This window comes from Prevotella multiformis (assembly GCF_018127985.1).
GTDB lineage: Bacteria > Bacteroidota > Bacteroidia > Bacteroidales > Bacteroidaceae > Prevotella > Prevotella multiformis.
In genome coordinates, this window is the sequence record NZ_CP072357.1 from 865,072 (window position 1) to 975,000 (window position 109,929).

General features: G+C 51.4%; 110 protein-coding genes, 7 tRNA genes and 1 pseudogene (2 of these 118 cut by a window edge). 20 read left to right on the forward strand and 98 right to left on the reverse strand.

Annotated features, from left to right (window positions below):
- The 4 genes and pseudogenes from J4864_RS03475 to J4864_RS03490 all read right to left on the reverse strand — a co-directional run.
- Positions 1 to 641: the start of a C10 family peptidase gene (locus J4864_RS03475; protein WP_211813580.1), read on the reverse strand. Its footprint begins 1,915 nt before the window's first position; only the first 641 of its 2,556 coding nucleotides appear in the window; the start codon lies at positions 639 to 641; the stop codon falls past the left edge of the window.
- A gap of 188 nt (positions 642 to 829) precedes the next feature.
- A complete protein-coding gene (locus tag J4864_RS03480) occupies positions 830 to 5,272 on the reverse strand; it encodes a choice-of-anchor J domain-containing protein (protein WP_211813584.1) in 4,443 nt (1,480 codons plus the stop codon).
- Between the two features lie 877 nt (positions 5,273 to 6,149).
- Positions 6,150 to 7,142 (reverse strand): glycosyltransferase family 2 protein, encoded by a 993-nt coding sequence (locus tag J4864_RS03485; RefSeq protein WP_211813585.1) that lies wholly within the window; start codon positions 7,140 to 7,142, stop codon positions 6,150 to 6,152.
- A pseudogene (locus tag J4864_RS03490) lies at positions 7,129 to 8,633 on the reverse strand (oligosaccharide flippase family protein). The gene J4864_RS03485 and the pseudogene J4864_RS03490 overlap by 14 nt, the downstream one beginning before the upstream one ends.
- 57 nt (positions 8,634 to 8,690) lie before the next feature.
- Here J4864_RS03490 and J4864_RS03495 point away from each other — a divergent pair.
- The 3 genes from J4864_RS03495 to J4864_RS03505 all read left to right on the forward strand — a co-directional run bounded on the left by J4864_RS03495 (position 8,691) and on the right by J4864_RS03505 (position 11,831).
- Positions 8,691 to 9,587 carry a glycosyltransferase family 2 protein gene (locus J4864_RS03495; RefSeq protein WP_211813587.1) on the forward strand — a complete coding sequence of 299 codons (897 nt, stop codon included), beginning with the start codon at positions 8,691 to 8,693 and terminating at the stop codon, positions 9,585 to 9,587.
- Positions 9,536 to 10,522 (forward strand): glycosyltransferase family 2 protein, encoded by a 987-nt coding sequence (locus J4864_RS03500; protein WP_211813588.1) that lies wholly within the window; start codon positions 9,536 to 9,538, stop codon positions 10,520 to 10,522. The genes J4864_RS03495 and J4864_RS03500 overlap by 52 nt, the downstream gene beginning before the upstream one ends.
- Positions 10,523 to 10,724: 202 nt before the next feature.
- Positions 10,725 to 11,831 carry a glycosyltransferase family protein gene (locus tag J4864_RS03505; protein ID WP_211814606.1) on the forward strand — a complete coding sequence of 369 codons (1,107 nt, stop codon included), beginning with the start codon at positions 10,725 to 10,727 and terminating at the stop codon, positions 11,829 to 11,831.
- A gap of 431 nt (positions 11,832 to 12,262) precedes the next feature.
- Here the strand turns inward: J4864_RS03505 and J4864_RS03510 are convergent, their stop codons facing one another.
- Positions 12,263 to 13,963, reverse strand: coding sequence for a putative transporter (locus J4864_RS03510; protein WP_211813597.1), 1,701 nt, complete (start codon positions 13,961 to 13,963; stop codon positions 12,263 to 12,265).
- Between the two features lie 959 nt (positions 13,964 to 14,922).
- Here J4864_RS03510 and J4864_RS03515 point away from each other — a divergent pair.
- The 5 genes from J4864_RS03515 (at position 14,923) to J4864_RS03535 (ending at position 18,427) form a co-directional block, all read left to right on the forward strand.
- Positions 14,923 to 15,234, forward strand: a complete 312-nt coding sequence (locus J4864_RS03515; protein ID WP_211813600.1) for a T9SS type A sorting domain-containing protein — start codon at positions 14,923 to 14,925, stop codon at positions 15,232 to 15,234.
- Between the two features lie 45 nt (positions 15,235 to 15,279).
- Positions 15,280 to 15,828: an RNA polymerase sigma factor gene (locus J4864_RS03520; protein WP_211813605.1), complete on the forward strand. Its 549-nt coding sequence runs from the start codon at positions 15,280 to 15,282 to the stop codon at positions 15,826 to 15,828.
- A gap of 72 nt (positions 15,829 to 15,900) precedes the next feature.
- The gene (locus tag J4864_RS03525; RefSeq protein ID WP_211813607.1) at positions 15,901 to 16,293 is read left to right on the forward strand and encodes a hypothetical protein; all 393 of its coding nucleotides are present in this window, start codon (positions 15,901 to 15,903) and stop codon (positions 16,291 to 16,293) included.
- Positions 16,294 to 16,318: 25 nt separating this feature from the next.
- A complete protein-coding gene (locus J4864_RS03530; RefSeq protein ID WP_211813608.1) occupies positions 16,319 to 16,753 on the forward strand; it encodes a hypothetical protein in 435 nt (144 codons plus the stop codon).
- Positions 16,754 to 16,909: 156 nt separating this feature from the next.
- On the forward strand, positions 16,910 to 18,427 hold the full coding sequence (locus tag J4864_RS03535) for a glycoside hydrolase family 10-like protein (protein ID WP_211813611.1): 1,518 nt from the start codon (positions 16,910 to 16,912) through the stop codon (positions 18,425 to 18,427).
- A gap of 346 nt (positions 18,428 to 18,773) precedes the next feature.
- Here the strand turns inward: J4864_RS03535 and J4864_RS03540 are convergent.
- From J4864_RS03540 to J4864_RS03605, 14 genes are all read right to left on the reverse strand, one after another.
- Positions 18,774 to 18,847, reverse strand: a tRNA-Asp gene (locus J4864_RS03540).
- A gap of 23 nt (positions 18,848 to 18,870) precedes the next feature.
- Positions 18,871 to 18,944 (reverse strand) — tRNA-Asp (locus J4864_RS03545).
- A gap of 89 nt (positions 18,945 to 19,033) precedes the next feature.
- Positions 19,034 to 19,552, reverse strand: coding sequence for a GNAT family N-acetyltransferase (locus J4864_RS03550; RefSeq protein WP_211813621.1), 519 nt, complete (start codon positions 19,550 to 19,552; stop codon positions 19,034 to 19,036).
- Between the two features lies 1 nt (position 19,553).
- Positions 19,554 to 20,759: a glycosyltransferase family 2 protein gene (locus tag J4864_RS03555; RefSeq protein ID WP_211813624.1), complete on the reverse strand. Its 1,206-nt coding sequence runs from the start codon at positions 20,757 to 20,759 to the stop codon at positions 19,554 to 19,556.
- Positions 20,756 to 21,214 carry a hypothetical protein gene (locus J4864_RS03560; RefSeq protein WP_007368839.1) on the reverse strand — a complete coding sequence of 153 codons (459 nt, stop codon included), beginning with the start codon at positions 21,212 to 21,214 and terminating at the stop codon, positions 20,756 to 20,758. The genes J4864_RS03555 and J4864_RS03560 overlap by 4 nt, the downstream gene beginning before the upstream one ends.
- Positions 21,215 to 21,222: 8 nt before the next feature.
- Positions 21,223 to 21,831, reverse strand: coding sequence for a recombination mediator RecR (recR, locus tag J4864_RS03565; RefSeq protein WP_211813631.1), 609 nt, complete (start codon positions 21,829 to 21,831; stop codon positions 21,223 to 21,225).
- Between the two features lie 115 nt (positions 21,832 to 21,946).
- Positions 21,947 to 22,441 carry an outer membrane beta-barrel protein gene (locus J4864_RS03570; protein ID WP_169309947.1) on the reverse strand — a complete coding sequence of 165 codons (495 nt, stop codon included), beginning with the start codon at positions 22,439 to 22,441 and terminating at the stop codon, positions 21,947 to 21,949.
- Between the two features lie 265 nt (positions 22,442 to 22,706).
- Complete coding sequence (locus tag J4864_RS03575) at positions 22,707 to 22,859, reverse strand: hypothetical protein (protein ID WP_156792454.1); 153 nt, start codon at positions 22,857 to 22,859, stop codon at positions 22,707 to 22,709.
- Between the two features lie 81 nt (positions 22,860 to 22,940).
- Positions 22,941 to 23,447, reverse strand: coding sequence for an Lrp/AsnC family transcriptional regulator (locus tag J4864_RS03580; RefSeq protein ID WP_211813632.1), 507 nt, complete (start codon positions 23,445 to 23,447; stop codon positions 22,941 to 22,943).
- Between the two features lie 141 nt (positions 23,448 to 23,588).
- Complete coding sequence (locus tag J4864_RS03585) at positions 23,589 to 24,065, reverse strand: ExbD/TolR family protein (protein WP_211813635.1); 477 nt, start codon at positions 24,063 to 24,065, stop codon at positions 23,589 to 23,591.
- Positions 24,062 to 24,604, reverse strand: coding sequence for an ExbD/TolR family protein (locus J4864_RS03590; RefSeq protein ID WP_007368845.1), 543 nt, complete (start codon positions 24,602 to 24,604; stop codon positions 24,062 to 24,064). Before J4864_RS03590 ends, J4864_RS03585 begins: the two co-directional genes overlap by 4 nt.
- Entirely contained in the window at positions 24,601 to 25,116 is a 516-nt protein-coding gene (locus tag J4864_RS03595) for a hypothetical protein (RefSeq protein WP_007368846.1), read from the reverse strand. The genes J4864_RS03590 and J4864_RS03595 overlap by 4 nt, the downstream gene beginning before the upstream one ends.
- Before the next feature lie 51 nt (positions 25,117 to 25,167).
- Positions 25,168 to 25,968: a MotA/TolQ/ExbB proton channel family protein gene (locus J4864_RS03600; protein ID WP_211813636.1), complete on the reverse strand. Its 801-nt coding sequence runs from the start codon at positions 25,966 to 25,968 to the stop codon at positions 25,168 to 25,170.
- A 212-nt stretch (positions 25,969 to 26,180) separates the two neighbouring features.
- A complete protein-coding gene (locus J4864_RS03605) occupies positions 26,181 to 26,654 on the reverse strand; it encodes an Lrp/AsnC family transcriptional regulator (RefSeq protein ID WP_211813639.1) in 474 nt (157 codons plus the stop codon).
- 161 nt (positions 26,655 to 26,815) lie between these two features.
- On the opposite strand from J4864_RS03605, the gene J4864_RS03610 reads away from it, so the two are divergent.
- Entirely contained in the window at positions 26,816 to 27,937 is a 1,122-nt protein-coding gene (locus tag J4864_RS03610) for a 5-methyltetrahydropteroyltriglutamate--homocysteine S-methyltransferase (RefSeq protein WP_211813641.1), read from the forward strand.
- A gap of 211 nt (positions 27,938 to 28,148) precedes the next feature.
- On the opposite strand, the gene J4864_RS03615 is transcribed toward J4864_RS03610, so the two are convergent.
- Positions 28,149 to 28,997 (reverse strand): YMGG-like glycine zipper-containing protein, encoded by an 849-nt coding sequence (locus J4864_RS03615; RefSeq protein WP_211813643.1) that lies wholly within the window; start codon positions 28,995 to 28,997, stop codon positions 28,149 to 28,151.
- 340 nt (positions 28,998 to 29,337) lie between these two features.
- Here J4864_RS03615 and J4864_RS03620 point away from each other — a divergent pair, with 340 nt between their 5' ends.
- The 5 genes from J4864_RS03620 to J4864_RS03640 are packed head-to-tail and all read left to right on the forward strand — an operon-like array spanning position 29,338 to position 34,770.
- The gene (locus J4864_RS03620; RefSeq protein ID WP_007368852.1) at positions 29,338 to 29,565 is read left to right on the forward strand and encodes a helix-turn-helix transcriptional regulator; all 228 of its coding nucleotides are present in this window, start codon (positions 29,338 to 29,340) and stop codon (positions 29,563 to 29,565) included.
- Entirely contained in the window at positions 29,552 to 29,707 is a 156-nt protein-coding gene (locus J4864_RS03625) for a hypothetical protein (protein WP_211813645.1), read from the forward strand. The genes J4864_RS03620 and J4864_RS03625 overlap by 14 nt, the downstream gene beginning before the upstream one ends.
- Position 29,708: 1 nt before the next feature.
- The gene (gene dcm / locus J4864_RS03630) at positions 29,709 to 30,821 is read left to right on the forward strand and encodes a DNA (cytosine-5-)-methyltransferase (RefSeq protein WP_211813647.1); all 1,113 of its coding nucleotides are present in this window, start codon (positions 29,709 to 29,711) and stop codon (positions 30,819 to 30,821) included.
- Positions 30,822 to 30,824: 3 nt separating this feature from the next.
- The gene (locus J4864_RS11780; RefSeq protein ID WP_246479357.1) at positions 30,825 to 32,567 is read left to right on the forward strand and encodes an McrB family protein; all 1,743 of its coding nucleotides are present in this window, start codon (positions 30,825 to 30,827) and stop codon (positions 32,565 to 32,567) included.
- Positions 32,568 to 32,577: 10 nt separating this feature from the next.
- A complete protein-coding gene (locus tag J4864_RS03640) occupies positions 32,578 to 34,770 on the forward strand; it encodes a DUF2357 domain-containing protein (RefSeq protein WP_211813654.1) in 2,193 nt (730 codons plus the stop codon).
- Positions 34,771 to 35,149: 379 nt separating this feature from the next.
- On the opposite strand, the gene J4864_RS03645 is transcribed toward J4864_RS03640, so the two are convergent.
- From J4864_RS03645 to J4864_RS03825, 37 genes are all read right to left on the reverse strand, one after another.
- Positions 35,150 to 35,431 (reverse strand): STAS-like domain-containing protein, encoded by a 282-nt coding sequence (locus J4864_RS03645; protein WP_007368858.1) that lies wholly within the window; start codon positions 35,429 to 35,431, stop codon positions 35,150 to 35,152.
- A gap of 67 nt (positions 35,432 to 35,498) precedes the next feature.
- The gene (locus tag J4864_RS03650; protein ID WP_246479358.1) at positions 35,499 to 36,314 is read right to left on the reverse strand and encodes an ATP-binding protein; all 816 of its coding nucleotides are present in this window, start codon (positions 36,312 to 36,314) and stop codon (positions 35,499 to 35,501) included.
- A 240-nt stretch (positions 36,315 to 36,554) separates the two neighbouring features.
- On the reverse strand, positions 36,555 to 37,064 hold the full coding sequence (rplQ, locus tag J4864_RS03655; protein WP_013671039.1) for a 50S ribosomal protein L17: 510 nt from the start codon (positions 37,062 to 37,064) through the stop codon (positions 36,555 to 36,557).
- Positions 37,065 to 37,114: 50 nt separating this feature from the next.
- A complete protein-coding gene (locus J4864_RS03660) occupies positions 37,115 to 38,113 on the reverse strand; it encodes a DNA-directed RNA polymerase subunit alpha (protein WP_004383889.1) in 999 nt (332 codons plus the stop codon).
- 13 nt (positions 38,114 to 38,126) lie between these two features.
- Positions 38,127 to 38,735: a 30S ribosomal protein S4 gene (gene rpsD / locus J4864_RS03665; RefSeq protein ID WP_007368861.1), complete on the reverse strand. Its 609-nt coding sequence runs from the start codon at positions 38,733 to 38,735 to the stop codon at positions 38,127 to 38,129.
- A gap of 36 nt (positions 38,736 to 38,771) precedes the next feature.
- Positions 38,772 to 39,161, reverse strand: a complete 390-nt coding sequence (rpsK, locus tag J4864_RS03670) for a 30S ribosomal protein S11 (RefSeq protein WP_007368862.1) — start codon at positions 39,159 to 39,161, stop codon at positions 38,772 to 38,774.
- Positions 39,162 to 39,181: 20 nt separating this feature from the next.
- Positions 39,182 to 39,562 carry a 30S ribosomal protein S13 gene (gene rpsM / locus J4864_RS03675; protein ID WP_025067926.1) on the reverse strand — a complete coding sequence of 127 codons (381 nt, stop codon included), beginning with the start codon at positions 39,560 to 39,562 and terminating at the stop codon, positions 39,182 to 39,184.
- Between the two features lie 97 nt (positions 39,563 to 39,659).
- Positions 39,660 to 39,776: a 50S ribosomal protein L36 gene (rpmJ, locus tag J4864_RS03680; protein WP_007368863.1), complete on the reverse strand. Its 117-nt coding sequence runs from the start codon at positions 39,774 to 39,776 to the stop codon at positions 39,660 to 39,662.
- A gap of 13 nt (positions 39,777 to 39,789) precedes the next feature.
- A complete protein-coding gene (infA, locus tag J4864_RS03685) occupies positions 39,790 to 40,008 on the reverse strand; it encodes a translation initiation factor IF-1 (RefSeq protein WP_004352768.1) in 219 nt (72 codons plus the stop codon).
- 9 nt (positions 40,009 to 40,017) lie between these two features.
- Positions 40,018 to 40,818 (reverse strand): type I methionyl aminopeptidase, encoded by an 801-nt coding sequence (map, locus tag J4864_RS03690; RefSeq protein ID WP_211813657.1) that lies wholly within the window; start codon positions 40,816 to 40,818, stop codon positions 40,018 to 40,020.
- Between the two features lie 16 nt (positions 40,819 to 40,834).
- Positions 40,835 to 42,175, reverse strand: coding sequence for a preprotein translocase subunit SecY (secY, locus tag J4864_RS03695; protein WP_007368865.1), 1,341 nt, complete (start codon positions 42,173 to 42,175; stop codon positions 40,835 to 40,837).
- Between the two features lie 4 nt (positions 42,176 to 42,179).
- On the reverse strand, positions 42,180 to 42,626 hold the full coding sequence (gene rplO / locus J4864_RS03700; protein WP_007368866.1) for a 50S ribosomal protein L15: 447 nt from the start codon (positions 42,624 to 42,626) through the stop codon (positions 42,180 to 42,182).
- Positions 42,627 to 42,653: 27 nt separating this feature from the next.
- A complete protein-coding gene (rpmD, locus tag J4864_RS03705; RefSeq protein WP_211813663.1) occupies positions 42,654 to 42,830 on the reverse strand; it encodes a 50S ribosomal protein L30 in 177 nt (58 codons plus the stop codon).
- A gap of 19 nt (positions 42,831 to 42,849) precedes the next feature.
- The gene (gene rpsE, locus J4864_RS03710; RefSeq protein ID WP_211813666.1) at positions 42,850 to 43,362 is read right to left on the reverse strand and encodes a 30S ribosomal protein S5; all 513 of its coding nucleotides are present in this window, start codon (positions 43,360 to 43,362) and stop codon (positions 42,850 to 42,852) included.
- Positions 43,363 to 43,368: 6 nt separating this feature from the next.
- Positions 43,369 to 43,713, reverse strand: coding sequence for a 50S ribosomal protein L18 (gene rplR, locus J4864_RS03715; RefSeq protein WP_007368869.1), 345 nt, complete (start codon positions 43,711 to 43,713; stop codon positions 43,369 to 43,371).
- A gap of 21 nt (positions 43,714 to 43,734) precedes the next feature.
- On the reverse strand, positions 43,735 to 44,301 hold the full coding sequence (rplF, locus tag J4864_RS03720; RefSeq protein ID WP_007368870.1) for a 50S ribosomal protein L6: 567 nt from the start codon (positions 44,299 to 44,301) through the stop codon (positions 43,735 to 43,737).
- Positions 44,302 to 44,315: 14 nt separating this feature from the next.
- The gene (rpsH, locus tag J4864_RS03725; protein WP_007368871.1) at positions 44,316 to 44,711 is read right to left on the reverse strand and encodes a 30S ribosomal protein S8; all 396 of its coding nucleotides are present in this window, start codon (positions 44,709 to 44,711) and stop codon (positions 44,316 to 44,318) included.
- 124 nt (positions 44,712 to 44,835) lie between these two features.
- On the reverse strand, positions 44,836 to 45,138 hold the full coding sequence (rpsN, locus tag J4864_RS03730) for a 30S ribosomal protein S14 (protein ID WP_007368872.1): 303 nt from the start codon (positions 45,136 to 45,138) through the stop codon (positions 44,836 to 44,838).
- Positions 45,139 to 45,143: 5 nt separating this feature from the next.
- Complete coding sequence (rplE, locus tag J4864_RS03735; RefSeq protein WP_007368873.1) at positions 45,144 to 45,698, reverse strand: 50S ribosomal protein L5; 555 nt, start codon at positions 45,696 to 45,698, stop codon at positions 45,144 to 45,146.
- A complete protein-coding gene (gene rplX / locus J4864_RS03740; protein WP_040554868.1) occupies positions 45,698 to 46,015 on the reverse strand; it encodes a 50S ribosomal protein L24 in 318 nt (105 codons plus the stop codon). The genes rplE and rplX overlap by 1 nt, the downstream gene beginning before the upstream one ends.
- A 21-nt stretch (positions 46,016 to 46,036) precedes the next feature.
- Positions 46,037 to 46,402 (reverse strand): 50S ribosomal protein L14, encoded by a 366-nt coding sequence (rplN, locus tag J4864_RS03745; protein ID WP_004352833.1) that lies wholly within the window; start codon positions 46,400 to 46,402, stop codon positions 46,037 to 46,039.
- Positions 46,403 to 46,404: 2 nt separating this feature from the next.
- Positions 46,405 to 46,671 carry a 30S ribosomal protein S17 gene (gene rpsQ, locus J4864_RS03750; protein WP_004361615.1) on the reverse strand — a complete coding sequence of 89 codons (267 nt, stop codon included), beginning with the start codon at positions 46,669 to 46,671 and terminating at the stop codon, positions 46,405 to 46,407.
- Positions 46,672 to 46,673: 2 nt separating this feature from the next.
- Positions 46,674 to 46,868 carry a 50S ribosomal protein L29 gene (rpmC, locus tag J4864_RS03755; RefSeq protein WP_007368875.1) on the reverse strand — a complete coding sequence of 65 codons (195 nt, stop codon included), beginning with the start codon at positions 46,866 to 46,868 and terminating at the stop codon, positions 46,674 to 46,676.
- Positions 46,869 to 46,873: 5 nt separating this feature from the next.
- Entirely contained in the window at positions 46,874 to 47,302 is a 429-nt protein-coding gene (gene rplP, locus J4864_RS03760) for a 50S ribosomal protein L16 (RefSeq protein WP_004335808.1), read from the reverse strand.
- Positions 47,303 to 47,316: 14 nt separating this feature from the next.
- A complete protein-coding gene (gene rpsC, locus J4864_RS03765) occupies positions 47,317 to 48,045 on the reverse strand; it encodes a 30S ribosomal protein S3 (protein WP_007368876.1) in 729 nt (242 codons plus the stop codon).
- Between the two features lie 8 nt (positions 48,046 to 48,053).
- The gene (rplV, locus tag J4864_RS03770; protein ID WP_004352772.1) at positions 48,054 to 48,467 is read right to left on the reverse strand and encodes a 50S ribosomal protein L22; all 414 of its coding nucleotides are present in this window, start codon (positions 48,465 to 48,467) and stop codon (positions 48,054 to 48,056) included.
- Positions 48,468 to 48,503: 36 nt separating this feature from the next.
- On the reverse strand, positions 48,504 to 48,773 hold the full coding sequence (gene rpsS / locus J4864_RS03775) for a 30S ribosomal protein S19 (protein WP_007368877.1): 270 nt from the start codon (positions 48,771 to 48,773) through the stop codon (positions 48,504 to 48,506).
- A 22-nt stretch (positions 48,774 to 48,795) separates the two neighbouring features.
- Positions 48,796 to 49,623: a 50S ribosomal protein L2 gene (gene rplB, locus J4864_RS03780; RefSeq protein WP_007368878.1), complete on the reverse strand. Its 828-nt coding sequence runs from the start codon at positions 49,621 to 49,623 to the stop codon at positions 48,796 to 48,798.
- 7 nt (positions 49,624 to 49,630) lie between these two features.
- Positions 49,631 to 49,975: a 50S ribosomal protein L23 gene (gene rplW / locus J4864_RS03785; protein WP_007368879.1), complete on the reverse strand. Its 345-nt coding sequence runs from the start codon at positions 49,973 to 49,975 to the stop codon at positions 49,631 to 49,633.
- Between the two features lie 22 nt (positions 49,976 to 49,997).
- Entirely contained in the window at positions 49,998 to 50,627 is a 630-nt protein-coding gene (gene rplD, locus J4864_RS03790) for a 50S ribosomal protein L4 (protein WP_007368880.1), read from the reverse strand.
- A complete protein-coding gene (gene rplC, locus J4864_RS03795; protein ID WP_007368881.1) occupies positions 50,627 to 51,241 on the reverse strand; it encodes a 50S ribosomal protein L3 in 615 nt (204 codons plus the stop codon). The genes rplD and rplC overlap by 1 nt, the downstream gene beginning before the upstream one ends.
- Before the next feature lie 75 nt (positions 51,242 to 51,316).
- Complete coding sequence (gene rpsJ, locus J4864_RS03800; RefSeq protein ID WP_004352787.1) at positions 51,317 to 51,622, reverse strand: 30S ribosomal protein S10; 306 nt, start codon at positions 51,620 to 51,622, stop codon at positions 51,317 to 51,319.
- A 90-nt stretch (positions 51,623 to 51,712) separates the two neighbouring features.
- The gene (fusA, locus tag J4864_RS03805) at positions 51,713 to 53,830 is read right to left on the reverse strand and encodes an elongation factor G (protein ID WP_007368882.1); all 2,118 of its coding nucleotides are present in this window, start codon (positions 53,828 to 53,830) and stop codon (positions 51,713 to 51,715) included.
- Between the two features lie 29 nt (positions 53,831 to 53,859).
- The gene (gene rpsG, locus J4864_RS03810; protein ID WP_211813670.1) at positions 53,860 to 54,336 is read right to left on the reverse strand and encodes a 30S ribosomal protein S7; all 477 of its coding nucleotides are present in this window, start codon (positions 54,334 to 54,336) and stop codon (positions 53,860 to 53,862) included.
- A gap of 196 nt (positions 54,337 to 54,532) precedes the next feature.
- A complete protein-coding gene (rpsL, locus tag J4864_RS03815) occupies positions 54,533 to 54,916 on the reverse strand; it encodes a 30S ribosomal protein S12 (protein ID WP_004371793.1) in 384 nt (127 codons plus the stop codon).
- 194 nt (positions 54,917 to 55,110) lie between these two features.
- Positions 55,111 to 56,166: a hypothetical protein gene (locus tag J4864_RS03820; protein ID WP_211813671.1), complete on the reverse strand. Its 1,056-nt coding sequence runs from the start codon at positions 56,164 to 56,166 to the stop codon at positions 55,111 to 55,113.
- Positions 56,167 to 56,189: 23 nt separating this feature from the next.
- Positions 56,190 to 56,864, reverse strand: a complete 675-nt coding sequence (locus tag J4864_RS03825) for a hypothetical protein (RefSeq protein ID WP_007368885.1) — start codon at positions 56,862 to 56,864, stop codon at positions 56,190 to 56,192.
- 685 nt (positions 56,865 to 57,549) lie between these two features.
- Between J4864_RS03825 and J4864_RS03830 the strand changes: the two genes are divergently transcribed.
- The gene (locus J4864_RS03830; RefSeq protein ID WP_211813673.1) at positions 57,550 to 59,625 is read left to right on the forward strand and encodes an LTA synthase family protein; all 2,076 of its coding nucleotides are present in this window, start codon (positions 57,550 to 57,552) and stop codon (positions 59,623 to 59,625) included.
- A 112-nt stretch (positions 59,626 to 59,737) separates the two neighbouring features.
- Here the strand turns inward: J4864_RS03830 and J4864_RS03835 are convergent, their stop codons facing one another.
- From J4864_RS03835 to J4864_RS03960, 26 genes are all read right to left on the reverse strand, one after another.
- On the reverse strand, positions 59,738 to 60,061 hold the full coding sequence (locus J4864_RS03835; protein WP_246479359.1) for an EamA family transporter: 324 nt from the start codon (positions 60,059 to 60,061) through the stop codon (positions 59,738 to 59,740).
- Positions 59,985 to 60,284, reverse strand: a complete 300-nt coding sequence (locus tag J4864_RS11920) for a hypothetical protein (RefSeq protein ID WP_211814634.1) — start codon at positions 60,282 to 60,284, stop codon at positions 59,985 to 59,987. The genes J4864_RS03835 and J4864_RS11920 overlap by 77 nt, the downstream gene beginning before the upstream one ends.
- A gap of 152 nt (positions 60,285 to 60,436) precedes the next feature.
- On the reverse strand, positions 60,437 to 60,769 hold the full coding sequence (locus tag J4864_RS03845; RefSeq protein ID WP_040555087.1) for a DUF3467 domain-containing protein: 333 nt from the start codon (positions 60,767 to 60,769) through the stop codon (positions 60,437 to 60,439).
- Between the two features lie 275 nt (positions 60,770 to 61,044).
- A complete protein-coding gene (gene rpoC, locus J4864_RS03850) occupies positions 61,045 to 65,415 on the reverse strand; it encodes a DNA-directed RNA polymerase subunit beta' (protein ID WP_211813677.1) in 4,371 nt (1,456 codons plus the stop codon).
- A gap of 26 nt (positions 65,416 to 65,441) precedes the next feature.
- The gene (rpoB, locus tag J4864_RS03855) at positions 65,442 to 69,251 is read right to left on the reverse strand and encodes a DNA-directed RNA polymerase subunit beta (RefSeq protein ID WP_007368891.1); all 3,810 of its coding nucleotides are present in this window, start codon (positions 69,249 to 69,251) and stop codon (positions 65,442 to 65,444) included.
- A gap of 153 nt (positions 69,252 to 69,404) precedes the next feature.
- The gene (gene rplL, locus J4864_RS03860) at positions 69,405 to 69,782 is read right to left on the reverse strand and encodes a 50S ribosomal protein L7/L12 (protein WP_004351841.1); all 378 of its coding nucleotides are present in this window, start codon (positions 69,780 to 69,782) and stop codon (positions 69,405 to 69,407) included.
- Positions 69,783 to 69,845: 63 nt separating this feature from the next.
- The gene (gene rplJ / locus J4864_RS03865; protein ID WP_007368892.1) at positions 69,846 to 70,364 is read right to left on the reverse strand and encodes a 50S ribosomal protein L10; all 519 of its coding nucleotides are present in this window, start codon (positions 70,362 to 70,364) and stop codon (positions 69,846 to 69,848) included.
- Positions 70,365 to 70,382: 18 nt separating this feature from the next.
- On the reverse strand, positions 70,383 to 71,075 hold the full coding sequence (rplA, locus tag J4864_RS03870; protein ID WP_007368893.1) for a 50S ribosomal protein L1: 693 nt from the start codon (positions 71,073 to 71,075) through the stop codon (positions 70,383 to 70,385).
- A 21-nt stretch (positions 71,076 to 71,096) separates the two neighbouring features.
- Positions 71,097 to 71,537: a 50S ribosomal protein L11 gene (gene rplK, locus J4864_RS03875; RefSeq protein ID WP_007368894.1), complete on the reverse strand. Its 441-nt coding sequence runs from the start codon at positions 71,535 to 71,537 to the stop codon at positions 71,097 to 71,099.
- 54 nt (positions 71,538 to 71,591) lie between these two features.
- Positions 71,592 to 72,140 carry a transcription termination/antitermination protein NusG gene (nusG, locus tag J4864_RS03880; RefSeq protein ID WP_211813684.1) on the reverse strand — a complete coding sequence of 183 codons (549 nt, stop codon included), beginning with the start codon at positions 72,138 to 72,140 and terminating at the stop codon, positions 71,592 to 71,594.
- Between the two features lie 13 nt (positions 72,141 to 72,153).
- Entirely contained in the window at positions 72,154 to 72,345 is a 192-nt protein-coding gene (gene secE / locus J4864_RS11965; RefSeq protein WP_007368896.1) for a preprotein translocase subunit SecE, read from the reverse strand.
- 17 nt (positions 72,346 to 72,362) lie between these two features.
- Positions 72,363 to 72,435 (reverse strand) — tRNA-Trp (locus J4864_RS03890).
- A 68-nt stretch (positions 72,436 to 72,503) separates the two neighbouring features.
- Positions 72,504 to 73,700, reverse strand: a complete 1,197-nt coding sequence (tuf, locus tag J4864_RS03895; RefSeq protein ID WP_211813686.1) for an elongation factor Tu — start codon at positions 73,698 to 73,700, stop codon at positions 72,504 to 72,506.
- Positions 73,701 to 73,767: 67 nt separating this feature from the next.
- Positions 73,768 to 73,839: transfer RNA gene (locus tag J4864_RS03900), tRNA-Thr, on the reverse strand.
- Positions 73,840 to 73,850: 11 nt separating this feature from the next.
- Positions 73,851 to 73,923 (reverse strand) — tRNA-Gly (locus tag J4864_RS03905).
- Positions 73,924 to 73,941: 18 nt separating this feature from the next.
- Positions 73,942 to 74,023, reverse strand: a tRNA-Tyr gene (locus J4864_RS03910).
- A 30-nt stretch (positions 74,024 to 74,053) separates the two neighbouring features.
- Positions 74,054 to 74,127: transfer RNA gene (locus tag J4864_RS03915), tRNA-Thr, on the reverse strand.
- An 88-nt stretch (positions 74,128 to 74,215) separates the two neighbouring features.
- Positions 74,216 to 74,515, reverse strand: a complete 300-nt coding sequence (hpf, locus tag J4864_RS03920; RefSeq protein ID WP_211813688.1) for a ribosome hibernation-promoting factor, HPF/YfiA family — start codon at positions 74,513 to 74,515, stop codon at positions 74,216 to 74,218.
- Positions 74,516 to 74,537: 22 nt separating this feature from the next.
- The gene (locus J4864_RS03925) at positions 74,538 to 75,416 is read right to left on the reverse strand and encodes a tyrosine recombinase XerC (protein ID WP_211814607.1); all 879 of its coding nucleotides are present in this window, start codon (positions 75,414 to 75,416) and stop codon (positions 74,538 to 74,540) included.
- 75 nt (positions 75,417 to 75,491) lie between these two features.
- A complete protein-coding gene (rpsU, locus tag J4864_RS03930; protein ID WP_007368900.1) occupies positions 75,492 to 75,683 on the reverse strand; it encodes a 30S ribosomal protein S21 in 192 nt (63 codons plus the stop codon).
- A gap of 778 nt (positions 75,684 to 76,461) precedes the next feature.
- Entirely contained in the window at positions 76,462 to 76,650 is a 189-nt protein-coding gene (locus J4864_RS03935) for a hypothetical protein (RefSeq protein WP_211813690.1), read from the reverse strand.
- A gap of 13 nt (positions 76,651 to 76,663) precedes the next feature.
- On the reverse strand, positions 76,664 to 80,209 hold the full coding sequence (locus tag J4864_RS03940; RefSeq protein ID WP_211813692.1) for a leucine-rich repeat domain-containing protein: 3,546 nt from the start codon (positions 80,207 to 80,209) through the stop codon (positions 76,664 to 76,666).
- A 254-nt stretch (positions 80,210 to 80,463) separates the two neighbouring features.
- Positions 80,464 to 82,101, reverse strand: a complete 1,638-nt coding sequence (locus J4864_RS03945; RefSeq protein ID WP_211813694.1) for a tetratricopeptide repeat protein — start codon at positions 82,099 to 82,101, stop codon at positions 80,464 to 80,466.
- A 485-nt stretch (positions 82,102 to 82,586) separates the two neighbouring features.
- Entirely contained in the window at positions 82,587 to 84,374 is a 1,788-nt protein-coding gene (locus tag J4864_RS03950) for an aminopeptidase P family protein (RefSeq protein ID WP_211813696.1), read from the reverse strand.
- 66 nt (positions 84,375 to 84,440) lie between these two features.
- Positions 84,441 to 84,902: a hypothetical protein gene (locus tag J4864_RS03955; protein ID WP_246479360.1), complete on the reverse strand. Its 462-nt coding sequence runs from the start codon at positions 84,900 to 84,902 to the stop codon at positions 84,441 to 84,443.
- A gap of 83 nt (positions 84,903 to 84,985) precedes the next feature.
- Entirely contained in the window at positions 84,986 to 85,192 is a 207-nt protein-coding gene (locus J4864_RS03960; RefSeq protein ID WP_231559250.1) for a hypothetical protein, read from the reverse strand.
- A 326-nt stretch (positions 85,193 to 85,518) separates the two neighbouring features.
- Between J4864_RS03960 and J4864_RS03965 the strand changes: the two genes are divergently transcribed.
- Positions 85,519 to 86,511 carry a malate dehydrogenase gene (locus J4864_RS03965; RefSeq protein WP_004351851.1) on the forward strand — a complete coding sequence of 331 codons (993 nt, stop codon included), beginning with the start codon at positions 85,519 to 85,521 and terminating at the stop codon, positions 86,509 to 86,511.
- Positions 86,512 to 86,798: 287 nt separating this feature from the next.
- On the opposite strand, the gene J4864_RS03970 is transcribed toward J4864_RS03965, so the two are convergent.
- Complete coding sequence (locus J4864_RS03970; protein ID WP_211813698.1) at positions 86,799 to 87,623, reverse strand: class I SAM-dependent methyltransferase; 825 nt, start codon at positions 87,621 to 87,623, stop codon at positions 86,799 to 86,801.
- Positions 87,624 to 88,028: 405 nt separating this feature from the next.
- On the opposite strand from J4864_RS03970, the gene J4864_RS03975 reads away from it, so the two are divergent.
- Positions 88,029 to 88,487, forward strand: a complete 459-nt coding sequence (locus J4864_RS03975; RefSeq protein ID WP_211813700.1) for a GNAT family N-acetyltransferase — start codon at positions 88,029 to 88,031, stop codon at positions 88,485 to 88,487.
- A 596-nt stretch (positions 88,488 to 89,083) separates the two neighbouring features.
- Here the strand turns inward: J4864_RS03975 and trpS are convergent.
- Genes trpS through gltX form a run of 4 tightly spaced genes read right to left on the reverse strand, consistent with a single transcriptional unit; the run spans position 89,084 to position 93,493 of the window.
- Positions 89,084 to 90,172 carry a tryptophan--tRNA ligase gene (gene trpS, locus J4864_RS03980; RefSeq protein WP_211813702.1) on the reverse strand — a complete coding sequence of 363 codons (1,089 nt, stop codon included), beginning with the start codon at positions 90,170 to 90,172 and terminating at the stop codon, positions 89,084 to 89,086.
- Positions 90,173 to 90,219: 47 nt separating this feature from the next.
- A complete protein-coding gene (locus J4864_RS03985) occupies positions 90,220 to 90,711 on the reverse strand; it encodes a hypothetical protein (RefSeq protein ID WP_004351833.1) in 492 nt (163 codons plus the stop codon).
- Positions 90,708 to 91,943 (reverse strand): 3-deoxy-D-manno-octulosonic acid transferase, encoded by a 1,236-nt coding sequence (locus J4864_RS03990; RefSeq protein ID WP_211813704.1) that lies wholly within the window; start codon positions 91,941 to 91,943, stop codon positions 90,708 to 90,710. Before J4864_RS03990 ends, J4864_RS03985 begins: the two co-directional genes overlap by 4 nt.
- Positions 91,944 to 91,975: 32 nt before the next feature.
- Positions 91,976 to 93,493: a glutamate--tRNA ligase gene (gene gltX / locus J4864_RS03995; protein WP_211813706.1), complete on the reverse strand. Its 1,518-nt coding sequence runs from the start codon at positions 93,491 to 93,493 to the stop codon at positions 91,976 to 91,978.
- Between the two features lie 153 nt (positions 93,494 to 93,646).
- On the opposite strand from gltX, the gene J4864_RS04000 reads away from it, so the two are divergent.
- On the forward strand, positions 93,647 to 95,698 hold the full coding sequence (locus J4864_RS04000) for an HD family phosphohydrolase (RefSeq protein ID WP_007368912.1): 2,052 nt from the start codon (positions 93,647 to 93,649) through the stop codon (positions 95,696 to 95,698).
- Positions 95,699 to 96,008: 310 nt separating this feature from the next.
- Entirely contained in the window at positions 96,009 to 97,703 is a 1,695-nt protein-coding gene (locus tag J4864_RS04005) for a hypothetical protein (protein WP_211813708.1), read from the forward strand.
- Positions 97,704 to 98,179: 476 nt separating this feature from the next.
- Here the strand turns inward: J4864_RS04005 and priA are convergent, their stop codons facing one another.
- A complete protein-coding gene (gene priA / locus J4864_RS04010) occupies positions 98,180 to 100,486 on the reverse strand; it encodes a replication restart helicase PriA (protein WP_211813710.1) in 2,307 nt (768 codons plus the stop codon).
- Between the two features lie 154 nt (positions 100,487 to 100,640).
- On the opposite strand from priA, the gene J4864_RS04015 reads away from it, so the two are divergent.
- A complete protein-coding gene (locus tag J4864_RS04015) occupies positions 100,641 to 101,363 on the forward strand; it encodes a hypothetical protein (protein WP_211813712.1) in 723 nt (240 codons plus the stop codon).
- 211 nt (positions 101,364 to 101,574) lie between these two features.
- On the opposite strand, the gene J4864_RS04020 is transcribed toward J4864_RS04015, so the two are convergent.
- From J4864_RS04020 to J4864_RS04060, 9 genes are all read right to left on the reverse strand, one after another.
- Positions 101,575 to 102,210 carry a porin family protein gene (locus J4864_RS04020; protein WP_211813714.1) on the reverse strand — a complete coding sequence of 212 codons (636 nt, stop codon included), beginning with the start codon at positions 102,208 to 102,210 and terminating at the stop codon, positions 101,575 to 101,577.
- A gap of 82 nt (positions 102,211 to 102,292) precedes the next feature.
- The gene (gene porN, locus J4864_RS04025; protein ID WP_211813716.1) at positions 102,293 to 103,330 is read right to left on the reverse strand and encodes a type IX secretion system ring subunit PorN/GldN; all 1,038 of its coding nucleotides are present in this window, start codon (positions 103,328 to 103,330) and stop codon (positions 102,293 to 102,295) included.
- 147 nt (positions 103,331 to 103,477) lie between these two features.
- Positions 103,478 to 105,067 carry a type IX secretion system motor protein PorM/GldM gene (gene porM, locus J4864_RS04030; protein WP_211813723.1) on the reverse strand — a complete coding sequence of 530 codons (1,590 nt, stop codon included), beginning with the start codon at positions 105,065 to 105,067 and terminating at the stop codon, positions 103,478 to 103,480.
- A gap of 64 nt (positions 105,068 to 105,131) precedes the next feature.
- On the reverse strand, positions 105,132 to 105,914 hold the full coding sequence (gene porL / locus J4864_RS04035; protein WP_211813728.1) for a type IX secretion system motor protein PorL/GldL: 783 nt from the start codon (positions 105,912 to 105,914) through the stop codon (positions 105,132 to 105,134).
- Positions 105,915 to 107,396: a T9SS ring complex lipoprotein PorK/GldK gene (gene porK, locus J4864_RS04040; protein WP_211813729.1), complete on the reverse strand. Its 1,482-nt coding sequence runs from the start codon at positions 107,394 to 107,396 to the stop codon at positions 105,915 to 105,917. It abuts the gene before it with no gap.
- Positions 107,397 to 107,405: 9 nt separating this feature from the next.
- Entirely contained in the window at positions 107,406 to 108,344 is a 939-nt protein-coding gene (locus J4864_RS04045; protein WP_211814608.1) for a PorP/SprF family type IX secretion system membrane protein, read from the reverse strand.
- 409 nt (positions 108,345 to 108,753) lie between these two features.
- On the reverse strand, positions 108,754 to 108,975 hold the full coding sequence (locus J4864_RS04050; protein WP_007368922.1) for a DUF2795 domain-containing protein: 222 nt from the start codon (positions 108,973 to 108,975) through the stop codon (positions 108,754 to 108,756).
- Between the two features lie 53 nt (positions 108,976 to 109,028).
- Entirely contained in the window at positions 109,029 to 109,607 is a 579-nt protein-coding gene (locus J4864_RS04055) for a cob(I)yrinic acid a,c-diamide adenosyltransferase (RefSeq protein ID WP_211813735.1), read from the reverse strand.
- Between the two features lie 80 nt (positions 109,608 to 109,687).
- Positions 109,688 to 109,929, reverse strand: the end of a protein-coding gene (locus tag J4864_RS04060) for a hypothetical protein (RefSeq protein WP_211814609.1). It continues 367 nt past the right edge of the window; 242 of the gene's 609 nt are visible here — the last part of the coding sequence; the start codon falls outside the window, past its right edge; its stop codon occupies positions 109,688 to 109,690.

A 109,929-nucleotide genomic window follows, 5' to 3' on the forward strand; every position in this document is an offset into this window, starting at 1 on the left:
ATGCTTCCGTCAGCCTGCTTGACATTCACGGAGTGTGTACCCGTACCACACTGCGGATAACCGTTGTAGTACATGATCTGTGCCATGGCGGTAGCGACACATCCGGTCACGGCTCTTCCCGTACCGCCATATCCCTGCCAGCTACCGGTACCGGAGGAGGTCGCCAGTGGACAGAGGTCGTTGTAAGGCTTCTCCTGTCCCCAACGCGACGTGACAAGGGCAGGAATCTGTTCTTTATACTTGTTCTTGTCGGGGGGGACTATCTTGCGGGGCACGCCCTTTTTCACGATCCCGTTGATCGCTTCTTCAGCAGCAGCGAGATACCATTTGAAGCCCTCGTTCTTCGTATTCTTGTCGAACGTACTGTTCGAATAGGCGATGACGGCCGGCACGAGGTCGTCGTTACTTACGATGACGAAACCGCCTTTTTTATAGCCCATGACGGTGTATGCGCTGTTTTTCAGCAGCGGTCTGAGGTCGTCCTTGTGCGCACGGGTCATCCGCAGTGTCGGCGACTGGCTGAACACCTGCTCCGCCGCCGCCTTGATGGCAGCCTTTGTCCTTGGTGCTGCAGAGAGCGACAGTAGCATACCCATCGCCAGCAGCAGTGTTATGGAGAATCGTTTTCTAAAGTTCATCATACTGAATGATTTGGATTGTGCCCGCCTTTCCCGGCAGTCGGGGAACACCTCCCCGGAAGCTGATTTCCGGCAAAGCCGGCACGATTCGGTTTGTTGATATAAAAACGCATAGACGGAGTCAGAGCCCTGCAGAATGGGTTCTGACTCCGTTTGTAGTCAATTCTCTAATAAGAATCGGTGCTTATTCATCACTTGATAACGGTCTTCTGGCCATTGATGATATAGACGCCCTTTGCCAACGAACGCAGGCTCTTAACGCCCTTCATTATCTGCTTGCCGTCGATGGTGTAGACATCGTAAACCGTCTCGCCGTCAGCATTGATGCGCTGGATGGCTGTTGCCACACTGATTTCCGCAGGTGCAGACTCTGAGCCGTCGGCATAGACAGCCGTCACACAGTACTTGTGCTCCTTGTTGTCCGGTGCCTTGAGGTCGTCGCTGACAAGTTTGCTGGTGCTTCCGATCAACTCTCCGTCACGATAGATGTTGTAGGAAACAGGCCCTGAACCGGCCTCGAACTTGGCATCATCAATCATGAAGATGAAAGCCTTGTCTTTGGACGTAATGTGATGGATGGCAAAGTACTTCGTCCCCTCGGGCACGTCGACCTTTACTTCCGTCCACTGAGCGGCATCCTGTACATGTGTTTCGCCTATCTTTACGAAGCTGTCGGGATCACTGCCGCTTGTTGAAGACAGCACGTCGAAGCTCTCTGCACCGCTGCCGTCCGTAGCCTTGAGATTGTTGACCCAGAAGCTGACAGTCTGCGCCTTGCCGGAAAGCTGCGGACTGATGAGCCAGTTGTCGGCATCAACGAAATTCTTACCCGATTCATCAATCTGATATATTGCTACGGCAGCCTTGGTGCCGGAGTGCGGATCAAGCCCCTGTCCAGACTTGAACAGGTCAGACGGCTGCCAGTTGAGGAATGCGAACTCCTCACCCTGGTGCTGATACTGTGTGCCTTGAGTGAGACTTCCCGCACGTCCATGGTCGTTGTCAACCGTTGTCCAGTCGCCGAAGCTGGTACCCCATGCCTCATAGCTCTCGAAGTCGTCAGTGACACTGGTTATCGTCGTTGCCGGTGCATCCCAAGCCAACTTCACAGCAGTAGCTGAACCGCTCTTCTCTCCACGGAGGTTCTGCGGAGCCTTGACATCTGGTGTCTCAAGGGAGACATCAGCGGTCGCCTCATTGTTGTCCGGCTCGAGATCGCCGTCCAAATTAACCGTCGCCTTCACGCTGAGCTTGTCTGAAGCGTCCATACTGGTCGTCTTGTAGTCAACAGAGAGCACGCTATTCTGCATGAAAGAAAGGCTCTTTCCGAGGGTTTCCTCTTTGACAACCTTGTCGTTGACCGTAAGGGCAACCTTGGCTTTCTCCAACTTGTCGAGACCGAGGTTGGTCACCTTGACGCTGAACTTGGCCGTCTGTCCCTTCTTGAGGCTCTCCGGTGCCGTCAGTTCCACACCTGCATCCTTCTGGTACGGGTCGGCAATGTTGATGTTGTCAACATATACGGCATCTTCCGAAATCTCATCGGCGATACCGACAACACGCAGCAGGACATATTCCTCATTAGCCAGTTCGGCAGGAATATTCACAATATAGTTCTTCCACTTGCCGTCGTTGGCAACGCCTGCGTTGGTCCATACAGGATCCGTCACTTCTCCGTTCTTCTTCTGGAAGCGCATCTCCACCTTCTCCTTGGCCTCACCATCGCCGCGATAGTCGAAGATGAGTCTCGGGTTCGACGCACCCCGCAAGGTTGTCTTTCCCATGACGATGGTCGATACACCCGGTTTTGTCGGGAGGAAGATCAGCGAACCGTTATCGTCGTCGGACGACACATCATTGGTGAGCGCCCATGATGTTTTGCCGCTGGTGCGTTCGAGACCTACGAACTTCTCCTCTACGGTACCGTCCTTGAAGCTGTTGTGGAACGGCAGCGTATAAGGTGCGCCGACAATCAGCGCGCCGGCTGCCCATCCGCTCGTACCAGCCACATTTTCCGCATTCACAGCCCAGTGCTGGTACTTCTGCTTGCCTTCGTTGGTGTTCAGGTCACTGACGGTATATCCCGTCGAACCCTTGACCGAACCGAGCTTGTCGCCCAGCTTTCCGTCATCGGTGACGCTATGGATATTATAAGTCACCTCTGCCGGAAGAATGACACCCTTGTGTACACCTGTCGGAACCTCCCAGCCGAGCTTGACAGCCGTTGTCTGGTCGGTCGTCTTGATCTTGCCCAGTACCGGAACATCCTGTCCTACATAGACCTTGACAGATGCCTTCAGACCGAAGTCGTGGGCATTGTAAGCGACAACCGTATAAGTGTTCTCGCCGTTTACGGCATTCTCGTCAACTACCTCCTGTGCCGAACCCGGTGCCGGAGCTGTGATGGTCTTCACGACACGTTCTCCACAGCTGACGACGATCTTCGTGAGGTCCGTGAGCGCCGAGCCGTCGACAGCCTTGGTCGGTGCATTGAACTTCAGCGTAGCCTTCAGTGCAGCTGTCGGATCGGCAGCAGCCGTCAGGTTGTCCACCATGGCCGGTGCCTTTGCTTCGGCAGCGACTTCCACAGAGAGAGAGTCAAGGGTGAGTCTGAACTCATTGGCCTTGGAAATGGCATGGAAACCGATGTAGTAGTTTCCGTCCGCAGCCGGTTCTATCCGTTTGGTAAATTCCTGGTACTTGACACTTGCAATATCCGTTGCCGGAAGGATTTCCTTCTCCATTGCTTCAACGGTCTTGTCATTACCCCACTTCACCTCCAGACGCTCCGGGAACATGCTCAACCCAGCCGCAGCCTTGAACGATACATTATAGGCCTTGCCCTGCTTCATCTGAATCGGCGGTGAGATCAGCCAGTCATCAGCATCATTCTTTTTGTTGTAACGATATACGCAAGAGCCGCCCTTGGAACTGTTCCAGCCCCATGTGCTCTTGTCCTCGTTCACGTCGATAACCGTATAGAGCTTGAAGCTTGCGGCAGTCGGGAAATCATCGAAGAACGGCACTTCGAGTGCATTGCCGAAGATCTTTCCATCGCTGGTCGCGATTGCACTCCGCTTCGGCCCGTTGATGGCCTGTACGGAATAGGAATAAGCCGACAGCTTACCCTTCGGGACTACTTCGCTGAAAGAAGTTGCAGAGATACCCTCGGCCACCTTCGTACTTTCTTCGCCTACATTACGGAAGACATCATAGGTGAGAGGCCCCATGTAACCCTTGTGCAGACCTTCTTTCGGTGCTTCCCAGGTAACGGTCGCCTTACCGGTTTCATCAAGGTCCATTGCCAGGTTGCCTACGACATCGGGCACGTCATAACCGACATAGGTGGTCAGTCTGACGCGCGGACCCTTGCCGGCATCATTGCTGCAGAAGACGATGAAATTAACGACTCCTTCGCTGACCGTCACATTGGCCTCAACCTTCTTTCCAGCTTCAGCCGCCCCGTCCGCCACTTCTTTACCGTTGGCGAACACCTTGTATGAGACGTTGCCGGTCAGGCTGCTTCCGTCATACTTCTTGTCAGGAGCCTTGAATGAGACTTTTCCGCTGGACGCACCGCCGGCAAAGTCGGCCTTGAGGTCACTGGCTGCTGCCGGTGCTCCGGCGGCCGTCGCCACTGGCGGGAAGTTGAGGGCCACGACCATCGCCGGCTCCGTATAGCCGCCGACCGGTGTCACGTGTCCGTCGGTCAGGTTGACCGTGTAGAGCTGGAACTTGCCGTCCTTGTCGGTCGAAGCCCAGAAGAACTCGTTGGTACGTACGTCGAACTCGCCGCTCTGTGCGTAATACCGGTCCTCGCTGTCGGTAATCTCGATGCCCGTAGAACCTTTCTTCGTCTCAGCACCTGTCGAACGGTCAATCTGGTAGAAGTCGCCTTCCTTGCTGACACCATAGGCAAAACCGTCATTGGCGATACCCAGCGCCACATAGGTGTGCTGGGCAGGAGCGATGGCGGTACGCGTCAAGGTGGTGTAGTCTATGACACCCCACTCAAAATTCTTCAGGTCGGCGGTGTAGAATTCTCCGAACACCTCTCCCGTCGTCGGGTCAGTAGCCGTTTCGGTAGCGATCAGACTGTAGTCTCCGACGCTCTTGGGCTGCTCTTCCAACTGCCAGGTCTCTGTGTCGAATGCATAATGCGAGAGCAGGAGAATACCATAAGGAGCATAACTCGTATCGAGGTATATGCCGTGAAGCACTCCGTCTATCATTCCGCTGCCGGCATTGAAATAGCCTTTCTTGTAGTCGGAGAGCAGTTCAAAATTGAGGTTTGCCACCGGGTGGAACGAATACATGCCCATGAAGCTGCTGGTGAGAAGATTTCCCCACATGGTCAAATCAGGATTGACCGTCACCAGATACTTCGGTGCTGTGGGCCGGATAGCGAGGTCCGGACTGCTGAACGGCGAATTGACGTCTCGTGGCAACGTTTTCGCCAGCAGTGTCGGGAAAGCCTTCAGCGGGTCAACCTTCTGTTGAGCCGACTTTTGTCCAGGCAGGATTCTGGAAGGAACCAAAGGCACATTTTCTACTGGCATCACTTGTGCGGATGCGGGCAGCATAGCCATCGTTGCGGCAAAAGCTGCAATTAGTTTGGTAAATCTTTTACTCATATCTGACGGGTTTAATTAATAAAGAGAGTTATTTAAACCTAATGAAAGATTTCGATTACAAATATATTGTTTTTTCAAATTAGTTTCAAGTAAAATTACAATTTAATTATAAAATAACTGCTATTTATGCACATTTTCGTTAAAAGGTGCAATTATATATCGTTTTTATTCACTGCAGACAGGCTATCTGATGGCCGGGAGCGGGCGAATATGCAGTGGGGAGGAGACACCTGACGCCATTTTGCAAAATCGGGGCAGACTTGTTCCTGTTTTTTAACAAAAAGTCTGAATCTATTGTGGAATGCCCTACGGACAGATGCGCTGATGAGTCACATCCCCTGCTGTATTTCTGTTTTTAGTGGCTGTCATCTTCAGCACTCCACACAGATGCCGCTTTGCAAGCCACCTGCAACACCTCATCACATGACAGCATTGACAGCAACCTACCGACTTCCCCTCAATGCGGATTCAGGACAAGACCTTTGGGATTGCAGGGGGATGCGCCCCCCCGGGCCGGGGGCTGCCTATATATAATAAGGTGGAATACGTGGATATGAGGCCGCGTCAAAAGTCCAGATGGCAGCTCGGCAGGGACAGGCCCTCTCGTCCGTTCACGAAACAGACCATCTGTCGGACAGACGAGGACATCTGTTCCTCCTTTAACCATACAGGTATGTGACACTTTTCCGGCCTTGAAGATGGAGAAGAATGGAAAGTGCGGGGGGTGGCGATTGGGAACAAGAATACCGGACACTGGGAACAGGAGTACCAGACGCTGGGAACAGGAGTACCGGGCACTGGGAACAGGAGTACCGGACATCGGGATAAAACAGAATGGCAGCCTGGCCGGCAAAAGAGTACGGGCGGGCAACGTCCGCTACACAGTCTCCTTGTTGCGCCCGGCAAAACCACGTAGCAGGAAGTACAGCTCCTCCTGCAAGCGGAAGAGCAGCCACGAACAGTGCAGAGGCATATAGCCGAATTTACGTTTAAGGGAGGATTGTACCTGCTTCAGGTTGACCGTCTGCCAGACATGGCGCATGATTTTCCTGCCTTTCCGGCGGTCTGCTGCGGAAAGTTCCCTGCGGTGAAGATAATAGAAGAGATAGCCCCCCACCAGATTGAGCCACCGTTCCGTTTCGTAGCAACACAGGATTTCATCAGACGCTCCTATCTCTATGAGCTGCCGCCGCATACGCTCGTTGGCCAGGAGAAAATCGAAACGCCGGACACTTGCCCGATGTGTGACCGATGCCGGCCGCTGCCGATAATAATAAGCTCCATCGCAGCAGGCTACCCTCCGCGAATGGTAATAGTGAATCCGGGTGGTGTTGTCATCGCTGTAGGCTCTCTGTGAATCATCATAAGGATATGCCTTGTGAATCGGCCCCCGCACGGCATAACATCCATGGATTTCCCATGTCAGACTTTTCCGGAAGGCTTCCTCTCCGCTCATCGTCTCGAAGCAGGGCATGGGATAGGCTTTCTGTCTGCCGTCGGCATAGACATAAAGGACACGGAACAGCACGCAGTCCACTCCCTCCTGACAGAAAGCCGCGCATACCTGTTCCAGTGCGTCCGAAGACAGCCAGTCGTCGCTGTCCACGAAGGTAATGTAGTCGCCCGTGGCACAAGACAGACCGACGTTCCGTGCATGCGCCTGCCCGCGGTTCTCATCCAGGGCTATCACCCTGACACGTGCATCCCGTCCGGCATAGCGGTGCAGTACATCCAAAGAATTGTCCGTAGAGGCATCATCAATGCAGATGACCTCCATATCCTCCAGCGTCTGCGACAGCAGCGAGTCAAGGCACTGCGGCAGAAACGGTGCCGTATTATAGACGGCGACAAGTACGCTAATCTTTGCCATGGCGGGTGATCTTGTTCTTCAAACTGCCGGCCAGGGCTTCCCACAGTCCGGTCTTCGACTTCAATACCCAGAAGGATGCCGCCGTGCTCACGACACACAGCAGTCCGGCGACACCCCACCGCAACCCGCCGATGCCGGAACGGACACAAAGGAACGCAAGCAGACCGATGGAAAGCTGGCCAGCGGCATAGAACATCACGGAAGAAGACAGCCGGTAATGGTAACGGCGGTGGGCATAGACATAGACAAAGACGAGATTGAGAAAGCCGGTCACCGCCACGCCGACGCCTGCACCGAAGAGCCTCCCTTGCCTGAAGCCGGCAATCACCAGCACGACAAGAAACACATCATACAAGGACTCTAAAAACAGATAGGAGCGTGAGTCGCCCTTTGCCAAGGGAACGTACTCCACCGGCAGGCGTATTGCACGTATGTACATAGCGAGTACCAGCACCTGCGCCATGTCCTGTGCTGGCAGGAAACGTGCGGAATAAAGAAGACGGACCAGCTGGGGCAGCAGCAGCAGGAAGAGCGTCAGCAAGGGAGAGACGAGCAGCACCGTCACCTCTATCTGGCGATTGACGATCTGGTTGAAAGTAAATCCCAGACCCCTCGCCCCCGACAGCCGGGGAAAGTAGTCGGTTTCCATGGCGGAGAAAACCATTCCGACATAGACCATCGTCATCATGAAAGCGGCATTGTAGAAGCCGACGGTCTCGATCTCGGCCACATTGTTGAGGTAACTGCGGATAACGAGTTCGGCACCGGAACCCAGTATGCCGGCGAACACAAACGCCGCTCCCAGCCGGATCATCCCCAACCCCTGCCCAGGAACGGTCTGCGGAGAGAGACACGGAAAGGGTAAAGACGGCAGGAGACCCCGACCGTCAGCACCATCTGCACCAACGCCATCAGGACCAAGGAAGGGACGATGGCGGCATTGCCGAAAAAATAGTAAAGCGGGACGGTCAGCAACAATGCGCCCAGCACATTATACACGGACAGAGCTGCCAGCGAGCGCAGACGGCGTACTCCCTTGAGGATGGCCAGCTCACCGCCCGTCAGTGCCGCCAAGGCTACGCAGGGCGAAAGAAGGATGAAATGCAGCGTGTGCCCGTCCCATGAGAAGGTGTATCTGCTGATCAGCGGACTGAACACGATGCAGACAACCATGCCCAGCAGGGCGGTCAGCAGACTCCATGAGCGGACCAGCGCGATGTCTTCTGCCAGCTTTTCTTCATCCTTCCGGTCGTAATCCTCTGATATATTGCGCACCGCACTCATCGGAAGCCCGAAGTTGGTGGAGTCCCCGATGAGCTTTGTCGTGGAATTGAACAGCGAGATGAGCCCTACTCCCTGAGGACCGAGCAGCATCGCAACAAACTTGTTGCGGATTACACCAATCAGCACATTGAGCCCCTGCACACCACCAAAGAGGCTGATGTACTTCAGGATATGCAGATAACCATCCGTATGGGTGTCTTTTTTCATCGTATTATCTAACGGATATAAAAGTTTTTTATTATTTTTGCAACAAACAATGATTGCATGAAACTGTCCATCGTCATACCCGTCTATAACATCGAAGACACGCTCCGGCGCTGTCTGGAGAGTGTGCTGGAACAGATGGGCGAGACGATGGAAATGGTCATCGTTGACGACGGATCGACGGATTCTTCAGCTGTGATAGCGGAAGAAATGACGGCCGGAAGAACCGAATGCAGGCTTATCCGCCAGACCAACAAGGGACTTTCGGCAGCAAGAAACGCAGGAATAGAAGTGGCCACAGGGGAATACATCACCTTTGTCGACTCGGATGATTTTGTTGCCGAAGGTACATATTCAGCCTTGCTGGCTGTACTTGACGGACATCCCACCTATGACATTCTGGAATATCCCGTCATGGAACATTACGGACATCCGACAAAACAGCATCTGCTGACTTTCCCTGACACCGTAGTCGGTTCCATCCGTGACTACTGGCTCTGCGGAGCTCACCTCCACACATACGCCTGCAACAAGCTCTACCGCCGTGAGCTCTTCGCTGACATACGGTTTCCCGAGGGAAAGGCGTTTGAGGATGCGTACACCTATCCCCTCCTGCTGCAGCGTGCAAGGCTTGTGGCAACAACCTCCGTGGGACTGTATTACTACTGTCAGAACGACAGGGGAATCACGGCACGGGCGGGAGGAAAGGAGCTGACCGACCTGCTGGAAGCGCATCTCAAGCATCTCAAGCTATGGGGTGAGCTGACGCCGGAATACTATCAGGCCCTGCTCAACATACAGATGGATGTCTACGAGGCGACGCCCGCCGACCCCGTCCTGCCCGTCCTGCCTTACAAAGGAACTCTGAAACTTTTTGTCCTCCACTTAATAGGAATCAAACGCTTATGCCAACTCAACCAGTTTATACACAGGATAAGGAAAAGAAACCGCTCGTAAGTTTCATCGTCACTTACCACAATGAGCCGATTGCCATGCTCCAGGAATGCGTCAGGAGCATTCTGGCATTGAGCCTCAACGAGGTAGAGCGGCAGATCATCGTCGTGGATGACGGATCGGAGGTGTCGCCTGTCAACGAGCTGATCGGTCTCTCTCCCGGAATCATCTACGTGCGGCAGCCCGGCCAGGGACTCAGCCGGGCACGGAACAGGGGGATAGAGACGGCGGAGGGGAACTTCATCCAGTTCGTCGATGCAGATGACTTCCTGCTGACAAGCACCTACGAACAGTGCCTTGATATCATCCGTTACCGTGAGGCGGACATGGTGCTCTTCCGTGCGACAAGCTCCACCAGTTCCGTCCCCCAGCCGGAGGCAGAAGGGCCGGTGACTGGTACAGAATACATGACACACCACAACCTGCACGCCAGTGCCTGGACCTATCTCTTCCGGAAGGCTATCCTGCACGACCTCCGCTTCACCAAAGACACGCTGCACGAGGACGAGGAGTTCACGCCCCTTCTGATGCTGCGCGTGGAGAACCTGTATGTCACCGAAGGGAAGGCCTACCATTACCGGATCCGCAAGGATTCCATCACCCACAGAACGGACAGGCGATGGAAGATGCGCCGTCTGTCGGATGCCGAACAGGTGATCTACCGTCTGAAAGAAAAGGCGGACTATCTCCCTGTCAAGGAGCGCATCGCCATGGACAGACGGATTGCCCAGCTGACGATGGACCATATATATAATGTGATGACACTGACGAAGGACGAGACACACCTCAACCACGTACTGCAACGCCTGTCCCGACGCAGGCTTTTCCCCCTGCCCGACAAGGACTATACGGCCAAATACAGGTACTTCCGGAAGATGACGAACTCAGCCTTCGGGCGCAAGATGCTGATGATGGCGTTGAGACTTAACAAGGGCTAAAAGAATAATCCTTGATCCTAAAATCACCTCGCGAAACTTGCATGAATGTAATGTATAAGTTACTTTTGCCAGAAAATACAGAGAGGGCATAACCTATAAAGACTATTTTGAGGACTTCTTCAAAGTACTGAAACCCAAAGTACAGAGGAGAATCATCAAGATACTTGACACAGTGGAACGGATAGAAAGGACTATCAAGCGCATGAAGATTCTTCTCTTAGGCGAATACAGTAATGTACACAATACGCTGGCACGTGGTCTGCGCGAGCTGGGACATACGGTGACGGTCGTATCAAACGGAGACTTCTGGAAGAATTATCCACGTGACATTAACGTTTCCAGACGGCCGGGGAAGATCGGCGGCATGCTTCTGATGGCAAAGATTTATGCCCTGCTGCCCCGTCTGCGAGGCTATGATGTCGTACAGTTCATCAATCCTTTGTTCTTTGAACTGAAGGCGGAACACCTCTTTCCGCTCTTCCGTTACCTGAAAAAGCATAACAGGAAGGCCGTCCTGTGTGGTTTCGGAATGGATTACTACTGGGCACACACCTGCTCGACGACAATGCCGCTGCGTTACAGCGACTTCAACATCGGAGGCGAACTGCGCCGGAACAAGGAGGCGATCGCCGAGAGAGAGGATTGGACGGGTACGGACAAAGAACATCTGAACCGGCTGATGGCTGAACAATGTGACGGAATCGTGACGGGTCTCTACGAGTACTGGCGATGTTACCAACCGTGTTTCCCCGAAAAGACGACCTTTATCCCCTTCCCGATCATCGTGGGAGAAGCTCCGGTCATCGCTGATGAAACGCCGGAGAAGCTGAACCTCTTTATCGGAATCAGCAAGGACCGCTCGGCCTACAAGGGGACGGACATTATGCTGCAGGCAGCCGAAACCGTGAAAAGACAATACCCTGACAAGCTGAACCTCCAGATTGTAACAGGCCTGCCCTTTGACGAATACGTACGCACGATGCTCGGCTCTGATGCCATCATGGACCAGCTCTACAGCTATACGCCGTCCATGAATCCCCTCGAAGCCATGGCACACGGCATCATCTGTATCGGCGGCGGTGAGCCGGAGAACTATGAAATCATCCACGAACCCACGCTCCGCCCCATCATCAACGTCCTGCCGACCTACGAGAGCTGTGTCGCCGAGCTTACCGGGCTCGTCAATCATCTTGAAATCATCCCCCGGCTGCGCCGCCAGAGCTATGCCTACGTCTGCAAGCACCACGACCACATCAAGGTGGCCGGGCAGTACGAGGCCTTTTACCGGTCGCTGCAAGACGGTCTTTAGACCGGTCTCCTGAAGACAGGATCGGCGGAAGGCGTTAGCCGGACAGCCGTTTCCTCCCTGATGGACTGAAACAGACCATGCAGCCGGAAGAGGTGGCGGAAGAGACCCTAAAAAGCAGAGGGCAGGAGGAATGGCCGACTTATTCGGAAAATATTCGTCGGACAGTAAGCATGAAAAAAAGGACAGGAGGGGCGGAGGTTTCCTCCGGTCGTTCCCTTTCCGTGTGTACGGCCCTGAGATTGTAGGTCTGGAGTTCCCTTGTCGTTGTTCAAACACCAAAGAACCCTGTCAGCAACCCTGTCAGCCTCTGTTTGAGAGGATTGACAGGGTTCTTTTCATAGCCTTCCAATGTCGCCGTACTTCAGAGGAGAGCCTTCTCTGTTCAGGATTGGCTGCTGACGCCTCCCCTCTGAACAACGAGGAAAAACTCTCTACATCCTGCAGAAGAAGAGGACTATCAGCTGCGCGGTAAAGATCCTGAGGAACATACTGAGCGGATAGACCGTCGAGTAGCCGATGGCAGGTGCTTCGCCGGCGCAGATAGAGTTGGCGTAGGCCAGTGCGGGGGGGTCGGTATAGGTTCCGGCCAGCATGCCCATGATGGTGAAGTAATTGAACTTGTACTTGAGGCGGGCAATCGTCCCGATGATGAGGATGGGGATGATCGTGATGAGGAAACCCGTGTAGACATACTTCAGACCGTCGCCCTGTACCACTGTCTCCCAGAATCCGGCGCCGGCCTTGATGCCTACGGATGCCAGGAAGAGCGCCAGTCCGAACTCACGCAGCATCATGTTGGCAGAGGTGGTGGTATAGGTGACGAGGTGTATCCGGTAGCCGAAACGGCCGATGAGGATGGCGATGATCAGCGGGCCGCCGGCCAGACCGAGCTTCAAGGGCACCGGCATCTGCGGAATGGCGATCGGCAGACTGCCGAAGAGAATACCGAAGAGAATACCGATGAAGATGGTTGCGATGTTCGGTGCGTTCAGCCGTCTTTCCGAGTTACCCATCATTTCGGCAACGCGGTTTACATTCTCCTCCGGACCGACAACCACGATACGGTCGCCGACGGTAAAGTGGAGGTTGCGCCCTGCAAAGAGATCCATGCCCTGACGGCTGATACGCGTGACATTCACGCCGTACACGGAACTGAAGTGCATCTTGCCGAGCGTCTTGCCGTTCATCGAACTGTTGGTGATGACGATACGGCGGCTGATCATCTTCTGCGGCTGGTCTTCCTCGTGCCAGTCGACGGAGATCTCCGGGCCGATGAAGGCCTGGATGGCCTTGGCATCGGCTTCGGCAGAGACGATGAGGATCTCATCATCCATCTCGAAGACGGTATCGCGTGTGGGGACAGTGATCACGCCGTCGTGCATGATACGCGTGCAGACGATGTCACGGTTGAGGAACTCTGAAATCTCCTTCAGCTTACGGCCGGCAATATAGGCATTGGCCACCTTCAGGTACATGATGTGCGGCTTGGCATTCGGATTCTCCGCCTCTTCCGCAAGCAGCTTGTCGTTCTCGCCCTTGAGGTCTACCTTGCAGATGTAGCGGATGGCAATGGTTGCGCCGATGATGCCTACCACACCGAGCGGATAGGCACAGGCGTAGCCCGAGGCGATGTCGAAGTTCATGCCGTCCCTGAAGACGCTGTGCAATGCCTCGTTGGCAGCGCCGAGACCCGGCGTGTTCGTCACGGCTCCGTAAAGTGTACCCACCATCATCGGCAGGTTCTTGTCGTCGGCAGTGTCGAAGAAAATGAAGTAGCAGGCGAACATCACGAGGATATTCAGCAGGATGGCCGCCGTCGAGAGAAGGTTCAGCTTGAGTCCGCCCTTTCCGAAGCTCTCGAAGAAGCCCGGCCCGACCTGCAGACCGATCATGAAGACGAAAAGAATCAGACCGAAGTCCTGTAGAAAGTTCAGCACGGGCAACGGTCCCGTAAAATGAATGTGTCCGGCAATGATGCCGACGAAGAGCACGAAAGTAACGCCGAGGGAGATGCCACCGATTTTGATTTTCCCGAGGTACACGCCTAAGGCGATCACAATGGAATAAAGCAGCACGATATGCGCTACGGTGTCCTGTTGCTCTGCTTTGAAAATGTCAATTAACCAGTCCATAAGTATTAACTATATTGTCTGCAAGATAAAGATTAGCAAGTGCGGAGAAAGCGTACCCTCAATGGGAGGAACACAGCTTATTGCCTGCAAAGGTAAGGATTAAAAGGCACATAAACCAATCTTTGTCAATCATTTTTTGAACAGCAGGGGAAAAAACATGTTCTTCCGTTAAATGCGTGGATGCTTTCCGTATAGCTTTAACGGAAGACTGAAGTTATTTATCAAAAAAACATTGCCAAGACGGTCAACCTGTCTATCCTGTTATCATCCTCCGATACAAAAGCCTTTCCTTCTTTAATACGTTGAAAATACAGATGAGATATTGAAAAGTCATTACACCAATCGCAAACACATCAGCTGAAAATATAAAAACACGTGCAAAAAGCAAGTTTGTAACCAGCAGTCAATCAGCTGGTTATTAATGCGTTCTTAAAAGGTGCCTGATTGGACTTCAAAAGGGCGTTAGTTAGACTTCAAAAGGGCATCCATTGCAAGTCAATCAGGCATCTTTTAGAAGCTAAAAGAGCATGTGTCAGCTTGGGTTGCATGAAAATGGTTTACAAACACCGATGAAATGGGAACAAGTTGTTTGTAGAATACGGAAAGACATGCTGATGGACAGACACAGAATCGATTTACCTTTTCTGCGTCTTATCTTGTAGTTTATCCTCCTTTGTAGAACCATCTGATTTTGGATGGTCATACCCTGCAGGTGCATAAACCTTCATTCTATTTCCGATCTATGTATTTAACGGAAGAACCGAAAAACAGCCTCTCCGTCTTGCGCTCCCCTCGGAAGGAGGCGGAAACAGATGTCCCTCCGCCATGAAATCTCCTTTGAGACCGCAGTCCCTCATATCTTAATTTATATTAAAAACCTGCCGTCGAGGCAATAAAGTAAGTGTACGTACTCCGAAAGTTGTTATCTTTGTAGTTGGATAATCAAAAAGCGTACGTCTATGATAAAAAAGATATTTACTCCTCTCCTGTTCACATTGCTGTTTTCGTCAGGAGCGACTGCCGCCGTACAGCCCCGTATGGAGACGGAGACCATCGACCAGGATTTCCAGACGGTCACGGTGTCTGTCACGGGCAATGTGCTGCACGTGGTGGGCGCAGAGGACGAACTGCTCTCTATCTACAATGTGACCGGGGTGCGTGTAATGAGCGTGAAGGTTGACGGAAACGACAGGCGTTATACGCTCAGTCTGCCCAGAGGATGCTACATCGTCAAAGTGGGCAAAGTGGTCCGCAAGGTGGCTATCCGTTGAGGTGTAACGATACGCCCGGCAATATGAACTCGTTTCTGAAAGACCGTGTCTCCTCCCGATGAGACTGAAATGACCCGCCTGCTGGCGAGTCCCGGAGGACGGAAGAAAGCCTTTCCCATAATCGTCAGTCAGTACAGCCGGTCGCTGTACTGGAAGATCCGCAGCATTGTCCTGACACATGACGATGCCGATGATGTATTGCAGAACACGTTTCTCAAGGCATGGAAGAGCCTGCCGTCCTTCGAGGGGAAATCCAGACTGTCCACGTGGCTGTACAGGATAGCCGTCAACGAGTCGCTCGATTTCCTGCGTCATGAAAGGACGGCGGTACTTGCGAGTGCAGATGCCGACCTGTCCGTCGCCAACCGCCTCCTTGCCGATACGTATTTCGACGGCGACAGAAGCCAGGCCCTGCTGCAGGAAGCGATTGCCGGCCTGCCGGATGTACAGCGCACGGTCTTCACACTGAGGTATTATGACGAGATGAAATATTCGGAGATAAGCGAAGTGCTGGGAACGAGCGAAGGGGCGTTGAAAGCTTCCTACCATATAGCCGTACAGAAAATTACAGACTACGTGAAACGACATGGGTAATCTTATGGCCCATGCGGATTAAACGATTCCGTTTTCCCCAAGTCTAACTTATATCTAAGAACATAAACTTCTATGGATTCAGAACAGCGGCTACAAACGGATGATGGGAACAGACGACCTTTCACCGTCCCGGAGGATTACTTCGACGGGCTTCCTTCTCGCATCATGGGACAACTGGCGACAGAAGAACTGAGAGGGAAGGAGAACGTCCCGGCCCCTCGTCGGATACGCATCCGGCGGCTGCGCCCATGGGCGGTAGCGGCAATGACTGCCGGGGTGGTGCTGGTAGGCTTCCTTTCCTATTCGATGTTCTCCACACCGAAAGGACACAATAGGCCGGAGCCGGACATCAGGACGGCGACTTCCGTCAGCGGGACGGATGCGTCCGGGGACGGCTTCGACGCAGCTGCTGATTATATCATGATGGACGAAGACGACATGTATGCCTACATGGCGGATGATTAGCAAACGGTGTCACATAATAAGGAATATGAAATACAGAAGAATTGTCCTGGCAGTCTGCGCCCTTCTCTCCTTTGTCCAGATGACCGCACAGAGGAGGTTTGACCCTGACAGATTCAAGGCGGAACTGCACCGGTTCATCAAGGCGGAAGTGAGACTGAACAGGCAGGAGGCGGCACGCCTCTTTCCCATCTATGACGAAATGATGGCAAAGCAGCGACCGGTCTTCGACCGCCTGCGAAGCCTTCACAAGGCGAAGCCGGCATCCGACAGAGAAGCCCGGGAAATGATTAAAAAGGCCGACGGACTTGAAATACAGCTCAGACAGGTGGAACAGCGTTACCATCAGGAAATGCTGAAAGTCATCCCCGGCAGGAAGCTGCTGGAGGTGCTGGAGGCCGAACGGAAATTCCACCGGCAGACATTCCGCAGGATGGCGGAGGAAGGCAGAGCAAAAAAGTAAAAGGGGAAAAGGTGTAAAGTAGAAAACAGGAAGATAAAAAGAAGAAGGAAGCAGAAGATAGATACCCCAGACAGGATGCGGGACCGAACAGAATGACGGCGTACCTTTCTACCACTTCCCCTTCTCCGGCTTTCTCTAAAAAAAACTACAGAACAAATGAGAACCATTCATTCTCTCTTGAGATTATTGATCGCCACCGTACTCTTCATCAGTGCGGGCAATACTGTCTACGGCAAAAGCCTGCCTAAGAAACGGGAATTTCGCGGTGCATGGATTCAATGCGTGAACGGACAGTTCCAAGGCATCGGCACACAGGAAATGCAACGTACACTGCGGTACCAGCTGGACGAACTGCAGAAAGACGGTGTGAATGCCATTATCTTCCAGGTTCGTGCAGAGTGTGACGCACTCTATCCGAGCAAATACGAGCCATGGAGCAAGTTCCTTACAGGACGGCAGGGCATGCCGCCTTCTCCTTACTGGGATCCGTTACAATGGATGATTGACGAGTGCCACAAACGAGGCATGGAGCTCCATGCCTGGATCAATCCCTATCGTGCCAAGACGAAGACGACCAGCCAGCTGGCTTCAAACCACATTGCGGTCACCCATCCCGAGCGCATCTTCTCCTACGACGGACTTTATATCCTCAACCCTGCCTTGCCGGAGAACCGCGATTACATCTGCAAGGTGGTGGACGACCTTGTCAGCCGGTATGACATCGACGGACTTCACATCGATGACTACTTCTATCCCTACCCGGCGGCAGGACAATCCCTCCCGGACCAGTCCGACTATCTGCGTGACCGGCGTGGATTTACCAATGTGAAGGACTGGCGGCGTGACAATGTAGACCTTTTCATCAAGCAGCTGGGCGAATCGATACACCGGCGGAAGCCGTGGGTGAAGTTCGGTGTGTCGCCGTTCGGCATCTACCGCAACCAGAAGAGTGATCCGAGGAACGGCAGCCGGACAAACGGCCTTCAGAATTATGACGACCTTTATGCCGATGTGCTCAAATGGGTGAACAACGGCTGGATAGACTATTGCGTACCACAGATCTATTGGGAAATCGGCAATCGTGCCGCCGATTACCGGGAACTTATCGACTGGTGGAACCGCCATGCAGGCAACCGGCCGCTGTTCATCGGGGAGGATGTCCTTCGCACTGTCAAATATGCCGACCCGCAGAATCCCGCTTCCCATCAGCTCCCTGCCAAGCACCGGCTGCACCGGCAGTCAGCGAATGTACAGGGCACCGTCCTGTGGTATGCGAAAGCAGCAGTAGACAACCCCGGCAACTACGGCACACTTCTGCGAACAGACTACTGGCGCTATCCGGCCCTGCAGCCGCTGATGCCTTTCATCGACGATGATGCGCCGGGGAAACCGAAGAAGGTGAAGGCGAAGCGGGAGCATGACGGATATTACCTTACATGGAAAGCACCGAAAGGGAAAGACTGGAAAGACGAAGCCCACCGCTATGTCGTCTACCGCTTCCTGCCCGGTGAGCCGATCAACACGGACGATCCGTCCAGGATTGTCGGTATGCCGTATGACAACAGGCTCCGGCTCAACTACAAGGAGGGAAAGGACAAATACACATATGTGGTTACCGCACTCGACCGAATGAGCAATGAGAGTGCCGGAAAGAAGAAAAAGGTGAAGCTGTAGGCTTCACCTTTTTTATTGCTCAATTCCCGACCGGCCGTTATAGCAGTTGACGGCTCATTCCTCGGCCGTCTGTTATAGGAAAACAGAGCGTCACCCCTGCCGGAATACGCATATTGCCAACAAGTCAATGACGGCTTTTCCTGCAAACCGTCTGAACACATTTGCAGAGATGTCCGTATTGAAAACCAGTAGAGGACACCTATTCCACAAGACCGCCGACACCTATTCCACAAGACCGCTGATAGTCCTTCTACGGGTCCCTTCTACGGACCCCTCCTTCTTCTTCACCACAAGCAGTCTTCACAAAACACCATAAAAAAAGCCTTGGCATATACCAAGGCTCAAGCGGTGTGTACGAGATTCGAACTCGTGACCTCCTGCGTGACAGGCAGGCATTCTAACCAACTGAACTAACACACCCTGCATTACGGATAAAGGTTCGGCGGTGTGTACGAGATTCGAACTCGTGACCTCCTGCGTGACAGGCAGGCATTCTAACCAACTGAACTAACACACCAGATAATCGGGTGAACTGCACCCCTTTTCCGTTTTGCGAGTGCAAAGGTAACAATAAATTTCTATACCGCCAAAAATTAGATACGCTTTTTAAATAAAAAATTGCATCACTCGCGCATCCTGATAGTGCCCGCCACAATAGATCCATTCCTTCAATACACTGTCCCCTATGAAGCCCAATGAAGCGAGACAGCGTTGTGAAACTTCATTGCTGACGCTTACCACAGCATAAATCTGTCTTAGATGCAGCACTTTGCGGGCATATTCTATCAGACTGCTTATGGCAGCCTGCGCATACCCTCGCCGGCGGAAACGTTTCATGATGATGATGCCCAGTTCAGCCCGCTGATGCTTGGGGTCGAAGTCGACAAGGTCGATTACCCCCACTACCTCGTGCGCCAGGTTCTCAATCATCATACGTATCTGACCATCCATATAGATGTCGTTCTTTGCATCCGCAATGTAGTTATGCAGCGCATAGCGGCTGTAAGGGACATTCGTCGAGGCTACGTTCCACAGACTGCGGTCGTTCTCGATATGATACAGCATATCAAGGTCTTCAGGCTCCATGGCCCGCAGGATGACACCTGCTTCCTGTTTTCTTTCCATTTCACGTTCCTCCTATTACTTCGTTCATGGTTATGATGCAGTTTTCACGTACATGATAGAATCCGATGTGGACATTGTCAGACGGATGCCGGGAAAAGGCCTGCAAGACGTCCTGACAGCTGAACAGTCCGGCATCATATACGATGCACACCGGCCTGTCCTGCCCCTGCTGCGCCTCAGCCAGACCAGCGTGGAGGGTTGTCAGGACTTCCCTGCCCGCCTGACGGTACTCGCCCGACAGTGCGTTGTCGGTCGCAAGCTGCCTGCAGCACCGTACCATCTGCTCTCCTCCCACGAATATATAATATGGATAAGCAGCTGCGGCGCTGTTCCGGAATCCCATCTTCCGGCGGACAACATCGAGGGTCGCCTTTGCCAGCGAGCCGAATGCTGTCACGTAAATGGCCGCCCTGACGGGCAACCGCCACAGGACATTCATTCCACCGTAATGCTTACGGAAAAAAACAAGCATGGCATCGTAGAAGACGTGTACGTACCGGAAGCTGGACTTCTGGGTGCTTTCCCCCTTGTAATGCAGAATCTGCACCGGGAGATACCAGTTCTCATAACCGGCTTTCAGCAGTCTGTAGCTCAGGTCAATATCCTCACCATACATGAAGAAGTCCTCATCCAGCAGTCCCACCTGCTCCAAGGCAGACCTCCGCAGAAAGCAATAAGCCCCGCTGACCACCTCTATCCGTCCCGGCACATCCCACGAGAGACCGCCCATATAATAGTGTGCGAAAACCTCATGGTGGGGAAACCGCCGGCAGAGCCCCATCATCTTGTAGAAGGCGACCAGAGGCGACGGCAGGCCGCGACGGCTCTCCAACGCCCTGCGTCCCCGGTCGTCGAGCATCTGCACGCCGTGCGCTCCGGCCGAAGGATGACCGTCCATGAAGGCGACGGACGACCGTATCACCTCCTCTCCTACGACCGTATCAGGATTCAGCAGCAACACATATTCACCCGTACACTGACGAAGGGCAATGTTGTTGCCTCTCGAGAAGCCCAGATTATGCGAGCTGGCGATGAAATGGACACCGGGAAAACGGCTGCGGAGATAAGGCACGGAACCATCACGGGAATGGTTGTCTACGACGAACACCTCAGCCTCAATCCCCTCCAGTGCCTTGTAGAGACTGTGCAGGCACTGCGCAAGATAGTACTTGACGTTGTAATTTACGATGACTACACTCAGCTTCATTCGTTCCCTTCCACCGGTTGATCCAAACGGCACTCATGCTGACAGCGTTTCTTCCCTGGGTAGACAAAGAACAGGCTCAATGCAAGGATGACGGCAAGATAGAAAAACCCTGTAATGTCTCCGAAGGCATAATAAAAGAACAGGTTGAGCACCATCGGTACACAAAGCATCATCAGCCGGACGCTCCCCCAGAAGAGCAGGTGCCGGAATCCATGGCGTTCATCGCCCGACAAAGCATCCTTCACGGAACTGATTCTGAACAGGAAGAGTGCCAGCGGAATCGTGACAAGCGTCAGGAACTGCATCAGGAACTGCAGGACGACCACCGTCCCGCCGCCGGCATCCGCCCAGCCGCCGGGCAGGAGAAGTTCCGACTCGTACACCGCCACCAGCAGCAGTGCCAGCAGGCAGGAACCGGCCAATTCCGAAAGAAGTATTTTCCTTGTTCTTTCCATTGTCGTGATTAAGTTTCAAAAGGTGTGCGGTTCAGAATGCTTCTGCCCAGCGTCACCTCGTCCGTATATTCAAGTTCGTCGCCGACGGATATGCCCCGGGCGATAACCGACAGCTTCACGTCCTTCCCCTTCAGCTTTCTCGAGATATAGAAGTTGGTGGTATCGCCTTCCATCGTACTGGACAGGGCAAGGATGATCTCCCTCACACCGCCTTCCTCCACACGCTTCACAAGCGATTCGATCTCGAGGTCGTGCGGCCCGATGCCGTCCATGGGCGAGATGACTCCCCCCAGCACATGATAAAGTCCGTGAAACTGCTGCGTGTTCTCTATCGCCATCACATCCTGCACGTTCTCTACCACGCAGACCAGCGAAGCGTCCCTCCGCGGATCGGCACAGATAGAACACAGATCGGAGTCGGAAATGTTATGGCACACCTTACAGTATTTCACATCGTGCTTCACGTGCGAGATGGCATCGGCAAAGCCATCCACCTCATCATCCGACTGGCGGAGCAGATGCAGTACAAGACGCAGGGCCGTCTTCCGCCCTACCCCCGGCAAACAGGAGAAAGCCTCGACAGCCCGTTCCAGAAGTTGGGAAGGATATTGCTGCATGGATATAATCTTGCGGAAAAGAGACCGGAGACAGGAGAAGAAAAGATGGGGAGCGGCCGGGAAACCCCTGCCTGTACGCCCCCCCTTCTATTCTCTGTCGCCGTCTTCCCGCTTGTCAGTCATCGAAAAGATAGATTCCCAGTCCTACTTTCAAACCCACCGTCGAATAGTCCGACTTCTTGAACGACTGGTCATAGTAGAGTGCCGGTTCGATCGTCACCGAACGGTTGATGAAGAAAGCATAACCGACCTCCGCACCCGGCATCAGGTCGTTGTAGCTGTGGTTGGCATGGAGAAGTTTCACGCCTGCACCGAGGTAAAGCCCGTTCTGCGTGATATAGTAACGGCCGCCGACGCCCACGGTGATATGATCCGCAACAGTCTTGGAACCATCGTGTACGGCATCGAAAGAGGCAAGCACCATGATGTTGTCCCAGGGGAAGTAACCGGCCTTGCCTTCTATACCGACATTGAATCCGTCCTGACCGTTATAGTGCAGGTCAAGACCTGTAAGGGAAGCGCCTAAATAGCCTTTCCCCTCCTGGAACTGTGCAGAAGCACAGAGGCTTACCACCATTGCTGCAACCAGCAGCATACATCTTCTGAACATAATATTATCTGAAATAAATGAATACTAAGGATTGACAGACTGCACCACGGGGGCATGTCAACATTTTCAGACAAAGGTAAAGATAAAATTTGGATTGAGAAAGCAAAAGGACGGTCTTTGTAATTTATTAAGAAATCAGCGGGCGCAGGCATGAAACCCTGTACATCATCTCCATTGGACAGGGCACTCCCCATCGGTTCCGGCAAAGGAAAGCCCCCATGCCCTCCGGCAGGTCACGTCAGCTTTCGGCAGCACGGCATGTCCTTCACGGCAGACCGCCCATGGAACGGCACTCAATGACAAGCCCGCACGCCCTCGGCGACGACCGCCGCAACCGCTCCCGCCCGACATCCTTTCGCAGCCATGAGAAAGAAGAAGGCCTGTCAACAGAAAATGGACGCACAATGCGTACGTCCATGATTTCATGTATTCCGGAAGGCACACGTTCCATGTGCTCTCCTCTTCCGACGTACCGCCATGCGGACGGCAACGGAACGCGCTACTCCTCCTCCTCGTCTTCTTCCAGGACGGAGTCTGCCACCTTCATGCCGTCAATAGGCAAGGCACGGTCGATGACGGCATTGTAAGAGATGGAACTCTCACTGCGCGACAGTCCGAGCGGCATCAGCTTGTCGTGGATAATCGCCATCAGATGATGGTTGTTGTAAGCATACATCTTCAGGAAGAGGTCGTACTCGCCTGTCGTGTAATGACATTCGACAACTTCCGGTATCTGCCGCAAAGCCTCTACCACATCATCGAATTTCTCCGGGTTCTTAAGATTTAAGCCGATAAATGCACAGGTCTCATAACCGATGCGCTCTGGGTCAATGATAAACTGCGAGCCTTTCAGGACTCCAAGGTTTGTAAGTTTCTGAATACGCTGATGAATTGCTGCGCCGCTGACGTTGCACGCACGTGCCACCTCAAGGAACGGGATACGGGCATCCTCGGCAATAAGGCGCAGAATCTTCTTGTCAAGATGATCTAAACTTCTATGTGCCATTCTATACAATTGTAATATCGTCTACAAAGGTACTAAAATTCTTTTAATCAGCAAAAGGCAATCCGCTTTTTTACAACAAATTACAACCCATTCCGATTATTTTGCTTACTTTTTGGTCTTCCGGCACATGGAAAGTCCACCTCACTCCGTCTGCACCTTCCTGTCCATGACCGCCGTGAAGTTGAGATTCAGGACATTCGCCTCCCGCAGTGCCTGCTTCAGGTCCATGATGGTTCCCATGTCGACATGGCGGTCGGCCTTGATGCTCACACTGAGCTGCCGCCGCTGTTCAGGGGGGAGAGCCGCAGAGAGGCGGATCAGATAGTTCCTTATTTCGGGTATCGAAGTGAGGTGGTCGTTGAGCTGGACGACTGTCTCCTTTCCGTCCACCTGCCCGAGCCTGTTGACTGGACGGCCGATGTAGATGTACTGCACGCTCGACCTGTTGTACAGCCTTGACAGCTCCGTCGCCGTCGGCACCTGATACTTCACATGTACCGTCGCCTTCCTCATGTGTACCACCAGCATGAAAAAAAAGAGGATCGAGAAGATCAGGTCGGGCAGGGAGGCCGTGTTCAATGCGGGAATATCGTGGTTTCTGTTCCGATAAAGCCTCATCGCCCACCCCCTTTCCCGGTCTTCCCTGCGGCGGCGGCATATACTTCGGATATGCGGACGGGCACCTCGTCGGCAATCCGGGTCTGCTGTTCCCGGCTGCACTGCTCAAAGGGCTTGCCGAACAGGCTGGACGACCGCTGGTCGCGGACGGCATTGTAGGCCGCCGCCAGCTGGTCCTGCACATGGAGATAAGTGTCGTACGATGCCTTGCGGTCGGTCTGCAGCTGGATGAGGTGCCCTTTCCCGTTCGTCTTGACGAACGTCGTCGTCTGCTGCCGTATCGCTCTCATCGTGACGCTCCTGCCGTCGAGCGTCACCTTGTCGTCTGCACCGATGACAAGCCGGATGACCTTTCTGCTGTCCACCGCCAAGGCGGTCTTCTTCGTCTTGTCGATGGCCGGAAGCCGGCGGGCCAGTCCTTTGTCGAGATCCATGGAGGAGGCGACAAGGAAGAGTATCAGCAGCATGAACGAGATGTCGGCTGTCGAGGTCGTGTTCAGTCCGGGGACTTTCCGTTTCTCCCTTCTTCGGAACATCATTTCCTGCGCTCCTTTCTGTAATAACGTGTAGCGCCGAATACCACAGCACCTGCAGCCAGGACAAGCAGAAGCAGGGAACTGTTGACGAACATGTCCGACAGACGGAGCCAGAAAGTGTCCGAGAAGCGCTGTCCGTTGACATTCATCGACTGCGCGGATCCGAACACAAAGGTCAGAACCAGGATCAACAGGGTTGCGCCGTACGTGATGCAGGCGATCTTCCGTGCGGGAATGCCGTTCGTCATCCCCTCACGGCGGTTCGCCCTCCGCACTCCACGCACGACGGCGACAATGGAAACGAGCAGCGCAAGTCCAAACAGAAGTCCTGTAAAACCGAGCAGGACATCGGTCAGCAGCGGAGCCTTGAAAGACGGGTCGGCCGCATAGGGCACGTCGAACCCGACGAGATAGAACGCCAGAAAGACAACGGCCGAAAGGGCCACCGTCACATAGAGGATCCGCTGTGATATGCGTTCCTCATCCATTTTTGCCCATCCTTTTCTCTTTTTCATCTCACGCTGTCAATTCATAAAAACCAATCCGTCCGCCAACTTGTCTACTTGTCAACTCGCCGACAACTTATACTTCATGATCGCATCCAGCAGCGAGATGGCCGACTCCTCCATCTGCGCCGTGATGTGCTCGATCTTCGAGAGAATATAGTTGTAGAACACCTGCAGCACAAGAGCCACGATGATGCCGAAGATGGTCGTTATCAGTGCCACCTTCATGCCGGCAGCCACGATCGTAGGGCTGATGTCGCCGGCCTCCTGTATCTGGTCGAACGCCATCACCATGCCGATGACCGTCCCGAGGAAACCGAGCGAAGGCGCCATGGCGATGAAGAGCGTGATCCACGAGCAGCCCTTCTCGAGGTTGGCGCTCTGCACGCTGCCGTAGGAGGTGACGCTCCGCTCGATGTTCTCGATGGAATCGTCGATGCGCAACAGCCCCTGATAACAGATGGATGCCACCGGACCGCGCGTGTCACGGCTCAGCCTTTTGGCCTGTTCGATGTCGCCGGCCGCTATCATATCCTCCAGTCTGCCCACGAACCGTTTGGCATCGATCTCCGACAGGCTCAGATAGATGATGCGCTCTATACAGAACGCCAGACCCAGCACCAGCGCCAGTGCGACAAGCGACATGAAGCCCGCATTGCCCTCGATGAATTTCCTTTTCAACGACTGGTGGAAGCCGGCATCCTTTGCCGAAGGCTTCTGCACGGCAGCCGTATCGGCGACACCCGTAGCGTTCAGCGCCGCATCCGACAGCGTATCGGCAGCGGCCTGCGCTGAAACGGCTGCCGGACAAAAGAAAACGAGCATGGTTATGATGGCGGACAATCCGATTAATTTCCTCATAATTCTGAACCTGTTACGGTCTCCTTGATTTATGCAGGCATCAGCGCCTGTTCAGTGATGGAAGAGACGACTGCCCGCTCTCCGGGCAGAGCCAGCCTCCTGATAATCTGCGCAAAGGTATACAAAAATGTAATAACAGCCAAGCCTTTGTGCTTTAAAAGATTTTAAAGCCCGAACGGCTTATCCTACGAAGCCGCACGCCCCCGTATCCCTTACGGTATCGGCACGCCATGCGTGTTCTTTGTCTCGTCGATGATGAAGATACTGTGCAGGCTTCCGATGCAGTCGATCTTGCCCAGCGTGTTGAGCATGAACTGCTGGTAGCTCTTCATATCCTGTGCATACACCTTGATGAGGAAGTCGTAATCGCCGCTGGTGTTATAGCACTCCGTAATCTCGTCAATGCCCTGCACCACGTCCATGAATTCCTGGATCAGCCCCTGCGAGTGCTGCTTCAGCCGGATGTTGCACAGCACCATGATGCCGTTCCCCACCTTGTGGGCATCGACGACGGCCATGTAGCGTGCAATGTAACCCTCACGCTCCAGCCGCTTCTGCCGCTCGAAGACCGGAGACGGAGAGAGGTGGACACGTGCAGCCAGCTCCTTCACCGTCAGATGGGAGTCCTGCTGCAGGATTTTCAGAATCCGGCGGTCCGTCTCGTCCAGACTGGTTGTATGCTCCATTTCTTCCACTTTTTGCAGAATAATATTCTGTCAGATTGCATAAAAACATGGCAAAGGTAGCATATTTTCCTGAATAATGCAGGATATTTTGAGGAGAATTATCTTTTGCATAACTTTGCACCCACAATCCGTCAGGAACAAAACAAAAGAACAGAAGATATATGAGCAACATTCCATCCAACGCACCTTACCGTGCCGACATCGTGGGCAGTTTCCTCCGCCCGGCAGAACTGAAGGAGGCAAGAAAACAGTTTACAGAAGGAAAGACAGACCGCCGGCAGCTGAAAGCCGTGGAAGACCGCCTGATCACCGACCTGATCGCCAAACAGAAGGCGCACGGCCTGAAAGTGATCACCGACGGTGAGTTCCGGAGAAGCTACTGGCATCTGGACTTCATGTGGGGATTCAACGGCATCGAGGAGATAGAACTCGAACACGGCTATCAGTTCCACGGCGAGGAGACGACACCAGGCTCTATCCGCCTGACAGGACGCATCAGCGGAGAGAACCACCCCTTCGTCGAGCACTTCAGGTTCGTCAAGCAGTTTGAAGAGGAGGGCATCACCGCACGCCAGACAATCCCCGCTCCGGCGCAGCTGCTCGCCGAGCTTTACCGGGGCGACAACACGAAGAACACGGAGGCGGTGTACCCGGACTTCGACCTGCTCCTGCACGACATCGCCGAGGCTTACCGGCAGGTAATAGCCGACCTCCACGCCGCAGGCTGCCGCAACATACAGTTCGACGACTGTACATGGGGAATGATCGTCGACAAGGATTACTGGAAGGCGCGCGAGGGCGACCACGCCACCCTGGAGAACGAGGCGGAGAAATACCTGAAGATAAACAACCTCGCACTCGAAGGCAGACCGGCCGACATCGCCTTCACCACCCATATCTGCCGGGGCAACTACCATTCCACCTACGCCTGCCGGGGGGCTTACGACCCGGTGGCACCGTTCGTCTTCGCACAGGAGAATGTCGATGCGTTCTATCTGGAATACGACGACGAACGTTCCGGCGGTTTCGAACCGCTGGAATACGTGCCTGCCGACAAGAAAGTCGTACTGGGACTGATTACGACCAAACGGCCGGAGCTGGAGGACGAAGCGCAGGTCAAGGCACGCATTGCAGATGCCGAACTGTATGTCGCCCACGACAACCTCTGCCTCAGTCCGCAGTGCGGCTTCGCTTCCTGCGAAATCGGCAACAAACTGACCGAGGAGGAACAGTGGGCGAAGATCGACCTCGTACAGAAGATCGCCGCCGACGTGTGGAAATAAAGATGCCTGTGGAAACACATTGAGGGCGTGCCCGGCAGTCTGCCGGGTACGCCCTCTTTCCGTTCATACGCCGTTCCGGTTGTCCGCCATCAGAACCGCACAGAAAAACTTAGTCGGAAATCCCGACACACCTCAAGGCTGGCTTTAAACAGCCGCCGTCACACAACCCTGTCAGCCAACTTGTCAACCCGTCGACTGTCAACTCGTCTACTCACTTCCCCGTTCTTATATTGAACTCCGTCACCTTGCTGATGCTCTTCTGTCCTTGCAGGACCGTCACGGCGAATGCGACCCTCCCGGTCCTCAGTTTCTTGTCGGCCTTCACAAGTGCCGTGTAGCGGATGCCCTTGCCGGGGGCGATGCTCTCCACATGAATGGAAGGACTGATGTAGATGTGCGGATTTCCTGTCGTCTCCAGCACCGAGGGCTGAACATCATAGACAGGCTTCTCCCCGCGGTTCATCACCTCAAAGATGATCTTGCCGACCTCATTGCGTGACAGCACCCCATCCTGGTTGTCGTCTACAAAACGGGCATTCAGGATCTCGATGTTAGGCGTGTAGCGGTAACTTCCGGCCAGATCCTCCACACTCGACTCCGCCGGAGCCTTTGTCTTGGGCTGAGCGGCACTGTAATCGCCTGTATAGTCGCTGCCCTGGAAGTCGTAGAGGCGGTCGTCGCCGGAGTTCGTCGCATCAAATCCGCTGCTGTCACGTCTGCCGGACAGGGCGTAGTCGTCCGTCTGACTGTAATCATCCCGCCCCGCACGGCTCCGCTGCATACGGGCCTTGCGCTGCTGCACTTTCTCATAACGGTCGTGTACCTCATCCTGCGTACGCTGGTCGGCCTTTGCTCCTGCCGAAGCACCGATAATGGCACCGCCCGCCATGCCGACAATCGTCCCTATATCCGAACCGCGTGCGCCGCCCGCAATACCGCCGATGGCACTACCCAGCACGCTGCCCAGCGATCCGCCGGTCATCGCTCCCGAGCCGGCATACGTCCCGCAGCTGCTCAGCAGGACAGCTGCCGAAATCGGTAGAATAAACAACTTCTTCATAACTTACAAATTACTTTATGTTCACAAAGGTAGCTATTTTCTCCCATATCCGCAAAGCCATTTCCCTACCAGACAAGGGGAAAACCCTAAAACTGCACTTCCCAACCGATCGGGAATACGATTCCCAACCGATGGGTACACCTGTTCCCAACGGCTGGGAACAGGAGTACCAGGCACTGATAAAAACGGACTTTTGTAGCAGTGCATCAGCCTAAGAACAAGAATTGCATATTTAATAATAGAATATAATTCATTTTATTGCGAATATCCTATAAACTTTATCAAGACATTCTTTATATGGGAAAAAAAACGTATCTTTGCCAAGAGAAACGATTACTATATGGCAAGTAAAAATTTAAATAGGCTAAAAGTAGTTCTTGCAGAAAAGCGACGGACGAACAAATGGTTGGCTGAACAGTTAGGTAAAGACCAAACAACTGTATCTAAATGGTGTACCAATTCAAGTCAGCCTGATTTAGGCAATCTGATGCAGATAGCCAAAATATTAGATGTAGAACTGACAGACTTGGTAAGGTTCGAAGAATTTAAGAAAGATGGAACAGAATAAGAACGGATTACTCTTTGAGCAGATGAATAAAATTAGCAAGGTTATTTCAACCCTCTCGGAAAACGTCTCTCAAGCGGATGTTGTTGATAAGATTAGCTTATCAGTTGCGAGAGATAATGTAAAAAAATGGGGTGAGAAATAATATGGCAAAGAAGACATATACGTTTATCGATTTATTTGCAGGCATTGGAGGCTTTCATCAAGCAATGCACTCTGTCGGTATGAAGTGCGTGTTTGCAAGCGAATGGGACAAGAATGCTCGTATTTCATATGAAGCTAATTATAAAAATATAGCCCCAAATCTTTTTGAAAACAACAATAAATATTTTAATGAAGATATAACAAAGCAAGATCCTGTAGAAATACCTCCATTTGATGTTTGTTGTGGTGGATTTCCTTGTCAACCTTTTTCTATAGCAGGACTTAGACGAGGTTTTGAAGACACAAGAGGCACATTGTTTTTTAATATTGCCAATATCGTAAAACAAAAGATTAGTATTGGTTGCCCTCCAAAAGTGTTGTTCCTTGAAAATGTTAAAGGACTTAAAACACACATGAAAGGAGAAACTTTAAAAACAATTCTTGCGACATTAGAAGAATTGGGGTATGCTTACAGCTTTGAAGTGTTAAATGCTAAAAACTTTGGTGTTCCACAAAATAGAGAACGTTTGTTTATTATTGCATGGTACAAAGATCTTGTGAAGGCAAGCTTATTTAAATTTCCTTATGGAATAGACAAAAATGAAAATACAATTTATGATAAAACCAAAGATTTAAGTGATAGGATTATAAAGACCAAGGTTTCCGACATCTTTGAACCGGAAGATTCCATTGATGAATATTATACTATAAGTGATAGATTATGGGAAGGACATCAAAGAAGAAAGGAAAGAAATAAAGCCAATGGCAAAGGCTTTGGTTATAGCCTTTTTAATTCAGAAAGTGTTTATTGTAGTACTATTTCTGCTCGCTATTGGAAAGATGGGAGTGAGATTCTTATAGACCAATCAGACAAAGGTTTGAATCCTCGACGTCTTACACCTGTGGAAGCTGGACGATTACAGGGATATAGAATTATTGGCAAAGGTTGGCAAAATTCCGAGTGTGCAAAGAATGCTAATTATAATGCAAGTAATCAAGAATACAAAATCGTGGTTTCGAGGAAAGAAGCATACCATCAATTTGGAAATAGTGTTGCTTTGCCTGTAATAAAACGATTAGCTAAAGAGATTGTAACACAATTGTTAAATGAATAAAAAATGGAAGAATTAAGGAATCTGCAACAGATTTATAGTCTTGCCTCTGGTAAATTCAATCAGTATGACGGCAATGACTTTGTGTTGCCACTCACTTTCAAAGAACAGGTAAAAGAAATTAATGGCAATACTGTTACATATAATAGTTACTCAGCGATCATTCAAACCAAAGGATATCAACGAGGCTATCTAAATATATTTTTGCCTAATCAATGGTTCTATATGGCATCATACTTTACTGATTTCTATAATGAACTGATTAGGTACAAAAAGTATGCACTTAAAGTCGCTACGAAAGAACGCTTAAAAGTGTTGGATAAAGGAAATCTTACAGCTGAAGAGAAAAACTCGCTACAGTCACTTGATTTGAATGACACTTCCAAAAACTATTTGAATCGTTTTATCACAGATTATGATTGGTGGCATGGTGCAAAAACTATAGATAGAGGGGACTTCTATGTTTCTCCTATATTAGCTTGTGCCTGTTTGGTTAATGCCTCACAATCATATGTTGTGGATTTATGTGTATTCCTTGCAGATAAGCAAGATTTGGCTAAAATAATAATAGATGGGGTTGATAAGATTACCATAGAAAAAGCAAAGTCATCGAAGCAACAATATTCCACCTACCGCCCCTACATCACCGCCATCAAGTCCAAGCCTTTTCTTTTGCTTGCGGGAATTTCTGGTACAGGAAAAAGCCGAATAGTACGTGAGTTGGCAAGGGCTTGTTGGGACGAAGGCACAGACGAATACAAGGCGCAAAAGCCCAGGAATTTCCAAATGGTACAGGTGAAGCCCAATTGGCATGACTCAAGCGATTTGATTGGTTATGTGAGTCGTGTCAGCGGCAAGGCAGAGTTTGTGGCAGGAGAGTTCTTGAAATTCATCGCCAAAGCATGGGAAAACACTGAAACTCCATACTTCTTGTGCCTGGACGAGATGAATCTTGCCCCTGTAGAGCAGTATTTTGCCGAATATCTGAGCGTGATAGAGTCACGCAAGAGCCATGAGGATGGCACAGTGACAACAGACCCTATAGTTGAAAAGGCCGACGAAGAATGGTATTTTAATCTGACTGCTTCGCTGACATCAGACGAGGATATTCGCAAGCAATTCAACGAGCAAGGAATTTGCATACCTCAAAACCTCATAGTCGTAGGCACAGTGAATATGGACGAAACAACGTTCTCTTTCTCCCGCAAGGTGCTTGACCGAGCCATGACCATTGAAATGAACGAGGTAGATTTGCACGGAGGTCTGACCGAGCGCAATGAGCCAATAGGCAAACTCGACAAGGCAGAACTTATAGGCTATGCCGTTGAAGGCATGGATGTATATGCAGCCAACAAGGAGGTCTGTGAAACCGTGCTGACTTACCTTGATGCGGTTAATTCTGTCTTGGAAGGTACACCATTCAAGGTTGCTTATCGTACACGCAATGAGTTCTTGCTTTATGTGGTGAACAACCTACCGTACAAGAAGGGAGAAAACGATGAGGAACTTCCACAAGGGTATGTCGTGGCCCGTGCTTTGGACGAGATTACCGGCATGAAAGTACTGTCACGCATTGAGGGTGACGACACAAAGGTCAGCGACAAACTCCTTGACAGCCTAACCGAGACCATTGAAGAAGGATTAAAAGAAGTGTCGGGAGAAGAGAATACCGTAAAGTCCATATCATTGGCAAAGCTGAAGGAAATGAAAGACAAACTTGTTTCGGGTTATACAAGTTTTTGGAGCTGACAAGGTATAGATGGAACTATTGACAGTTGATCATAAGGATTTCACGATGATTGTCGAATGTACGAAATTCGACGGCATTTGGAACAAGGCCAAGAGTAACGTGGGCGAGGACAAACTCTACTCCACTTACTCTTGGTCGGAAGGTGTAGTGTCGGTGAAACGGACAATGGATGCCGACCATGAGACAGACATCGAACAAGGCGTTTCAGCCCCTGCCACATTCTTCGACAACATGGACTATCCCATTTGGATAGAATTCAAAGACTATGTGAATGACGCCCAGTTTGGTTCCATCCTGCAAAACGACAATGACCGATTTAGCTTTCGTCGTCACATCTTGGCTGGGGTTGTCAACTACAAAAACGAGATCGGTCGGAGCGAGATACAGATTATATATAAGGTAGGCAAAGAGACAAGGACATTCCGTTTCGGCTTTGAAGTCCTGAGCACAAAGCTCGATTATCATGAACATTGGCGTGTCATCGTGGAGGATATTGAGCGGGAATACCGCATGTTGTCATTGGACTATATGCGGCGCACGTTTCATGGTTTTTCTCCCGACCAAAACGGAGAGCATCCCGACATCGTCTGGTGGAGCGTGTTTGAGGGGGAGCAACAGAAATTCATAAAAGCTTGCAAAAGCATCATAGACCGCCCCCGCCACAGACTTCATGGTGAGGAAGTATATCTGAGAGCTGACAAGCTGAAACAAACTTCCCATAACATTGAGAACAGGCTGGCAGAACACCGCCGAGAACCAGCATATCTCTATCGTGTGGAGCAACAGATACAGTCGAACGACACGCAGGAGAACCGCTTCCTGAAATTTGCCCTTCATCAGATAAGCAAGCGGTATGAGAAACTGCGTCAACGTATTGAGGCCGTAAGGACAGCATCCGACACGATGAAAGCAGCCATGCTTGCGACCTCGGAAACATTGAAGCGACTGCAACATCATCCGTTCTTCCGGACCATAGGACGGTTTAAGGGAATGAGCCAGGAGAGCATGGTGCTGCAAAAGGCGACGGGCTATAGCCTGGTGTACCGCACATGGAACTTGCTGAGAAGAGCCTACTCCCTGAATGACGGTCTGTATCGCTTGCAGACAAAGGATATAGCCACGCTGTATGAGATATGGTGTTTCATAGAAGTAAGCCATATCGTCAAAGAGCAGCTGCACCTGGAAGATGAAGATGTGGAGCACCGCAACCGCATGGAGATGAACGGTATTTTCTCATGGGAACTTGGAAAAGGTGAACACTCACGCATATTGTTCCGCAAGGATGGCATAGAGTTGGCTGAGCTGGTCTATAATCCTAAGAATGCCGATAAAGAAAACGACAATGTGGGCATGAAAAATCTGGTAGTGCCGACCGTGCCACAGAAACCAGACATTGTGTTGCAGCTTACCAAGAACGACTTGCAGCAAGGCATGAAAATGACCTATCTCTTTGATGCGAAGTATCGCATTGATGGCAGGGACAATGGTGTGGATACACCACCAGAGGATGCCATCAATCAAATGCACCGCTATCGTGATGCCATATACTACAAGGATTATGATGCCAATGCCTTGAAGAAAGAGGTCATAGGCGGTTATATTCTCTTCCCTGGTGACGGCGATCCGGATGGCGTGGCTGTATCGAAGTTCTACAAGACCATCAAGGAAGTGAACATTGGTGCTTTTCCTCTTCGCCCTAAGGATGTGGAGAACAGAAAACTCTTGGAAACTTTCATTGAAGAACTCATCCAAACCAAGTCCTATGAGACCATTGCCCATGTCATACCGCAAAAGGGTACGTATGTGGAAGTTGGCAACCGTGTGCTTATAGGATTGGTGAAAGAGGACAATATACAATATCAAGCGTTCGCTGACGGAACGGCGACCTTGTATTATACAGGAAAGCAGTTCCCGACAACCATCGCCTTGCAAGACCTACATTTCTTCATGCCTTACATCAAAGGGCAAGGAGTGCGTGATGTGTATGAGATTACCAAGGTGCGGACTATTACAAGTAAAGAAGCAAAGCAAACAGACGAGGACGATGCCGATAGCAAAGCTCTCCGCTTGGCTTTTGAGCTTAAGTATGTCCGCAAACAATATGCGAACCTTCAGCCAATAGATACAACAAGAATGATTGGTTACACGTTTGTTGATACGACTTTTGAAAAGTTGGAGGAATGTATGGCAACAAACAAGTAAGTTCGCAGTAATTTTCTTATTTTGAAATAAAAAGGAAATACCTTCTAAAGAGGAACTGTTACGGCTATTAGACGGTCAACCCGTCAACGCAGCAGCTATCCGCAGCATCTCACCTATACCCTCATACGTGAAGAGCTGGCACGGCTATACAGAACATCTGTACAAGAAGCCACCGACATCATCGGCAACCAACTCGACTGTGCCCCGCACGAGGACATCTCCGGCTATATCTTCATGGTACCCAACTGGGCGCATAAATGGTTCCGCCACAATGGGTATGTGTCAAGGATGCTGAAGTAGGAAAAATTCAACAACTTAAGAAACAGATATAATTGGTATCCTATATAGTGAAAAGGAAGTAACATTTTGATACTTCTTTTTAATTGTAACGTATTAAATAGTCCTTCAGACGTTCAGCTTGACTACGTGTAATATTACTGAAACTGACATGTTGCTTCAATGTATCCATATCATATTCATCAATGATTTTACCCAAAGATACATTTAAGAAGATGGAAGGCAAAGAACTGACTCCATCCATATCCGCTACAACTTTATCCCCTGAGGTAATTGCACACACGATTATCTTATAGAATTTTGCACCGGCATCTGGCAAATTAGCATGAGAAATCAAAATATCTCTTACATTTACAATACACATAATTTAAACCTATTAAAAAACAAACATATCAAGAATTTCTTCCTCTTCCATCCGAGCAAGATTGACTTCAAAGTATAACAATGTTCCTGGAAAAAAAGAAATCAACATCATAACACCTACGATCCCCATTATTGTCTACAAGCAAGCCGTTTCCACTAAAAATCCGGCAGACATCTGCACAGGACAATATATTATCAAGTCCCTTCCCCTTGTTTCTTCCAGTTGATTTGACCGTAAAGTTATTTTCAACAGCCTTTAATAAAGCTGTTCTATCATCATCAATAGATGGTAAATATTTACGAACAGAATTAGCAATGCCTACTCCGAAATCAGATATAGCTGCATACAACACCTGCTTCTTTTCATCATACATGATCAAAGAAAAGGCATTATTATTAGCCGAAGCGTGATCAAACACATTATAGAAAGCTTCTGTCAAGCTAAGACTGATAGAACTTAAATCCTTATTCTGAAAATAGTTGTTCTTAAAATACTGCTCAACTTCTTTTGCATACAAATCTTTCTCTTGGTCAACTATCCTCCACAAATTGAAAATATTAGGAGAACAAGATGTTGCAACATGATTCTTTTGCCCCGACCAATATTCAGAGAAATGCAATTCATTATAAATATAATTGTCTACAGCATCATTATTGGCTGTAAGGTATGATTTCCATTCATTATCTGTCAAAAACTGAATAAGACATGCAAGCGTAACCAAATGCATTGGTGTCAGACCATCGACAGATATTTCCTTGGCAAACGATATATAAACACAACGATTATTTCCTTGACAACAATACTTATGATGAGAGTCTGCAATCAAACCTAACCACAAACTCTTATCAACCGTTGTAAAAAGGATATTATAATCTTGATGCATAACACTCGTTTTTGCAAAGATAACAATAAAATCTAAATATACACACAAAAATATCAAAATAAGGAATATTCTATTGTGGCCGAAAAAGGGAAAAAGAAAACAAAAGAAAAAGATAAAAATAAGCTTTCACATTTTAGTATTTAAATGCACAATCCAATAGGAAATGTAAGTAATGCAAACAAAAACTCCCGGCACTTAAAGTACCGGGAGTTCTTTATTATAGAGAAAAATCTATTCGGATTATTCAGCCTTTGCCTCTTCAGCTGCATTCTCCTTAGTTTCAGAAGCCTCTGCGACAGGTGCTTCTGCAACAGGAGCGTCAGCTTTCTTTGCAGAGCGACGGCTACGACGGGTCTTCTTGGCTTCAGCCTTTGGAGCCTTGGCCATGTTCTCGTCATAGTCGACCAGCTCGATGAATGCAATCTGAGCAGCGTCACCCTGACGGGTACCAAGTTTGATAACACGCGTGTAACCGCCCGGACGGTCAGCTACCTTTACTGAAATCTCCTTGAAGAGTTCGGTAACAGCCTCCTTGTTCTGAAGATAACGGAATACAACACGACGTGAATTGGTTGTATCGTTCTTAGAACGTGTAATCAGCGGCTCTACATACTTCTTCAGAGCCTTTGCCTTGGCGAGGGTCGTAGTGATTCTTTTGTGCTGGATCAGCGCAACTGCAAGGTTTGCAAGCAGTGCTGCGCGGTGGTCAGCAGTACGACCCAGATGGTTGAATTTCTTATTATGTCTCATTTTGTTTTTTACCTGTTGTGGACAAAGCCGTCAACTCGTTAACTTGTCAACTACTCTTTATCCAGTTTATACTTTGTAATGTCGGTTCCAAACGACAGATTCAGACTCTCGAGCAAATCATCAAGCTCAGAAAGCGATTTCTTGCCGAAGTTGCGGAACTTCAGGAGATCCGTCTTGTTGTACTGTACGAGGTCGCCCAGCGTCTCCACGTCAGCAGCCTTGAGGCAGTTAAGCGCGCGGACACTCAGATTGAGACTGGCATCAGTCAACTTGGTCTTCAGCAGCTGGCGCATATGCAGCACCTCCTCGTCAAACTCCTGGTTGCCCTCCTGATCCGGATTCTCAAGCGTGATCTTCTCATCGGAGAACAACATGAAGTGATAAATGAGGATTTTCGCTGCCTCTTTCAGTGCATCCTTCGGGTGGATGGAACCATCGGTCGTAACTTCAACAACCAGTTTGTCATAGTCGGTCTTCTGTTCGACACGATAGGGCTCAACGGCATATTTGACGTTACGGATCGGGGTGTAGATGGAATCGATTGGAAGTACGTTTACATCAGTGCAGAACTCGCGATTCTCCTCAGCAGGGACGTAGCCACGTCCCTTGTTGATGGTCAAATCAATCTGCATAGAAGCCTTGGAGTCTAAATGACAAATCACCAAATCAGGGTTTAACACTTCAAATCCAGTCAGATACTTACCGATATCACCTGCTTTGAATTCGGTGGAATTCTCTACGGTGATACTAACTTTCTCATTCTCGAATTCTTCTACTACTTGCTTGAATCGAACTTGCTTGAGATTCAAGATGATGTTGGTGACATCTTCCTTTACACCGGGAACTGAAGAGAATTCGTGCTCTACACCAGCAATGCGGATGGTATTGATAGCAAAACCCTCCAGCGATGAAAGGAGGATGCGGCGGAGGGCGTTACCGATGGTAACACCGAAGCCAGGCTCAAGAGGACGGAATTCGAACTTGCCGAAATGGTCATTGGCCTCCAGCATCACTACTTTATCAGGTTTTTGAAATGCTAATATCGCCATTAATTCAATGATTTTATTGTTTAGAGTACAACTCAACGATTAACTGCTCCTTAATGTTCTCCGGGATGTCAGCACGGTCCGGACGGTGAAGGAACTTACCGCACTTGCCATTCTCATCCCATTCGAGCCAAGGATACTTGCTGTGGTTGAAACCAGCCAAAGCAGCCTCGATGACCTCCAGCGACTTGGCTTTCTCGCGAACGCCGACAACGTCACCGGCCTTTACCTGATAAGAAGCAATATTCACTACATTACCGTTGACGACGATGTGCTTGTGGCTGACGAGCTGACGGGCTGCTGCACGGGTAGGAGCGATGCCCAGACGGAACACGACATTGTCCAGACGGCTCTCGAGGCTCTGGAGAAGAACCTCACCGGTAATACCGTCAGCCTTGGCAGCCTTGTCGAATAGATTACGGAACTGACGCTCCAAAACGCCATAAGTGTACTTCGCCTTCTGCTTCTCTGCGAGCTGAGCACCATACTCAGACACCTTGCGGCGACGGTTGTTGCCGTGCTGCCCTGGAGGGAAGTTTCTCTTAGCTAATACCTTATCTGCGCCGAAAATGGGCTCACCGAAACGGCGGGCGATTCGTGATTTTGGACCTATGTATCTTGCCATAATTAATATGAATTCTTTTAAAGTTATAAGATGTGATTATACACGACGACGCTTTGGAGGACGGCAGCCGTTGTGTGGCAACGGAGTTACGTCAACGATTTCAGTCACCTGAATACCTGCTGCGTTCACCGCACGGATAGCGCTCTCACGACCGTTACCCGGACCCTTCACGTATGCCTTAACCTTGCGAAGACCGAGATCGAAAGCCACCTTCGAGCAATCCTCTGCCGCCATCTGTGCAGCGTAAGGAGTGTTCTTCTTTGATCCGCGGAATCCCATCTTACCAGCCGAAGACCAGGAGATGACCTGACCCTCATTGTTAGCCAAAGATACAATGATGTTATTGAATGAGCTGTGTACGTGGAGCTGACCCAGTGCATCAACCCTTACATTTCTTTTCTTAGATGTTGCTGATTTCTTTGCCATAATTAATTTCCTCCTTAGAATTACTTAGTAGCCTTCTTCTTATTAGCAACAGTCTTCTTCTTTCCCTTGCGGGTACGAGCGTTGTTCTTGGTACTCTGACCGCGAACAGGAAGACCATTACGATGTCTTACACCACGATAGCAGCCTATATCCATGAGGCGCTTGATGTTCATCTGGATCTCTGAACGGAGATCACCTTCAACCTTGAACTCAGCACCGATAATTTCACGGATCTTGGCTGCCTGGTCATCAGACCACTCGCTGACCTTCAGGTCACGGTTGATACCAGCCTTATCCAATATCTTTGCTGAACTACTTCGACCGATACCGTAGATATAGGTCAATGCGATTTCGCCACGCTTATTCTGGGGCAAATCTACTCCAACAATTCTTATTGCCATTGTTTGATAATTGATTAAATAAATGTCTTTTTTCGCTAAAAAGCATACAAAGGTAAGCATTAATTGCGAAAAGGCTTATCCTTTACGCTTTTTTAACTTAGCCCTGACGCATTTTGAACTTAGGGTTTTTCTTGTTGATCACGAACAGACGACCTTTGCGGCGAACGATCTTGCAGTCGGCTGAACGCTTCTTTAATGATGCTCTTGTCTTCATATCTCTATGTTGTTTATTTGTATCTGAAAACGATTCGACCCTTAGTCAGGTCGTATGGACTCATCTCGACCTTCACCTTGTCACCGGGAAGGATCTTGATGTAGTGCATTCTCATCTTACCGGAAATATGAGCGGTGATGTCAACGCCATTCTCCAATTCTACACGGAACATCGCATTTGAAAGTGCTTCAAGGATTGTCCCGTCCTGCTCTATTGCAGTCTGCTTTGCCATATTCTATGTCTAAAAATTTTGTCCTTCTAAATGTTCTATTTCATCGAAAGAAGATAAAATGTCGGCCTTCCCCGCCCTGATGGCAATCGTATGCTCGAAGTGAGCCGCCGGACGGTGATCACGTGTGACGATGCTCCAGCGGTCAGGCAGGATACCAATCTCCCGGCTGCCCATCGTGACCATCGGTTCAATGGCGATGCACATACCCGCCTTGAGCAATGTGCCGCTCCCCCGTCTGCCATAGTTGGGGACAGGCGGATCCTCGTGCATCTCACGACCGATCCCATGACCTGTCAGCTCACGGACAATGCCATATCCCCGTTCCTGACAGTAATCCTGGACCGTCTGTCCGATGTCTCCCACGTGGTGTCCGGCCTGTGCAGCCTCTATGCCTCTGTAGAGGGATTCCTTCGTGACGCGAAGCAAACGCCTGACGTCATCACTGACCTCCCCGACACAGAAAGTATAACAACTGTCACCGTTGAACCCCTGAAGTAAAGCACCACAGTCAACAGAGACTATGTCACCGTCCTTCAAGACCACCTCATCACTGGGAACGCCGTGTACCACGACATCGTTGACGGAGGAACAGATACTGCCGGGGAAAGGAGGCCCGTAGGGATTAGGAAAGCCCTTGAAAGTAGGAACAGCCCCATTGTCACGGATGAACGCTTCAGCTATTCTGTCTAACTGGAGCGTCGTTACACCAGGCCTGATATGACGGCCAACCTCTGCCAGGGTCTTTCCGACCAGCAGGTTGGCGTCACGCATGAGTTCAATTTCATCTTCCGTCTTCAGAAATATGTTCATTCCTCAAGATAAAGATCTAATAGGCAGCAACACCGCCGTTACCACGTGTATGACCGGAATTGAGAAGTCCGTCATAGTGGCGCATCATCAGATGTGACTCGATCTGCTGGAGGGTGTCGATCACCACTCCGACAAGAATCAGTAATGACGTACCGCCGAAGAACTGGCCGAAAGCGTCCTGCACATTCAAGAGGCCTGCCAATGCCGGCATAACGGCAATGAAAGCAATGAACAGAGACCCCGGCCCCGTAATGCGGGTCATCACCGTGTCGATGTAGTCAGCCGTGTCCTTTCCGGGCTTGACACCGGGAATGAAACCGTTGTTCCGTTTCATGTCTTCAGCCATCTGGGTCGGGTTCAGTGTAATTGCCGTGTAGAAATACGTAAAAGCCACGATAAGAAGCACATAAACACAGTTGTACGCCAGACTCTTCGTGTTCATAAGAGACTGGAGGACAGAACTGGTGTTGTCAGTCGAATACTGGACAACGGCCAACGGAATAAACATCAATGCCTGTGCAAAGATGATCGGCATCACATTCGCCGCAAACAGTTTCAAAGGAATATACTGACGTGCCCCACCGTACTGCTTGTTGCCGACAACACGCTTAGCATACTGCACAGGCACCTTGCGGGTACCCTGTACGAGAAGGATTGATGCACATACAACAGCATAAAGGATGACGATCTCAACGATGAACATGACGAGACCACCGCTGGTAATCGCCGTAAAGCGGCTGCTCACCTCCTGTATGAAGGCCTGAGGCAGACGTGCGATAATACCGATCATAATGATCAGCGAAACACCATTGCCGACACCTTTATCCGTTATGCGCTCACCGAGCCAGAGAATGAACATCGACCCTGCCGCCAGAATGATCGTCGCAGGAATCATGAAGGTCGTCCAGCTGACACCTGTCGCCAGTGCGCCGGAAGCCTGCATCTTCAGGTTCATCAGGTAAGACGGTGCCTGAAACAGTAGGATCACTACTGTCAGGACACGCGTATACCAGTTGATCTTCTTGTGTCCGCTCTCACCCTCGCGCTGCATCTTCTGGAAATAAGGTACGGCGACGGCAAGGAGCTGCATGACGATAGAAGCTGAGATGTATGGCATAATTCCTAATGCGAAGATTGACGCATGGGAAAATGCACCACCGGAGAACATGTCCAGAAGCGACATAAGGCCGCCTGCTGTCTGTGACTGCAATTTTTCCAGAAGAGCCGGGTTGATGCCAGGAAGCACAACGAACGAGCCAAAACGGTAAATAGCCGTGAACAGAATGGTGATGAGGAGCCGCTGACGCAGATCCTCAACCTTCCAACAGTTCTTCAGTGTCTCAATAAACTTTTTCATTAACTTAGATTATAGTTGTGTTACCACCTACTGCCTTGATCGCTTCTTCAGCAGACTTGGAGAAAGCGTTGGCCGAAACCTCCAGCTTCGCCTTCAGTTCACCATTACCGAGGATCTTGACGAGTTCCTTTCCGCTGGTCAGCCCTGCGGCCTTCAACTCCTCAATTCCGATCTTGGTAAGATTCTTCTTCTCGGCAAGTGCCTGGAGCGTCGAGAGGTTTACAGCGAAATACTCCTTGTGGTTGATGTTCTTGAAGCCACCCTTCGGAACACGGCGCTGGAGAGGCATCTGGCCACCTTCGAAGCCGACCTTTTTCTTGTAACCAGAACGGGCCTTCGCACCCTTGTGACCGCGGGTAGACGTACCGCCGAGTCCCGAACCGGGACCGCGTCCGATACGGCGACGTGAATGGGTAGAGCCTGCAGCTGGTTTCAAATTATTTAATTTCATAATTACTGTTTTCTTTTAAAAGATTCATTAATCAATTACTGATACCAGATGGTGCACCTTGCGGATCATGCCGCGGAGGCTTGGAGTGTCCTCTACTTCAACAACCTGGGAGATCTTGTGAAGCCCCAATGCTAGCAGCGTACTCTTCTGGTCTTTAGGAGCGCCAATACGGCTTCTAACCTGCTTAATCTTAATCGTTGCCATAAAAAATACCTCCCTATGATTAACCGTTAAACACTTTGTCCATACTGATACCACGCTCACCGGCAATCGTATACGCATCGCGCATAGAAGAGAGGGCGGCAATCGTAGCCTTCACGAGGTTGTGGGGGTTGGAAGACCCCTTGGACTTTGCAATCACATCTGTAACGCCTGCGCTCTCAAGAACGGCACGCATAGCACCACCGGCCTTCAGCCCCGTACCGGCAGCGGCCGGCTTGAGGAGAACGTGGGCACCGCTGAAACGCGCCTCCGCCTCATGAGGAACAGTTCCTTTCAGTACAGGAACCTTCACGAGATTCTTCTTTGCAGAGTCAGTACCTTTCTGGATGGCGGCGGTAACCTCGCCAGCCTTACCAAGACCCCAGCCGATAACGCCTTTACCGTCACCTACAACGACGATAGCTGCGAATGTGAAAGTACGACCACCCTTGGTAACCTTCGTTACACGGTTGATAGCAACCAGACGGTCTTTCAGTTCAACGTCACTATTTACTTTTGCTCTATTCATTGCCATAATCGTTTAGAAATTAAGCCCTCCCTCACGTGCAGCGTCAGCCAAAGCCTGTACGCGGCCATGATAGAGATAACCGTTACGGTCGAAAACAACCTTCTCAACACCGGCAGCCTTGGCATGCTCAGCTACAAGCGCACCGACCTTCTTAGCCTGTTCAATCTTGGCCATCTTCTCGAGACCGAGTGAAGAAGCAGAAGCAAGGGTCGTACCCGTCAGGTCATTGATCACCTGTGCATAAATCTGCTTGTTACTGCGGAAGACGCTCAGACGCGGACGCTCTGCAGTACCGTTCACACTCTTACGAATGCGGAATTTTATCTTAATTCTTCTTTGTTCTTTCTTTGTTGTCATAATCGTAATGATGTATTAAAGTTACTTAGCTGCAGCTGTCTTACCAGACTTCCTGCGAATAACCTCACCCTGGAACAGGATACCCTTACCCTTATAAGGCTCAGGCTTACGGAAAGAACGAATCTTTGCACAGATAAGACCAAGCAGCTGCTTGTCGGCTGACTCAAGCGTGATGAGAGGATTCTGGTTACGCTCACTCTTCGTCTCAACCTTCACCTCTGAAGGAAGCTGGAGGAAGATCGGGTGCGTGTAACCAAGAGAGAACTCTACCAGATTGCCCTGATTCGAGACACGGTAGCCGACACCGACAAGTTCCATTGTTTTCTTGTAGCCCTCGCTGACACCTACAACCATGTTGTTGACAAGTGAGCGGTAGAGACCGTGGAACGCCTGCTTCTGCTTGTAATTTACCGGACTGTTCTCGTCGACCTCGAACGAAACCTGCCCGTCCGCGATGACCGTCTTGATGGAAGGATCAACCTTCTGGGAAAGTTCGCCCTTGGGACCTTTCACGGTAACAACACCCTCCTTGAGAGCTACTGTAACACCTGCTGGGATACTAATTGGTAATTTTCCTATTCTTGACATATTCAATCCTCCAATTAATAAATGTAGCAAAGAACCTCACCGCCGATCTTCTCAGCAGCAGCCTCTTTGTCAGTCATTACACCTTTAGACGTGGAAAGGATAGCGATTCCAAGTCCGTTGATCACTCTCGGCATGTCTTTGTAGCCCGTATACTGGCGAAGACCTGGGGTAGAAACGCGTTTCAGTTTCTTGATTGCACTCTGCTTCGTTACAGGATCGTACTTCAGTGCGACCTTGATGGAACCCTGGGGGCCGTCCTCCACGAACTTGTAGTTCAGGATGTAACCCTTCTCGAAGAGAATCTTGGTGATAGACTTCTTCAAGTTAGACGCAGGAACCTCAACGACACGGTGATGAGCCATGATCGCGTTTCTGAGTCTTGTCAGATAATCTGCTATTGGATCTGTCATAAAATATAAAAGTTTAATTAATCGGGACCACCCCGACAATATTAAAAATCGCTTGAAAGCGGATAATGAACTGCAAAGGTACAAAATATAAATTACAATTCACTATCCGCATCGAAATATTTGATTACCAGCTTGCCTTCTTCACGCCCGGAATCAGTCCCTGTGAAGCCATCTCACGGAACTGGATACGAGAGAGGCCGAACTGACGCATGTATCCTTTCGGACGACCGGTGATCTTGCAACGGTTGTGCAGACGGATCGGGTTTGCGTTCCTCGGAATGGACTGCAGCTTGCGGGCTGCCTCATAAGCCTCTTCAGGATCCTTTGAAGTAGCGATGATCTTCTTCAGAGCTGCGCGTTTCTCGGCATAGCGTGCAACCAGTTTTGCACGCTTTACCTCGCGAGCTTTCATTGATTCTTTTGCCATATCAATTAATCGTTTTTAGCATTCTTGAATGGAAGTCCGAAGCCCTTCAGCAAAGCAAAACCCTCCTCATCGGTCTTAGCCGATGTGACGAAGGTAATGTTCATCCCCTGGATGCGGTCAACCTGATCGATATTAATCTCCGGGAAAATAATCTGCTCGGTGATACCGAGCGTATAGTTTCCACGTCCATCGAACTTGCTCTCGATACCCTTGAAGTCGCGGATACGCGGCAGAGAGACACGGACAAGTTTCTCGAGGAACTCATACATGCGCTCACGGCGCAGGGTCACCATGACACCGATAGGCATCTTCTTGCGCAGCTTGAAGTTCGCAATATCCTTCTTCGAATAGGTTGCGACCGCCTTCTGGCCCGTGATAGAAGAAATCTCGTTGACAGCGACCTCAATGAGCTTCTTGTCCTGCGTTGCATCACCCAGTCCCTGGTTGATGACAATCTTCTTCAGGACAGGAATCTGCATCGCTGAAGAATAGTTGAACTGCTTCTGCAGAGCCGGAGCGATCTGCTCCTTGTACTGCTTCTTTAACTGAGCTGTATTCATTACTTGATTTCCTCCCCTGACTTTTTAGCGATGCGCTTAACAGTCTTGCCTTCACGTTCAATCTTGATACGTGTGGCCTTGCCGCTCTTCGGATCGATGAGACTTAAATTTGAGATATGAATTGCAGCCTCCTGCTTGATGATTCCACCCTGCGGATGAGCAGCAGAAGGTTTCGTGCTCTTCGAGACCATATTCACGCCCTCAACAATAGCACGCTCCTTGTCTGCGATGACCTTGAGCACCTTACCGGTCTTCCCCTTGTCTGCACCGGCAAGGACAATGACCTGGTCGTCTTTCTTTATATGGAATTTTGCCATTTTATTATTCAATTTAATCATTTAAAGAACCTCAGGTGCCAGAGAAACGACCTTCATGTTCACTGCACGCAGCTCACGGGCCACAGGGCCGAAAATACGGCTGCCGCGGATTTCGCCGGCATTGTTCAGCAATACACACGCATTGTCATCAAAACGGATGTATGAGCCATCCGCACGGCGGATCTCCTTCTTTGTGCGTACAATCAAAGCCTTTGATACTGCACCCTTTTTCAATTCACTTGACGGGATGACGTTCTGTACAGCAACTACGATAACGTCACCAACACTTGCATAACGTCGGCCTGTCCCCCCCAGCACACGAATGCACTTGGCTTCACGGGCGCCGCTGTTATCACATACTGTAAGTTTTGATTCTGTCTGTATCATAATTACTTAGCTTTTTCTACGATTTGAACTAATCTCCATCTCTTTGTCTTGGAAAGAGGACGAGTCTCCATGATCAGCACTGTATCCCCTACATTCGCCTCATTCTTCTCGTCATGTGCATGGTACTTCTTTGTCTTCTGGACAAACTTACCATAAATCGGGTGCTTCTCCTTGAACTTAGCCGCAATAACGATGGTTTTATCCATTTTGTTGCTGATAACGACACCCTGTCTTACTTTTCTTAAATTTCTTGTTTCCATCTGGACCATTGTTATTTGTTAAGTTCTCTCTGGGAAAGTTCTGTTTTCATACGTGCAATATCACGACGAGCGGTCTTAATCTGAGATGGATTCCCAAGCGGAGTGATCTGATGGTTCAGCTTCATCTTCGTGAGCGCTGCCTCAGCATTCTCAATCTTCTCTACCAAGTCCTTGGTATCGAGGTCTCTTACTTCTTTAATCTTCATCTTTCTTAAGCGTTTTTATCGAAATCACGTCTAACAATAAACTTAGTCTTCACAGGCAGCTTCTGTGCGGCGAGGCGGAGAGCCTCCTTCGCAATGTCAAAGCTTACGCCCTCTACTTCAAAGAGAACACGTCCCGGCGTAACCGGTGCCACCCATCCTGCGGGATCACCCTTACCTTTACCCATACGGACATCGGCCGGCTTGCGGGTGATAGGCTTGTCAGGGAAGATACGTATCCAGACCTGGCCCTGACGGTTCATGTAGCGGTTCACGGCTACACGGGCGGCCTCGATCTGACGGCTGTCGATCCACTTTGCCTCAAGCGTCTTGATGCCGAATGAGCCGAAAGCCAGCTGTGTACCTCTGTGGGCGTTGCCTTTGTTGCCGCGTCCGTCCTGAGGTCTTCTATATTTTACTCTTTTTGGCTGTAACATGATAGCTTCTTCTTTTAACGGTTATTGTTTCTTCTGCGATTACCTCTTCCAGAACGGCCACCGTTGTTGGAGCGGCCGCTGTTCTTCTCCTGGGCGAAGTTAGGGGTGAGGTCAACCTTGTTGTAGACTTCACCACGGCAGATCCACACCTTGATGCCCAGCAGACCGACCTTAGTAAGGGCTTCTGTCTGACAATAATCGATGTCTGCACGGAATGTATGCAGCGGGGTACGCCCCTCCTTGAACATTTCCTTACGCGCCATTTCGGCGCCGTTCAGACGACCTGTGATTTGAATCTTGACACCTTCAGCACCGGCGCGCATAGTGTTGGCCACTGCCATCTTGATGGCACGGCGGTAAGCGATCTTCCCCTCTACCTGACGGGCGATGTTGTTACCGACGATATTTGCGTCAAGTTCAGGTTTCTTAACCTCGAAGATATTGATCTGAATCTCCTTCTTGAAGAGATTCTTCAGTTCCTCCTTGAGCTTATCAACATCCTGACCACCTTTTCCGATGACGATACCCGGGCGAGCGGTACAAATAGTAATGGTGACGAGCTTCAGCGTACGCTCGATGACAATGCGGGAAACGCTGGCCTTCTCCAGACGCTTGTTCAGGTAAGTACGGATCTTACGGTCCTCTACGAGATTGTCCCCGAAGTTCTTGCCACCGAACCAATTTGACTCCCAACCGCGGATGATGCCAAGACGGTTGCTGATTGGATTAACTTTCTGTCCCATTCTACTGTTTATTTATCATCATTATTAGCGTCAGCCTTCGAGTCAACGAAGAGTGTGACGTGGTTAGAACGCTTGCGGATTCTGTAGCCACGGCCCTGCGGTGCAGGACGCATGCGCTTCATCGTAACGCCTTCATCAACGAAGACCTTAGAGATATAGAGTTCACCGTCTTCAGCCTTGCGGTCATTCTTTGTCTCCCAGTTGTTGATAGCTGAACGCAGAAGTTTCTCAACGTTCTGGGCAGCTGCCTTCTTGGAGAATCTCAGCACGCCAAGGGCACGATTTACTTCCATCCCGCGAACCATGTCAACGACATAACGCATCTTGCGCGGAGAAGAAGGACAGTCCTTGAGCTTTGCAAAATACTGGCTTTTCAAAGCTTCCTTACGAGCTTCAGCCTTTATATGTTTTCTTGCTCCCATTATATTTTTCTATTTACAAAATGGATGATGACCTGCTTACTTCTTGTTATTACCGGAGTGGCCACCGAAACGGCGTGTAGGGCTGAACTCTCCGAGCTTGTGACCTACCATGTTCTCAGTAATGTAAACAGGGATAAATTTGTTTCCGTTATGAACTGCAACAGTGTGACCCACGAAATCAGGGGAAATCATTGATGCTCTGGCCCATGTCTTGACGACATTCTGCTTACCACTCTCCTTCATGGCGAGAATCTTCTTCTCGAGTGATACGTTGATGTATGGACCTTTTTTTAATGAACGACTCATAATTTACTCTTAATTACTTTGATTACTTCTTGTTAGCTCTCTCAATGATGTACTTGTTTGAAAGCTTCTTAGGTGCACGAGTCTTGAGACCCTTTGCGTACAAGCCCTTGCGTGAGCGCGGGTGGCCACCGGACTGACGGCCTTCACCACCACCCATCGGGTGATCAACAGGGTTCATGACTACACCACGGTTGTGAGGACGGCGACCCAGCCAGCGGGAGCGACCAGCCTTACCAGACTGCTCAAGCGCATGGTCAGAGTTGCCTACACTACCGACAGTTGCCTTGCAAGCCGACAGGATCTGGCGGGTTTCGCCAGAAGGGAGCTTGATGACACAATAACTGCCTTCACGAGAAGTAAGCTGAGCAAAGTTACCAGCCGAACGAACAAGCAATGCACCCTGACCCGGACGTAACTCGATGTTGTGAATTACAGTACCGACAGGAATGTTGGCCAGCGGAAGGGCGTTGCCGACCTCAGGTGCTGCCTCAGCACCTGACATCAGTGTCGCACCCACCTGCAGTCCGTTAGGAGCAATAATGTAACGTTTTTCACCATCAGCATAGTATAACAGCGCAATGCGGGCCGACCTGTTAGGATCGTACTCGATTGTCTTCACTACAGCTGGAACACCATCTTTCTCTCGCTTGAAGTCGATAAGACGATACTTCCTCTTGTGGCCGCCGCCCATATAGCGGACAGTCATCTTACCGGTGTTGTTTCGACCGCCGGTAGAGCGTTTACCGTAAACGAGAGACTTCTCTGGCACGGATGCAGTAATCTCCTCGAACGTGCCAATAACCTTGTGTCTTTGTCCCGGTGTAACCGGGTTTAACTTACGTACTGCCATTTTTTATTTAAATATTGCTGTAAAAATCGATTGAATCGCCATTCTTCAAAGTGACGATAGCCTTCTTGAAGGCGTTCTTCTGTCCCTTCACGAGACCCGCCTTCGTATAGCGCGCCTGACGCTTGCCGGCATAACGGGCGGTATTCACACTTACTACTGTAACGTTGTACAGAGCCTCAACTTCTTTCTTAATCTCAAGCTTGTTGGCCTCAGGCTTTACGATGAAACCATACTTAGGCTGAGCCGGAATGGTTCTCTTTTCGCCCTTGTGCTTTACGACCTTATCCTCAGAAGACTTGTCTGTCAACTTGGTCATCTTCTCGGTGACCATCGGTTTAATGATAAATCCCATAATTCTTCTTGTCTCCTAATTATTACTTGGTTAAGATTCCGTCGATGACCTTCAGAGAGTTCTCGGTAACAACGAGCACGTCAGCATTCAGAATCTTGTATGAATTGACCTGCGCCGCCGTCATCACCTCTGTCTTCTGCAGATTACGAGCCGACAAATATACGTTTTTCTCTACTCCTGGCAAAAGAAGAAGTATCTTCTTGCCGTCGACTTTCAGATTTTTTGCAATATTTACGAAATCTTTCGTCTTCGGAGCGTCGAAATCGAAATCTTCAACGACAACGATGGCATTCTCCTGTGCCTTGTAAGCCAATGCAGACTTACGTGCAAGTACCTTTACCTTCTTGTTGAGCTTGAAGCTGTAGTCGCGCGGCTTAGGGCCGAATACACGTCCACCGCCGACGAGCACCGGTGAATTGATGTCACCGCGGCGCGCACCGCCGCCGCCCTTCTGGCGACCCAGCTTACGGGTAGAACCGGCGTGTTCGCTTCTTTCCTTTGACTTGGCAGTACCCTGACGCTGGTCAGCGAGATACTGCTTGACAGCAAGATAGAGGACGTGATCGTTAGGCTCAATTCCGAAGACATTCTCGTTAAGAGTTACCTTGCGGCCGGTCTCCTGACCTTTGATATCTAATACGTTAATATCCATTACTTCTTAATTATTACGGTTGAACCATTACATCCAGCTACACTGCCCTTCACAAGCAGAAGGTTGTGCTCTGGAATAACCTTTAACACCTGAAGGTTCTGAGTTGTCACTCTGTCGCCTCCCATCTGGCCGGCCATGCGCATGCCCTTGAAGACCTTTGCCGGATAAGAACAGGCACCGATAGATCCCGGCTTGCGGGCGCGGTCGTCCTGACCGTGTGTAGACTGGCCTACACCGCCGAATCCGTGACGCTTCACGACGCCCTGGAAACCTTTACCCTTAGACGTACCTACGATGTCAACGAACTTCGCGTCATTGAACAGCTCAACGGTAATCGTGTCACCGAGGTTGTACTCCTCATCAAACTTGAACTCGGCCAAGTGCTTCTTCGGCGTTGTGCCGGCTTTCTTGAAGTGTCCCTGCTGCGGCTTGGAGGTTCTCTTCTCCTTGGCCTCGCCGAAACCTAACTGAACAGCCTTGTAACCATCTTTCTCAACGGTCTTGATCTGGGTTACAACACAAGGACCAGCTTCGATAACAGTGCACGGTACGTTCTTACCGTCGGCACTGAAAACGGATGTCATTCCGATTTTCTTTCCTAATAATCCTGGCATTTCAATTAATTATTTTAAAATGAATGTAAATGCTTTGTTTGTATTAATTTGCTTCTGATCTGTCAACAGGCGGTATTACACCTTGATTTCCACCTCTACGCCTGAGGGAAGCTCAAGCTTCATCAAAGCGTCGACCGTCTTTGCCGTAGAGCTGTAGATGTCGATGAGCCGCTTGAAATCAGAGAGCTGGAACTGCTCGCGTGACTTCTTGTTGACGAATGTGGAACGGTTTACAGTGTAAATACGCTTGTGTGTCGGCAACGGAATAGGACCGCTCACGATAGCGCCTGTCGCCTTTACTGCCTTCACGATCTTCTCTGCTGACTTGTCAACCAACTGGTGGTCGTAAGACTTCAGCTTAATACGAATCTTCTGACTCATGTCTGGATTTTTATTGATGATTGAATTTTATCTAAAGGCGGCCCTCCCATAAGAGTCATTCGCTATGGGAGAGCAGCGCCTTCCTTTTCTTTACTTAACGAGTTCCGAATTGCCTTTCAGCTCATCAAGGATTTCTCTGGCGAGGCCGCTCGAAACAGGTGAGTGGTGGTCATACTCCATGGAAGAGGTAGCGCGACCCGACGTGATCGTACGGAGAGCGGTCACATAACCGAACATCTCGGACAGCGGAACCATCGCCTTCACGATGCGGGCGCCGCTGCGCGCCTCATCCATACCCTGTACAAGACCGCGGCGTTTGTTCAAGTCGCCGATGACGTCACCCATGTTCTCTTCAGGAGTAACGACCTCCACCTTCATGATCGGTTCCATGAGGACAGGGCCTGCCTTAGGACAGAGCACCTTGAAGGCCTGATGGGCTACAAGCTCGAAGGACAGCTGGTCGGAGTCAACCGGGTGGAAAGAACCATCCGTCAGCGTCACCTTCATGCCGGTCAACGGGAAACCGCCGAGGACACCGTTGCTCAGGCAGTCCTTGAACCCCTTCTCTACGGAAGGAATGAACTCCTTAGGCACGTTACCGCCCTTGACGACATTGATGAACTGCAGATCGCCCTCTGTGTAATCCTCGTCCTTAGGACCGATTGTCACGTCGATGCAAGCGAACTTACCACGGCCACCGGACTGCTTCTTGTAAGTCTCGCGGCTCTGTGCGGTCTTTGTGATCGCCTCCTTGTAGTTCACCTGCGGCTTGCCCTGGTTACACTCTACCTTGAACTCACGCTTCAGACGATCGATGATAATGTCAAGGTGCAGCTCGCCCATACCGGAGATGATGGTCTGGCCGCTCTGCTCGTCAGTACGTACCGTAAACGTAGGATCCTCCTCTGCGAGCTTGGCAAGACCATTGTCCAGCTTTGCCACGTCAGCCTGGCTCTTCGGCTCGACAGCAATGGAAATCACCGTGTCAGGGAAGGTCATGGACTCCAGTACGATCGGCGCACTCTCGTCGCAGAGCGTGTCACCGGTGCGGATGTCCTTGAAGCCGACACCGGCGCCGATGTCGCCGGCGTCAATCGATTCCATCGGAATCTCCTTGTTGGAGTTCATCTGGAACAGACGGCTGATGCGCTCCTTCTTGCCAGAACGCGGGTTGTAGACATAAGAGCCTGCAACGACCTTTCCGGAATAGACACGGAAGAACACCAGACGACCCATGAACGGATCGGTAGCGATCTTGAATGCCAGCGCAGCCGTAGGATCATTCTCGCTCGGTTTACGGTCTTCTTCCTCTTCCGTATTCGGGTTCGTGCCGACGATCGCCGGAGTATCCAGCGGAGAAGGCAGGAAAGCACAGACATAGTCGAGCAGCGGCTGTACGCCCTTGTTCTTGTAGGAAGAGCCGAGCAGCATCGGACAGCACTCCATGGCGATACAGCCCTTGCGAATCGCTGCGATGATCTTCTCCTCGGGGACATCCTTCCCCTCGAGGTACAGTTCCATCACTTCGTCATCGAAGTTGGCAGCCCCCTCGAGCAGCTTGTCGCGCCATTCAGCGGCCTCGTCAGCGAGGTCGGCCGGGATCTCCTCGACATCATATTCCGCACCCATCGTCTCATCGTGCCACAGGATAGCCTTCATCTTGACCAGGTCTACAACACCCTTGAAGTTCTCCTCAGCGCCGATAGGAATCTGGATGGCGATCGGGTTGGCGCCCAGGATGTCCTTCATCTGCTGTACCGTCTCGAAGAAGTCGGCGCCGGAACGATCCATCTTGTTCACGTAACCGATACGCGGAACGTTGTATTTGTCGGCCTGACGCCATACCGTCTCCGACTGCGGCTGAACGCCGTCGGCAGCAGAGTAAGTGGCGACAGCACCGTCGAGGACACGGAGCGAACGTTCCACCTCAGCGGTGAAGTCGACGTGTCCCGGAGTATCAATCAAGTTAATCTTGTAAGACTTGCCGAGGTAGTTCCAGTTACAGGTGGTCGCAGCCGATGTAATGGTGATACCGCGCTCCTGCTCCTGTGCCATCCAGTCCATCGTGGCAGCACCATCATGAACTTCACCGATCTTATGCGTCTTACCTGTGTAGAAAAGAATACGCTCAGACGTGGTCGTCTTACCGGCGTCGATGTGCGCCATGATACCGATATTACGAGTCAAATGTAAATCGTGATTTGCCATTTTCTTTTTACCTTATTATAATAACTTGATTAGAATCTGAAGTGAGCAAATGCACGGTTAGCCTCTGCCATGCGGTGCATGTCTTCCTTGCGCTTGTAAGCACCGCCCTGGTTGTTGAAGGCATCCATAATCTCCGATGCGAGCTTGTCGGCCATACTCTTGCCGCCGCGCTTGCGGGCAAAGGCAATCATATTCTTCATCGAAACGCTCTCCTTGCGGTCCGGACGGATTTCCGTCGGCACCTGGAAAGTGGCACCGCCGATACGGCGGCTCTTCACCTCCACCTGCGGGGTGATGTTGTCGAGTGCCTGCTTCCACACCTCGAGCGGAGACTTCTCCTCGTTCTTCATCTTGCCGCCTACGATGTCGAGGGCTGCATAGAAGATTTCGTATGAGGTATTCTTCTTACCGTCATACATCAAGTGATTTACGAACTTTGACACCTTCTGGTCGTTGAACTTCGGATCCGGAAGGACTACACGCTTCTTTGGTTTTGCTTTTCTCATTTTAATTTTAAACTTTAATTCTGCGGAGGCTGTCGTCTTTTTCGTTCTTCAACACCCTCACCTGGGCGTTTACTCAACCTTTGTGATTACAAATCTCCAGCAAAACTGTTTGTTTTTAGTTGCTTCTTTTGAAGAGCCTCGGTGCATCGGCCATCACCGGCCGTTGCACCCCGGCTTTATGGATTGAAGTCTTCTGTTACTTCTTGCCAGCTTTAGGACGCTTTGCACCGTACTTGGAGCGGCGCTGCGTACGGTTGGCGACACCTGCGGTATCGAGCGTACCGCGAACGATGTGATAACGTACACCAGGAAGGTCCTTCACGCGGCCGCCACGGACGAGTACGATACTGTGCTCCTGCAGGTTGTGACCCTCTCCCGGGATGTAGGAGTTCACCTCCTTCTGGTTGGTCAGACGGACACGGGCAACCTTGCGCATTGCTGAATTAGGCTTCTTAGGAGTCGTAGTGTAAACACGAACACACACGCCACGACGCTGCGGACAGTTGTCCAAAGCCGGAGACTTGCTCTTGTCTACGATGTCCTTTCTGCCTTTTCTTACTAATTGTGAAATAGTAGGCATGATTTTTACTTTTTATTGTTATGTATTTATTTTGTTTATTTTCAATCCATTACGAACGCAAGCTGAACGCTTAAAAAGCCTTATAATCTGCTCTGTCGTTTCGGGTTGCAAAGGTACAAAGATTCCCTTAAATGACCTAATAATAAGAAAAAGAATAATTCCCCGCGCCTCTCATGTTAACAATAAATAACTTTTTATTCATTATTTAACGTACCTGCTGGAGTATTCTTTGTATCGACTTCTTGGACAAAGCAGTTCCTGCCCAAATCTATCGTGTAAATTTTTGCAGCGTCTGCATCTGCACTTTCCTCATCATAAGTCAGCATAACAGTCCATATCCTGCGCTGAACGGTATCAATATAATATATCTGCTCATAAGCCGACAGGGTCTCGGCATTGTTATAATATTCATAACAGAGAACAGAGTCGGTAACCTTATCATTTACAGACAACAAGGCATAGACTTTTATGTATTCTTCCGATTTACTTTTCTCTTTACGCTTCTTGAACAACAATTTATGTGCTGCATCCAACTGCACCACCGGCATAAGGGAACTGGAGGACAAAAGGTAATAATCCACTCTCAGACAATCAAGTACACAATCCTCCCTGCCTGCAGCACAAGAGCCATTAACCCGATCAGAGAAGTCCGGCAAAGACACCAGACTGTCTCCCAGCACTTCAAGAAACTTTTTATTGTTTCTGCCTGATATATTCATAAGATACTCACCTGTATCCTTCGGAGCATCCTGCACCTTAAAACTGTCGGTTTGTATCCATTTCCCGTTTGTCAGCAGATATGTCTTATAAACAGCATTACTGTCTGGCTGGAATTCATCCCCTTTTATGTCCTTGACCATTTCCTTGTTCAAGGCAATGGCAAAAACGTCATATCGCGTTATTCTCGCATTGATATAGCGTTCCATGTCTTTTTCGTATCTGTACACCTGTTCGGCGTCTTTGCCCTTCCAATAGCCATTCTTATTATATACATCCCAGAAACTTCGTTCTTTCTCCGTGCGACCAAGAAAATAAACCACATATAACTCAGTGTTGTTTTCGCCGGAAAAACAAGGCAACATAATCTGTTCGCCATCCGCAAACCTCAATGCCGAAGTCCTGTCATTGATGTTCAGGAAGTTCTTGACATCATCTTCTGCGTTCCCTCTCAGAATATGCCCTGCCGAAGCCACGCTGCTGGCATACCCCCAAAAAGGTAAAATCATCAACAAAAACAATAAGACTTTCATACTCGTTTTTCTTTTCGTTTACCTTACAGTGGCTTCTCCACAACTACTATATGCCTGCGCTCCTGTTGCTTCCAATATTGTATTGCAACCGTCCTATACTTTATTTGAGGATAGGCATGTAGCTGCCTGAAAGATGCAAAATCTTTATCTTTCATGGCAAGAACGTCCTTTGCCTGCTCAATATACTCCGGACAACATTCCTTATACTCGGTCTGTCTTTCCAGAATATTGTTATAGTACATCTTTTGAAACTGCAAAGACAACCCTTTAACAGCCCCCCAGTGATGCCTGTATAAATATTCCTCCTGTTCTTGAGAAGTCCAGAGGAAATACTTTTGTTTCATACGCTTCTCCAATCTGCTTCTTTCAGAAGAAAATTCCAACCATACAGCAGGTGTGTCGTCTGTCGTTTCCTGCTTGACACCGATAACAATCGTTTCCTGCAGATTTACAACATGGATGTCCTCCGGGAAGAAAAGACCTGCTCCATCAAGCGTGAAGTATGTCTGTGGCATGATATATAAAGTATCATTTCGTTCTTCAAACATGAAATCTTCTTTGTCAGCATCAAGTAAATACAATACAATGCCATCAAAGACATACAAATCGCCTTTCCATACGCAACCTGCCGTACTTTTCTGTATCAAACTGCTCAACAGAATGAACAAGACCAACACTTTCCTCATCCTATTCATCATACACTTAGCTTTTAGTTGATGATACTACCCTACGGCACGCTTTAAGCCTACAAGTCTCTTGCCACAGACCTCATACTCTACGGATCACAAGTACCTCATAATCAGAGCTATCACCCATTTGCTCAACATGCAGGACTCTCCTACCTTGACTTTCCCTTCCATCAGCACGGCAAAAGAGAACCTCCACCAGTACAGAAAGTTTCATCATGATGGTTTTATGCCTGCACAAAAATAGACTTTAATTTCTGAAAAACAAAGAAACAGAAAGAAAAAATGTCTTATACTTTGTAAGGGAGGAAGTAAACATCTTAGCCACAACACTTTACTTTAGTGGATAAAAGATAAATAGTGCTGCCCAATAAACATTTCCCATATAAAGCTATTAGTGTCTTACTATATACATCATAATGGCCATAATGAACCACTCCTCCCACCTTCAGCCGATGTGGTGTTGCCAATCTCATGTGGTGTCATTGGTAAACACCAATGGTGTTGAGTGCTAAACACCAATGGTAATGGGTGCTAAACACCATACAACACGTTGCCGATGTAGAATCAACTTGCAGTTTCCCCCTGAGAGAACGGCATCCGATAGGTTCTCCGCTTTGCTCTGGAAAAAACAAAGAAATTTTCTGTTCCGTCCGCTGCGTTATCCACGGATTTTATGTAATTTTGCAGAAAACAAATGACGATGAACAAGAACAAACTGATCTACAGAAACCCTGTATTCCTCATCGAGACCCGCTTTCTGAAACTGTATATGCTCGCAGGATTTCTCCTGCGGATCATCCTGATGTACACTGCACCCGGTGATGCCTCTTTCACCATCGGAGAGACGGTCAGGCTGCTGGGCATCGGCCTGCTTGCCGACTTCGGCATGGCCGTCCTGCTCGCCTTGCCGCTGCAGATCCTCTACCTCGGACTGAACGAGGGGAAATACCACCGCATCGTGGGATGGGTGATAGAAGTGCTGCTGGCCGCGGCCTTCGTCTACGTGCTGTGCTTCCATACCATCTTCCACGAGTATGGCGGCGGTGCGCCCAAGATAGCCCGCATCTTCCTGGGCTGGAAGCTGTTCAGCTTCTCCATCCGCTTTTTCGTCCCGAAGACAAGGGAGACCTGGCGGCGGATTTCCCTCTACTTCGCCTGGGCGGTGTACGTCTTCCTGCTTCTGTGCGTCACCGCAGGGGAATACATCTTCTGGGGAGAGTTCGGGGTGCGGTACAACTTCATCGCCGTAGACTATCTGGTCTACACGCACGAGGTGATCGGGAACATCATGGAGTCGTATGCCATCATCCCCATGATCGGCGTCACGCTGCTTCTCACGGCAGGCATCATCTTCCTCCAGTCGCGCCATTACAGGCCGAAGATTACCCGGCTTTACAATGCAAAGATGCTCACCGTGCATCTGGCCCTGTATGCGGTCTTTGCAGCGACCGCCTACCTCATGCTATGGGGCACGCACAGTCTGCAGAGCGACAACCAGTATGTCACCCAACTGGAACAGAACGGGGCGTGCGACTTCGTCATCGCCTTCCAGAGCAACAAGCTGGACTACGACAAATTCTACGCCATGCTGCACCGGCAGGAGTGTGTGAGACTGTACCGGCAGCTGAGCGGACTGGACGAGAACGGCAGGAAGACCGTCGGCGACAGTCTCAGGGCACAGCGTCCAAACATCGTCCTGATCACCGTGGAAAGCCTCAGCGCCGACTTCCTCACACGATACGGGAACCGGCAGAACCTCACGCCGCAGCTGGACAGGCTCATGCAGGGAAGCCTTGTCTTCGACAGCCTCTATGCCGCCGGCAACAGGACGGTGAGGGGACTGGAAGCCCTGTCGCTCTGTCTGCCGCCGAGTGCAGGGGAGAGCATCATCAAGCGGAAAGCCAACCGGATGGGAAACCTGTCCGTAGGCAGCGTGCTGTCGCGCATAGGCTACAAGTCGCAGTTCATCTACGGCGGCGACAGCTACTTTGACAATATGGGCGACTTCTTCAGCCATAACGGCTATGAGGTCATCGACAGGAAAGACATCCCGGACAGCCAGGTGACCTTCGCCAACATCTGGGGTGTCTGCGACGAGGATATCTTCAGGAAAAGCCTGCAGGTATTTGATGCCGACTGCCGTTCGGGGCATCCCTTCTTTGCACAGATCATGACCACCAGCAACCACCGCCCCTACACCTACCCTGCCGGACGGATAAAGGTGGACGGCGACCCCAACACCCGGGAGGCTGCCGTAAAATACACCGACTATGCCATCGGCAGGTTCATCGCCGAGGCGAAGAGGAAAGCCTGGTTCAGGAACACGGTGTTCATCGTCATCGCCGACCACTGCGCCTCCAGCGCGGGAAAGACATCGCTGCCCATCGACCGTTACCACATTCCGTGCCTGGTCTATGCCCCGGGCATAGTACGGCCGGGGAAAGTCGGGAAACTCTGCTCGCAGATTGACCTCATGCCGACCGTCCTCTCCCTACTCCATCTGCAGAGCCGTGTGAGTTTCGCCGGGCAGGACGTATTCTCCCCGAGCTACCATCCCCGGGCGTTCATGGCGACTTATCAGGATCTGGGCTATCTGGAGGGCAGCCGCCTGACCGTACTCTCTCCGGTCCGCAACATACGGCAATACGCCGTGCGCCCGCTGCCGGACGGCACCTGCGACGAGCAGCCTGTCAGACGGACAGACCGAAACCTCGTCCGCAAGGCGCAGGCCTACTACCAGTATACGAACCTGTATGTGAAAGCGAAGTAGCCTGACGGACGTCCGTCAGAAAAGGGCCTGTGGCTTCCATAAATGCGGAAGTCACAGGAGACATCACAAAAAAGGGGCGGAAACTTCCATGCACAGGACAGTCCCCACCCCATCATAAAATCATAAAGATACTGCCCGCCGCAATCAGCACGGCACCGATGACAACCTTCAACGACGGCTGTTCGTGCAGGAAGAGAAAGGCAAGCAGAATGGTGATCACCACGCTCAGCTTGTCGATCGGCACCACACGGGAAACATCGCCCAGCTGGATCGCCTTGAAATAGAAGAGCCATGACAATCCGGTGGACAGACCCGAAAGGATGAGAAACACCCACGTATTCCGGCTCACGTCCTTCACCTCACTGATATGGCAACCGAAGATGACGACACCCCATGCAAGCAGGAGGGTGATGGTCGTCCGGATTGGCGGTGGCAAGGTCGGAGTTGACATCCCTGACCACCGACCTTGGCAAAGACTCTACCGCCGGACGGACGAGGAGTTCTGCAACACTGCCGTCACGCCCCTGCATATCACGGACCGTATGATGAGCTGACATCTTGAGTTCCTGCAAAAGACATTCGTGGAGCAGGGAGGCATCAAAGAGCAGATGTATGCCGCCCGTACCGGCTACCGCAGGGAACAGGATGCTCTTCTCCAAAGGCTGTGGCAGGAGAACGCTGCCCCAAGGCTGAGAAAAAAGCCGGAAAGGATGGCAGGGAGACAGCGACCCTGACGGCTCCATGAAAATCTAGCAGCCCTAGTTGCTAGGGTCGCTAGTTCAGCTAGAACCGCCAGTTCTGCCAGTCCCGCCTACGCCTCAACCTTCCCTTTTCCGAAAGGCGAGATGGTACGCGGCTCCCGAGCAGGCTCATGCCGGTCGATCTTGCCAAATTCTTTCTCGTAGCGTACGACATTGTCCTGCAAGGCAGCAAGGAGGCGCAATGCGTGTTCAGGCGCGATGATGACACGGCTTGTCACGGTTGCCTTCGGCACACCAGGAAGCAGCGTGGCAAAGTCGAGCACAAACTCTGAGCTTGAATGAGAGATTATCTGGAAGTTGGTATAAACTCCTTTGGCGATTTCCGGTGAAAGGTCAATCTGCAACTGCTGGCCTTCTTGATTCTGATTGTTGTTATTGTCCATTTTCATTCAAAAGATTTAGATGACACTTCTGTTTAACTGTTGCAAAGTTAACACTTTCAAGTCAGTTACCAAAGGCCGTCTCCAAAGTTTTCACCTTTCAGTCTATGAAAAAAGGATTTACATCCTCTATAGCGGGGAAGTTCCGATATTCTTTCCCCTGCTCTTACAGCCTGTCAGTGATATTCCTTTCCATACTCCTTACAGCCTGCCAACGAAAAAGGGGATCCACAGCATCGCTGCGAATCCCCTTCCATATCATACATCAAAGACAAGGATTACTCCTGTACTGTCTCTGCTTCCTGATTGGCATAGTCAAGAACATTCTTCTTGTTGGCCTCCATACGTTCGTGCTCCTCCTGTGAACCGACAACCAGTTTCTGCCACTGGCGAAGACCCGTACCGGCAGGGATGAGGTGACCGCAGATGACGTTCTCCTTCATACCCTCAAGATAATCGGTCTTGCCACGGAGCGCAGCCTCGTTGAGCACCTTGGTCGTCTCCTGGAAGGAGGCAGCACTCATGAAGCTCTTCGTGCCGAGGGCAGCCCGCGTGATACCCTGGAGGATCTGGGTAGCCGTAGCCTGGACGGCATCGCGTACCTGAACAACCTTGAGGTCACGACGCTTGAGACTCGAGTTCTCATCACGCAGCTTGCGGACAGAGAGGATCTGCCCCTTGTAGCAGTTCTCGGAATCGCCCGGATCGGTGACAACCTTCTTGCCCCAGATACGGTCGTTCTCCTCGGCGAAGTCGAGCTTGTCGACCAGTTCCTGCTCGAGGAACGTGGTGTCGCCCGGATCGTCAATACGCACCTTGCGCATCATCTGACGGACGATAATCTCAAAGTGCTTGTCGTTGATCTTCACACCCTGAAGACGATATACGTCCTGTACTTCATTGACGATATACTCCTGAACGGCCGTCGGTCCCATGATGGACAGAATGTCGGCCGGCGTAATGATACCGTCGGACAGCGGCGTGCCCGCACGGACCGCATCATGCTCCTGAACAAGAATCTGCTTGGACAGACTTACGAGGTACTTGCGCTGCTCGCCGGTCTTGGAAGTCACGATGATCTCGCGGTTGCCACGCTTTACCTTGCCCATAGTAATCTCACCGTCGATTTCAGATACGACGGCAGGGTTAGACGGATTACGGGCCTCAAACAGCTCGGTGACACGTGGCAGACCACCTGTAATGTCACCTGCACCGCCCACAGAACGCGGAATCTTGACCAGTGTCATACCGGTCTTGATTTCAGCTCCATCCTGAAGAACCTGCTCCAGGTGACCACCTACCGGGAGGTTGTAAGTACCAAGAATATCGGAAGGAGCATAGAGACCGTCGGCCCCTTTCTTTGCACCTTTCCTGACAACGTCAACCGTCGGGACCTTTGTCTTGTCGCGCGAGTCCGTGATGATACGCTCGGTAAGACCCGTCGCCTCGTCGGTTTCAGCCTTATAAGTCACACCTTCCACAACATCGTGCAGACGGAGGACACCGGCATACTCACTGACAATAACGGCATTGAACGGGTCCCACTTACAGATGACATCCCCTTTCCTGACGGTATCGCCAGACTTGAAGTAGAGAGAACTACCATAAGGCACATTATCGGAAAGGAGGACAATGCCTGTGTTCGGATCGATGAAATGAATCTCCGCCAGACGGCTGACAACCATCTGACACTCCTTGTCCTCGTCGTCAACGAAAGGTACGGTACGGAGTTCCTCAAACTCGATCTTCGCCTCGTTCTTTGCTGTAATCGTCGCATTGGCAGCAGCGTTACCTGCCACACCACCAGCGTGGAACGTACGGAGAGTAAGCTGTGTTCCCGGTTCGCCGATGGCCTGTGCTGCGATGACACCGACCGCCTCACCCATCTGTACCATGCGGGCAGTGGCAAGGTTGCGGCCGTAACACTTCTTACATACACCCTTCTTGCTCTCACAAGTAAGTACGGAACGGATCTCGACCATCTCTATCGGCGAATCCTCTATGGCCTGCGCCTTGGCTTCGGTGATTTCCTCACCGGCAGCAACGATAATGTCACCTGTTGTCGGGTTGATGACATCGTGTACAGACACACGCCCCAGAATGCGCTCATAGAGTGTAGCAATCGTCTCGTCACCGTTCTTCAACGCACGACATTCAAGACCGCGGAGAGAACCACAGTCCTCTTCATTGATGATGACATCATGGGAGACATCAACAAGACGGCGGGTCAGATAACCGGCATCGGCAGTCTTCATGGCCGTATCAGCCAGACCTTTGCGAGCACCGTGGGAGGCGATGAAGTACTCCAGCACGGACATTCCTTCCTTAAAGTTGGAGATAATCGGGTTCTCAATAATCTGCGCTCCTTCGGCGCCGGCTTTCTGCGGTTTCGCCATCAGACCACGCATACCGGCAAGCTGTGCGATCTGGTCAGCGGAACCACGGGCACCGGAGTCGAGCATCATGTAAACGGCATTGAACCCCTGATCGGCCTCGGTCATGTGCTTCATCACACTTGCCTTCAGGTTGTTGTTCACATGTGTCCAGGCATCAATCACCTGATTGTAACGCTCCTTATCGGTGATGAAACCCATCTCGTAGTTGGCTTTCACCTGGTCGACCTCGTCCTGACCTTTCCCGACAATGTCTTTCTTCTCCTCCGGTACGATAATATCGTCAAGGTTGAAAGAGAGACCTGCCACATAAGCCATGCGATAACCGAGGTTCTTGATCCCATCCAGGAACTCACAGGCACGCGCCATACCGACAGCCTTGATAACGTCGGCGATAAGGCCACGGAGTGATTTCTTGGAGATGATGCCATTGAAGAAGCCGATCTCAGTCGGGATAATCTGGTTGACAATGACACGGCCGACGGAAGTCTCCACCATCCGTTTCTGTATTTTCCCGTCGACGATATCATCGACGATGACCTTTACCTGTGCATGGAGGTCGCACCGCTTCTCATTGTAAGCGATGATGGCTTCCTCGGAGCCGTAGAAAGAGAGACCTTCGCCCTTGGCTCCCGGACGGAGCTTGGTGATATAATAGAGGCCGAGCACCATGTCCTGCGAAGGGACGGTAATCGGCGCACCGTTGGCCGGATTGAGGATATTGTGGCTCTGGAGCATCAGAATCTGCGCCTCCAAAACAGCCTCATTGCTCAAGGGGAGATGGACGGCCATCTGGTCACCGTCGAAGTCGGCGTTGAACGCCGTACATGCCAGCGGATGCAGCTGGATGGCCTTGCCCTCGATGAGCTTCGGCTGGAAAGCCTGAATACCAAGACGGTGAAGAGTCGGGGCGCGGTTCAGCATGACCGGATGACCTTTCATCACATTCTCGAGGATGTCCCAGATGACTGGCTCACGACGATCCACGATCTTCTTGGCGCTCTTGACGGTCTTCACGATACCGCGCTCGATGAGCTTGCGGATGATGAACGGCTTGTAAAGCTCGGCCGCCATCAGCTTCGGCAGGCCGCACTCGCCCATCTTCAGCTCCGGCCCGACAACGATTACGGAACGGGCAGAGTAGTCGACACGCTTGCCGAGGAGGTTCTGACGGAAACGTCCCTGCTTGCCCTTCAGGGAGTCAGAGAGAGACTTCAGGGGACGATTGCTCTCGCTCTTCACAGCCGACGACTTGCGGCTGTTGTCGAAGAGGGAATCGACCGCTTCCTGAAGCATACGCTTCTCGTTGCGGAGGATAACCTCCGGGGCTTTGATCTCCATGAGCCGCTTCAGACGGTTGTTGCGGATAATCACTCGCCGATAGAGGTCGTTGAGGTCAGAGGTTGCGAAACGGCCACCATCCAGAGGTACCAATGGACGGAGTTCCGGCGGAGTGACCGGGATAATCTTCATGATCATCCACTCCGGTCTGTTCACGCCGATCGACTGACGGAAGCCTTCAACGACCTGCAGGCGTTTCAACGCCTCCGTCTTGCGCTGCTGGCTGGAGTCGGTCGTCGCACGGTCGCGCAATTCGCCGGCAAGGCGGTCGAGGTCAATTCCGGAAAGGAGATCATAAACAGCCTCCGCACCCATCTTGGCAATGAACTTGCTGGGATCAGAGTCGTCCAGCCGTTCATTCCCTTCAGGGAGTTTGTTGTCGAGAATGTCGAGGTATTCGTCTTCCGAAAGAAGGTCGAACTTATGAGAACCGTTCAGATCCTCCTCCGTCTCGGCATTCTTCATGCCTTCAACGACACCCGGCTGGATGACGACATATTTCTCGTAGTATATGACAGCATCGAGTTTCTTGGTCGGCATGCCGAGAAGGTAACCGATCTTGTTGGGAAGACTACGGAAATACCAGATATGAGCAACCGGGACAACCAGTTCAATATGTCCGGCACGCTCACGGCGTACCTTCTTCTCTGTCACCTCAACGCCGCAACGATCGCAGACTATCCCCTTGTAACGGATGCGTTTGTATTTACCGCAAGCACACTCATAGTCCTTGGTAGGGCCGAAGATGCGTTCGCAGAACAGACCGTCACGCTCTGGTTTATAGGTACGATAGTTGATGGTCTCTGGCTTGGTTACCTCACCATAGGAGTTCTCGAGGATCTCTTCAGGCGAAGCCAGTCCGATAGTAATCTTGCTGAAATTACTCTTTACTTTATTATCTTTCTTAAAAGCCATGTTTTACTTATTATGGGGTGTACGTATTAATCAAGTTTGATGCTCAGACCGAGTCCACGAAGTTCGTGCAACAAAACATTCAGTGACTCTGGAATACCCGGTGTCGGCATTGGCTCGCCCTTGACGATAGCCTCGTAAGCCTTTGAACGACCGACCACATCATCAGACTTGATTGTCAAGATCTCCTGAAGGACATGAGACGCACCGAAGGCCTCGATGGCCCAGACCTCCATCTCTCCGAAACGCTGACCACCGAACTGTGCCTTACCGCCAAGCGGCTGCTGGGTGATCAATGAGTACGGACCGATGCTGCGGGCGTGCATCTTGTCCTCAACCATGTGGCCGAGCTTCAGGAAGTAGGTGATGCCCACCGTGGCCGGCTGATCGAACTTCTCCCCGGTCTCACCATCATAAATATACGTGGAACAGAGATTCGGCAGCCCTGCCTTGTCCGTCCATTCCTTCAGGTCGGAGAGCTTGGCACCATCGAAGATAGGAGTAGCGAACTTGACGCCTAACTTGCGACCGGCAGCACCGAGGATAGCCTCGAAGATCTGACCGAGGTTCATACGTGAAGGCACACCCATCGGGTTCAGCACCAGGTCGACCGGACTTCCATCCTCGAGGAACGGCATGTCCTCTGTACGTACGACTTTGGAGACAATACCCTTGTTACCATGACGGCCGGCAAGCTTGTCACCTACTTGAATCTTACGCTTCTTGGCAATATACACCTTCGCCATCTGAAGTACACCTGACGGCAGTTCGTCGCCGATGGTGATGGCGAACTTCTTACGCTTCAGCTCTGCATCCATCTGCTTGTACTTGCGGATGTAATTCATGATCAGCTTCTGAATCAGAAGATTGGTATGCTCGTCGTCCGTCCAGCCGTTAGACTGGATTCCTTCATAATCAAGATTCTTCAATGCAGCAACCGTGAACTTACTGCCCTTGGTGATGATCTCGGCATCGGAATAATCCTTGACCCCCTCAGAGACTTTGTCCTCTGTCAGCTCAAGCAGCTTATCTACCAGAAGATCCTTCAGGTCGTTGACCTTTGCCTCCTGTTCCTCGTCGATCTTGGCAAGTGTCGCCTTGTCCTGACGCTTGCTTTCGCGTGTCTTGATGGCACGGCTGAAGAGTTTCTTGTCAATTACGACACCACTCAATGACGGATTGGCCTTCAAAGAAGAATCCTTCACATCACCGGCCTTGTCACCGAAGATGGCACGGAGAAGCTTCTCTTCCGGTGAAGGATCGCTCTCGCCCTTAGGCGAAATCTTACCGATCATGATGTCGCCGGGTTCCACACGGGCACCGACACGGATAATACCGTTGTCATCGAGATCCTTGGTGGCTTCCTCGCTTACGTTCGGAATGTCCGACGTGAATTCCTCCACGCCACGTTTCGTCTCGCGTACTTCGAGCGAATACTCATCAACGTGGACAGAGGTCAGCACATCCTCACGCACCATACGCTCTGAAATCACGACGGCATCCTCGTAGTTGTATCCCTTCCAAGGCATGTAAGCGACCAGCAGGTTACGCCCTAGTGCCAGCTCGCCGTTCTCAGTGGCATAGCCCTCGGTGAGGATGTCACCCTTCTTGACACGCTGCCCCTTGTCGCAGATCGGACGGAGGTCGACAACCATGTTCTGGTTGGTACGGCGGAACTTGGGGATACGGTACTCCTTCAACGCCGGCTCAAAGCTGACAAACTCCTCCTCTTCCGTCCGGTCGTAGAGGATGCGGATGGTCGTGGCATCTACATATTCGATGACACCATCGCCCTCCGCGGTGATCATCGTACGCGAGTCCTCACAGACCTGCTTCTCAAGACCCGTACCGACAATCGGCGCATCATTGTGGAGCAACGGCACTGCCTGACGCATCATGTTACATCCCATCAGCGCACGGTGGCCGTCATCATGTTCCAGGAAAGGAATCAGACCGGCTGATACGGAAGCAATCTGCTGCGGCGACACATCAATAAGATTGACGGCCTCCGGACTCACAACCGGATAATCGGCATCCTGACGGCACTTGACTGTGTCGCGGATGAATGTACCGTCGGCATTCAACGGCGCATTGCCCTGCCCGATGATCTGGTCTTCCTCCTCTTCGGCTGTCAGGAAAACAACATCCTTGTTGTCCATGTCTACCTTGGAATCCTTCACACAACGGTATGGCGTCACGATGAAACCGAGGTCGTTGATCTTGGCATACATACAGAGGGAGGAAATCAGACCGATGTTAGGTCCTTCAGGAGACTCAATCGGACACAGACGGCCATAGTGGGTATAGTGAACGTCACGGACCTCGAAGCCTGCACGCTCACGCGACAGACCGCCAGGGCCCAAGGCTGAGAGACGACGCTTGTGTGTGACCTCCGCCAGCGGATTGGTCTGGTCCATGAACTGGCTCAACGGATTGGTGCCGAAGAACGAGTTGATGACACTCGAGATGGTCTTCGCATTAATCAGATCCGTCGGCTGGAACACCTCACTGTCGCGGACATTCATACGCTCACGGATCGTACGGTTCATACGTGCCAGACCGATGGAGAACTGGTTGGCCAGCTGCTCGCCCACGGTGCGGACACGGCGGTTGGACAAGTGGTCAATATCATCTACCGTGGCATTCGAATTGATCAGGCTGATCAGATACTTGATGATTTCGATAATATCATCCTTTGTCAGCACGCGGACATCCATATCCGTATCCAAGTTCAGCTTCTTGTTGATACGGTAGCGTCCCACCTCGCCCAGGTCATAACGCTTGTCAGAGAAAAACAGATTCTGGAACACCTCACGGGCGCTGGCATCATCAGCAGCATCCGCATTGCGCAGCTGCCGGTAGATATAGTTCACAGCCTCAATCTCAGAGTGGCTCGGGTCTTTGGCCAGCGTATTGAAGATGATGGAGTATTTGTTGGCAGCCTCCTCGTCCTTATGGAGCAGGATGGTGGATACAGAACTGTCGAGAATTTCATCGACATTCTCCTCCGTGATGACGGTCTCGCGCTCGACAACCACCTCGTTACGCTCGATGGAAACCACCTCGCCGGTGTCTTCATCCACGAAATCCTCCGTCCAGGTCTTCATCACGTTACCCGCAATCTTGCGGCCGATGGCAGCCTTCATGTTCTTCTTGTTGACCTTCACCTCCTCGCAGAGATCGAAGATCTGGAGAATGTCACGGTCCGTCTCATAACCGATGGCACGCAGCATGGTGGTGACAGGCAGCTTCTTTTTCCGGTCAATGTACGCATACATGACATTGTTGATGTCGGTGGCGAACTCAATCCACGACCCCTTGAACGGGATGATACGGGCACTGTAAAGGACGGTGCCGTTGGCATGGACACCCTGTCCGAAGAAAACGCCCGGAGAACGGTGGAGCTGGGAGACAACGACACGCTCCGCTCCGTTGATGACAAAAGTACCGTTGCTGGTCATGTAAGGTATCGTACCCAGGAATACATCCTGGATGAACGTGCCGAAGTCCTCATGATCCGGATCCGTACAATACAGCTTCATCTTAGCCTTCAAGGGTACGCTATAAGTCAATCCGCGCTCCAGACACTCGTCGATGGAATATCTTGGCGGGTCAACATAGTAATCCAGGAACTCAAGGACGAAATTATTGCGTGTATCGGTGATAGGGAAGTTCTCTGCGAACACCTTATACAGACCGTCATTCTTGCGTTCCTCAGGCGGAGTATCCAGCTGCAGGAAGTCACGGAAGGACTTCAATTGCACATCGAGGAAATCCGGATAGGGATACGGATTCTTAACGCTGGCGAAATTTACTCTGGGTTTATTTTCTAATGCCATAAACTGAAATTATATATTCGAATGTCTAAAGTCCGGCAACGGACCAAAAGAGGGAAGCAACACCCTCATGATGTCGAAAGACACAAAAAGGTTAGGACTCACCTACCAGGTAAATCCTAACCGTATACAATTAATGTAAGAATCGAAGCGGAATTACTTCAGCTCAACCTTGGCACCCTCAGCCTCGATAGCCTTCTTCAGGTTCTCAGCCTCAGCCTTGGCCATACCCTCCTTCAGTGTGGAAGGAGCACCGTCTACGAGATCCTTAGCCTCCTTCAGACCGAGACCACAAGCCTCCTTGACAGCCTTTACGACCTTCAGCTTGTTGGCGCCGACCTCTGCGAGGACAACGTCAAACTCAGACTTCTCCTCAGCTGCACCGGCTGCACCGGCTGCAGCAGGGCCAGCAACAGCAACAGCTGCAGCTGCAGGCTCGATACCATACTCGTCCTTGAGGACAGTTGCCAACTCATTTACTTCCTTAACAGTAAGATTTACTAACTCTTCTGCAATAGCTTTTACGTCTGCCATTTTATTCTAACTTTTTAATTTTTTGTTCTAAAAATAATATACCTTTTGACTTTATCAGATTCTTTACTCAGGACGCTCGCCTAAAGTCTTAAGCACACCGTGGATGGTGCCAGCACCTGACTGGAGAGCAGAAACAACGTTCTTTGCCGGAGACTGCAGCAATGCCACAATGTCTGCGATGACCTCGTTCTTGCTCTTGAGAGCTGCAAGTTCCTCGAGCTTCTCAGCACCGACAAACAGAGTCTCCTCTGCATAAGCGGCCTTCAGAGAAGGAACACCCTCCTTCTTGTACTCTTTCAGCAGCTTTGCCGGCACATTGGCGGTCTGCGTGAACAGCACTGCCGTATTGCCCTTGAGAGAACCATACAGTGGTTCAAAATCTACATCTGAAGCCTCAAAAGCCTTGTGAAGGAGTTTGTTCTTCACGACGACCATATTGATCTCGCTCTTGAAGCACTTACGGCGGAGCACGCTGGTAGCCTCTGCGTTCAGACCGGTCACGTCAACCAGATAGAAATGAGGAAAGCTCTTCAGCTTCTCACCGAGTTCAGCGATAATTGTATCTTTTACTTCTTTCTTCATTGTACAAAACTTTTAGAGTTATTCAGCTGATTTAGGATCAATCTTGACACCCTTACTCATTGTGCTCGAAATAAAGATACTCTTGATATATGTACCTTTAGCAGCAGCAGGCTTCAGCTTGATAACAGTAGAGATGAACTCTTTGGCGTTACCATAAATCTGCTCAGCAGTCATGCTGACCTTGCCGATTGAGGTGTGGATAATACCCGCCTTGTCAACCTTGAAGTCAATCTTACCCTGCTTTACTTCCTTCACTGCCTTAGCAACATCCATAGTCACCGTACCGCTCTTCGGGTTCGGCATCAAGCCGCGAGGGCCGAGAATACGACCCAAAGGACCTAACTTACCCATGCAGGACGGCATCGTGATGATGACATCAACATCAGTCCATCCGCCCTTGATCTTGTCAACATATTCGTCGAGACCGACGTAATCAGCACCGGCTTCCTTGGCGGCAGCCTCCTGATCAGGCGTACAGAGACAGAGCACACGGGTGACCTTTCCAGTACCATTCGGCAGTGACACGACACCACGTACCATCTGGTTGGCCTTGCGAGGGTCTACACCGAGACGGATATCAACATCTACGGAAGCGTCGAACTTGGTCGTGGTAATCTCCTTGACCAGCTTTGCTGCCTCTTCCAATGAATATGCCTTCCCTGCTTCAACCTTCTCAGCTACTGATCTCTGATTTCTTGTCAGTTTACTCATTTTTACTTCTGAAGTTTAAAATTATTTACCAGGGAAGTCCCCTTTTACAGTGATACCCATACTACGAGCAGTACCGGCAACCAGCTTCATGGCACTTTCTACCGTGAAACAGTTGAGATCCGGCATCTTGTCCTCAGCAATAGCCTTTACCTGCTCCCAAGTTACGGATGCAACCTTCTTGCGGTTGGGCTCGCCGGAACCGCTTTTCACCTTGGCTGCCTCCATGAGCTGTACGGCTGCGGGAGGCGTCTTGATGATGAAGCTGAAAGACTTATCGTTGTAGTAAGTAATTACGACTGGAAGAACTTTGCCAGCCTTGTCCTGGGTACGGGCGTTGAACTCCTTGCAGAATCCCATGATATTGATACCCTTTGAACCCAATGCAGGACCTACTGGGGGGGATGGATTTGCAGCGCCACCTTTAATCTGTAATTTGATTAATCCAGCTACTTCTTTAGCCATTTCTTTGTTAATATTAAAAATTAAACTATAAGTCGAACAGTATCCGTAACAATACTATTCTTCTTTTGCGACTTGCATAAAACTCAGTTCCAGCGGATTCTGGCGACCGAAAATCATCACCATCACCTTCAGCTTGTGCTTCTCGGTGTTCACCTCTTCGATGACCCCGTGGAAACCGCTGAAAGGACCGTCGGTGACCTGAACCGTCTCACCCACCATGTATGGAACTTCCTGCACTTCATCAAGTTCAGTATCTTCCACATTGCCCAGCAGACGGTTGATGTCTGCCTGACGGACGGGGGAAGGATCAGCCATGCCTCCGAGGAATCCCAACACATTAGGCATGAAACGCAACGTGGAAGCCACGTCAGGAGTCATGTTGGCCTGAACAAGCACATAGCCCGGGAGACTCAACTTCTCCTTGACAACGCGCTTGCCGTCTTTACGCACAGTTGCGTGCTTCTCCATAGGCAACAGAACCTCGAAGACACGCTCAGCAAGTTTCTCGTTCAGCCGCAACTGGGCATCGATGTATTCCTTCACCTTTGCCTCTTTGCCACTGACAGCACGAAGAACATACCATTTCTTTTCTGTTTCAGCCATTTCTCCTAATGAATTAACCTGGATATACGAAACCCATCACATGCTGGAACACAGAATCCATAGCGAACACAACCAGTGCAATGACAAGGGAAGCAGTTAAAACAACCATTGCACTATGTGTAAGCTGGGCACGTGATGGCCATGTAGTCTTATGCGCAAGTTCGTCGTAGCAGTCCTTGCAATAATTAACTATCTTCTTAAACATAAAATCTTCTCTTCTTGCACGGGTTGAAGGACTCGAACCCTCGACACCTGGTTTTGGAGACCAGTGCTCTACCGACTGAGCTAAACCCGTAAGTCAGTTCCCGACCCGTAAGAGCCGGGAACCAATTTTATCTGTGTAATCTACGACCTACCTTGTAATTACTTGATATCGTCGAGGATTGCTGTGATCTGACCGGAACCTACCGTACGGCCACCCTCACGGATAGCGAAACGCAGACCCTCGTTCAATGCAACCTTGTAAATCAAGTCTACCTCGATCTCAACGTTGTCACCAGGCATTACCATCTCAACACCCTTCGGGAGTTTGATCTCACCTGTACAGTCCATTGTACGGAGGTAGAACTGTGGACGGTATTTGTTGCCGAACGGAGTATGACGGCCACCCTCTTCCTTCTTCAGCACGTAGATAGAAGCCTTGAAGTGATCGTGAGGAGTGATGGCACCCGGGTGTACGACTACCATACCGCGCTTAACCTCGGACTTGTCGATACCACGGAGAAGCAGACCTACGTTGTCACCGGCCTGACCCTGTGCAAGGTTCTTGCGGAACATCTCGACACCCGTGATGACAGACTTCTTGTCCTCACCGAGACCAAGCAGCTGAACCTCGTCACCTACCTTACATACACCTGTTTCGATACGGCCGGTAGCAACAGTACCACGACCGGTAATGGAGAAGACATCCTCAACAGGCATCAAGAACGGCTTGTCGACCTCACGTACCGGCTCCTGAATCCAGGTGTCAACGGTATCCATGAGCTGCATGACAGAGTCAACCCACTTCTCAACACCGTTCAGTGCACCCAGTGCAGAACCGCGGATGATAGGAGTATCCTCTTCATAACCGTACTGCTCGAGGATCTCACGAACCTCCATCTCAACGAGGTCGAGCATCTCCTCATCGTCAACCATATCACACTTGTTCAGGAAGACAACCAGACGGGGAACGTTCACCTGACGGGCGAGCAGCACGTGCTCACGGGTCTGCGGCATAGGACCGTCGGTAGCAGCTACAACCAAGATAGCACCATCCATCTGAGCGGCACCGGTAACCATGTTCTTCACATAGTCAGCGTGACCCGGACAGTCTACGTGTGCATAGTGACGTTTTGCTGTTTCGTATTCGATATGTGCAGAGTTAATGGTAATACCACGCTCTTTTTCCTCCGGAGCATTGTCAATCTGGTCGAAAGACTTGATATCCTCAGAACCGAAGCCCTTCTCATGAAGAACCTTTGAGATTGCTGCAGTAAGAGTGGTCTTACCGTGGTCAACGTGACCGATAGTACCAATGTTTACATGCGGTTTGGTGCGCACGAATTCTTCTTTAGCCATAGCTTTTTCTATTTAATATTAAATGAGTAATCTGTGCTTTTTAGTTACACTCACTGAACGACGGAAGAGCTGTAACTGAGAGTTGAACTCAGGACCTCTTCCTTACCAAGGAAGTGCTCTACCACTGAGCTATTACAGCAAAACCATGAGAGCGGAAAACGGGACTCAAACCCGCGACCCCCAGCTTGGAAGGCTAGTGCTCTATCAACTGAGCTATTTCCGCAGATTCCATTTCCGGATGTGGGTAGTGATGGATTCGAACCACCGAAGCTAGAAGCAGCAGATTTACAGTCTGCCCCATTTGGCCACTCTGGAAACTACCCGTCCTATGAAATGCGTCCTCCTTATCGGAGAGCCTCTTGTCGGATTCGAACCAACGACCCCGAGATTACAAATCACGTGCTCTGGCCAACTGAGCTAAAGAGGCGTTACTTTGCAGCCGGAGGCTACTTGTCGTAAAACGGCTGCAAAGGTAAGGCTTTTATTTGAATCCCCAAAATATTTCAAGGATTTTTTCAACGCTTTCTCTGTTTTTCCTTATACTTGGTAAGCTGGACCTTCATTGCATCCAGACACAGATCAACTCCCTCTTCGAAAGTGTCACAGGTCTTCTCCACAAACAGCGTCGTTCCCGGAACGGAAACCGACAGGCTTGTTGTCTTATTTAATGCAGTGGCCGGCTTCTCCACCTTCAATTGCACCTCTACTTTCTGAATGTCTTCGTAAGACTTTTCTAATTTCTCGGCCTTCTTGGTGATAAAGGCCTGTAACTTCTCGGTAGTGTCGAAATGAATCGACTGAATCTTAATTTCCATAGGTACCTCCATTTTTAAAAGGTTAAGCCCTTGGATGGGCATTCTTATAGACTTTCTTCAACTGCTCGAAGGTCGTATGCGTGTAGATCTCTGTCGTCGACAGACTCTCATGCCCGAGCAGCTTCTTTACACTTTCCAGTCCAGCCTCATGATTGAGCATGGCCGTGGCGAATGTGTGACGCAGGACGTGAGGTGTCCGCTTCTTCAGGGTCGATACCCTCGAGAGATGCTTTTTCACCAGAGCCCTGACCTGTCCGTCTGTCATCCGGACACCTTTCTCGGTCCGGAAAAGGGCGGCACTGTCGCCTTTCACCGCAGCGTCGCGCACCTGCCGGTATGCGGCCAGCGTCTCGGCCAGTTCCCTGCCGAAAGGGATGATCCGCTGCTTGTCCCTCTTGCCTGTCACTTTCAGTTCGCAGGTAAGACCGTCAACGTCCTTGTCATCCAGCCCCGTCAGTTCAGACACACGCACGCCCGTCTCATAGAACGTCATAATCAACGTGCGGGCGAGCACGTCCTTGTAACTGTCCGTCCACATTCCCGGTTCCAGCAGCCTTTCCATCTCCGATTCTTTCAGGAACTGCGGAAGCGGCTTCTGCCTTTTCGGCCCCTGGAGGCCGTGGACAGGATCTCTCCTGACAAGACTGCGGCGGAGCGCAAAGCGGTACAAGGATCTCAGCGAACTGAGTCTTCTGTTGACCGATGATGCGGCATTGCCTCTGTCCATCATGTCCTCCATCCAGTTCCTGACCACATCAGAATCCACCGTCTCCCAAGAGAGCTGCTCTTCGAGATCCTGAAAGAACCGTTCAAACTCTTCCAGATCCTTGCGGTAACTGGTTACGGTCATCGGGGAATAGTTCCTCTCCAACCTTAAGTAATCCAAGAACATATCGACCATCGGCTCGCCGTCCAATCATTTATGGCAACGAATTTACGGAAATTAATCCGAACTACCAAATTTTCAAAGAAGATTTTACTCTTCCGTGTCGCGAAGCTTCTGTACGTAAACGGCGTGTTCCATCTTCAGGCGCTTCTTGACAGATGGCTTGTCAAACTGCTGACGAGCACGAAGCTCTTTTACAACACCTGTCTTTTCAAACTTTCTCTTGAACTTCTTGAGCGCGCGCTCGATGTTCTCGCCGTCCTTTACTGGTACAATAATCATGCTTTTTGTTTTAAATTATTTATTGATTAAACATCTGCGAAAGGGCATGATACCACTTTTGCGCCTGCAAAGTTACACTTAATTCTCCTAACCGCCAAACAATTGCGGATTTTTCATCCGGACAGGGTCTTAAAACAATTAAAACGGCTTTACAGGGACCGTCTTCCCAAAAGAGCCGGGCAGCACCTTATTATTAATGACGTCATCCAAAGCCATATCCATGATGGATCGCCTGCCCCGGCTTCCGGCAATATACATCATAATCTGCCGCATGACATTGAAAACATCCGCAATCGGCAGAATAAAGCATATTATATTCTGCCGCAACAGGATTTTTGCACCTTTTCGGCAGAATCGAACATAAAATCATTCATACAACCCAAAGACTGCCTACAACAAAAGTACATTTTCGATTTGCTGTCACTTTTTGATATTCTTCATTCGTACATTGTGTATCATCTTGTCATGCGTTTCTAAAGCCTGACGGCATTATAATGCCTGACGGAGTCCGTACCGGGCTTGACACCAAGGATGAATCCCACCAGCATCCATGGTGTTTGGCCGTCAACATACTGTCAGAGAATGCCCCACCGGACATTTCAAACAGGACAAAACAAAAAACGTAACACGTGTTTCACAACAGATGTTACGTAAAAAAACTTAGAGAGTTGTTGAATCATTCAATCAGGTTATTTTTACCTTTGTGCCTCTCGCCAGAGGTCACGACGAATTTATGTTGTCTGGTAAAAGAGTATCACATAATTGCATTGTCGAGACATCAGTCCTCCCATGGGCTGTAATGCGGAAGTTCCGTATCTTCCTCCGGAAAGACATTGTTTTCTTTTGCCTCAATAGGTTTGTGAGGGTTGTAGGGTCCCTGTACGCCGGGACTGGCTGTCTCCATCAGACCTTCCTGCACAACCGTCACCACGATGGTGGCGGGGCTTGTATATCTTTTCTTTCCCATTGTCTTTCAATTTTTATTTGATTATCACTTTCTTTCCATTGCGGATGTATACACCGTGCTCCGGCCGGCTTACGCGCTGTCCGTTGAGGCTGTACCAGACATCCTGCCTCTCGCTGTCTTCCGCAGCATCAACATTCTCGATGCCTGTCGCCTCACCATCGTCGAAGACAAATGTCACCTTGGCACCTGCCGGCAGGGATCCGAGCTTGGCATACGCCTTGTGGACCGTGAAACCGTTGACAGGAGTCTCTGCCTTGCGGAACATACCGTCCTGCATGACGTAAACCGGCGAGCCGGGGGAAGCATTGACCACCGCATCGTTGACCGTCACGCCCTTCATGACGTTTTCCGTGATGGAGTAAGACACGTTGTCGTGCTCGCCGATCGTGTAATAGAAATCGGCAGGTGTGGATTCCTTGTCAAGAACTTTCAGCAACACGCCTGTTCCGGCAGGAATGTAACCGTAGTTGCCGTTGACGCCGCCTTTCAGGTCAACACTCGTCATCCGTACGTGATAAAAGCTTTTACCATAGTCGCCGCTGCCACGAAGAATGGGAGTACCAGCGACGAAAGCCGCCACCTTGACAGTGTGTTTTTGGGTCAGGTAATCGGAAAAGTCGGTATCGAACTCACGTGCGAACGTTCCATACTTGCGGTTTATCTTGAACGCCGCATTTCCGTCGCCCTGAATCTTGTAGTCCAGTGCCTTCGCATAGTTGCTCCATGCCGCTTTATAGTCGGACAATTTCGACTTCTTCACATAGATTTTCTGCTCACAGTTTCCTGTTCCCGATGCTCCCCGGAAAAATTCGCTGAAGGCAGCCCCGAGAGAGAAATACTTCTGCGAAAGCTTCGTGGCGGGCGCATTACCCGTGAAAATCACCTGTCTGATGGTCGTACTGACAGGACTGATGGTGCTTTGACCGTTGGCGGTAACACGCTCCGTCTTTGTCACGAAAGCCATGGCGCCGATGTAGTCTACAGCGGCCTTTACAACCACCTCCTTCATGTGCTCGTTGGCATTCTCAAAGGCATAGTCGCCGATAAGCCCTACCTTGTAGGTCTTGGATGTACCGCCCTCATCCGTTTTCACCTGTTCGGGCAGGACAAAAGTCTTCACATCAGCAGTAGTGGAGAGGAAGTCGACTGTCGTGGGAGAAGTCGGGATATACTCGTCCGTGGCAGCCGAAGTGCCTTCGGCCTTGACCGTGAACGATGGCTTCAAGGTGAAATTCTTCCAGAACGGGTCACGCTTGTACTTGTCGAGGAGGCTCTTGCGTACATAGACCGTGATGTGACTCTTCGCATCGTCTGCAGCCACTTTTCCATTGTCGAACGACATGGTGTTTTCTCCCTGATCAATGCGGCTTCCCGGTATCAATTCATCGCAGAGCAGCGTCACCGTCTTCAGAGCCGGATTCAGTCCGAAAGCACGTATGCCGATCGCATTCACCTTGGCCGGAATGACAATATTCGTAAACTGACTGCCGCCTTCGTAGAAAGCATAGTTGCCGATCTTCGTAATGGACGGCGGCAGGAGGGTAAAGTCGGTGCGTGCCTTGCCCGGAGGGAATATCAGCAGTTCGCTCTTGTCCTTGCTCAGCAGAATACCCTGTACACTGGAATACTTCAGGTTGGCAGCATCTACATCTATGTTGGCGAGCTTCGAGTCGTACTTGAAAGCCTCCGGATGGATATTCGTACAACCTGCAGGCACATTCACACGCTCTAATACGTTACAGTTTTTGAATGCTTCCTTCTCAATGGACGTAACACTTGCAGGTATTTTGAGGCGCTTGATTCCACTGTTGGAAAAAGCACCCTCACCAAAGGAGATAATCGTACTGTTATCTGCGAAATTCACTGTTCCCATTGCAGGAGTATTGCCAAAGGCATTGTCACCGATAGTCGTCACAGAAGCAGGGAAATCAAAAGACTTCAAATTCTCCAAATCAGCAAATGCACTGGATTCAATTGTCTTGAGTTTGCAGCTCCCCTGAAAATTGAAATTCGCAAGACTTCTGCAGGCTACGAAAGCACCTTTCTTGATTGTTTCCAGTTGAGAGCCGTCAGGGACATTCACCGTTTCCAACTTGTCACACCCGGCGAATGCGGTTCCTAAAGTCTTCAATGACTTAGGCAGCGTTGCCGTAGTCAATCTTGGACACCACAAAAATGTTCTGCCCCGTAATTCGGTTATCTTCGATGGTTCTTCAAAGACAACGGTCTCGAGAAGAATTGCTCTGAATGCTTCAACCCCCAAGGACGTGATCCCTGCCGGTATCGTCATCTTCTCAATCTTTGCATCCATAAAAGCCTGTGTCCCTATTTCCGTTACACTGCTGGGGATTTTGTACTCTTTTTCCACCCGTCCTGTGGGGTAAGCGATCAGTTTTGTTTTGTCCTTATTGAACAACACCCCATCTTCATCCGAAGAATAATTCGGATTGCCGGGCTGGACAATATACTTCGTAAGTCCCTTCATGGACGCAAAAGCCCCTTTACCAATAGAGGTAAGACTACTTGGAATGGTGATTTCAGAAATATTATGACAGCCTGCCATGCAGTAATTACCCAATTTTTCTACTTGATTAAAATCTATCGATGTAAGTCTGTAAGCACAATAGAATGTGTAACCATACGGAATGGATTTCACACCATCGGGTACTTTGAATGTAGCACCCTCCTTGCCAGACGGATAATAAATCAGTTGGCTCTTGTCTTTATTGTACAACACACCATCCACACTGCAATAGTTGGGGTTGCTGCCATCAACTTCAATCTCTTTCAAGGATTCCGGGTGATAAGAAAAAGTCGGCCAGCTTCCCATATAGATATATTCGACTGATGCCGGGATGATTAGTTTCTGCAAGGTAGAAGTTGTTCCTATAGCATATATAGCGATACTCTTAGTATTCGCATTGATTTCATACTTGCCGCCTGTAGCAGAAAAATCCATGCCGCAAGGAATGCAGATCAGTTTCTTATGCCCTTGGGTATAAAGCACACCGCCATCCGATATAAAGGCAGGATTCCCCGATTCAACCTTTATTTCCTTCAATTTAGGACAGCTACCCAACAGCACATTTGCCCGAGGTTCAATCTCCTTCACACTGGCAGGAAGTGTCAGGGAGGTTATATTGGCCCTGTGAAAACAATAATTCGCTAACGTAGTAATCGTATTGGGAAGTTTCACCTCCGTCACCTTCTCGTCCCACACGGTGGGGTCATTCGAGTCGTATGCTCCTCCAATCTGTGTCACCGTGAAATAGACATCCTTGCCATCGAACACCTTGGCGGGGATTTCCACCGTCCCCTTGACTCCCCTCACGTTGTATACAGCCAGCTTAGGACTGGATGCACTGGCATCAATTACACGGTAGGTAATGTAACCCTCTCCGTAAGGCATTTTAATGTAATTACCTACGACATAAGCCTCCGCTCCAATACCTCCCATCATCGTAACGAGCAGAATGGCAGTTCGCAGACACATAAGGCGGGTAAACAAAGCCATCCTCAAGACGGCCCCTCTTCCGAATTTGTTTTGTTTTTCTCTCATGTCTTCTGTTTTGTTTCTCAATATAACAATTCAATTAACATCTATCAAACCGTTCAGTCATATGATTATGAAAACTGGTGTTGCAAAGTTATGGAACAGCACGAAAAAACGCCGCACAAAGACCTTGAAATCTTTGTGCGGCGAGAGAGAATTGTCAAACCAGGCGGGAATTTACCCCCCCCCGAAATAAAATTTAACAATCTGAAAACCAATTTATTACATACAACAACAGGTTTTTTGACATCAAGAAAAGGTCATGTGCTGATATTCGTGTCATCTCCCTGCTGTTTCTGCCGGCGTATGTTGTAACGCATGGTGCGGATGCTGCCGTTGGAGACGTTCATGATCCGGGCTATCTCGGCGTCGTTGTAGCCCTTCTTCCAGAGATAGAAGAAGATGGTGGGCTTCGCCGTCAGCTTCTCGCTCAGGGTGGCGAAGACATCCGGATCGATGAAGCGTGCGTAACAGATGTAGCGTTCCTGCGTGTCCTTGTCCCAGCCTTCCATCGTGGCCGTGCCCCGCTCTATCGATTCGTAGAGGGGCTTTCCGTCGATGATCCGGTCGGCCTGCGTCTTGGAGTATTCCTTCACCTGTCCCTTGAGCTTCCCTATCTCGTGCGTCTGCCGGTAGGTCTTCCGCCTGAGCTTTCCCAGCCGTTCGCGCGACCTGCGGATATAGCGCCGTGCCAGCAGGAACACATATCCGCCTGCCAGCAGGACGACGATGCCGGCGAACGTCATCCGCAGGCGGTTCTGCCGCAGGTTTTCCTGTTCCAGTTTGCGTGCGAGGTAATCGTGCTCCTGCACGGAGGCCTCGTTGAGCAGCCGGGCGTTGTGCCGTGCCAGTGCCGTGCCTACCGTGTCGAGCCGGCGGCGTGCGTGCAGCTCTTCGTCCTTTGCCCCCGTGTCGCTGTAGAACCGTGCCAGCGACCTGAGGAAACTTACCATCGGGGTGCGGTAGCTGCCGTCGGCACGGTAGAGGGAATCGGCCAGCGTCACGGCACGCTGCAGACATCGCTGGGCATCGGCCGGGCGATGCTCCATCCATGCGATGCGTGCCAGGCCCAGCTGGGCGTCCGGCATCCGTCCGTCGGCCATCAGGGCGCGTGAGAGATAGTATTTCGCCTTCGGCAGGTCGTTCTGTTCCAGGTAGTAGCTGCCGAACACCTCGTTGAAAATATCGAACCGGTGGTCGTTGAACTTCGCCCTTTCACGGATCGCGAGCTGCAGATAGTAGTCGGCGCTGTCCTTCTGGCCGTTCTGCCGGAAGATGGTGGAGATGTCGTAGTGGGTGACGAGCTGCCCCACGGGGTCGTCCCTGCTGTCCATGATCCTTACCATCTGCTGCATATAGCGGACGGCCATGTCGAAGTTGCCGAGCTGCTCGTAGACGGTGCTGAGCTGCTGGTAGAGACGTGCGCGGAACTCCGGGTCGGCATCGGGGAGGATGAGGAGGGCGTTCTCCAGCGCCACCATGCCTTCCACGGGCTTTCCGTAGCAGAGATTGCTGATCATTCCCTGCCAGTAATAGCTCTCGGCCAGCTTCGGGCTGTCGTGCCGCTCCAGCTTCTGCACGGCGGCCGTGATGGCGGAGTCAATGTCGGGAGGGAAGTTCTGCGTGACATAGCTCATGAAGAACTGTGCCTTCACCTTTGCCAGCAGCATCCGTCCCTCTTCCTCGTCCGACAGGCCGCCACGAGCCAGTATGCTGTCAGTCCGGTGGAGGACGGCCGCTGCCAGTTTGGGGTTGTCCGACTCCTTCTCTATCTGCTGGAGAGAAGGGTTTCCGCTGCAGGCGAACAAGAATACGGGGAGCAGGACGGCAAGCAGTATTCTTACAACCGTGCCCACGGTCTTCTTCCGGTTTATCCTATCAAATCCTATTCTTTTCATAGTCTGCAAAGTTAAGCAATCTTTTGCAGATTATGCCCGCAAGACCGCATTTTATTGAAACCTGAGAACGGAACTTGGGATTTGGAACTCGCAGCTTGGAGCCTGCCCTTTTCTTCTGCGCCGTCTGCCTCCTTGTCTAAACGCAGGTGTTTTTATACGACTTGAACCTATCTGTTCCTTTTCTCGGGCACAGCCCCACTGCACAGGAATTAACCCCATGGACAAGAAACCGAACAGACCGCTTCAGCCCGGACGGAAGACAGTCGACAAAAAACAAAAATAAGTTCTTAAAACCGTCAACCAAGTTTAGAAGCAAGAAGGAAGGCTGTTTACCAAAAGCATTAAACTACAGGGAACAGCATTCCCGACCGGTTGGGAGCTGGATTCCCAACGGCTGGGAACAGGATTCCCAACCGATTGGGAACAGCATTCCCGACGGCGGGAAACAACAAGTATCTTGCAGCATCGGAAAACAGCAGGGGGGCTCAGAGCGGGCGAGCAGCCGCCTTCAGCCATGCCGCTTCAGCAGCGGAGAGGTGAGGGGAAAGCGTTTCACGGACACGGCGGTGGTAGCTGTTCAGCCACTGCCGCTCCTCCGCAGTCAGCATATCCGGCAGGACCGGCGTCGTGTCGATCGGTGCAAGGGTGAGCGTCTCGAACCCGAGGAACTCGCCGAAGCCTGTTGTCGCAGCGGGAACAATGAGCAGGGTGTTCTCGATGCGCACGCCGAACTTCCCCTCGAGATAGAGCCCCGGCTCGTCGGTGACGGTCATCCCCGCCCGGAGCGGCGCCGGCCGCCACTCCATGCGAATCTGGTGAGGACCTTCATGCACATTCAGATAACTTCCAACCCCATGTCCCGTTCCGTGCAGGTAGTTGTAACCCTCGCGCCACATCGGCTCGCGGGCGATGGCATCGATCTGCGAGCCGCACGCCCCGGAGGGGAAACGGCACAGGGCAAGCTGGATGTGTCCCTTCAGCACCAGGGTGTAAATGCGCCGCTGCTCCTCTGTCAGCCGGCCCAGGGCAACGGTCCGTGTGATGTCTGTCGTACCGTCTTCGTACTGTGCCCCGCTGTCAATGAGCACCAGCCCGTGCGGCTCTATGGGGGCGTCTGTCGCCGGGGTCGCCTCGTAATGCACGATGGCACCGTGCGCCTCGTAACCCACGATGGTGTCGAAGGAGATGCCTTTGAAAAGCGGCTGTTCGGCACGCAGTGCCGTCAGCCTTCGGTCGAGCGACATCTCCGTCTGTCCGCCGGCCTCGACAGCAGGCTTCAGCCAGGCCAGGAATTTCACCATCGCAATGCCGTCGCGCAGCATGGCGGCACGGAAGCCGTCCTGCTCCACCCTGTTCTTGACGGCCTTCATCCCGGGGACAGGCGACTCGCCGAAGACGGCCTTGCCCCGCTGCAAGGCAGAGACCAGCGTGTGGTTCGTGGTGGAGTCGTCGACGAGCAGGTGTCGCCCGGGGTAATGTTCCAGTCCCCCGGCAACCGCTCCGTAGGGTTCTACCGCAATATTCCCGGCTGCAAGACAGTGCCTCACCTCCTCCGGGAGTTTCTCCTTATTTATATATAAGGTGACGTTCCCAGGCGTTATCAGCAGGTAAGAGACGAAGACGGGGTTGCAGTGTACGTCGCTGCCGCGCAGGTTCAGCACCCAGGCAATCTCGTCCAGGGCGGTCACCAGCAGGCCGTCGGCCCCCCGGACAGCGAGGCTCTTGCGGATCCGGCTTATCTTGCTTGCGGTCGTTTCGCCGGCATACTTCAAAGGATGGAGGCATACCTTATGGCCGGGTATGGCCGGGCGGTCTGTCCATAGCGTCGCCATCGGGTCGGCATCTGTCCGCACCCGGATGTTCCCTCTCGTCGCCAGTTCCTGCGTCAGGGCGGCTACCTCTGCAAAGGAATTGACGTTGCCGTCCAGTCCGACGACGGGCTTCTCATACGCCGCCAGCTCGTCGGCAAGCCATTCGCACACCGTAGGCGTACCTTCCACACGGAGCTTCATCAGCCGGTATTCCGTGCCTGCCAGCTGTTCTGCGGCAGCGATGAAATAGCGCGAGTCCGTCCACAGGGCAGCATGGTCGAGGGTGACGACAGCCGTCCCCGCCGATCCAGTGAAGCCGGAAATCCATTCGCGGCTCTTCCAGTGGTCGGCGACATACTCGCTGTTGTGCGGGTCGCTGCTCGGGAAGACGAAAGCGGAAAATCCGTTCGCCCGCATCCATTCCCGGAGGTTTTCAATTCGTTCGTTGATGGTCTGTTTCATATCATTGTCTGTTTAAGGTCGGTCGCAGTCAGAGCTTAAGGCGGGGTGTAAAGCAGGGCGGGGCGGTCAGTCGAAGTAGGGATATAATTCTTTGAATCCTTCGACAATGTCCTTGATGAGACCAGGGTTCGCCGACAGTTCCTTCTTGTTTATCAGCAGATAGGTACTTTTCTCTATGTTGACTAAATGTTCATACTCGCCCGGACCGAACAGCGTAAGTGTATATCTTCTGTAGACACGGAATCTGCTGGTATTTTCCTCCGGCTCATCCACTCTGTTCGCACCGATGAAACCAAAGGAAGCCCGCGGGTCTTTCTTGGCAGTCTCGGCCATGATCGCCATGCAGGTGTAAATACATTCTCTCGGTTCATTGAGCCCGGTCATCAGATTATACCGCTTGCTGCTGTCCCGATGTGCCTTCAGGTGGAACTTGACAGCATAGAGGTGATGCTCATATACCTCTACCCACACCCAATAAGTCTGGTGGCTTTTCGGGGACTTGAAAGAATAGAGGTATTTATAAAGCAAAAAGCCCTGGGGTCCATCCCAAGGCTCTGTCACTTTCTTTACAAATCGATATGGATAATGCTTTATTTCCATTCTTCTGCCCTTTATTGGATGAGATAGGGATAAACATCTATTTTCTCTCGTTTCGCTTCTTCCTCCGGGACACGTATGAAGCCTTCTCCGCTGAAGAGAATCCGCTTGTCAGCATCCGAGAGGTAAGCTGCTATGCGCTGTTTATACTCTTTCGTTTTCTGGGCTTGATAGACTCTGCGTCTGGCCCTTAACTCCTGTATCTTACTCATTGTTCCCATAAGCTCATTCTTTATCTGCTGCAAATATATGAATATTAGTTGATAATCCCAAATGTTTGGAGACTTTATTCCCAGGAGCATTGAGACCGCCAGGGCCGTGTTTCCACGCCGAGCTGACCCGGCAGGCGGCCGTCAGCCGGACAACGCGTCACCGCATCCGCTTTTCCCTTACAGGCCGGTTTGTCAGACGGAGTTGGCAAAGCCCTTCCTTTTTTATATTTAATAACACATTTATCACGGTATATTCTTCTCGCATGGTCTTTTTTTTTCGTAACTTTGCGGTATCGTATAAAAAGAGAATCATACTCTTAAAAAATATATTTATTATGAAGTACTTAACAAACGAGAAACTCGTCATCGTCGGTGCCGGCGGCATGATCGGTTCAAACATGGTCCAGACCGCACTTACACTCGGTCTTACCCCTAACATCTGCCTGTACGACATCTATGAGCCGGGTGTTCATGGCGTGTTCGACGAGATGGAACAGTGCGCTTTCCCGGGTGCCAACCTCTCTTATACCGTTGACCCGGCCGAGGCTTTCACCGGTGCAAAATACATCATCTCTTCCGGTGGTGCTCCGCGCAAGGAGGGCATGACCCGTGAGGACCTGCTGAAGGGCAACTGCAAAATCGCAGCTGACTTCGGTGAGAACATCAAGAAGTACTGCCCGGACGTAAAGCACGTTGTCGTTATCTTCAACCCGGCTGATGTCACCGCATTGACGGCTCTGATCCACTCCGGTCTGAAGCCCAACCAGCTGACATCACTCGCCGCACTCGACTCTACCCGTCTGCAGCAGGCGCTGGCTCACGAGTTCGGCGTACAGCAGGACAAGGTTACCGGCGCGCACACCTACGGCGGCCACGGTGAGCAGATGGCAGTATTCGCTTCTCAGGTGAAGGTCGACGGCAAGCCGCTGTCAGAGATGGGGCTTTCTGCCGAGCGTTGGGAAGAAATCAAGCACCACACCGTGCAGGGCGGTTCAAACATCATCAAGCTGCGCGGCCGCAGTTCTTTCCAGAGCCCGGCTTACAATGCTGTCAAGATGATCGAGGCTGCCATGGGCGGTGAGAAGTTCACCCTGCCGGCCGGCTGCTACGTCAACGATGAGAAGCTCGGCTTCAAGAACGTGATGATGGCCATGCCTACGACCATCGACGCTACCGGTGTCCACTACACCGAGCCTACAGGTACGGCAGAAGAGATGGCGTCTCTCCAGGCTTCTTACGAGCACCTCTGCAAGATGCGTGAGGAAATCATCAGCCTCGACATCGTTCCGGCTGTTGCAGCGTGGAAGAAGGACAATGCCAATCTGTAAGACAAGCTGACAAGTCAACTGTCAAGCTGACGAGCTGACAGCAGGTATTATCAAAGAAAGGCAACCGACATTTGCAGTCGGTTGCCTTTCTTATTTCACTGGCATACGTGTAAAGGGTTCAAGGGTTTTCTCCCAAAAGCTTAGGAGCTTTTTCAAGAAAGCTTAAGAGCTTTTCAAAGAAAGCTTAGGATCTTTTCAAAAACATTCTGCACGCCATTTCTGAATTACCCTCGCCCGCGTTCTGCCTGCTTTCTGCCACTGACAGAAGCCTGGCACAAGGGCTGAGACTATTCTATTTCAATCCTGACAATGCGCTGGTTGAGACGGCGATAGAAATAAGGAATGCGCAGGGGCAGATGGAAAAAGAACGGGAACCGCCCTTCGTCGTAATCGCTCATAAAGTACTCCTTCCTCACGTGCAGCCGGCTGTTCCATGTCTCCATGTCCTTTGTATTGAGCAGCGACCACTTGAACTCGGCTCCCTTTCCCATCTTCCGCAGCATATCATGCTTCTTCTCGCGTCCGACAAACATAAAGGAAAGCATATCAAACAGCACGGTGGCTGACGGCAGCTTGTCGCAGATGTTGCGGAACAGTGCCTGCACCTTTTCCTCTGGGAAATACATCAGCACACCTTCGAGGATAATCAGAACGGGCCTGCCATACGAGCTAACCTTGTCCAGCCAGTCGGTCTCGAACATGGATTCAGACAGACAGGTGTTGCGGTCCGTCTCTGTGAGGAAGCGGCGGCGCAGGTCGACGGCCTCCGGGAGGTCGAGGTCGAACCAGTGTGTCACCTCCGGCCGTCCCAGCCGCTCGTACCGTGCATCCAGCCCCGCCCCCAGCTGTATCACGACAGCGTCGGGATGGCGGGCAAGGAACTGCCGGGCCTCATTGTCAATCAGCTTGGCACGGATGCAGCAGCCCAGTTGCGAGAGCTTTACATTATTGAACTTCGAGAAGTCATAGTCAATCTGTCCGATAATCTCCTTTGCCTTCTCGTCACGCAGCAAAGGATCGGGACGGTCGGTCTCCACAGCCTTCGCCCACAGCGTGGTAAGCATCGTCTCTGGAATCTCCGTCAGAATGGATTTAATCTTTTCCATCAGCATTCAATATTAATAATGATGCCCTGTCCGCTTCATAAGTACAGACCTCTTATACTGGTATGACACAGCAGTACAGGGCTTCATCTTTTACTAGTTATTCAGTCAGAAGTGGCCTCGTGTATATGATTCGTTATGATGAAGACAATCATTGACAAACGGATAATGCCTGTCAAAGTCGTTGGTGCAAAGATAGGGAATAACCTGAAGCCGGACAATACCTAAAAATCGGTAAATAGACATTTGCGACAGCGTTTCCTTTGCATTGAGACAAAGAAAAACCGACGTCTTGCCGCTACACAGATTGACAGACAGAAACATCTGCATAGCCCCGAAGAAAGCAATGCGCTGCCTGTGCCATGTTCCAAATAATTTATATATCTTTGCAGCATAAGCAAAGTTTTTGGCAAGATGACAGATATTAGAATTGAAAAGGGAATCAAAAAAGACAATGCCTTGCTTTTATGTGAATGGTCTAATGAACAGGGGGAAGCGTTTCAGGAGCAATGGACAGGCTCCAAGATTTCTTACCCGCTGGATTATGGCAAAATAAAAGAACTGGAGTATGTGTTTTCGATATTCAACCAAGGGGAATTTATCGGAATAATACAGGAAGTACGAATTGACAAGGACAGCATACACATTGGCCGGTTTATCATAAATCCCCGGAAAACAGGGTCGGGCCTGGGGACAGAGGCATTGAAGAGATTCGTAGACCTCATCTTTGAGAATGACAGTATTAAAAGCATTACCCTTACGGTTTTCGCTTTCAACCAAAACGCAAAGAGAATTTACGAGAAACTTGGATTTGAAATCAATGAGGTAATTGAGATGCCGAGGCTGAAATACAAGATGAAGAAACACAGATGAATCCGAGTTTACCTGACTCCATGCAACAAAGTAGTTTGAGAGGCAGTACCTGTCCGGTAGACATTTCCCATGCAGGTCAGTCGTCAGCATCCCACTATACATCATGACGACAGGATTGAACCGGCCTTTCCCAGCGAATGTGCTGATGCCCGTCACGTGTGGAGTTGTCGGTAAACACCAGTCGTGTTGACGGCCCGAACCTTGCCGATATATTGCCAGGATGGGAGCAGATTGTGGATAGAAAAGAGTTGTGTCGGGGAGAATTTATCTGATCAAGAGGCTTGTTTTTCCAAGAACAATGCAGAATAGTCTGTTTAAAGGAGATTACACATGGGGGATCATGCTGTTTTAGTTTTATCGGACAGCATTATTAAAAAACAATTCATCAATTTACAAGATAAAAATCAGCACTTGATGCAGGTCTGTCCCTGACGACATTCAGTCGGTAGGGAAAAGTCGGATCAGAAACAAAAGAAAGCCTATTTCTCTACTCACAAATGAGTTTTGAAATGGGCTTTCTTATCGGGGAGCCTCAAACTGTAAGACTCTCAAAAAGGCATTTGCTTTTCTGCACACTCTCATGGAGAGGCGAGACTTTATTGCACCTTGTACTTCTCCGCCTGGCTTCGGATCAATTCTGCATCCTCGAAGTAATTGATCTGCATGGCGGAGCGCACCTCGTCCATCGTCTGTGCGGCAGTCTCACGGGCAGCAAGCGATCCTTTCTTGAGGATGTTGTAGATTTCCGGAATGTCCTGCTCGTTCTCGTGACGGCGTGTGCGGATAGGATCAAGCATCTTGTTCAGGACGCTGTTGAGCAGCTTCTTACACTTCATGTCACCGATACCACCGGCTGTGTAAGCTGCCTTCAGCTCGTCAAGGTTCTTGAACTCCGGCCAGAACTCCGCAAAGTCCTCGTCTGTCGAGAAAGCATCAAGGTAAGTGAACACGGCATTGCCCTCGACATGACCGGGGTCGGAGACATTCAGATGGGCAGGGTCGGTGTACATAGTCTTCACCTTCTTCCACACCGTATCGGCATCATCCGAGAGATAGATACAGTTGCCGAGACTCTTGCTCATCTTTTCCTTGCCGTCCGTACCGGGCAGACGGCGTGCCGTAGCGTTCTCCGGAAGCATGATGTTCGGTTCTACCAGCACAGGCGCATAGATCTGGTTGAAGCGGCGTACGATTTCACGTGTCACCTCCAGCATCGGTTCCTGATCCTCACCGGCAGGCACGGTCGTCGCCTTAAAAGCCGCTATGTCGGCCGCCTGTGAGACCGGGTAAGCAAAGAATCCCATCGGGATATTGGCTTCAAAGTTACGCATCTTGATTTCCGTCTTCACCGTCGGGTTGCGCTGTACACGGCTGACGCTGACAAGGTTCATGAAGTAAGTGGTCAGTTCGGCCAGTTCGGGTATCTGACTCTGTATGTAGAGCACACACTTCTCCGGAGTCAGACCGGCAGAGAGGTAATCCAAGGCCACCTCGATAATGTTCTGGCGAATCTTCTCCGGATTATCGGCATTGTCTGTCAACGCCTGGACATCGGCCATGAAGACAAACATCTTATCGTAGTCGCCGAGGTTCTGCAGCTCCACACGGCGGCGGAGTGAACCCACATAATGACCGAGGTGCAGCTTGCCTGTAGGGCGGTCACCGGTCAAAATAATCTTTCCCATGTATCTTCTTTTGTTTTTGTTCGTTATTCCTGTCTGCTGCCAGCCTCCTATTCGTCATGTGCCGTCACGGCAGCAGTGTCAGCCTGTTCCTCCTGCGGTTCCTCCTCCGTATTCTCCTCCTGCTTCGGTTTCTCTTTTGCAGGGGCTTCGACAACGGTATCAACCACCTGTGCAGGCGGTTCGTCAACCGGCGTTTCGTATGGAATCGTATCGGTAGGAATACTGTCCGTCGGTGTGGACTTCGGTCCGGAAGACCGGAATCCGATATACGCTCCGACACCGATCGTCAACAGAAGCAGACCGATGACAATTCCCCATGCAACAGCATGGCTGTTTTTCTTTTCCTTTCCGTCGTCATTCCCAGAATCCTGCGCCGCATAGGCAGGCTGCTGTTCATACTGCTGCCCGGCACTCACCAAAGGCAGCGTGACTTCCATGACACCGTGGCAGTGCGGGCACTTGCATTCGATTGTCTGCCCCTCGCCTGCCTCAACAATGAACTGTGTGCCACAGTTATCACAGGTTATCTGATACTTCATAACTTTACGTTGCTTAGAATTTTCTTTGTTGCACCGGCCAGGCCCTTGACATAAGCACCGGCCATATTACCGCAAGCCATGCGATATTCTTCGTCATCGGCAAGGCGATCCATCTCCAGCGTAAACGTAGCAAGATCGCATACCTCCAAGCCTCCGCCGTCGTGCAAGAGTCCCTGCGCCTCGGCAAAGTGCTTGTTATTAGGACCGAACAGAACCGGCATACCCCATACGGCTGCTTCGAGCACGTTATGGATGCCGACGCCGAATCCACCGCCGACATAGGCGACATCGCCATAGTGATAGATGGAAGAGAGAAGTCCGAAGCAATCAATGACCAGCACATCGGCATCAGCAACGTTCTCTTCCGTCGCCTGTGTATAGCGCACCACCTTCTTATCCTTAATCAGTGCAAGGATGAATTTCAGGTGGTCCTCCCCGATGACATGCGGCGCGACAATGAGTTTCCAGTCCTTGTGTCCGTTGAAGTATCCGAGGAATATCTCCTCGTCAGGCTGCCAAGAAGAACCAGCCACAAAGACTTTCTTACGGCCGGCAGTATCAGCTCCAACGAATTTCTCCACCAATGGCAGCTGTCTGCTGGCTTCTCTGATCTGCAGAACCCTGTCGAAACGTGTGTCCCCCACCACCATGGCATCGTGAATACCTATCTTGTCCAGAAGCTGCTTACTCACTTCGTTCTGTACAAAGAAGCGTGTAAAACACTTCAGCACACGTCCGTAACTCCGTCCGTACCATCTGAAAAAGACCTGGTCGGGACGGAAGATACTCGACACACTGTAGGTGGGAATGCCCCGGTGTTGCAGGATATGGAGGTAGTTGTACCAGAACTCGTACTTGATGAAAAAAGCCATTACCGGCCGTACAGCACGCAGGAACCTCCTTGCATTCCCCACCGTATCAATCGGAAGATAAGTGATGATGTCAGCACCGGCATAGTGTTTCCTCACCTCATAGCCTGAAGGCGAGAAGAACGTGAGCAGAATCCTGTACTGCGGACAGTCCCGCCGTATCTGCTCCATCAACGGACGGCCCTGCTCGAACTCACCCAGTGAAGCGGCATGGAACCAGATGTACCGTGCATCCGGATCCACTTTCTCCTGTAATGTCCTTACAGCCTCCCGTTCGCCCCGCCACATCCTGCGCAGTTTCTCATTGAAGAGACTGCCGACGGCAATACCGAACTGGATGGCATACATTATTATATCATACATATTCGGCTTGTTTTATTTAGCCTTCAAACTGTTCATCCAAGTACTTCAATTGCCTTGCGCATTCGTTTTAAGGTCTCCTCCTTCCCGAGGAAAGCGGAGATGTCGAACATACCCGGGCCCTTGCCGATGCCGACGAGCGTGAGCCGAAAGGCATTCATGATGTCACCGAGCTTATAGCCCTTGTCCTCCACCCACTTCATGACGGCAGCCTCCTGCCCTTCAACAGAGAAATCTTCTATTCCCTCGAGCACTGCCGCCAGTTCGGTCATCTGCTGTGCCGAATATTCCTTCCACCGCTTCTTGACGGTTTTCTCGTCGTAGCTTGTCGGGGCAATGAAGAAGAAAGAGCAAAGCTCCCACAGCTCCTTCACAAAGCTGACACGGTCCTTCATCATGTGAACGACCTGCTTCACCTGATCCATCGTGGCCTCGACACCATTGTTGGCAACAATGGGAGCGAAGAGTCCGGCTATTTCATCATCACTCTTGCGGAGGATATACTCATGGTTGAACCACATTCCTTTCTTATAGTCGAACTTGGCTCCGCTCTTTGAACATTTCGTGATGTCAAATGCCTGTACAAGCTCATCGAGCGAGAAGAGTTCCTGTTCCGTACCGGGGTTCCAGCCCAGCAACGCCAGGAAGTTGACCACCGCCTCGGGAAAGTAGCCGCTCTCACGATAGCCGGAGCTGACCTCTCCGGTCTTAGGATCGTGCCATTCCAACGGGAAGACCGGAAAGCCGAGACGGTCGCCGTCCCGCTTGCTGAGCTTGCCCTTGCCCTCCGGCTTCAGCAACAGAGGCAGATGGGCAAAACGCGGCATGCTGTCTTCCCAGCCGAAAGCACGATAAAGCAAGACGTGCAGCGGCGCACTGGGCAGCCACTCCTCACCACGGATGACATGGGATATTTCCATCAGGTGGTCGTCGACAATGTTGGCAAGATGATAGGTAGGCAGCTCGTCCGCACTCTTGTAAAGCACCTTGTCATCCAGAATGTCACTTTTGATGCAGACATCGCCCCGAATCATGTCGTTGACATGGACTTCCTCTCCCGGCTCGACCTTGAAGCGGACAACAAACTGCTGTCCGTCGTCAATCAGACCGTCCACTTCTTCCTTCGACATCGTCAGCGAGTTGCGCATCTGCATACGTGTGTGGGCGTCATACTGGAAGTTCTGAATCTCCTTGCGTCTGGCTTCCAGCTCTTCCGGTGTGTCGAAAGCAATGTAAGCCTTGCCTGCATCCAGCAGCTGACGGACGTATTCCTTGTAAATCTCACGACGCTCACTCTGACGGTAAGGGCCGTATTCCCCACCGAAGCTGACCCCCTCGTCGAACCCGATACCCAGCCATTTGAACGAGTCAAGGATGTACTCCTCTGCTCCCGGGACGAAACGGTTGGAATCCGTATCTTCAATACGGAAAATCAGTTTGCCGCCATGCTGACGGGCGAAAAGGTAGTTGTACAAAGCCGTACGCACACCGCCGATATGCAAGGCACCCGTAGGACTCGGTGCAAAGCGCACCCTCACATTTCTTTCTGCCATTGTCTTGATGAAAGTCTTAAATATTATTTTCCCTGCAAAATTAATGTTTTTTTTTGACTATACGCCATATTTTTAGTATTTTCGCAAGTTGTTAGCATATTGCCTCATCAAGGCCGGACAGGTCGTCTGGACATTCACGAAACGAAGACAATAATGATTAGATTCAGAAACATCAGCCATCACTATTGGCGCAACATGATTTCGAGGACGGCACTGGTCATCGTGACCGTGGTGCTGATCGTGCTTTTCCTTCCCCGCACAAGGGGCAAGCTCTTCCACTATGACGAGGGCAAACCCTGGATGTACGGGCAGCTGATAGCCAAATTCGACTTCCCCATCTTCAAGACCGAAGAGGCTTTGAAGGCGGAGCGCGACTCGATGATGAAGCATTTCCAACCATACTTCAACATCAGCCCGACGGTCGAGAAGAAGAATATCGACGAGTTCAGACACGCATACAGAAGCGGCATCCCGGGACTGCCGCAGGAATATGTCGAAGTGATTGCACGCCGGCTGCACGAGGTCTACGAAGCCGGCATCATCGACCCGCAGCAGTATTCCACGCTGGTCAAGGACAGCGACAACCTCATACGGGTGGTGACAGGGAAACAGGCGGTCAGCGTGCCCATCAGCAAGACCTTCTCCACGCTCGGCGCCTACGAACATCTCTTCATGGATCCGTTACTCGGACCGAAACGCTCGGTGCTGCAGCAATGCAACCTGAATGAATACATCGAGCCCAATCTCGTCTACGACAAGGACCGCAGCGAGACGGAGATGAACGATATGCTCAGCCTCATCCCGCAAGCCTCGGGCATGGTGCTGGAAGGTCAGCGCATCATCGACCGCGGCGACATCGTCGATGCCAAGACCTACCGTGTACTCAACTCCTTCGAACAGGCCATGGAGAAACGCAATGCAACCGAAGCCGAGATAACCTCGACACTCATCGGGCAGAGTCTCTACGTGCTTATCCTCATCGGGCTGTTCACCCTGTATCTGGCGCTTTTCCGCAAGGACTACTTCGACAAGCCGCGCTCCATCTCCCTGCTCTATGTGATGATCGTCATCTTCCCGATCCTCACATCGCTGATGATGGAGCACAACATCCTGAGCGTCTACATCCTGCCGTTCTCCATGGCGGCGATTTTCTTCCGGGTGTTCATGGATTCACGGACGGCTTTCATCGGCCATGCGACAATGGTGCTCATCAGTGCCGTTGCCGTGAAATACCAGTACGAGTTCATCATCGTGCAGCTTGTAGCCGGCCTCGTGGCCATCTATTCCCTGCGTGAGCTGTCGAAACGAAGTCAGATCTTTCTCACGGCCATCCTCGTCACGATCGGGTCAGCAGCCGTCTATTTCTCGCTCCAGCTCATCCAGGCCGACGACCTTTCGAAGCTCGACCAGACCATGTACTATCACTTTGCCGTCAACGGCTTCTTCCTCCTCTTCACCTATCCGCTGATGCTGGTGATCGAGAAGACCTTCGGATTCGTCTCGACGGTGACGATGTTCGAGCTGTCGAATACGAACAACGAGCTGCTGCGCCGTCTCAGCGAGGTCGCCCCGGGAACTTTCCAGCACTCCATCACGGTGGGGAATCTCGCCACGGAAATAGCCAACAGAATCGGTGCGAAGAGCCAGCTGGTACGTACCGGCGCACTCTATCACGACATCGGGAAGATGCTCAACCCAGCTTTCTTCACCGAGAACCAGGCCGGCGTGAACCCACATGACAAGCTGAACGACCTGGAGAGCGCACGCATCATCATCAGTCACGTGACCGAAGGGCTGAAACTGGCAGAGCAATACAATCTGCCACGGGAAATCAAGGAGTTCATCACGACACATCACGGGACCGGACTTGCCAAGTACTTCTATATCCATTACAAGAACGAGCACCCTGACGAGGAAGTCAACGAGGACCAGTTCCGTTATCCCGGCCCCAACCCCTTTACCCGTGAACAGGCCATCCTCATGATGAGCGATACGGTGGAGGCCGCCTCCCGCTCTCTGCAGGAATACACCGAAGAGAGCATCAGCGAACTGGTCAACCGCCTCATCGACGGACAGGTGGCTGACGGCAACTTCACCGACTGCCCCATCACCTTCCGCGACATCACGGCTGCCAAGAACGTACTCATCGAGCGGCTCAAGGCGATGTATCACACCCGAATCCAATACCCGCAGCTGAAAGTGTAGAGACTTTCCGGCTGCCTTCCATCTATTTTGAATTATTGGTGCCCGATTGTTGTAGCATATAGAGGTTTAATCGGACAGCAATAATTTTGAACAGCGGCCCTGGCAATGCCAGGTCTGCCAGGCATAGATAGTATAGATAGCCTAGCCAGTCTAGCTGATATGGCCAGGCTATCTGATTTATCTAAGTCCGGATAGCTCCGGTCCGGTCCGACAACCGGTAAAAAGCAAGTAAAAATTTGGAGATTTAGAACAATATACTTAACTTTGCAGCCAAATTTTACAGGTTTTATATATACTTACAATTCATTCAATGAAGTATCAGAAGACGCTCATTGCCGCGGCATTGCTGGCAATGACGACCCCATTACAAGCCGGGGGACTGCTTACAAACACCAATCAGAACATTGCCTTCAACCGTAATTTCGCACGAGTAGGCGCCATCGGCATAGACGGTGTGTACTTTAATCCTGCCGGAGTAGTATTCCTTGACCAGGGGTTCCATCTCTCGCTAAACTTCCAGAACGTTTATCAGACGCGTGAGATCACCTCCTCCTTTACCGTTCCCGCTTTCCAGCAGATCCCTTCCCTGCAGCCTTTCTCACAGCCTTTCTTGCTGAACGGCGGTCAAAAGGACGGCAGCAAGTTCTATAAGGGAAAGGCTTCCGTTCCTATTCTTCCGTCCTTCCAGGTAGCCTACAACAAGGACAGATGGAGCTTTCAGGCCGGATTCGGACTGACGGGCGGCGGCGGGAAGGCCACCTTCAACGACGGTCTGCCCAGCTTCGAACGGCAGGTTTCCCTGCTCCCCGCACTGATCAACCAGCAGCTGCCTGCCTTCGCACAGCTTCTCGGACAGCAGGAAACGCCTGCTACCTCTTACAGCATGCAGAGCTACATGAGCGGCCAGCAGTACGACTTCGGACTCCAGCTGGGTGTCGCCTACAAGGTCAACGAGCATCTGTCCGTATACGGCGGTGCCCGGTTCAACTATATCTACAACAAGTACGAAGGGAACATCACCGACATCTCTGCCAATGTAGGCGGAAACAACCAGAACCTCTACGGCTATTTTGATGCCAAGGCAAAGGCACTGGGCGAAAAGGCCAATGTCCTGCAGGCACAGGCGGTGGCGGCACAGACACAGGCGGCAGCTTACCAGGCACAGGCGAATGCCGCGACCGACCCGACGGTAAAAGCACAGCTTCAGGGAGCTGCCGACCAGTATGCCGCCGGAGCGAAGCGGGCCAGCGAGGGGGCGAAGCTCGTCAGGGCCGGTGCTGACAAACTGAACAGCAGCAAGGAACTGGTAAAGGACCGCTATGTGGATGTACGGCAGCGGGGCTGGGGCATCACGCCTGTCCTCGGCATCGACTACCGATCAGGCAAATGGAACCTCGCCGCACGCTACGAGTTCACGACGAAGTTCAACATCGAGAATGACACCAAGCGAGACGACACACACCACTATGAGAATGGAGTGAACACGCCGAATGACCTCCCCGGAATCCTCGCCCTCGGCGCACAGTACGAAGTGCTGAAGAACCTCCGCATCATGGCGGGCTACAACTATTATTTCGACAAGGATGCACGCATGGACAACAACAAACAGCGTTTTCTCAAAAAGAACACGCAGGAGTTCCTTGCCGGTGTCGAGTGGGATGTCACACCGGCCGTTACCGTCAGTGCAGGCGGACAGCGCACGCTCTATGGTCTCGGCGACGGCAAGTATCTCACCGATCTCAGTTTCGTTACCAGCAGTTACAGCTTCGGATTCGGGGCAAAGGTCAAGGTGGCCAGAAACATCCATCTCAACGTGGCTTATTTCTTTACGGACTATTCCAACTTCAAGAAGGAATACAACGATGCCATCACTGTGGGCAGCCAGCAGGTGACACAGCCTGACGGGACCGTCCTGACACAGCCGAAGACGATAGCAACGAAGAACACCGACATCTTCACCCGCACCAACAAGGTTTTAGGAGTCGGGCTGGACATCGACTTCTAAACTGCCGGAACACAAAACCATACCCATCAAAAATACTGGCGGGTGTGTCAGATATGCCGATGCGGACTTTCCCGTCCGCTCTTCCAACGGCATATTGGCACACCCGCTTTCCGTTATCAGCCCGCACGATTTCCCCTTGCTCCCCTTACAGCCGGTCGCACAGGGCATCCGCAACCAAAACGACTCCCGGAAGCCGGTTCTTTGTCAAGAAGATTCTGCAACCAAGGCCTGGGAATGCTGTTCCCAACCGGTTGGGACTTCTGTTCCCAAGGCTTGGGAATGGTATTCCCAACCGGTCGGGAACAACAGGCTTTACCGCCTTCCGGGGTGTGTCTTCTTGAACGTGTGACAGCTTCCGGAGGTTTACAGGGCGTATAGGAATAGATTTTATCTGGCAATTACAGGCTTACTATGTTATCACACCGTCAGAACATGGGTGTGTCGGAATAGATTTCATCAGGCAAATACAGGCGCACCTATTGCGGATCGACATCATAATACACCTGAAGAGCACCGTAACGCCTGTCTTTCAACATTGCCTCCATGGCGCCACGAAGATACTGGCGGACACGTGCATAATCGATCCCGTTCTCAAGTTTCAGCACGATCTTCCGGATGCTCAGCGTCTTCACGCGCGCCACGGCGGGTTTGTCCGGCCCGAGCACACGGCTGCCGAAGATTTCACGCAGGCGGCTGCCGAGTTCCAGTCCTGCAGAATTGACCGTATTTTCCTCTCTGTGCTTCAAGTAGACATAGATGAGATGATAGAACGGAGGATAATGGAAATCATGCCGTTCTGCCAGCAGGTCAGAATAGAATGCCCGGTAGTCATTCTCCACCACCTGCCGGATAACCGGCAGATCCGGGCTCTTCGTCTGCAGGATGACCAGCCCCCGCTTTCCTTTCCGTCCCGCCCGTCCGCTGACCTGACTCATCATCATAAACGACTGCTCGTAAGCGCGGAAGTCGGGATAGTTCAGCATCGTGTCGGCATTCAGGATGCCCACGACCGACACCTTGTCGAAATCCAGCCCCTTGGAAATCATCTGCGTACCGATCAGGAGGTTGCTCTTTCCCGTGGAGAAATCATGGATCAGACGTTCGTAGGCATTGCGCGTCCGGGTGGTGTCGAGGTCCATGCGGGCAATGCGCGCCTCGGGGAAAATGTTGCGGATTTCATCCTCTATCTTTTCCGTACCGTAACCGCGTCCGCGGATGTCTCTGCTCTCGCAGCAGGGGCATACCTCCGGCACACGCATCGTGTAGCCACAGTAGTGGCAGGTGAGGTAGTTCATGTTCTTGTGGTAGGTAAGCGACACGTCGCAGTCGGGGCATTTCGGCACCCAGCCGCACTGCCGGCATTCCACCATCGGGGCAAATCCCCGCCGGTTCTGGAAAAGGATGGCCTGCTCGCCCCGTCCCAGCGCATCTCTTACGGCGGCAAGCAGCCGTGGCGAGAACGGCCCTGTCATCATCTTCCGCCGGTAGAGGTCTTTGATGTCCACCACCTCGACTGCGGGAAGCTGCAGATCCTTGTAACGGCGTGTCAGCTCAACAAGTCCGTACTTGCCCTGCCGGGCATTATAATAAGTTTCCATCGCAGGGGTAGCCGTTCCCAGAAGTGTCTTCGCACCGGCATACATCCGTGCCAGGACAATGGCAGCCGACCGTGCATGATAGCGCGGCGCCGGATCCTGCTGCTTGAAACTCTGCTCATGTTCCTCGTCGATGATGACCAGACCGAGCCGCTGGAACGGGAGGAAGACGGCACTTCTCGCACCCAGTATCACATCGTAAGGGGTCTCTGAGAGCTGCTTCTTCCATATCTCCACCCGCTCGGCATCGCTGTACTTGCTGTGGTAAATGCCCAGCCGGTTGCCGAACACCGCCTGCAACCGTCCGGTTATCTGTACGGTGAGGGCAATCTCCGGAAGCAGATAAAGTACCTGCTTGTGCTCGTTGATGGCTTTCTGGATCAGATGGATATAGATTTCGGTCTTTCCCGAGGAGGTCACGCCGTGCAGCAGGGTTACCGGATGTCCCATCATCTGCAGGAGTATCTGGTTATAGGCCTCTGTCTGCGCTTCGTTCAGGGGCTTCATGCGTTCGGGATGCGATGCAGTACCAGAGTTCAGTCTGCCGACTTCTTTCTCGTAAGTGACAAGAAGCCGCCGTTCCTGCAAGGCCCGTACGACCGCCACGGAAGCATGGGTGACATTCATCAGTTCCTCCCTCGTCACCTCACGGAGAGGGGTCGACGGTGAGAAATCGTCCATTCCATCGACTCCTGCCAGCCGGAGATACGCCATGAGCACTTCCACCTGCTTCGCCGCCCGCTTCATGGAATCAAGCATCAGAGTGAGTGTGCGCCCGTCCCGGAATCTGTCGGCCAGACGGATGTATAGCTCAGTGCGCGGACGGAAACCGTCTTCCGCCTTCAGTCCGGACGGGAGTGCTGCCTTGTAGACCTCGCCGATGGGCGACATATAATAATCGGCGATCCACCGCCACAGCTTCAATTGCCGGGGGAGAAGCACGGGAGCACTGTCCAGGACATCCACTATATCCCTATAAACGATTTTCTTCTCTTTTCCGCATCCATTCCCCGATGGATCCGGGATATTTACAGGATAGTCTGCCACGATTCCGACGTACATCCTGCTCTTGCCCAAAGGCACTGACACCCGCATTCCCGGTTGGATCCTCGGGGCAAGCGTCTCGGGCACACCGTATGTGAAATAGCCTTCCAGAGGCAGGGGCAAGATGATGTTTGCGTAAGTCATTCGTCGGATATAAATCGTACAGTAGGGTCGCAAAGGTACGAATAAAATGGCACGTGTACAATGAAATCATCATCTTTAGGTATTGTACGGCCGTCGGAAAATTTCTATTTTTGCGACAGATTACATACGCTATTCACCTTTCAAACAGAGAATTATGAAAAAAGTCATTTTCATCACCTTATGCCTGCTCGGCCTTATCGGTATGACAACGGCATGTCACTCAGAGAACGGAAACCAACAGGACATGATGCCTTCGGCTTTACAGGGAAAGCTGGCGGGAACGTATGTCCCGCTTTTCAGTGAGCAGGGAATCAACGCTCCCAAATGGGACCGGCTGTGGATCAGTGAGACGGCGAAATACACGGGCATCGGACAGGCGCCGGCAGCCGTAGAAAAGATGAAGAACAGCATGGCGGGAACAGTGATCGGACAGGAGGCCATCGCCAAATTCGGCGACCATCCCAACAGCGACATGGACTTCTCAGGTCCCTATCAATTCGACTGCGGCTTCAAACAAGGAGTGGCAAAATTCATCATCAGCGGAAGAAACATCAAGGGGCTGGATGGCCAAGGGAATGTGCTGTTCTCACACAACTACTCTGAATATGATTACGACAAGAGTCTGGACACGCACAAATTCAAGAGCGACGATGGCAACAAGGATGAATTCACCTATTTCTTCTTCCGGCCAGACACACCTGAAGAGACCTGCCATATAGAGTTCCGTTACGGAAGCGATCCCGACGCACTTACTGGATTACGGACAGGACGATATGCTTACTGGATGGCTGCTGCCGTGCGGGAAGGGAATGATGCCGACTGCGAAGGGTCGATCCGGCTGTTCGTAAAAGAGAATCTGTCAAAGGAAAAGGAATAAGGCCGTTGATGGACTTTCCCGGTGTCTGCTTCCGGCTGCATCATCCTTTTTACAAGCCCAACCGCTTTACAAGTCCAACCGCCACGGAGACCGGAAGCCATCGGTCATCACCAACCCGGTCCACAGCCGCATAGAAACGAAAATCCCCATTCCTTCGGCGAGGAATGGGGACAGATTGCTGCAATATAAAAGAGGTTATGGGTCGGTACCGTCAGAAGAAGTAGGCCACGCCCAGCTGCCAGGAGTTGTTGCGGCTGCTCTTCTTGTTGAGTCCGAGCGCACCGCCGGCAGCCTGCGTAGCCGATTTCCAAGTGACATCAGCCGTCTTGCCACAGGCGACATTGTAATTGGCACTTACCTGGAGATGTTTCAAAGCGGTGATGCCGAAACCGAGGTTAATGCTGAAGTTGCTCTTCTTCAGTGCATAGCTGCTTCCTTTCATCCAATGGAAATCCTTGTCGCCGACATTGAATGCCACCTGCGGACCGGCAAAGAAGAAGATGCTGGCCGTACTGCCGAGCCCGATGGCATAACGTACATTCAAGGGAACGGCAATCTGCTGCTGCTTCACGGTCTTTTTTTCCGATTCATAATCGAGCTTGGCAGAACGGTAGTCGTAGAGTACCGAAGCATCCATTCCCAGACCGACGACCGGCAGAGTGAACTTAACCGTAGGGCCGAAGAACCAGCCGGCCTTGTTCGTCTCGTCGAACACATCACTGCTGAAACGGAAATCACTCACATTCAAACCTGCCTTCAGACCGAACTTCAGAGGCTCGTCCGCACGTACCGAAACGGAGGGAAAAGCCGTCAAAGCCATTAAAGCCAATAGAAAAGTTCTCTTCATAATCATCAATTGTCAACGATAGCGGTTGCCGGCAGCACTGCTCCCTGCATCCGCATATCCTGTTAAACATATAAGAATCCTGTCAATGCCGTTCCCGACGGACAGTAACACGTGCAGGACCGGAGCCGGAGCCGCTGCCTGATGAAGGCCGGCGGGTACGGCGGATGCTGCCTGTCGATGCACCGCGGCGGCTGCGCCCCATCTTCTTAGGTGCTTTCTCCGCTTCCTTGGAGGCAGCAATGCTGTCGAGACTGTCGCGCCGGGCCGGATCACCGTAGACGGTCTTCTCGAAGTCGGTCAGCTCACGTTCTATCTTTTTCTGCTCTGCAGCCATGGCAGAGTCGGTAGGACAGTATTGTGCAAGCGTCTTGCCCAGCATGTTGGTCGTCTTGTAAATCTTTCCCTGATAGAGGTTCATCGTGAAATAGTCGTCCACACTCATCGTAGCAGCATTGTTCAGGTTGCTGGTCATGATGATCTGCTTGGAAAGGAAAGGTGCCAGATCATCGTAACGGACCCAGAAGAGCGGATATTTGACTTCGCCGTCACCGAAGTCATCTTCACGATACATAATCGGGCAGAGGGCTACGACCTTGCGGTGAAACGTAGAAGTTCCCTGGTCGTAATAGGCGCTTTCCTTGAGGTAATAGCCCTTCACCTCACCGGAGGGAATGTCGCTGTTGTCGAGCCGGATGCCATGGTCCGTACGCTCGTAGAAGATGTGGTAGTTGTCGAGAAACTGCAGAGGCTTCACCCTCGCTGAATCCGTAAACACCTCATTGCCGTCCATACGGTAGTTATAGGCTGCGATGCCGCCACGGTTGGGTCCGTTCATCATCAGCTTAAAGATATAGGTAAACAGATTCATCTGCGAACCGACAGGCTCGACAGGATAATACAGACCCGCATTGGCATCCTCGGTGAGCTTCAGTTCACGATAAATGTCACGCCGCCAGACAACATCCTCCTGCATGGGAGCTGCCGTAGGAAAGGAAATCTGCGCACGGGTCGTTATCGTATTGCCCGGCGACCGGTGCTGTGAACTGCGACGTGCAGCAGGCTGGGCACTTGCCGTAAGTGCCAGAAAAGCTGCGCAGGTTATGAGAATTATTCTTTTCATTGTTTATTTGTTTGTCCTTTGATAAGCGGAACCTCCTCTCCGAATCTCTCAGAAAGAAGCAACATCGAAGAGACTGTGACAGACTGTCATGGAAAGTGACAGACTGTCGACTGCCAACCGTCCGTTGCCGACTGCCGCGGCCGCCGACTATCTCACTATCACTTCCATGTTTCTTCCATTAAGGGTTCTCGTTGTCCCGTCAGGGCCATGAACGACAACATTGGTGATGTAGAACCGCTTGTTACGGCTCAGCTGGCGGAACTGTTCCTTCTGCTGTGCTGAGAAGGAAGCGCCATTGCTTGCCAGGGGAACAGCATTGCCCATATTGTCGAAAAAGACGACACGGAAGCTGGTGACCGTGAACGGAATGTCGAGCAGACCGTCGTCAATGGCCGCATGGATGCCCGGTGCCGACATGAGGGCTGCCTTTGACAGTGCGCCGCTCTTGAACCGGTCAGTCCCCATGGCGATGTACGGTGACGGATCCGGCAGCTTGCGGACACGGAACTTGTACTCCCCTATCCTGCGTCCCTTGGCAGACACGGCAATCGTGACCGGCTGACCGACAGCCGACGGCCGTGCGATGAAGTGCCCTCCACCGCGTGACACGAGAGATCCGCCCGACATCGTCGCCTGCACATCTCCCTGTGATGTGTTGGGGATGCTGATGGTTATCGGGTTGTCAAAGCCTGCATAGAGCACGTTCATCAGGTCAGCGGCAATCGTCGCCATACCGTCGAACGGCGGGATTTTCTGCATCCCTTCCGGACTGATATACTGCCGGGGCTGCGGACCGCCTGTGACCCAGTAGTCCTGGGAGAAGTTACGGCGTAGCACATTGCCCGCCAGATCCTTGACAAGGATATATCCGCTCAGCGTATGCCTGCCCGGCATACCTGCTTTGACGGTCATCTGATTGCCCTTGATCTGCTGTCCGTTGACATAGACCAGGGGCTGCTGCGTAGAATCAACGGCGGCCATGAACATCCGGGCCGTCATCGTCTCACCCGGGTAGAGGCGTGTCTGGCTCGGGACGACAAAAGCCTGCAGCTTGTTGACGCGCAAGTCCTTCAGCCCGACGTTCGCTACCAGCGTATGCAGCACCTCGCCCTCAGCATAGCGGACATCGCTCTGCAGCTTGGAGAGCAGCGTCACAGCTGCGGCGACAGGCATATTCTCAAACATATACTCTTCCCAGTTCTTCCCCATCGAATGACGGGGAACAACCGTGGAGAGGTTGCTGGCGATGATCTTCTTCTGCCGGGGATCGGTCACGAACCGGAGAATGCGCATACGGTAACTGTTGATTGCCTCATAGAGTCTGTGCCCCTGCCCGTTCGCCGGGTTCAGCATGATGTAGCTGGCCGCTTCGATATTGTCTTTCCCATCGATGTGCAAGGGGTCTCCCTTCTCACCGTCGGCCTCACGGACAATGGCGACTTTCAGCGACTGCGCATAGTCGTAGAGCGAATCGCTCATCTCCCTGACCGTCGATGCCATCATGAACCACTCCTTTACCTTCTGCGGATTCTTGCGCATCATCTGGTCCAGCTCGCCGAAGATGGCCTCATTCTCCTTGGATGAGTTTCCCGTCGTGCGGTTCAGGCTCTCTTCTACGACAGAGAAGCCATTGAGCACCTCGGTAGAGATATTCAATGCCAGCATCGCCATGAGGACGATGTACATAAGATTGATCATCTTCTGGCGAGGGGAAATCTTTCTCTTCTTAATAGCCATTCATTCTATTCTTTGCTGCGGGAAGACATCTGCAGGCAGACTTCCTCCCCGCCATGACACTTCTTTACAAGCTCCCGGAAGCGGGAGACTGGGGGGCAGCACCGGGGGCGGCCGCGCGCATGTTGACCGTCATCGCCTCAATCATCCGGGCATAGATGCTGTTGAGCTGTTCAATCTGATGCGCCATCCTGCGGGTCTGCTCATTGATCTGGTCAATGGTACCGATCTGCTGGCTGGCTCCCTTGAGCTGCATTTCGTAAACTTTCGCAATACCCGTAAGAGTGCGGTTGAGGTTTTCCATCTCTTCGCTGTCCCGGGTAAGACGCTGGCTCTGGTCATTCACCTTACCCAGCATTTCCGTCAGGTTCTGCAATGCAGATACATAATTCGTCTGCGCTTCTACCATCTCCGGCGTCTGCTGCTGTGCATCGGCAATCACCTTGCTCTGTTGGCTGACGACTGCCGCCGCAATGTCACTCGCCGACGGGACCGGCTGCGACCCTGCAGCTGCGACACCGGCCGGAGAGACCGGAGACGGCTGCGGGGCAACGCCGTTTCTGTCTCCACCAAGATACTCTTCCGTCACGTGCGTGGCGAGTTCACGCCCGTCATCCGTCTTGTCAAACGGACGGTCGAAAGCCGAAAGGAAGAACACGACAACCTCTGTACCCATACCGAAATAGAGCATGATGTTGGCTCCCGGCAGGTGGGTCAGCTTGAACAATGCACCGAGAATAACCACCGAAGCACCCCAGCTGTAACCATAGTTGAGGAACGTCTGTCCGGGGACGCTGTCCATCCACTTCTGCAGACGGTAAACGAAATTGTATTTACTGTACTGTGTCATTTATCTTCTCTTTTTCTTACTGCTTTTCTTATTCTCCCTGGCAGCCTCGCTGGACGAGCTGGCAAGACTGCGGACACAACGGAAGCCGATGTAACTGCGGGGCTGGTTCTGGTACTCCCATGTGCGCCACGCACTGCGGATATAGCTCTCCGGATCCTTCCAGCTTCCTCCTCGCACACTCTTCTTCTTCAGCCGGTAGGGGTCTTCCCGGGCCGCCTTGTAGTCGAGCTGCGGATTGAGGTCGTTCATCGCATCCACCCCGGCCTCGGTGTAGACCGTACTGGTCCACTCGGCGACGTTCCCCGCCATGTCGAACAGGCCGTTGGAATTGGCACCGTAGATGCCCACCTTGCTGGTAATCAGGTTGCCGTCCTTCGTGTAATTTCCACGATCCGGCTTGAAGTTGGCGAAGAAACAGCCGTTGCCGTTCTTCACGTTATGATTGTCCCAAGGGAACTCGTCTTGGTTCTTCCCCCGGGCAGCATACTCCCACTCGGCTTCAGTCGGGAGACGGTAACGCTGCACGTAGCGGGCTTCCTTGCCGAGTCCCTTGAGCAGGTACTCTGTCCGCCACGCACAGAAAGCGTTGGCCTGCTCCCACGTGACACCGACAACCGGATAGTTGTTGTAAGTAGGATTGCTGAAATAATTACGGAGATAGATCTCGTTGTCCGAATTCCGGAAGTCATTGACCCAGCAGGTCGTATCAGGATAGATGTTGACGATATAGGTGTTCAGGAAGTCCCAGGGGCCTGTCAGCGGGCGGTTGATGGTCTCGTTGTGGATCATGCCGTTGTCATCCACATACGCCGTATCCTTGGAAATCATCACCACTTCGTCCGGGTCGACCGTGACATCCGTATTCAGGTTGCGTTCCTGCGGATTCATCCGGTTGCGGCGAAGGGCCGCGGTCGTATAGTCATAGATTTCATAACGGTAGTTCATCTGTCTGGCATCAAGGCTCTTCTCCCCCGTGACAGGATTGGTCACATAGAGACTCTCGAAGGCGCGCTGTTCGTCCTCGGTAGGCTTGCGGGGAAGACGCTTGTTCCAGTTCAGATGGGGGGTGACAGGATCGCCGTTCTTATCCTCCGTGATCATATAAGTCTCGTCGCCGCCGTATGCCGGATCTGCCAGACGGGTGCGGAGAATGGAGTCGCGAACCCACTCTACGAACTGCTTGTACTCGGAGTTGGTGACCTCCGTTTCATCCATCCAGAAGCCGTCAACGGAAATGTCCTTTACCGGAGTCTTCTTGCCCCAGAGGGAATCCTGCTTCTCCAGACCCATCCTCAGCCAGCCGCGTTTGACAAGCGTCATGCCATAAGGGGTCGGTTCGCGGAAGGAACGTGCGCCGCCAACGCCAGTAACCTCACCGCCACGACCTGACGAAGAAGTCGCCTTACCGGAGAAACAGCCTGTGAGCGTCCCCAGGAAGGTTGCACCGAGACAGAGAACGATTATACTTTTCTTCATTTTCATTATATCTTTCTATAGAAATCTTACGCTTTTATGTTTGTTCCGGCCCCTCTTCTGAAGGTTGATGTCGGTCTGATAGCTGACGAACAGCCCGTGGCTGCCGTTCTTGAAGGCAGCAGAACCGGTGTACATTTCATAGCTGTAACCGATGTTGATGCCGTGGAACGTTCCGCCTGCAAAAGCCGTCACGGAGTTGGTCGGGCTGTAGGAGACACCTCCGTAAAGCATTTTCTTCTCGTGGGTATAGACCAGCCGGGCCGTGAGGTCTGTACGGGAGACCGTCCCGTCATAGCGTGCGAGAACGGAAGCCGGTATAGTAAGGAACGGATTATGCAGTTTAATATTGTATCCGCCTGTCAAATAATACGTGCGGTTGACCTGCAGCTCATTGGTCTCGCCCAGCTCTACCAAGGGGGAGTTGAGATGCTGGACGGATGCGCCGACAAACCAGTTCCGGTGTGTATAGTAGAACCCTGCCCCGAGGTCGAGACGGTTCCCGTTGACTTCCGACTGCGACAGGGCGGGGTCGTTCGTTTCCTCAGGATCGAGCTTGGAGCCGTCGAACTTCTCGAAGAGCATACCTGCCTGAACACCTGCCGAGACCATTCCGCCCCAAAGGTGATGACGGAAGGCATACTGGGCACTGACACGCTGGTGGGTGAAAACGCCCAGCTTGTCGTTGAGGATGGAGATGCCGGCCCCATGGTACTGCCTCAGAAAGTAAAGCGGCATGTCTGCCCCGACATAGAATGTGTTCGGGTTATGCTCGTAGCCGGCAAAGTCGAGACTATAGGCACCCACGACATTCAGCTTGTTGTCCTTGCCCACCGATGCCGGATTGAATGACGGCTCCATCGCCCAATAATGACTATAAGACGGATCATACTGTGCCTTGACAGAGGCCTCTGCCAGACAAGCAAGCGCAATTATGAATATCAAGCGTTTAAGCACGCCTTTATAACGAACAGGATGAAGAAATATTGCTTTCGAATACATATTTGTTAAGGCTGGTCTGTTCAAGAAGATTTTCCCATCTATGCTTCGGTCGAAATGATACACACATAAAATCGGAATCTATGAATCAACTGAAACACAACCAGTTACAAACAACAGGGGAAGAGATGCCCTATTGCAGTGCAAGTAACGCCTGATTGAAGCCCAAACAGGCGTTAGTTGGGATGCAAGTAACGCCCGGTTGCCAAAGAGTCATGCACCAACCTGTTTGTATCGACCGGCTACACTTGAATTAAATGCGATTGCCATCCTGAAGTACGAAACAAGAATCACGGCTCAGACACCAGAAAGCCCGAAACAAAAAAGGTTACCCGCACTTGCATGTAAGTAACCCTTTTCCCACCTTTTAATATTCATCTTCATTCCACAGGAAATCATCTTTTGAAGGATAATCAGGCCAGATATCCTCGATACTGTCGTAGACATCACCTTCATCTTCAATCTCCTGGAGGTTTTCAAGCACCTCAAGGGGTGCACCCGACCGTATGGCATAGTCGATCAGTTCGTCTTTTGTTGCAGGCCATGGAGCATCTTCCAGCTTAGAGGCCAATTCCAGCGTCCAATACATATTCCTAATTTTTTACACGTTTCTTAATGCGTGCAAAAGTAACATTTTATTTTTTATCTACAAGTGTTTCCCCACGTTTTTTCACCATCACCGCCATGAATGTTCAGATAACGCGAAAGGACGAAGAAATAATCTGACAATCTGTTCATAAAGGGCAAAACAATCTCCGGCACGTCGTGGTGGGCCGACAGCGCAACCATCCGTCTTTCCGCACGTCTGCACACCGTCCGGCAGACATGACACTGCGCCGCAGCCTGAACACCGCCCGGAAGGATAAAATGATGCAGAGGGGCGAGTTCTGCATCCATGCGGTCAATGAGAATCTCTAATTCCATCGTATTCCGCACAATGACAGGGTGCTGCAAGGAGGAATCCTTACCTGAAACAACAAGCGCACCTACGCTGAAAAGTGTTTCCTGAAGCTGCTCGAGAAAGAGGGTATGTTCGTTCTTGACATCGTCAGACAACAGTGTGCCGTCATTATGAAACAAAAGAGAAATCAACAACCCTATGTGGGCATTCAGTTCGTCAAGTGTGCCGCAGACTTCTATACGGGAATCATCCTTTCGGGCACGGGAGCCATCAGAAAGGGATGTAAGCCCCTTGTCGCCGCCTTTTGTATATATCTTCATCTTATTTACAGGTTGAATTGATGCCGTATTCTACCGTTTTTTAGTAACGGTATGTCAACGTGGAATCTCCAGGACAGACCCTAAAAATTCACGATATAGTTTTGTTTGACAACACTGGTGTTGAGAAAGACGACACCGCAATAGTACAGGTCAAAAGTCACGCCCGTTCTCCGATCAGAAATAAGCTCCTTCCAATAATTCTCCGTCTCCTTGTCCCGCTGTATCTGCTCAATGACCAGAACACAAGAGGAAGGCAAGACATCAAGCGCTTTGTTGACAAACAATCTATAACCATCCACCAAGGAAATGCGGACGACACTGT

Excerpts from the sequence above, each read along its gene's own strand:
- J4864_RS03480 (WP_211813584.1), bottom strand. The coding sequence starts at position 5,272 with ATGAGTAAAAGATTTACCAAACTAATTGCAGCTTTTGCCGCAACGATG.
- J4864_RS03485 (WP_211813585.1), bottom strand. The coding sequence starts at position 7,142 with ATGGCAAAGATTAGCGTACTTGTCGCCGTCTATAATACGGCACCGTTT.
- J4864_RS03495 (WP_211813587.1), top strand. The coding sequence starts at position 8,691 with ATGAAACTGTCCATCGTCATACCCGTCTATAACATCGAAGACACGCTC.
- J4864_RS03500 (WP_211813588.1), top strand. The coding sequence starts at position 9,536 with ATGCCAACTCAACCAGTTTATACACAGGATAAGGAAAAGAAACCGCTC.
- J4864_RS03505 (WP_211814606.1), top strand. The coding sequence starts at position 10,725 with ATGAAGATTCTTCTCTTAGGCGAATACAGTAATGTACACAATACGCTG.
- J4864_RS03510 (WP_211813597.1), bottom strand. The coding sequence starts at position 13,963 with ATGGACTGGTTAATTGACATTTTCAAAGCAGAGCAACAGGACACCGTA.
- J4864_RS03515 (WP_211813600.1), top strand. The coding sequence starts at position 14,923 with ATGATAAAAAAGATATTTACTCCTCTCCTGTTCACATTGCTGTTTTCG.
- J4864_RS03525 (WP_211813607.1), top strand. The coding sequence starts at position 15,901 with ATGGATTCAGAACAGCGGCTACAAACGGATGATGGGAACAGACGACCT.
- J4864_RS03530 (WP_211813608.1), top strand. The coding sequence starts at position 16,319 with ATGAAATACAGAAGAATTGTCCTGGCAGTCTGCGCCCTTCTCTCCTTT.
- J4864_RS03535 (WP_211813611.1), top strand. The coding sequence starts at position 16,910 with ATGAGAACCATTCATTCTCTCTTGAGATTATTGATCGCCACCGTACTC.
- J4864_RS03550 (WP_211813621.1), bottom strand. The coding sequence starts at position 19,552 with ATGGAAAGAAAACAGGAAGCAGGTGTCATCCTGCGGGCCATGGAGCCT.
- J4864_RS03555 (WP_211813624.1), bottom strand. The coding sequence starts at position 20,759 with ATGAAGCTGAGTGTAGTCATCGTAAATTACAACGTCAAGTACTATCTT.
- J4864_RS03560 (WP_007368839.1), bottom strand. The coding sequence starts at position 21,214 with ATGGAAAGAACAAGGAAAATACTTCTTTCGGAATTGGCCGGTTCCTGC.
- recR (WP_211813631.1), bottom strand. The coding sequence starts at position 21,831 with ATGCAGCAATATCCTTCCCAACTTCTGGAACGGGCTGTCGAGGCTTTC.
- J4864_RS03570 (WP_169309947.1), bottom strand. The coding sequence starts at position 22,441 with ATGTTCAGAAGATGTATGCTGCTGGTTGCAGCAATGGTGGTAAGCCTC.
- J4864_RS03575 (WP_156792454.1), bottom strand. The coding sequence starts at position 22,859 with ATGGACGTACGCATTGTGCGTCCATTTTCTGTTGACAGGCCTTCTTCT.
- J4864_RS03580 (WP_211813632.1), bottom strand. The coding sequence starts at position 23,447 with ATGGCACATAGAAGTTTAGATCATCTTGACAAGAAGATTCTGCGCCTT.
- J4864_RS03585 (WP_211813635.1), bottom strand. The coding sequence starts at position 24,065 with ATGAGGCTTTATCGGAACAGAAACCACGATATTCCCGCATTGAACACG.
- J4864_RS03590 (WP_007368845.1), bottom strand. The coding sequence starts at position 24,604 with ATGATGTTCCGAAGAAGGGAGAAACGGAAAGTCCCCGGACTGAACACG.
- J4864_RS03595 (WP_007368846.1), bottom strand. The coding sequence starts at position 25,116 with ATGAAAAAGAGAAAAGGATGGGCAAAAATGGATGAGGAACGCATATCA.
- J4864_RS03600 (WP_211813636.1), bottom strand. The coding sequence starts at position 25,968 with ATGAGGAAATTAATCGGATTGTCCGCCATCATAACCATGCTCGTTTTC.
- J4864_RS03605 (WP_211813639.1), bottom strand. The coding sequence starts at position 26,654 with ATGGAGCATACAACCAGTCTGGACGAGACGGACCGCCGGATTCTGAAA.
- J4864_RS03610 (WP_211813641.1), top strand. The coding sequence starts at position 26,816 with ATGAGCAACATTCCATCCAACGCACCTTACCGTGCCGACATCGTGGGC.
- J4864_RS03615 (WP_211813643.1), bottom strand. The coding sequence starts at position 28,997 with ATGAAGAAGTTGTTTATTCTACCGATTTCGGCAGCTGTCCTGCTGAGC.
- J4864_RS03620 (WP_007368852.1), top strand. The coding sequence starts at position 29,338 with ATGGCAAGTAAAAATTTAAATAGGCTAAAAGTAGTTCTTGCAGAAAAG.
- J4864_RS03625 (WP_211813645.1), top strand. The coding sequence starts at position 29,552 with ATGGAACAGAATAAGAACGGATTACTCTTTGAGCAGATGAATAAAATT.
- dcm (WP_211813647.1), top strand. The coding sequence starts at position 29,709 with ATGGCAAAGAAGACATATACGTTTATCGATTTATTTGCAGGCATTGGA.
- J4864_RS11780 (WP_246479357.1), top strand. The coding sequence starts at position 30,825 with ATGGAAGAATTAAGGAATCTGCAACAGATTTATAGTCTTGCCTCTGGT.
- J4864_RS03640 (WP_211813654.1), top strand. The coding sequence starts at position 32,578 with ATGGAACTATTGACAGTTGATCATAAGGATTTCACGATGATTGTCGAA.
- J4864_RS03645 (WP_007368858.1), bottom strand. The coding sequence starts at position 35,431 with ATGTGTATTGTAAATGTAAGAGATATTTTGATTTCTCATGCTAATTTG.
- J4864_RS03650 (WP_246479358.1), bottom strand. The coding sequence starts at position 36,314 with ATGCATCAAGATTATAATATCCTTTTTACAACGGTTGATAAGAGTTTG.
- rplQ (WP_013671039.1), bottom strand. The coding sequence starts at position 37,064 with ATGAGACATAATAAGAAATTCAACCATCTGGGTCGTACTGCTGACCAC.
- J4864_RS03660 (WP_004383889.1), bottom strand. The coding sequence starts at position 38,113 with ATGGCGATATTAGCATTTCAAAAACCTGATAAAGTAGTGATGCTGGAG.
- rpsD (WP_007368861.1), bottom strand. The coding sequence starts at position 38,735 with ATGGCAAGATACATAGGTCCAAAATCACGAATCGCCCGCCGTTTCGGT.
- rpsK (WP_007368862.1), bottom strand. The coding sequence starts at position 39,161 with ATGGCAAAGAAATCAGCAACATCTAAGAAAAGAAATGTAAGGGTTGAT.
- rpsM (WP_025067926.1), bottom strand. The coding sequence starts at position 39,562 with ATGGCAATAAGAATTGTTGGAGTAGATTTGCCCCAGAATAAGCGTGGC.
- rpmJ (WP_007368863.1), bottom strand. The coding sequence starts at position 39,776 with ATGAAGACAAGAGCATCATTAAAGAAGCGTTCAGCCGACTGCAAGATC.
- infA (WP_004352768.1), bottom strand. The coding sequence starts at position 40,008 with ATGGCAAAGCAGACTGCAATAGAGCAGGACGGGACAATCCTTGAAGCA.
- map (WP_211813657.1), bottom strand. The coding sequence starts at position 40,818 with ATGAACATATTTCTGAAGACGGAAGATGAAATTGAACTCATGCGTGAC.
- secY (WP_007368865.1), bottom strand. The coding sequence starts at position 42,175 with ATGAAAAAGTTTATTGAGACACTGAAGAACTGTTGGAAGGTTGAGGAT.
- rplO (WP_007368866.1), bottom strand. The coding sequence starts at position 42,626 with ATGAAATTAAATAATTTGAAACCAGCTGCAGGCTCTACCCATTCACGT.
- rpmD (WP_211813663.1), bottom strand. The coding sequence starts at position 42,830 with ATGGCAACGATTAAGATTAAGCAGGTTAGAAGCCGTATTGGCGCTCCT.
- rpsE (WP_211813666.1), bottom strand. The coding sequence starts at position 43,362 with ATGGCAATGAATAGAGCAAAAGTAAATAGTGACGTTGAACTGAAAGAC.
- rplR (WP_007368869.1), bottom strand. The coding sequence starts at position 43,713 with ATGACAACAAAGAAAGAACAAAGAAGAATTAAGATAAAATTCCGCATT.
- rplF (WP_007368870.1), bottom strand. The coding sequence starts at position 44,301 with ATGTCAAGAATAGGAAAATTACCAATTAGTATCCCAGCAGGTGTTACA.
- rpsH (WP_007368871.1), bottom strand. The coding sequence starts at position 44,711 with ATGACAGATCCAATAGCAGATTATCTGACAAGACTCAGAAACGCGATC.
- rpsN (WP_007368872.1), bottom strand. The coding sequence starts at position 45,138 with ATGGCAAAAGAATCAATGAAAGCTCGCGAGGTAAAGCGTGCAAAACTG.
- rplE (WP_007368873.1), bottom strand. The coding sequence starts at position 45,698 with ATGAATACAGCTCAGTTAAAGAAGCAGTACAAGGAGCAGATCGCTCCG.
- rplX (WP_040554868.1), bottom strand. The coding sequence starts at position 46,015 with ATGGCAAAATTCCATATAAAGAAAGACGACCAGGTCATTGTCCTTGCC.
- rplN (WP_004352833.1), bottom strand. The coding sequence starts at position 46,402 with ATGATACAGACAGAATCAAAACTTACAGTATGTGATAACAGCGGCGCC.
- rpsQ (WP_004361615.1), bottom strand. The coding sequence starts at position 46,671 with ATGGTCCAGATGGAAACAAGAAATTTAAGAAAAGTAAGACAGGGTGTC.
- rpmC (WP_007368875.1), bottom strand. The coding sequence starts at position 46,868 with ATGAAGATTAAAGAAGTAAGAGACCTCGATACCAAGGACTTGGTAGAG.
- rplP (WP_004335808.1), bottom strand. The coding sequence starts at position 47,302 with ATGTTACAGCCAAAAAGAGTAAAATATAGAAGACCTCAGGACGGACGC.
- rpsC (WP_007368876.1), bottom strand. The coding sequence starts at position 48,045 with ATGGGACAGAAAGTTAATCCAATCAGCAACCGTCTTGGCATCATCCGC.
- rplV (WP_004352772.1), bottom strand. The coding sequence starts at position 48,467 with ATGGGAGCAAGAAAACATATAAAGGCTGAAGCTCGTAAGGAAGCTTTG.
- rpsS (WP_007368877.1), bottom strand. The coding sequence starts at position 48,773 with ATGAGTCGTTCATTAAAAAAAGGTCCATACATCAACGTATCACTCGAG.
- rplB (WP_007368878.1), bottom strand. The coding sequence starts at position 49,623 with ATGGCAGTACGTAAGTTAAACCCGGTTACACCGGGACAAAGACACAAG.
- rplW (WP_007368879.1), bottom strand. The coding sequence starts at position 49,975 with ATGGGATTTATCATTAAACCGATGGTCACCGAGAAGATGACCAAGTTG.
- rplD (WP_007368880.1), bottom strand. The coding sequence starts at position 50,627 with ATGGATATTAACGTATTAGATATCAAAGGTCAGGAGACCGGCCGCAAG.
- rplC (WP_007368881.1), bottom strand. The coding sequence starts at position 51,241 with ATGCCAGGATTATTAGGAAAGAAAATCGGAATGACATCCGTTTTCAGT.
- rpsJ (WP_004352787.1), bottom strand. The coding sequence starts at position 51,622 with ATGAGTCAGAAGATTCGTATTAAGCTGAAGTCTTACGACCACCAGTTG.
- fusA (WP_007368882.1), bottom strand. The coding sequence starts at position 53,830 with ATGGCAAATCACGATTTACATTTGACTCGTAATATCGGTATCATGGCG.
- rpsG (WP_211813670.1), bottom strand. The coding sequence starts at position 54,336 with ATGAGAAAAGCAAAACCAAAGAAGCGTGTAGTCCTTCCGGATCCGAAG.
- rpsL (WP_004371793.1), bottom strand. The coding sequence starts at position 54,916 with ATGCCTACTATTTCACAATTAGTAAGAAAAGGCAGAAAGGACATCGTA.
- J4864_RS03820 (WP_211813671.1), bottom strand. The coding sequence starts at position 56,166 with ATGAAAGTCTTATTGTTTTTGTTGATGATTTTACCTTTTTGGGGGTAT.
- J4864_RS03825 (WP_007368885.1), bottom strand. The coding sequence starts at position 56,864 with ATGATGAATAGGATGAGGAAAGTGTTGGTCTTGTTCATTCTGTTGAGC.
- J4864_RS03830 (WP_211813673.1), top strand. The coding sequence starts at position 57,550 with ATGACGATGAACAAGAACAAACTGATCTACAGAAACCCTGTATTCCTC.
- J4864_RS03845 (WP_040555087.1), bottom strand. The coding sequence starts at position 60,769 with ATGGACAATAACAACAATCAGAATCAAGAAGGCCAGCAGTTGCAGATT.
- rpoC (WP_211813677.1), bottom strand. The coding sequence starts at position 65,415 with ATGGCTTTTAAGAAAGATAATAAAGTAAAGAGTAATTTCAGCAAGATT.
- rpoB (WP_007368891.1), bottom strand. The coding sequence starts at position 69,251 with ATGGCATTAGAAAATAAACCCAGAGTAAATTTCGCCAGCGTTAAGAAT.
- rplL (WP_004351841.1), bottom strand. The coding sequence starts at position 69,782 with ATGGCAGACGTAAAAGCTATTGCAGAAGAGTTAGTAAATCTTACTGTT.
- rplJ (WP_007368892.1), bottom strand. The coding sequence starts at position 70,364 with ATGAAGAAAGAAGTAAAAGATACAATTATCGCTGAACTCGGTGAGAAG.
- rplA (WP_007368893.1), bottom strand. The coding sequence starts at position 71,075 with ATGAGTAAACTGACAAGAAATCAGAGATCAGTAGCTGAGAAGGTTGAA.
- rplK (WP_007368894.1), bottom strand. The coding sequence starts at position 71,537 with ATGGCTAAAGAAGTAGCTGGATTAATCAAATTACAGATTAAAGGTGGC.
- nusG (WP_211813684.1), bottom strand. The coding sequence starts at position 72,140 with ATGGCTGAAACAGAAAAGAAATGGTATGTTCTTCGTGCTGTCAGTGGC.
- secE (WP_007368896.1), bottom strand. The coding sequence starts at position 72,345 with ATGTTTAAGAAGATAGTTAATTATTGCAAGGACTGCTACGACGAACTT.
- tuf (WP_211813686.1), bottom strand. The coding sequence starts at position 73,700 with ATGGCTAAAGAAGAATTCGTGCGCACCAAACCGCATGTAAACATTGGT.
- hpf (WP_211813688.1), bottom strand. The coding sequence starts at position 74,515 with ATGGAAATTAAGATTCAGTCGATTCATTTCGACACTACCGAGAAGTTA.
- J4864_RS03925 (WP_211814607.1), bottom strand. The coding sequence starts at position 75,416 with ATGGTCGATATGTTCTTGGATTACTTAAGGTTGGAGAGGAACTATTCC.
- rpsU (WP_007368900.1), bottom strand. The coding sequence starts at position 75,683 with ATGATTATTGTACCAGTAAAGGACGGCGAGAACATCGAGCGCGCGCTC.
- J4864_RS03935 (WP_211813690.1), bottom strand. The coding sequence starts at position 76,650 with ATGGGAAAGAAAAGATATACAAGCCCCGCCACCATCGTGGTGACGGTT.
- J4864_RS03940 (WP_211813692.1), bottom strand. The coding sequence starts at position 80,209 with ATGAGAGAAAAACAAAACAAATTCGGAAGAGGGGCCGTCTTGAGGATG.
- J4864_RS03945 (WP_211813694.1), bottom strand. The coding sequence starts at position 82,101 with ATGAAAAGAATAGGATTTGATAGGATAAACCGGAAGAAGACCGTGGGC.
- J4864_RS03950 (WP_211813696.1), bottom strand. The coding sequence starts at position 84,374 with ATGAAACAGACCATCAACGAACGAATTGAAAACCTCCGGGAATGGATG.
- J4864_RS03960 (WP_231559250.1), bottom strand. The coding sequence starts at position 85,192 with ATGGGAACAATGAGTAAGATACAGGAGTTAAGGGCCAGACGCAGAGTC.
- J4864_RS03965 (WP_004351851.1), top strand. The coding sequence starts at position 85,519 with ATGAAGTACTTAACAAACGAGAAACTCGTCATCGTCGGTGCCGGCGGC.
- J4864_RS03970 (WP_211813698.1), bottom strand. The coding sequence starts at position 87,623 with ATGCTGATGGAAAAGATTAAATCCATTCTGACGGAGATTCCAGAGACG.
- J4864_RS03975 (WP_211813700.1), top strand. The coding sequence starts at position 88,029 with ATGACAGATATTAGAATTGAAAAGGGAATCAAAAAAGACAATGCCTTG.
- trpS (WP_211813702.1), bottom strand. The coding sequence starts at position 90,172 with ATGGGAAAGATTATTTTGACCGGTGACCGCCCTACAGGCAAGCTGCAC.
- J4864_RS03985 (WP_004351833.1), bottom strand. The coding sequence starts at position 90,711 with ATGAAGTATCAGATAACCTGTGATAACTGTGGCACACAGTTCATTGTT.
- J4864_RS03990 (WP_211813704.1), bottom strand. The coding sequence starts at position 91,943 with ATGTATGATATAATAATGTATGCCATCCAGTTCGGTATTGCCGTCGGC.
- gltX (WP_211813706.1), bottom strand. The coding sequence starts at position 93,493 with ATGGCAGAAAGAAATGTGAGGGTGCGCTTTGCACCGAGTCCTACGGGT.
- J4864_RS04000 (WP_007368912.1), top strand. The coding sequence starts at position 93,647 with ATGATTAGATTCAGAAACATCAGCCATCACTATTGGCGCAACATGATT.
- J4864_RS04005 (WP_211813708.1), top strand. The coding sequence starts at position 96,009 with ATGAAGTATCAGAAGACGCTCATTGCCGCGGCATTGCTGGCAATGACG.
- priA (WP_211813710.1), bottom strand. The coding sequence starts at position 100,486 with ATGACTTACGCAAACATCATCTTGCCCCTGCCTCTGGAAGGCTATTTC.
- J4864_RS04015 (WP_211813712.1), top strand. The coding sequence starts at position 100,641 with ATGAAAAAAGTCATTTTCATCACCTTATGCCTGCTCGGCCTTATCGGT.
- J4864_RS04020 (WP_211813714.1), bottom strand. The coding sequence starts at position 102,210 with ATGAAGAGAACTTTTCTATTGGCTTTAATGGCTTTGACGGCTTTTCCC.
- porN (WP_211813716.1), bottom strand. The coding sequence starts at position 103,330 with ATGAAAAGAATAATTCTCATAACCTGCGCAGCTTTTCTGGCACTTACG.
- porM (WP_211813723.1), bottom strand. The coding sequence starts at position 105,067 with ATGGCTATTAAGAAGAGAAAGATTTCCCCTCGCCAGAAGATGATCAAT.
- porL (WP_211813728.1), bottom strand. The coding sequence starts at position 105,914 with ATGACACAGTACAGTAAATACAATTTCGTTTACCGTCTGCAGAAGTGG.
- porK (WP_211813729.1), bottom strand. The coding sequence starts at position 107,396 with ATGAAAATGAAGAAAAGTATAATCGTTCTCTGTCTCGGTGCAACCTTC.
- J4864_RS04050 (WP_007368922.1), bottom strand. The coding sequence starts at position 108,975 with ATGTATTGGACGCTGGAATTGGCCTCTAAGCTGGAAGATGCTCCATGG.
- J4864_RS04055 (WP_211813735.1), bottom strand. The coding sequence starts at position 109,607 with ATGAAGATATATACAAAAGGCGGCGACAAGGGGCTTACATCCCTTTCT.